This window comes from Streptomyces sp. NPDC017529 (assembly GCF_044329785.1).
GTDB lineage: Bacteria > Actinomycetota > Actinomycetes > Streptomycetales > Streptomycetaceae > Streptomyces.
Window position 1 is genome coordinate 147613 of sequence record NZ_JBIRJY010000003.1, and the last position, 113909, is coordinate 261521.

The 113909-nt window shown below is 72.6% G+C and carries 95 protein-coding genes, 3 tRNA genes, 4 pseudogenes and 2 CRISPR repeat arrays (1 of these 104 running past the window's edge); of the genes and pseudogenes, 47 read left to right on the forward strand and 55 right to left on the reverse strand.

Annotated elements, in window-relative coordinates:
• Positions 1–141 carry the 3' portion of an acyl carrier protein gene (locus ACH4K4_RS08015; protein ID WP_398165609.1) on the forward strand. 108 nt of this gene lie to the left of the window's left edge, so only the last 141 of its 249 coding nucleotides appear in the window; its start codon lies off the left edge, out of view; the stop codon is at positions 139–141.
• Positions 142–219: 78 nt separating this feature from the next.
• Positions 220–1485: a beta-ketoacyl-[acyl-carrier-protein] synthase family protein gene (locus ACH4K4_RS08020; RefSeq protein ID WP_398165611.1), complete on the forward strand. Its 1266-nt coding sequence runs from the start codon at positions 220–222 to the stop codon at positions 1483–1485.
• Positions 1486–1576: 91 nt separating this feature from the next.
• On the opposite strand, the gene ACH4K4_RS08025 is transcribed toward ACH4K4_RS08020, so the two are convergent.
• Together ACH4K4_RS08025 and ACH4K4_RS08030 are read right to left on the reverse strand one after the other, a co-directional pair.
• Positions 1577–2446: an NAD(P)-dependent oxidoreductase gene (locus ACH4K4_RS08025; RefSeq protein WP_398165612.1), complete on the reverse strand. Its 870-nt coding sequence runs from the start codon at positions 2444–2446 to the stop codon at positions 1577–1579.
• 87 nt (positions 2447–2533) lie between these two features.
• Complete coding sequence (locus ACH4K4_RS08030; protein WP_003979739.1) at positions 2534–3028, reverse strand: DUF3145 domain-containing protein; 495 nt, start codon at positions 3026–3028, stop codon at positions 2534–2536.
• Positions 3029–3354: 326 nt separating this feature from the next.
• Between ACH4K4_RS08030 and ACH4K4_RS08035 the strand changes: the two genes are divergently transcribed.
• From ACH4K4_RS08035 to ACH4K4_RS08045, 3 genes are all read left to right on the forward strand, one after another.
• Positions 3355–4263 carry an SGNH/GDSL hydrolase family protein gene (locus ACH4K4_RS08035; RefSeq protein ID WP_398165613.1) on the forward strand — a complete coding sequence of 303 codons (909 nt, stop codon included), beginning with the start codon at positions 3355–3357 and terminating at the stop codon, positions 4261–4263.
• Positions 4264–4400: 137 nt separating this feature from the next.
• A complete protein-coding gene (locus ACH4K4_RS08040) occupies positions 4401–5135 on the forward strand; it encodes a DUF4097 family beta strand repeat-containing protein (RefSeq protein WP_398165615.1) in 735 nt (244 codons plus the stop codon).
• An 88-nt stretch (positions 5136–5223) separates the two neighbouring features.
• Positions 5224–6573, forward strand: a complete 1350-nt coding sequence (locus ACH4K4_RS08045; RefSeq protein WP_398165617.1) for a pyroglutamyl peptidase — start codon at positions 5224–5226, stop codon at positions 6571–6573.
• Here the strand turns inward: ACH4K4_RS08045 and rbsK are convergent.
• The 6 genes and pseudogenes from rbsK to ACH4K4_RS08075 all read right to left on the reverse strand — a co-directional run bounded on the left by rbsK (position 6543) and on the right by ACH4K4_RS08075 (position 13951).
• Positions 6543–7442 carry a ribokinase gene (gene rbsK, locus ACH4K4_RS08050; RefSeq protein ID WP_398166292.1) on the reverse strand — a complete coding sequence of 300 codons (900 nt, stop codon included), beginning with the start codon at positions 7440–7442 and terminating at the stop codon, positions 6543–6545. The two genes, ACH4K4_RS08045 and rbsK, sit on opposite strands and share 31 nt — an antisense overlap.
• 7 nt (positions 7443–7449) lie before the next feature.
• A pseudogene (locus tag ACH4K4_RS08055) lies at positions 7450–9404 on the reverse strand (substrate-binding domain-containing protein).
• A complete protein-coding gene (locus ACH4K4_RS08060) occupies positions 9394–11025 on the reverse strand; it encodes a sugar ABC transporter ATP-binding protein (protein ID WP_398165619.1) in 1632 nt (543 codons plus the stop codon). Before ACH4K4_RS08060 ends, ACH4K4_RS08055 begins: the two are co-directional and overlap by 11 nt.
• A complete protein-coding gene (locus ACH4K4_RS08065) occupies positions 11022–12059 on the reverse strand; it encodes a LacI family DNA-binding transcriptional regulator (RefSeq protein WP_398165620.1) in 1038 nt (345 codons plus the stop codon). Before ACH4K4_RS08065 ends, ACH4K4_RS08060 begins: the two co-directional genes overlap by 4 nt.
• 345 nt (positions 12060–12404) lie before the next feature.
• Positions 12405–12833: an organic hydroperoxide resistance protein gene (locus ACH4K4_RS08070; RefSeq protein WP_398165621.1), complete on the reverse strand. Its 429-nt coding sequence runs from the start codon at positions 12831–12833 to the stop codon at positions 12405–12407.
• A gap of 95 nt (positions 12834–12928) precedes the next feature.
• Positions 12929–13951: an NADP-dependent oxidoreductase gene (locus ACH4K4_RS08075; protein WP_398165622.1), complete on the reverse strand. Its 1023-nt coding sequence runs from the start codon at positions 13949–13951 to the stop codon at positions 12929–12931.
• Between the two features lie 87 nt (positions 13952–14038).
• Between ACH4K4_RS08075 and ACH4K4_RS08080 the strand changes: the two genes are divergently transcribed.
• Both ACH4K4_RS08080 and ACH4K4_RS08085 read left to right on the forward strand, forming a co-directional pair.
• On the forward strand, positions 14039–14470 hold the full coding sequence (locus ACH4K4_RS08080; RefSeq protein WP_398165624.1) for a MarR family winged helix-turn-helix transcriptional regulator: 432 nt from the start codon (positions 14039–14041) through the stop codon (positions 14468–14470).
• A 79-nt stretch (positions 14471–14549) separates the two neighbouring features.
• Complete coding sequence (locus ACH4K4_RS08085; RefSeq protein WP_398165625.1) at positions 14550–15188, forward strand: DsbA family protein; 639 nt, start codon at positions 14550–14552, stop codon at positions 15186–15188.
• A gap of 27 nt (positions 15189–15215) precedes the next feature.
• Here ACH4K4_RS08085 and ACH4K4_RS08090 read toward each other — a convergent pair whose 3' ends face one another.
• Positions 15216–16811 carry an MFS transporter gene (locus tag ACH4K4_RS08090; protein WP_398165626.1) on the reverse strand — a complete coding sequence of 532 codons (1596 nt, stop codon included), beginning with the start codon at positions 16809–16811 and terminating at the stop codon, positions 15216–15218.
• A 158-nt stretch (positions 16812–16969) separates the two neighbouring features.
• Here ACH4K4_RS08090 and ACH4K4_RS08095 point away from each other — a divergent pair, with 158 nt between their 5' ends.
• Positions 16970–17968 carry a TetR/AcrR family transcriptional regulator C-terminal domain-containing protein gene (locus ACH4K4_RS08095; RefSeq protein ID WP_398165628.1) on the forward strand — a complete coding sequence of 333 codons (999 nt, stop codon included), beginning with the start codon at positions 16970–16972 and terminating at the stop codon, positions 17966–17968.
• On the opposite strand, the gene ACH4K4_RS08100 is transcribed toward ACH4K4_RS08095, so the two are convergent.
• Both ACH4K4_RS08100 and ACH4K4_RS08105 read right to left on the reverse strand, forming a co-directional pair.
• Positions 17934–19169, reverse strand: coding sequence for a PucR family transcriptional regulator (locus ACH4K4_RS08100; protein WP_398165629.1), 1236 nt, complete (start codon positions 19167–19169; stop codon positions 17934–17936). The genes ACH4K4_RS08095 and ACH4K4_RS08100 overlap by 35 nt on opposite strands.
• An 11-nt stretch (positions 19170–19180) precedes the next feature.
• Positions 19181–19324: a hypothetical protein gene (locus ACH4K4_RS08105; RefSeq protein ID WP_398165631.1), complete on the reverse strand. Its 144-nt coding sequence runs from the start codon at positions 19322–19324 to the stop codon at positions 19181–19183.
• A gap of 193 nt (positions 19325–19517) precedes the next feature.
• Here ACH4K4_RS08105 and ACH4K4_RS08110 point away from each other — a divergent pair, with 193 nt between their 5' ends.
• From ACH4K4_RS08110 to ACH4K4_RS08150, 9 genes are all read left to right on the forward strand, one after another.
• Positions 19518–20465: a DUF3068 domain-containing protein gene (locus tag ACH4K4_RS08110; protein WP_398165632.1), complete on the forward strand. Its 948-nt coding sequence runs from the start codon at positions 19518–19520 to the stop codon at positions 20463–20465.
• Positions 20466–20675: 210 nt separating this feature from the next.
• On the forward strand, positions 20676–21869 hold the full coding sequence (locus tag ACH4K4_RS08115; protein WP_398165634.1) for a glycosyltransferase family 4 protein: 1194 nt from the start codon (positions 20676–20678) through the stop codon (positions 21867–21869).
• A 7-nt stretch (positions 21870–21876) separates the two neighbouring features.
• Complete coding sequence (locus ACH4K4_RS08120; RefSeq protein WP_398165635.1) at positions 21877–22602, forward strand: class I SAM-dependent methyltransferase; 726 nt, start codon at positions 21877–21879, stop codon at positions 22600–22602.
• Positions 22599–26978, forward strand: coding sequence for an alpha-(1->3)-arabinofuranosyltransferase family protein (locus tag ACH4K4_RS08125; protein ID WP_398165637.1), 4380 nt, complete (start codon positions 22599–22601; stop codon positions 26976–26978). The genes ACH4K4_RS08120 and ACH4K4_RS08125 overlap by 4 nt, the downstream gene beginning before the upstream one ends.
• A complete protein-coding gene (locus ACH4K4_RS08130; protein ID WP_398165638.1) occupies positions 26975–28411 on the forward strand; it encodes a condensation protein in 1437 nt (478 codons plus the stop codon). The genes ACH4K4_RS08125 and ACH4K4_RS08130 overlap by 4 nt, the downstream gene beginning before the upstream one ends.
• Positions 28408–29166 carry a class I SAM-dependent methyltransferase gene (locus tag ACH4K4_RS08135; protein ID WP_398165640.1) on the forward strand — a complete coding sequence of 253 codons (759 nt, stop codon included), beginning with the start codon at positions 28408–28410 and terminating at the stop codon, positions 29164–29166. The genes ACH4K4_RS08130 and ACH4K4_RS08135 overlap by 4 nt, the downstream gene beginning before the upstream one ends.
• Positions 29167–29170: 4 nt before the next feature.
• The gene (locus ACH4K4_RS08140; RefSeq protein ID WP_398165641.1) at positions 29171–30124 is read left to right on the forward strand and encodes a hypothetical protein; all 954 of its coding nucleotides are present in this window, start codon (positions 29171–29173) and stop codon (positions 30122–30124) included.
• Entirely contained in the window at positions 30121–30387 is a 267-nt protein-coding gene (locus tag ACH4K4_RS08145; RefSeq protein ID WP_398165643.1) for a Trm112 family protein, read from the forward strand. Before ACH4K4_RS08140 ends, ACH4K4_RS08145 begins: the two co-directional genes overlap by 4 nt.
• 36 nt (positions 30388–30423) lie before the next feature.
• Positions 30424–31017, forward strand: a complete 594-nt coding sequence (locus tag ACH4K4_RS08150) for a hypothetical protein (protein WP_398165645.1) — start codon at positions 30424–30426, stop codon at positions 31015–31017.
• Here ACH4K4_RS08150 and ACH4K4_RS08155 read toward each other — a convergent pair.
• Positions 30997–32772: a hypothetical protein gene (locus tag ACH4K4_RS08155; protein WP_398165646.1), complete on the reverse strand. Its 1776-nt coding sequence runs from the start codon at positions 32770–32772 to the stop codon at positions 30997–30999. The two genes, ACH4K4_RS08150 and ACH4K4_RS08155, sit on opposite strands and share 21 nt — an antisense overlap.
• 38 nt (positions 32773–32810) lie before the next feature.
• Between ACH4K4_RS08155 and ACH4K4_RS08160 the strand changes: the two are divergent.
• Together ACH4K4_RS08160 and ACH4K4_RS08165 are read left to right on the forward strand one after the other, a co-directional pair.
• A pseudogene (locus tag ACH4K4_RS08160) lies at positions 32811–33539 on the forward strand (helix-turn-helix transcriptional regulator); the annotation flags it as partial.
• Between the two features lie 82 nt (positions 33540–33621).
• Positions 33622–34653 carry a rod shape-determining protein gene (locus ACH4K4_RS08165; protein WP_398165647.1) on the forward strand — a complete coding sequence of 344 codons (1032 nt, stop codon included), beginning with the start codon at positions 33622–33624 and terminating at the stop codon, positions 34651–34653.
• Between the two features lie 52 nt (positions 34654–34705).
• Here the strand turns inward: ACH4K4_RS08165 and ACH4K4_RS08170 are convergent, their stop codons facing one another.
• The 3 genes from ACH4K4_RS08170 to ACH4K4_RS08180 all read right to left on the reverse strand — a co-directional run bounded on the left by ACH4K4_RS08170 (position 34706) and on the right by ACH4K4_RS08180 (position 39516).
• Complete coding sequence (locus ACH4K4_RS08170) at positions 34706–35302, reverse strand: histidine phosphatase family protein (protein WP_398165649.1); 597 nt, start codon at positions 35300–35302, stop codon at positions 34706–34708.
• Complete coding sequence (trxA, locus tag ACH4K4_RS08175; protein ID WP_398165650.1) at positions 35295–35705, reverse strand: thioredoxin; 411 nt, start codon at positions 35703–35705, stop codon at positions 35295–35297. Before trxA ends, ACH4K4_RS08170 begins: the two co-directional genes overlap by 8 nt.
• A gap of 133 nt (positions 35706–35838) precedes the next feature.
• A complete protein-coding gene (locus tag ACH4K4_RS08180; RefSeq protein WP_398165652.1) occupies positions 35839–39516 on the reverse strand; it encodes a molybdopterin cofactor-binding domain-containing protein in 3678 nt (1225 codons plus the stop codon).
• A 216-nt stretch (positions 39517–39732) separates the two neighbouring features.
• Between ACH4K4_RS08180 and ACH4K4_RS08185 the strand changes: the two genes are divergently transcribed.
• The 5 genes and pseudogenes from ACH4K4_RS08185 to ACH4K4_RS08205 all read left to right on the forward strand — a co-directional run.
• Complete coding sequence (locus tag ACH4K4_RS08185) at positions 39733–40095, forward strand: PucR family transcriptional regulator (RefSeq protein WP_398165654.1); 363 nt, start codon at positions 39733–39735, stop codon at positions 40093–40095.
• A 356-nt stretch (positions 40096–40451) separates the two neighbouring features.
• Positions 40452–40883 (forward strand): hypothetical protein, encoded by a 432-nt coding sequence (locus tag ACH4K4_RS08190; RefSeq protein WP_398165655.1) that lies wholly within the window; start codon positions 40452–40454, stop codon positions 40881–40883.
• A 121-nt stretch (positions 40884–41004) separates the two neighbouring features.
• Positions 41005–41895: a helix-turn-helix domain-containing protein gene (locus ACH4K4_RS08195; RefSeq protein WP_398165656.1), complete on the forward strand. Its 891-nt coding sequence runs from the start codon at positions 41005–41007 to the stop codon at positions 41893–41895.
• A gap of 59 nt (positions 41896–41954) precedes the next feature.
• Complete coding sequence (locus ACH4K4_RS08200; RefSeq protein ID WP_398165658.1) at positions 41955–43148, forward strand: epoxide hydrolase family protein; 1194 nt, start codon at positions 41955–41957, stop codon at positions 43146–43148.
• A gap of 151 nt (positions 43149–43299) precedes the next feature.
• Positions 43300–43521, forward strand: a pseudogene (locus ACH4K4_RS08205) (DUF4232 domain-containing protein); the annotation flags it as partial.
• Positions 43522–43709: 188 nt separating this feature from the next.
• Here ACH4K4_RS08205 and ACH4K4_RS08210 read toward each other — a convergent pair.
• The 3 genes from ACH4K4_RS08210 to ACH4K4_RS08220 form a co-directional block, all read right to left on the reverse strand.
• Positions 43710–44819 (reverse strand): hypothetical protein, encoded by a 1110-nt coding sequence (locus tag ACH4K4_RS08210; RefSeq protein WP_398165660.1) that lies wholly within the window; start codon positions 44817–44819, stop codon positions 43710–43712.
• 2 nt (positions 44820–44821) lie between these two features.
• Positions 44822–45895, reverse strand: a complete 1074-nt coding sequence (locus ACH4K4_RS08215; protein WP_398166294.1) for a hypothetical protein — start codon at positions 45893–45895, stop codon at positions 44822–44824.
• A 417-nt stretch (positions 45896–46312) separates the two neighbouring features.
• Entirely contained in the window at positions 46313–47011 is a 699-nt protein-coding gene (locus ACH4K4_RS08220; protein ID WP_398165661.1) for a hypothetical protein, read from the reverse strand.
• A 755-nt stretch (positions 47012–47766) separates the two neighbouring features.
• On the opposite strand from ACH4K4_RS08220, the gene ACH4K4_RS08225 reads away from it, so the two are divergent.
• Entirely contained in the window at positions 47767–49605 is a 1839-nt protein-coding gene (locus ACH4K4_RS08225) for a hypothetical protein (protein WP_398165663.1), read from the forward strand.
• A 408-nt stretch (positions 49606–50013) separates the two neighbouring features.
• Here ACH4K4_RS08225 and ACH4K4_RS08230 read toward each other — a convergent pair whose 3' ends face one another.
• The 3 genes from ACH4K4_RS08230 to ACH4K4_RS08240 all read right to left on the reverse strand — a co-directional run bounded on the left by ACH4K4_RS08230 (position 50014) and on the right by ACH4K4_RS08240 (position 54190).
• Positions 50014–50391, reverse strand: coding sequence for a tyrosine-type recombinase/integrase (locus ACH4K4_RS08230; RefSeq protein ID WP_398165664.1), 378 nt, complete (start codon positions 50389–50391; stop codon positions 50014–50016).
• Positions 50388–50933 (reverse strand): hypothetical protein, encoded by a 546-nt coding sequence (locus ACH4K4_RS08235; RefSeq protein WP_398165666.1) that lies wholly within the window; start codon positions 50931–50933, stop codon positions 50388–50390. Before ACH4K4_RS08235 ends, ACH4K4_RS08230 begins: the two co-directional genes overlap by 4 nt.
• A 1116-nt stretch (positions 50934–52049) precedes the next feature.
• Positions 52050–52750: a CRISPR direct-repeat array (repeat unit 29 nt; unit sequence GTGGTCCCCGCGCATGCGGGGGTGGTCCC).
• A 117-nt stretch (positions 52751–52867) separates the two neighbouring features.
• Complete coding sequence (locus ACH4K4_RS08240; protein ID WP_398165668.1) at positions 52868–54190, reverse strand: tetratricopeptide repeat protein; 1323 nt, start codon at positions 54188–54190, stop codon at positions 52868–52870.
• Positions 54191–54357: 167 nt separating this feature from the next.
• Here ACH4K4_RS08240 and ACH4K4_RS08245 point away from each other — a divergent pair, with 167 nt between their 5' ends.
• Positions 54358–54684, forward strand: coding sequence for a hypothetical protein (locus ACH4K4_RS08245; protein ID WP_398165670.1), 327 nt, complete (start codon positions 54358–54360; stop codon positions 54682–54684).
• A 36-nt stretch (positions 54685–54720) separates the two neighbouring features.
• Complete coding sequence (locus ACH4K4_RS08250; RefSeq protein ID WP_398165671.1) at positions 54721–55830, forward strand: NAD-dependent epimerase/dehydratase family protein; 1110 nt, start codon at positions 54721–54723, stop codon at positions 55828–55830.
• On the opposite strand, the gene ACH4K4_RS08255 is transcribed toward ACH4K4_RS08250, so the two are convergent.
• The gene (locus ACH4K4_RS08255) at positions 55827–56702 is read right to left on the reverse strand and encodes a glycosyltransferase family 2 protein (RefSeq protein ID WP_398165672.1); all 876 of its coding nucleotides are present in this window, start codon (positions 56700–56702) and stop codon (positions 55827–55829) included. The genes ACH4K4_RS08250 and ACH4K4_RS08255 overlap by 4 nt on opposite strands.
• Before the next feature lie 85 nt (positions 56703–56787).
• Between ACH4K4_RS08255 and ACH4K4_RS08260 the strand changes: the two genes are divergently transcribed.
• Positions 56788–57525, forward strand: a complete 738-nt coding sequence (locus ACH4K4_RS08260) for a transferase (protein ID WP_398165673.1) — start codon at positions 56788–56790, stop codon at positions 57523–57525.
• A 1184-nt stretch (positions 57526–58709) separates the two neighbouring features.
• Here ACH4K4_RS08260 and ACH4K4_RS08265 read toward each other — a convergent pair.
• From ACH4K4_RS08265 to ACH4K4_RS08290, 6 genes are all read right to left on the reverse strand, one after another.
• Positions 58710–59420: a type I-E CRISPR-associated protein Cas6/Cse3/CasE gene (locus tag ACH4K4_RS08265; protein WP_398165675.1), complete on the reverse strand. Its 711-nt coding sequence runs from the start codon at positions 59418–59420 to the stop codon at positions 58710–58712.
• Complete coding sequence (locus tag ACH4K4_RS08270; RefSeq protein WP_398165677.1) at positions 59417–60322, reverse strand: type I-E CRISPR-associated protein Cas5/CasD; 906 nt, start codon at positions 60320–60322, stop codon at positions 59417–59419. The genes ACH4K4_RS08265 and ACH4K4_RS08270 overlap by 4 nt, the downstream gene beginning before the upstream one ends.
• On the reverse strand, positions 60319–61656 hold the full coding sequence (locus tag ACH4K4_RS08275; protein ID WP_398165679.1) for a type I-E CRISPR-associated protein Cas7/Cse4/CasC: 1338 nt from the start codon (positions 61654–61656) through the stop codon (positions 60319–60321). The genes ACH4K4_RS08270 and ACH4K4_RS08275 overlap by 4 nt, the downstream gene beginning before the upstream one ends.
• On the reverse strand, positions 61653–62216 hold the full coding sequence (gene casB, locus ACH4K4_RS08280; protein WP_398165680.1) for a type I-E CRISPR-associated protein Cse2/CasB: 564 nt from the start codon (positions 62214–62216) through the stop codon (positions 61653–61655). The genes ACH4K4_RS08275 and casB overlap by 4 nt, the downstream gene beginning before the upstream one ends.
• Positions 62213–63712, reverse strand: coding sequence for a type I-E CRISPR-associated protein Cse1/CasA (locus tag ACH4K4_RS08285; RefSeq protein ID WP_398165681.1), 1500 nt, complete (start codon positions 63710–63712; stop codon positions 62213–62215). The genes casB and ACH4K4_RS08285 overlap by 4 nt, the downstream gene beginning before the upstream one ends.
• 848 nt (positions 63713–64560) lie before the next feature.
• Complete coding sequence (locus ACH4K4_RS08290) at positions 64561–64740, reverse strand: hypothetical protein (protein WP_398165683.1); 180 nt, start codon at positions 64738–64740, stop codon at positions 64561–64563.
• On the opposite strand from ACH4K4_RS08290, the gene ACH4K4_RS08295 reads away from it, so the two are divergent.
• From ACH4K4_RS08295 to cas2e, 4 genes and pseudogenes are all read left to right on the forward strand, one after another.
• Entirely contained in the window at positions 64739–68413 is a 3675-nt protein-coding gene (locus ACH4K4_RS08295) for a helix-turn-helix domain-containing protein (RefSeq protein WP_398165685.1), read from the forward strand. The two genes, ACH4K4_RS08290 and ACH4K4_RS08295, sit on opposite strands and share 2 nt — an antisense overlap.
• A gap of 146 nt (positions 68414–68559) precedes the next feature.
• A pseudogene (locus ACH4K4_RS08300) lies at positions 68560–68652 on the forward strand (type I-E CRISPR-associated protein Cas6/Cse3/CasE); the annotation flags it as partial.
• Positions 68649–69590, forward strand: a complete 942-nt coding sequence (gene cas1e, locus ACH4K4_RS08305) for a type I-E CRISPR-associated endonuclease Cas1e (RefSeq protein ID WP_398165687.1) — start codon at positions 68649–68651, stop codon at positions 69588–69590. The pseudogene ACH4K4_RS08300 and the gene cas1e, both read left to right, overlap by 4 nt.
• Positions 69587–69952: a type I-E CRISPR-associated endoribonuclease Cas2e gene (gene cas2e, locus ACH4K4_RS08310; protein ID WP_398165688.1), complete on the forward strand. Its 366-nt coding sequence runs from the start codon at positions 69587–69589 to the stop codon at positions 69950–69952. Before cas1e ends, cas2e begins: the two co-directional genes overlap by 4 nt.
• Before the next feature lie 129 nt (positions 69953–70081).
• A CRISPR array of direct repeats spans positions 70082–71209; the repeat unit is 29 nt; unit sequence GTGGTCCCCGCGCGTGCGGGGCTGTTCCC.
• Positions 71210–72402: 1193 nt separating this feature from the next.
• Here the strand turns inward: cas2e and ACH4K4_RS08315 are convergent.
• The 3 genes from ACH4K4_RS08315 to ACH4K4_RS08325 all read right to left on the reverse strand — a co-directional run bounded on the left by ACH4K4_RS08315 (position 72403) and on the right by ACH4K4_RS08325 (position 72810).
• A tRNA-Ile gene (locus ACH4K4_RS08315) sits at positions 72403–72479 on the reverse strand.
• A 180-nt stretch (positions 72480–72659) separates the two neighbouring features.
• Positions 72660–72732 (reverse strand) — tRNA-Asn (locus tag ACH4K4_RS08320).
• A gap of 5 nt (positions 72733–72737) precedes the next feature.
• A tRNA-Asn gene (locus tag ACH4K4_RS08325) sits at positions 72738–72810 on the reverse strand.
• 264 nt (positions 72811–73074) lie between these two features.
• Here ACH4K4_RS08325 and ACH4K4_RS08330 point away from each other — a divergent pair.
• Together ACH4K4_RS08330 and ACH4K4_RS08335 are read left to right on the forward strand one after the other, a co-directional pair.
• Entirely contained in the window at positions 73075–73374 is a 300-nt protein-coding gene (locus ACH4K4_RS08330) for a YtxH domain-containing protein (RefSeq protein WP_398165689.1), read from the forward strand.
• A 96-nt stretch (positions 73375–73470) separates the two neighbouring features.
• A complete protein-coding gene (locus ACH4K4_RS08335) occupies positions 73471–74910 on the forward strand; it encodes an FGGY family carbohydrate kinase (RefSeq protein WP_398165690.1) in 1440 nt (479 codons plus the stop codon).
• Positions 74911–74928: 18 nt separating this feature from the next.
• Here ACH4K4_RS08335 and ACH4K4_RS08340 read toward each other — a convergent pair whose 3' ends face one another.
• From ACH4K4_RS08340 to ACH4K4_RS08365, 6 genes are all read right to left on the reverse strand, one after another.
• Entirely contained in the window at positions 74929–76119 is a 1191-nt protein-coding gene (locus tag ACH4K4_RS08340) for an RNA polymerase sigma factor (RefSeq protein ID WP_398165691.1), read from the reverse strand.
• A 126-nt stretch (positions 76120–76245) separates the two neighbouring features.
• Positions 76246–78159 (reverse strand): DNA primase, encoded by a 1914-nt coding sequence (gene dnaG / locus ACH4K4_RS08345; protein ID WP_398165692.1) that lies wholly within the window; start codon positions 78157–78159, stop codon positions 76246–76248.
• 125 nt (positions 78160–78284) lie between these two features.
• Complete coding sequence (locus ACH4K4_RS08350) at positions 78285–79265, reverse strand: threo-3-hydroxy-L-aspartate ammonia-lyase (RefSeq protein ID WP_398165693.1); 981 nt, start codon at positions 79263–79265, stop codon at positions 78285–78287.
• A 95-nt stretch (positions 79266–79360) separates the two neighbouring features.
• Entirely contained in the window at positions 79361–80644 is a 1284-nt protein-coding gene (locus tag ACH4K4_RS08355) for an NAD(P)/FAD-dependent oxidoreductase (RefSeq protein ID WP_398165695.1), read from the reverse strand.
• 314 nt (positions 80645–80958) lie between these two features.
• A complete protein-coding gene (locus tag ACH4K4_RS08360; protein ID WP_398165697.1) occupies positions 80959–82290 on the reverse strand; it encodes a deoxyguanosinetriphosphate triphosphohydrolase in 1332 nt (443 codons plus the stop codon).
• Entirely contained in the window at positions 82287–83078 is a 792-nt protein-coding gene (locus tag ACH4K4_RS08365) for a sirohydrochlorin chelatase (RefSeq protein ID WP_398165699.1), read from the reverse strand. Before ACH4K4_RS08365 ends, ACH4K4_RS08360 begins: the two co-directional genes overlap by 4 nt.
• 203 nt (positions 83079–83281) lie before the next feature.
• Between ACH4K4_RS08365 and ACH4K4_RS08370 the strand changes: the two genes are divergently transcribed.
• Complete coding sequence (locus ACH4K4_RS08370) at positions 83282–85441, forward strand: molybdopterin oxidoreductase family protein (protein WP_398165701.1); 2160 nt, start codon at positions 83282–83284, stop codon at positions 85439–85441.
• A gap of 67 nt (positions 85442–85508) precedes the next feature.
• Here ACH4K4_RS08370 and ACH4K4_RS08375 read toward each other — a convergent pair whose 3' ends face one another.
• The 4 genes from ACH4K4_RS08375 to ACH4K4_RS08390 form a co-directional block, all read right to left on the reverse strand.
• Complete coding sequence (locus ACH4K4_RS08375) at positions 85509–85949, reverse strand: nuclear transport factor 2 family protein (RefSeq protein ID WP_398165703.1); 441 nt, start codon at positions 85947–85949, stop codon at positions 85509–85511.
• 106 nt (positions 85950–86055) lie between these two features.
• Positions 86056–86511, reverse strand: coding sequence for a MarR family winged helix-turn-helix transcriptional regulator (locus tag ACH4K4_RS08380; protein WP_398165704.1), 456 nt, complete (start codon positions 86509–86511; stop codon positions 86056–86058).
• A gap of 110 nt (positions 86512–86621) precedes the next feature.
• Entirely contained in the window at positions 86622–87638 is a 1017-nt protein-coding gene (locus ACH4K4_RS08385) for an adenosine deaminase (RefSeq protein WP_398165705.1), read from the reverse strand.
• 76 nt (positions 87639–87714) lie between these two features.
• Entirely contained in the window at positions 87715–88146 is a 432-nt protein-coding gene (locus ACH4K4_RS08390; RefSeq protein ID WP_398165706.1) for a gamma-glutamylcyclotransferase family protein, read from the reverse strand.
• Positions 88147–88272: 126 nt separating this feature from the next.
• Here ACH4K4_RS08390 and ACH4K4_RS08395 point away from each other — a divergent pair, with 126 nt between their 5' ends.
• Positions 88273–88968 carry a vancomycin high temperature exclusion protein gene (locus ACH4K4_RS08395; RefSeq protein ID WP_398165708.1) on the forward strand — a complete coding sequence of 232 codons (696 nt, stop codon included), beginning with the start codon at positions 88273–88275 and terminating at the stop codon, positions 88966–88968.
• Between the two features lie 35 nt (positions 88969–89003).
• On the opposite strand, the gene ACH4K4_RS08400 is transcribed toward ACH4K4_RS08395, so the two are convergent.
• A complete protein-coding gene (locus ACH4K4_RS08400) occupies positions 89004–90035 on the reverse strand; it encodes a trypsin-like serine peptidase (RefSeq protein WP_398165710.1) in 1032 nt (343 codons plus the stop codon).
• Between the two features lies 1 nt (position 90036).
• The gene (gene cutA, locus ACH4K4_RS08405; protein WP_398165711.1) at positions 90037–90333 is read right to left on the reverse strand and encodes a divalent-cation tolerance protein CutA; all 297 of its coding nucleotides are present in this window, start codon (positions 90331–90333) and stop codon (positions 90037–90039) included.
• Between the two features lie 339 nt (positions 90334–90672).
• Between cutA and ACH4K4_RS08410 the strand changes: the two genes are divergently transcribed.
• Positions 90673–91005, forward strand: a complete 333-nt coding sequence (locus ACH4K4_RS08410; protein ID WP_398165712.1) for a cupin — start codon at positions 90673–90675, stop codon at positions 91003–91005.
• A gap of 16 nt (positions 91006–91021) precedes the next feature.
• Here the strand turns inward: ACH4K4_RS08410 and ACH4K4_RS08415 are convergent, their stop codons facing one another.
• The 3 genes from ACH4K4_RS08415 to fes all read right to left on the reverse strand — a co-directional run bounded on the left by ACH4K4_RS08415 (position 91022) and on the right by fes (position 93664).
• Complete coding sequence (locus ACH4K4_RS08415; protein ID WP_398165713.1) at positions 91022–91807, reverse strand: sulfite exporter TauE/SafE family protein; 786 nt, start codon at positions 91805–91807, stop codon at positions 91022–91024.
• Positions 91808–91922: 115 nt separating this feature from the next.
• Positions 91923–92162 carry a hypothetical protein gene (locus ACH4K4_RS08420; protein WP_398165714.1) on the reverse strand — a complete coding sequence of 80 codons (240 nt, stop codon included), beginning with the start codon at positions 92160–92162 and terminating at the stop codon, positions 91923–91925.
• A complete protein-coding gene (fes, locus tag ACH4K4_RS08425) occupies positions 92159–93664 on the reverse strand; it encodes an enterochelin esterase (RefSeq protein ID WP_398165715.1) in 1506 nt (501 codons plus the stop codon). Before fes ends, ACH4K4_RS08420 begins: the two co-directional genes overlap by 4 nt.
• A 258-nt stretch (positions 93665–93922) precedes the next feature.
• On the opposite strand from fes, the gene ACH4K4_RS08430 reads away from it, so the two are divergent.
• Complete coding sequence (locus tag ACH4K4_RS08430) at positions 93923–95923, forward strand: glycoside hydrolase (RefSeq protein WP_398165716.1); 2001 nt, start codon at positions 93923–93925, stop codon at positions 95921–95923.
• A gap of 183 nt (positions 95924–96106) precedes the next feature.
• On the opposite strand, the gene ACH4K4_RS08435 is transcribed toward ACH4K4_RS08430, so the two are convergent.
• From ACH4K4_RS08435 to ACH4K4_RS08450, 4 genes are all read right to left on the reverse strand, one after another.
• A complete protein-coding gene (locus ACH4K4_RS08435) occupies positions 96107–96331 on the reverse strand; it encodes a general stress protein (protein ID WP_398165717.1) in 225 nt (74 codons plus the stop codon).
• 153 nt (positions 96332–96484) lie between these two features.
• On the reverse strand, positions 96485–97111 hold the full coding sequence (locus tag ACH4K4_RS08440) for a hemerythrin domain-containing protein (RefSeq protein ID WP_398165719.1): 627 nt from the start codon (positions 97109–97111) through the stop codon (positions 96485–96487).
• Entirely contained in the window at positions 97108–98313 is a 1206-nt protein-coding gene (locus tag ACH4K4_RS08445; protein WP_398165721.1) for a hypothetical protein, read from the reverse strand. The genes ACH4K4_RS08440 and ACH4K4_RS08445 overlap by 4 nt, the downstream gene beginning before the upstream one ends.
• A gap of 220 nt (positions 98314–98533) precedes the next feature.
• Positions 98534–99475 carry a beta-ketoacyl-ACP synthase III gene (locus ACH4K4_RS08450; RefSeq protein ID WP_398165722.1) on the reverse strand — a complete coding sequence of 314 codons (942 nt, stop codon included), beginning with the start codon at positions 99473–99475 and terminating at the stop codon, positions 98534–98536.
• 125 nt (positions 99476–99600) lie between these two features.
• On the opposite strand from ACH4K4_RS08450, the gene ACH4K4_RS08455 reads away from it, so the two are divergent.
• Positions 99601–100224, forward strand: a complete 624-nt coding sequence (locus ACH4K4_RS08455; RefSeq protein WP_398165724.1) for a TetR/AcrR family transcriptional regulator — start codon at positions 99601–99603, stop codon at positions 100222–100224.
• Positions 100221–100541, forward strand: coding sequence for a hypothetical protein (locus tag ACH4K4_RS08460; RefSeq protein WP_398165725.1), 321 nt, complete (start codon positions 100221–100223; stop codon positions 100539–100541). Before ACH4K4_RS08455 ends, ACH4K4_RS08460 begins: the two co-directional genes overlap by 4 nt.
• A gap of 7 nt (positions 100542–100548) precedes the next feature.
• Here the strand turns inward: ACH4K4_RS08460 and ACH4K4_RS08465 are convergent, their stop codons facing one another.
• Both ACH4K4_RS08465 and ACH4K4_RS08470 read right to left on the reverse strand, forming a co-directional pair.
• The gene (locus ACH4K4_RS08465; RefSeq protein WP_398165726.1) at positions 100549–101199 is read right to left on the reverse strand and encodes a response regulator transcription factor; all 651 of its coding nucleotides are present in this window, start codon (positions 101197–101199) and stop codon (positions 100549–100551) included.
• Between the two features lie 39 nt (positions 101200–101238).
• Positions 101239–102543 carry a sensor domain-containing protein gene (locus ACH4K4_RS08470; RefSeq protein WP_398165727.1) on the reverse strand — a complete coding sequence of 435 codons (1305 nt, stop codon included), beginning with the start codon at positions 102541–102543 and terminating at the stop codon, positions 101239–101241.
• Positions 102544–102662: 119 nt separating this feature from the next.
• On the opposite strand from ACH4K4_RS08470, the gene ACH4K4_RS08475 reads away from it, so the two are divergent.
• The 4 genes from ACH4K4_RS08475 to ACH4K4_RS08490 all read left to right on the forward strand — a co-directional run bounded on the left by ACH4K4_RS08475 (position 102663) and on the right by ACH4K4_RS08490 (position 108040).
• Complete coding sequence (locus ACH4K4_RS08475; protein ID WP_398165729.1) at positions 102663–103961, forward strand: NAD(P)/FAD-dependent oxidoreductase; 1299 nt, start codon at positions 102663–102665, stop codon at positions 103959–103961.
• A gap of 2 nt (positions 103962–103963) precedes the next feature.
• Positions 103964–106600 carry a nitrite reductase large subunit NirB gene (nirB, locus tag ACH4K4_RS08480; protein WP_398165730.1) on the forward strand — a complete coding sequence of 879 codons (2637 nt, stop codon included), beginning with the start codon at positions 103964–103966 and terminating at the stop codon, positions 106598–106600.
• On the forward strand, positions 106597–106986 hold the full coding sequence (gene nirD / locus ACH4K4_RS08485; RefSeq protein ID WP_398165732.1) for a nitrite reductase small subunit NirD: 390 nt from the start codon (positions 106597–106599) through the stop codon (positions 106984–106986). The genes nirB and nirD overlap by 4 nt, the downstream gene beginning before the upstream one ends.
• A gap of 112 nt (positions 106987–107098) precedes the next feature.
• Positions 107099–108040, forward strand: coding sequence for an oxidoreductase (locus tag ACH4K4_RS08490; protein ID WP_398165733.1), 942 nt, complete (start codon positions 107099–107101; stop codon positions 108038–108040).
• 51 nt (positions 108041–108091) lie between these two features.
• Here the strand turns inward: ACH4K4_RS08490 and ACH4K4_RS08495 are convergent, their stop codons facing one another.
• Positions 108092–108601, reverse strand: a complete 510-nt coding sequence (locus tag ACH4K4_RS08495; RefSeq protein ID WP_398165735.1) for a hypothetical protein — start codon at positions 108599–108601, stop codon at positions 108092–108094.
• Positions 108602–109303: 702 nt separating this feature from the next.
• Here ACH4K4_RS08495 and ACH4K4_RS08500 point away from each other — a divergent pair.
• Both ACH4K4_RS08500 and ACH4K4_RS08505 read left to right on the forward strand, forming a co-directional pair.
• The gene (locus ACH4K4_RS08500; RefSeq protein ID WP_398165737.1) at positions 109304–111253 is read left to right on the forward strand and encodes an APC family permease; all 1950 of its coding nucleotides are present in this window, start codon (positions 109304–109306) and stop codon (positions 111251–111253) included.
• Positions 111254–111469: 216 nt separating this feature from the next.
• Complete coding sequence (locus ACH4K4_RS08505) at positions 111470–111889, forward strand: hypothetical protein (protein ID WP_398165738.1); 420 nt, start codon at positions 111470–111472, stop codon at positions 111887–111889.
• Between the two features lie 97 nt (positions 111890–111986).
• Here ACH4K4_RS08505 and ACH4K4_RS08510 read toward each other — a convergent pair whose 3' ends face one another.
• Positions 111987–112547: a hypothetical protein gene (locus ACH4K4_RS08510; RefSeq protein ID WP_398165739.1), complete on the reverse strand. Its 561-nt coding sequence runs from the start codon at positions 112545–112547 to the stop codon at positions 111987–111989.
• 242 nt (positions 112548–112789) lie between these two features.
• Here ACH4K4_RS08510 and ACH4K4_RS08515 point away from each other — a divergent pair, with 242 nt between their 5' ends.
• Positions 112790–113476: a protocatechuate 3,4-dioxygenase subunit beta gene (locus ACH4K4_RS08515; protein ID WP_398165741.1), complete on the forward strand. Its 687-nt coding sequence runs from the start codon at positions 112790–112792 to the stop codon at positions 113474–113476.
• Here the strand turns inward: ACH4K4_RS08515 and ACH4K4_RS08520 are convergent.
• Positions 113463–113885 carry an ATP-binding protein gene (locus ACH4K4_RS08520; protein WP_398165742.1) on the reverse strand — a complete coding sequence of 141 codons (423 nt, stop codon included), beginning with the start codon at positions 113883–113885 and terminating at the stop codon, positions 113463–113465. The two genes, ACH4K4_RS08515 and ACH4K4_RS08520, sit on opposite strands and share 14 nt — an antisense overlap.
• Positions 113886–113909 lie beyond the last annotated feature (24 nt).

Genomic DNA, 113909 nt, shown 5'->3' on the forward strand with positions numbered 1-113909 from the left:
CTGGACGTCGACTCGCTGTCCATGGTCGAGGTCGTCGTCGCCGCCGAGGAGCGCTTCGACGTGAAGATCCCCGACGACGACGTCAAGAACCTCAAGACGGTCGGCGACGCGACCAAGTACATCCTCGAACACCAGGGCTGATCCAGCCCCGGCGCATGTCGCCACCCCGCGGTGGCGCCGTCGATTCTCAACCCCTCAACCTGTGGAGTAGGAATTTCCGTGACTGCGACCAATCGCACCGTGGTCGTCACCGGTATCGGCGCAACCACACCGCTGGGTGGCGACAGTGCCTCGACCTGGGAGGGGCTGCTCGCCGGACGTTCCGGTGTGGCCGGCCTCGACCAGGACTGGGCCGCCGACCTCCCGGTCCGCATCGCCGCCAGGGCCGCCGTCGAGCCGGGTGAGATCATCCCCCGGGCGCAGGCCCGCAAGCTGGACCGCTCGGCGCAGTTCGCGCTGATCGCGGCCCGCGAGGCGTGGGCGGACGCCGGTTTCACCGGCCGGGCGGGCGAGGACCCGGCCGTGGACCCGGACCGGCTCGGCACGGTCATCGCCTCCGGCATCGGCGGCGTGACCACCCTCCTCGACCAGTACGACGTGCTCAAGGAGAAGGGCGTACGCCGCGTCTCCCCGCACACCGTACCGATGCTGATGCCCAACGGGCCGTCGGCCAACGTCGGCCTGGAGGTCAACGCGCGGGCCGGTGTGCACACCCCGGTCAGCGCCTGCGCGTCCGGCGCCGAGGCCATCGGCTACGGCATCGAGATGATCCGTACGGGCCGTGCCGACGTCGTCGTCGCGGGCGGTACGGAGGCGGCCATCCACCCGCTGCCGATCGCCGCTTTCGGCAACATGATGGCGATGTCGAAGAACAACGACGACCCGCAGGGCGCCTCCCGCCCGTACGACGCGGACCGCAACGGCTTCGTCCTCGGCGAGGGCTCCGGCGTGATCGTCCTGGAGTCGGCCGACCACGCCGCCAAGCGCGGCGCGAAGGTCTACGCCGAGGCCGTCGGCCAGGGCATCTCCGCCGACAGCCACGACATCGTGCAGCCCGAGCCCTCCGGCAACGGCATCGCGCACGCCCTGCAGAACCTGCTGGCCAACACCGACCTCAAGGCAGCCGAGATCGTGCACGTCAACGCGCACGCGACCTCGACGCCGCTGGGCGACCTGGCCGAGATCAAGGCCCTGCGCAAGGTCTTCGGCACCGACGTCGACCACATGGCGATCTCCGCCACGAAGTCGATGACCGGCCACCTCCTGGGCGGCGCGGGCGGTGTGGAGACCGTCGCCTCGGTGCTGGCGATCCACCACCGGACGGCCCCGCCGACCATCAACATCCAAAACCTCGACCCCGAGGCCGACGCGGACATCGTCCGCGACGAGAAGCGCGCGCTGCCCGCCGAGGGCACGATCGCGGTGCTGAACGACTCGTTCGGCTTCGGCGGCCACAACGTGGTGCTGGCCTTCCGTACCGTCTGACCGGGTACGGACCGGCTGATCCGCCGTACGTGAGAAGGGGCCGTGCCGCAAGGCGCGGCCCCTTCCGCGTGCCCACGCGTGCCCGCGGGCCTCAGAAGCTGGCGAAGTACGCCGCCGCGCCGTCCTCGTCGCCGTGCCCCTGGGCCTCCGCGCGCCGGAAGCGCTCCGCGGCCGCCGCCACCAGGTCCACGTGCACCCCGCCCGCCGCTGCCGCCTCCTCGATCAGCCGGGCGTCCTTGCGCGCGGCGGAGACGGTGAAGGCGGCCGGATACGCGCCGGACAGGACCAGCTCCGACTTCATCCGCAGGTACGGCAGGTCGAGCGGCCCGCCCGCGACCGCTTCGAGGAAGGCGCGGGGGTCCACGCCGAGCCCTTGGGCGAGGGCGAGCGCCTCCCCCGTGCCGTTGATCACGGTGAGCACCCAGCTGTTGACGACCAGTTTCAGGCGGCTGGCGGCGCCCGACGCCGCGTCCTCGTCGACCCACAGGGTGCGCTGTCCGAGGATGTCGAAGAACCGCCCGGCCCGTTCCCGCACCTCGCGCGGCCCGGCCGCCAGGACCGTCAGCAGGCCGTTCTCCGCGGGTTCCTTCGTGCCGACGACGGGCGCGTCCACGAAGTCCAGGCCGTGTTCGCCGGCGAAGGCGGCGAGGGGAGCGTGTCCGTCGGCGCCGACGGTGCTCGCCTGGAGCCAGAGGGTTCCCGCGCGAAGGGCGGGGCCGCAGCGGCGCATCGCGTCCAGGACGGCGGGGCCGTCCAGCAGGACGGTCAGGACGGCGTCCGCGCCGTCCACCGCCTCGGCCGGGGTGTCCGTGACCCGTACGCCGTCGGCGGCCAGCGGTTCGGCCTTGGCTCGGGTGCGGTTCCACGCGCGGACGTCGAGTCCGGCACCGGCGAGGTTGCGGGCCATCGCCGAGCCCATGATTCCGGTGCCCAGCACCGCCACTGAGGTCTTGTCAGCCATGCCCGCACGCTACGGCTTCGAGCGGGCTCCGGGGCAGGCGCCGCGTCGGCGCGTTCCCGCGGGCCGCCGGGGCGGCGCGGGGCGGTCTCAGACGACCTGGTGCAGCCAGCGGACCGGGGCGCCCTCACCCGCGTACCGGAAGGGCTCCAGTTCGTCGTCCCAGGGCTTGCCGAGCAGCTTGGCGACCTCGGCGGCCAGCTCGGTCTCGCCGCCCGCCGAGCGGGCGAGCGCGGCGCGCAGCCGGTCCTCGGGGATGAGGATGTCACCGTGGATGCCGGTGACGGCGTGGAAGATGCCCAGTTCGGGGGTGGCGCTGTAGCGCTCGCCCTCGGCGGTGGCGCACGGCTCGGCGGTCACCTCGAAGCGCAGCAGGTGCCAGCCGCGCAGCGCGGAGGCGAGTTTGGAGGCCGTGCCGGACTCGCCCTGCCAGGAGAACTCGGCTCTCCATGTGCCGGGGGACGCCGGCTGGCGGATCCAGTCGAGGTTGACGCGCACACCGAGGACGCCCGCGACGGCCCATTCGACGTGCGGGCACAGCGCGCGCGGTGCGGAGTGGACGTACAGAACTCCACGTGTCGTCACCGGGACCTCCAGTACGGTTCGAGGTTCGCCTTCCCCAGCGGCCTCGTGCCCGTTCCTGTCGCGGCCGGGACAGCTGCGAGCATTCTGCCCCAGTGATCACGTCGGCACCAGCATCCGAGGTTACCTACAGTAAACACCATTAGCCCCAATTTGCCGCAAAAGGGACAGTAAATGACGTGATGTAATTTATTCGTGCCGACTGTGCCGGTGCCGTCGGGCGAGGACCCGACGGGTCACGGCAAAAGCTACCGCGCGGCAGCGGTCGGGGGGTGACGTACCGTCGGTACCGGAACAGATATCACTCGCACGCCGGACGGGGACAGGGGATGACGATGGTCAATCGGCCCTTTCGGCCAATCCGGGCCCGCGGCGCCGCGGTCGCCACTCTGACGGCGGCCGCGCTTCTCGTCTCCCTGACCGGCTGCGGCGGCGACCCGGCAGGCGACGCCGCCGCGGGCGGACGGGCGGCGCCCCGGCCCTCCCCCGAGCCCTCGCCCGCGTGGCGCACCGACCCCGCCTCGGTCGCCGCGCTCGGCGACTCCATCACCGTCGGCTTCGACGCCTGCTCGGTGCTGGCCGACTGCCCCGCCGTCTCCTGGGCCACCGGCACGGACCCGCAAGTCGACAGCGTGGCGCGGCGGCTGGTGAAGGACCCCGCCACGCACAGCTGGAACTTCGCGAAGACCGGCGCGCTCATACGCGACCTGCCCGCCCAGGTCGACCTGGCCGTGCGGCAGCGGCCCGAGCTGGTCACCGTCCTGGTCGGCGCGAACGACGCCTGCCGCCCCGACGCCGGGTCGATGACCACCGAAGCCGCCTTCCGGGCCGACTTCGAGGCGTCGCTGCGCAAGCTGCGCCATGCCCTGCCCAAGACCCAGGTGTACGTGGCCGCCATCCCCGACCTGATGCGGCTGTGGTCGCAGGGGCGGCAGAACCCGCTGGGCAAGGAAGTGTGGAAGCTGGGCATCTGCGGGTCGATGCTGCGCGACCCGGACGACCTGTCCAAGGCGGCGGACGCCCGGCGGCAGAGCGTGCGGGACCGGGTCGTGGCGTACAACAAGGCCCTGGAAACGGTCTGCGAGCGGGACGCGCTGTGCCGCTTCGACCGGTCCGTCTTCGACTTCCGTTTCACCGGCGCCGAGTTGAGCGCCTGGGACTGGTTCCACCCGGGCCGGGAGGGACAGCGGGAGCTGGCCAGGATGGCGTTCCAGGAGATCACCCGTAAGGGTGCGTAGCCGCGGCGCGGACCCGGCGGTGCGGGTTCCCCTTAGGGGGTGGGGCGGGGAGATCGTTCCCTGTGGTGACGGCAGCGGCGGGGGTGGCGCGGGAGGATGGGCGGCGACCGCTTCTCATCCCAGGGGGACGCCGCGCCATGACCGGACACCGCACCACGACCAGACCCGGACACCGCACCACCCGCACCGCGCTGGCCTGCGCCGCGCTCGTCACGATGGCCGTCGCGGTCACCGGCTGCGAGCTGACCGAAAAGGTCACCAAGAGCGAGCGCACGTACATGGTGGACGGCAATCCGGCGAAGCTGGACGTGACGACCCCCGGCGGTGACATCAAGGTCGTCGCCGACGAAGGGGCCGGCGGCCGGATCAAGGTGACGGAACGTTTCGAGTACGGGAAGAGGAAGCCCACCTCGCAGCACTCCGTCGTGGGCGGCAGCCTGAAGCTCACCGCGAGCGACTGCGGGGACACCATGGGCAGGTGCGACGTCGCCTACGAGGTGCGGGTGCCGAAGTCGATGGCCGTCCACCTGGAGACGGACGGCGGCACCATCGACGTCAGAGGGATCGCCGGGACGCTCGACGCCAAGTCCAGCGGCGGCGACATCGACGTCGAGGGCTGCACCGCCGCGCAGGCGTCCCTGAAGACCGACGGCGGCAACATCGACGCCCGGTTCGGCGCCGCGCCCGACCGGCTGGAGGGCTACACCGCCGGCGGCAATGTGCGGGTCCGCCTGCCGAAGGGCCGCTACGCGGTGGACGCCACCACGGACGGCGGCGACCGCAGGGTCACCGGCGGCTCGGACAGCGGCTCGCCGCACAAGGTCAAGGTGCACAGCGACGGCGGGAACGTGGACGTGTCGGCCGGTTCCTGAGGGGCGGGGGCGCGGCGCGCGGCCCGGGCCCGTACGCGAACTGGATCAGCCCCTTCCGCCGCGGGCGCCGCGCCGGTTTACTCGCCCCATGAGACGCATACGTACCTCGGTGGGCGTGCTCGGTGCCGCGCTGCTCACCGTGGCCCCGCTCGCCCTTGCCGCCCCTTCCGCCACTGCGGCCCCCTTCGCCGCCGCCCTTTCGCGGCAGCCGGCCGCCGCCGCGCCGACCGCCGAGGAACAGCGGCTGTCGCAGCCCGTTCCCCAGGAGATCCTGCGCCGCAGCGGCTTCGCCCCGGTGGCCGGGGCGTTCACGGACGGGCTGGGGCGGGTGGGCTCGTACGGGGAGGCGAAACGATTCGTCACGGACGCCGGGCGCGGTCTGTGGCGGCGGGCGGTGGACCGCGTCCAGGGGCGCGGGCCGCAGGGCGGGGACCTGAGCCGCGACGACGACCGGCCGCTGTACTGGGCGCGGCTGGGGATGACCAAGGCGCTGCGGGAGTGGCAGCCGGCGTTCCGGCTGAGCCCCGGACAGCGCGACGCGCTGACGGGCGAGCTGGAACGGGGCTCGCGCGGCCAGGACTCGATGGACCTGCCCGCGGGCCGGCCCGGCAAGGACCGGGTGCTGCGCGTCGTGGTGACCGGCTTCGACCCCTTCCAGCTGGACGCCGACGCACGGCGCAGCAACCCGTCGGGCGCCGCCGCGCTCGCCCTGGACGGCACGACGGTCCGTACCGCCTCCGGCCGGCTCGCCCGCGTCGAGACCGCCGTCTTCCCCGTCCGCTGGGCGGACTTCGCGGCGGGCACGGTCGAGAAGACGCTGCTGCCGCACTTCCGGCCGGGGCCGCGCCAGGCGGACCTGTTCACCACCATCAGCCAGGGACGGCCGGGACGGTTCGACCTGGAGCGGACCAACGGGGCCTGGCGGGGCGGCTACCCGGACAACGCGCGGGAGTCGCGGACCGGGACCGTGCCCGTGCCGAAGGGCGTGCCGACCGTACGGCCGCAGCCGCAGTGGACCACCACGACCCTGCCGTACGAACGGCTCGCCGGGACCGCCACCGGGCCGTTCCCGGTGCGCGACAACACGGCGGTCACCGAGATCCCGGCGGGCGGCAGCACGCCCGTCGAGCGCCCCGACGGGCCGACGCCGGGCTCGGCGGCCCGCGCGGGCGGCGGCGGTGACTACCTGTCGAACGAGATCGGCTACCGGGCGACGCTGCTGCGGGACGCGCTGAAGCCGGACGTGCCGGGCGGCCACCTGCACACGCCGGTGCTCCAGTTCGGCGCCGGCAACACCGACCCGGCGACCGGCACGGTCACCGATCCCGATTTCGTACGGAACCGGACCGCCATCACCGGGCAGGTGCGGAAGATCCTGACCGCCGCGCTGGACGCCCCGCGGCCGGGTCAGGAGGGCAGTTCGTCCAGCGTCGGGTAGGACGGCTGGGCGCCCGGCTTGGTGACGGCAGCGGCGCCCACCCGTACGGCGAAGCGGGCCGCTTCCGTGAGGGAGTCGCCGCGGGCCAGCCGCGTGGCGAGGGCCCCGGTGAAGGCGTCGCCGGCGCCCGTGGTGTCGACGGCCTCGACCTTGACGCCGGGGACCCGGTCGGTGCCGCCCTCGCCGTCCACGACCAGCGCGCCGTCGCCGCCGAGGGTGACCACGACCGAGCGGGCGCCCTGCTCGCGCAGCGCCTGGGCCCAGTCCTCCGGGGTGCCTTCGCCGCTGCCCGCGAGCTGCTGCGCCTCGTGCTCGTTGACGACGAGGGGGTCGGCGGCGGCGAGCAGCTCCGGGTCGAGGCTGTCGGGGGTCGGGGACGGGTTGAGGACGACCCGGGTGCCGGTCTCCCGGGCGGTGGCCGCGGTGGCCCGTACCGTCTCCACGGGGACCTCCAGTTGGAGGGAGACGGCGGCGGACGCGGCGATGACGTCGCGGGCGGCCGCCACGTCCTGCGGGGTGAGCGCCGCGTTGGCGCCCGGGGAGACGACGATGCTGTTGTCGCCGTCCGGACCCACGACGATCATGGCGGTGCCGGTGCGGGCGCCGGACTCGACGATCACGTGCGCGACGTCGGTGCCCGCGGCGCGCTGGGCGTCCAGCAGCAGCTCGCCGTACGCGTCGTCGCCGACCCTGGCCAGCAGGCCGACCCGGCCGCCCAGCCGGGCAGCGGCGGCGGCCTGGTTGGCGCCCTTGCCGCCCGCCGACTCGACCAGGTCCGAGCCGTGCACGGTCTCCCCCGCGCCCGGCCGCCGCGCCACCCGGACCGTCAGGTCCGCGTTGGCCGAACCCACTACCAGTACGTCGTACATCTTCTTCTCACCCATCGAATCCACCCGCGTTCTTGCCGGTCACCAGGACCACCGGCACCTTCACCCGCTTCGGCAGCCGCTCGCCGCGCGCCGCCTTGAGCGCCTGCTGCACGGCCTGCCTGCCCAGCAGCCTCGGCTGCTGGGCGACCGTGGCGGTCAGCGTCCCGTCGCGTACCGCCGCGACGCCGTCCGGTGTCCCGTCGAACGCCACGATCTGCACGTCCTTGCCCGCCCTGGCACCCAGCGACTTGGCGGCGCCGAGCGCCATCTCGTCGTTGGCCGCGAAGACGCCGCCGATGTCCCGGTGTGCCTGGAGCATATTGGACATCACGTCCATGCCCTTGGTCCGGTCGAAGTCGGCGGGCTGCCGGGCCACCACCTCGATGCCCGGGTACGCTTTGATGCCCTCCTCGAACCCCTGCCCGCGCTCACGGGCGGCCGAGGTGCCGGGCTGGCCTTCCAGGAAGGCCACCTTGCCCTTGCCGCCCAGGGACTCGGCGAGCGTCTTCGCGGCGAGCCGGCCGCCCGCGACGTTGTCGGAGGCGATGGTCGAGCCGACCCGGCCGCCGTTGACGCCGCGGTCGATGGAGATCACCGGCACGTCCGCCCGGTTGGCGACGCCGACGGCCGGCACGGCCGCGTCGGAGTCCACCGGGTTGATGATCGCCGCCTTGACGTTCTGGCTGGTGAACGTCTCCATCTGGTTGATCTGCTGCATGGGGTCGTTCTGCGCGTCGGTGACGTTGACGTGCAGGCCGCGCCGGTCCGCCTCGGCCTGCGCGCCTTCCTTGATGCCGACGAAGAACGGGTTGTTCAGGGTGGACAGGGCCAGACCGAGGTCGGTGTTCCCGCCGCGGTCGCAGCCGGACAGGGCCAGGGCCGCGGCCAGCACGCCCGCGCCGAGCAGGCCCGTACTCGTACGCCTGCGGAACGGCCCCGCACCCGCACGCCGCCTCATCGCGCGCTCCGGCGGCGCAGCGTGTCCAGAAGCACCGCCAGCGCGATGACCAGTCCTGTGGCCACCTGCTGCCAGAAGGCCGAGACGCTCAGCAGGTTCAGGCCGTTGCGCAGCACGGCGAGGATCAGTGCGCCGATGAGCGTGCCGGACGCCTTGCCCGAGCCGCCGGAGAGGCTGGCGCCGCCGATGACGACGGCGGCGATGGCGTCGAGTTCGTAGCCGACGGCGGCCTGCGGCTGGGCGGAGGTCAGCCGGGCGGCGAGCACGATGCCGGCGACCGCGGCGAAGACCCCGGACAGCGCGTAGATGACCAGCTTGCGCCGCTTGACGTCGATGCCGGAGAGCCGGGCCGCCTCCTCGTTGCCGCCGATCGCGAACATCGCGCGGCCCGCGTACGTACGGTTGAGGACCAGCGCCGCGATCAGCCCTGTGGCGATCATGACGAGGACCGGAACGGGCAGCCAGCCGCCCAGCGTGTCCCCCAGCTTGCTCACGGAGGCCGGGAACGGGATCGGCGTGCCGCCCGTGATGACCAGCGCGAGGCCGCGGCCGACGGAGAGCATCGCGAGGGTGGCGATGAAGGCGGGCAGCTTCCCGTACGCGACGAGCGCGCCGGAGACCAGGCCCGCCGCCGCGCCGGTCGCCAGGCCCAGCAGGACGGCAGCCCACACCGGCAGGCCCGCGTCGGTCGCGGCCCAGGCCACGACGGTGGAGCCGAGCGCCGCGACCGAGCCGACCGACAGGTCGATGCCGGCCGAGACGATCACGAAGGTGACGCCGAAGGCGAGGATCGCGGTGACGGACGCCTGGACACCGACGTTCAGGAGGTTCTGCCCGTTCAGGAAGTCCCCGGACAGGACCGCCATGACCACGACGAGGGCGACCAGGCCGCCCAGCGGGCCGTTCCTCAGGACCGCCCGGCCGAACCAGGGGCCGAACCCGTCGCCTGCCGGTGCGGCGCCGACCGCCTCGGCGCCGGCTCCCGTCTTCACTTCAGCGGACATCCGAGCCCTCCATCGCGCTCTCGTTCGTGTCGCGCGGGCCGGGTGCGGCGTGCGCCTGCCGCACCGCCAGCTCCATCACCGCGTCCTGCGTCGCCTCTTCGGCGGTCAGCTCGCCGGCCAGCCGGCCCTGCGCCATGACCAGCACCCGGTCGCTCATGCCGAGCACCTCGGGCAGGTCGCTGGAGATCATCAGCACCGCGTGACCGGCCGCGGTCAGCTCGTTGACCAGTTGGTAGATCTCGACCTTGGCGCCGACGTCGATGCCGCGCGTCGGCTCGTCGAGGATCAGCAGCCGGGTACCGGCCAGCAGCCACTTGCCGATGACGATCTTCTGCTGGTTGCCGCCGGAGAGGGTGCGGGCGCGCTGCCCGAGCCCGCTCATCCGCACCTTCAGCCGCGCGGCCACCTCGGCCGCCGCGCGCCGCTGGGCGCGCCGGTCCACCAGGCCGCCGCGGGTGTCCCGGTCCAGCCGGGCCAGCGTCAGGTTGTCCTGGAGGGAGGCGTCGAGGACCAGCCCCTGGCCCTTGCGGTCCTCGGGCACCAGGCCCAGCCCGGCGCGCAGGGCGGCCCGTACGTCGCCGGGTGCCAGTGCCCGGCCGTCGACCTCGACGGTTCCGGCGTCGTAGCGGTCCGCCCCGAAGAGCGCCCGCGCGACCTCGGTGCGGCCCGCGCCGACCAGGCCCGCGAGGCCCACGACCTCGCCGGCCCGCACCTCGAAGCCGACGTCCTCGAAGACCGGGGTGCCGCGGGGGCCGTGCCGCGTCAGGCCGCGTACGCGCAGCAGGGGCGCGCCCGGCGCCTCGGGGCGCTGCCGCGGGTACTGCTCGGCGATGTCCCGGCCCACCATCAGGCGGATCAGCTCGTCCTCGTCGGTACCGGCCGGCACCTCGGCCACCGAACGGCCGTCGCGCAGGACGGTGACGCGGTCGCCGAGGGCGCCGATCTCCTCCAGGTGGTGGGTGATGAAGATGATCCCGACGCCCTCGTCGCGCAGTTCGCGCACGAGTCCGAAGAGCGTCTCGACCTCCTCGGAGGTGAGGACGGCGGTCGGCTCGTCCATGATCAGGACGCGGGCGCGCAGGCTCAGCGCCTTGGCGATCTCCACCATCTGGAGGCGGGCGATGCCCAGTTCGGCGACCGGGGTGTCCGGGGAGACGTCCAGGCGCACCCGGCGCAGCAGTTCGGCGGCGCGGGCCCGCATGGCCTTCTTGTCGATCAGGCGCAGCGCGGTGCGCGGCTGCCGGCCGAGGAAGACGTTCTCGGCGACGGTCAGGCCGGGGACGAGGTTGAACTCCTGGTAGATGGTGGCGATGCCGAGCCGTTCGGCGTCCTGCGCGGAGCGGACGTGCACCTCGTGCAGCCCGTCGCGGGAGCCGTCGGGGCCGCCGTCCGCCAGGATCCGGCCGGCGTCGGGCCGGTGGGCGCCGGAGAGCATCTTGATCAGGGTGCTCTTGCCCGCGCCGTTCTCGCCGAGCAGGACGTGCACCTCGCCGGCGCGCAGGCTCAGGTCCACGCCGTCCAGGGCGCGGACGCCGGGGAACGACTTCGTCACCCCCTCCACGCGCAGCAGTTCGCGTCCGGCCGGCGCGTCGCCCCGGACGTCGTCGTTGACGCCGGTCATGCGCTGCCCCTCTCCTCTTCGGTGCGCTCCTCGTGCCCGTCGGCCTGTTCGCCGCAGGAGCGGCGGGTGACGAGCCGGGCGGGCAGCAGTACGGAGTCGGCCGCGCGCCCCTCGATCCGTTCCAGCAGGGTCTGCACGGCGGCCCGGCCCAGCTCGCGGGTGGGCTGGGCGATGGCGGTCAGCGGCGGGTCGATGTGCGTGAACCACGGCACGTCGTCGTAGACGACCAGGGCCATGTCGTCGGGCACCCGCATCCCGCGTGCGCGGAGTTCGTCCATCGCGCCGAGCGCCATCAGGTTGTCGGTGGCCAGGACGGCGTCGGGCGGCTCGGGCAGGTCCAGGAAGCCGCGCATCACCCGGCGTCCGCCGGTGGGCTGGAGATCGGGCGTGGAGCCGACCCGCTCGTCCGGCAGCGCTATGCCGTGGGCGGCCAGCGCCGTACGGAACTGTTCCAGCCGCTCGTCGCCGGTCGGCGTGCCGGCCGGGGCGACGATGATGGCGGGGCGCCGCCGGCCGAGGGCGGCCAGGTGGGCCGCGAGGCCGGTGAGCGCGGCGGCGCCGTCGGCGCGGACGCACGGCGCGTCGATGCCGGGCACCATCCGGTCGAGCAGCACCAGCGGGGTGCCGGAGGCGACGACCTCGCTCAGCATCGCGGAGCCGGTGCCGGCCGAGCTGACCAGCAGTCCGTCGATCCGGCGGTCCAGCAGCGTACGGATGTAGTCGTCCTGCTGGTCGGGGCGTTCGGCGGCGTTGCCGATGACCAGGCTGTAGCCGCGGCCGCGCGCCGCGTCCTCCACGGCGTCGGCGAGTTCGGTGAAGAAGGGGTTGGTCAGGTCGCTGATGACCAGGCCGAGCGCGCCGGTGCGGGCGGTGCGCAGGGCGCGGGCGACGCTGTTGGGCCGGTAGCCGAGCGCCGCGACGGCGGCGAGCACCCGCTCCCTGGTCTCGGCGACCGGGCTGCGCCCGTTGAGCACCCGGGAGACGGTTGCCACGGACACTCCGGCCCGCTCGGCCACATCCTTGATCTTCGCCATGGCGCCTTTGCCATTCCGTGAAGGCGGGTCGAGGACACCGGTGGTCGTGGCGTCTCGATCGCACGTCGGTGTGTAATCGATTTCGTGGGAGCTACGTAATCGATTACACGGCAATGGCGTCAAGATGTCGTACAAGTGGCCCGGGTCACACGGGCGCCGGCCGGGCCGTCCGCCGACGGTACCGACCGTACGGCCGGGGGCCGCACCCCGGGAAGGGGTACGGCCCCCGGCACGTCGGCACCGCTTCAGGCGCGGCGTGTCACCACGTGGCGCGCCACTACGCGATGTGTGACCACGCGGTGGGTCGCCACGCGGTACCTCGCCACGCGGTGGGCCACCTCGGCCTCAGGCGACGCTCAGCTTGACGTCGATGTTGCCGCGGGTGGCGTTCGAGTACGGGCACACCTGGTGCGCCTTCTCCACCAGGTCCTTGGCGGTGGCGGCGTCCACGTTCGGGATGGACGCGGAGATCTCGACCGTGAGGCCGAAGCCGCCGGACGGGGTCTTGCCGATGCCGACCTTGGCGGTCACCCGGGAGCCGGAGACGTCCGCCTTCTCCTGGCGGGCGACCACGCTCAGCGCGCCCTGGAAGCAGGCGCTGTAGCCGGCCGCGAAGAGCTGCTCGGGGTTGGTGCCGGCGCCGCTGCCACCCTGCTCCTTGGGCGGGTTGACGACGACGTCCAGGTTGCCGTCGTCGCTGGCGACGCGGCCGTCCCGGCCGTTCTCTGCGGTGGCGACGGCGGTGTAGACGACGTCTACGGGCTGGATGGCCATAACGGTTCCTCCTGTGGTTCGCCGCGACTCGCGCCCACGGTCGCGACGGCTCGGCGCCGAGCCTAGTAGCCCGGCGAACTGCCGTGAATCCGGGTTCAGTCCGTGAGATCCACGATCATCTTGCCGGTGTTGTCGCCGCGCAGCAGGCCGATGAAGGCCTCGAAGCCGTTCTCGATGCCGGCGACCTTCGTCTCGCGGTACTTCAGCTCGCCCGAGCGCACCCAGGCCGAGACCTCCGAGACGAACTGCTCCTGGAGGTCGCTGTGGTCCGCGACCAGCAGGCCCTGGATGCGCAGCCGCTTGCCGATGACCAGCGCGAGGTTGCGCGGCGCCGGGGTGGGCTCGGTGGCGTTGTACTGCGAGATCATGCCGCAGACGGCGACCCGGCCGTGCACGTTCAGCGAGTCGATGGCGGCTTCCAGGTGGTCGCCGCCGACGTTGTCGAAGTAGACGTCGATGCCGTCGGGGGCGGCCTTCCTGAGCTGCTCCTTGACGGACTCGTCCGACTTGTAGTTGAAGGCGGCGTCGAAGCCGTACTCCTCCGTCAGCAGCTTGACCTTCTCGTCCGAGCCGGCGCTGCCGATGACCCGCGAGGCGCCCTTGAGCTTGGCGATCTGGCCGACCTCGCCGCCCACCGCGCCGGCCGCGCCGGACACGAAGACGGCGTCGCCCTCCTTGAAGGAGGCGACCTCCAGCAGGCCCGCATACGCCGTCAGGCCCGGCATGCCCAGCACGCCCAGGTACGCGGAGAGCGGGGCCAGGGACGCGTCCACCTTGGCGACCTTGGCGGCGTCGACGACCGCGTACTCACGCCAGCCCTTGAAGTGCAGGACGTGGTCGCCGGCCGCGAAGCCCTCGGCGCCGGAGGCGACGACCTCGCCGACCGCGCCGCCCTCCATCGGCTCGTCCAGCTTGAACGGCGGGGTGTAGGACTTCACGTCGTTCATGCGGCCGCGCATGTACGGGTCGACGGAGAAGTACAGGTTGCGGACGAGGAGCTGCCCCTCGCCGGGCTCGGGGACCGCGGCCTCGCGCAGCGCGAAGTCCTCCGGCTTCGGCCAGCCGTGCGGGCGGGCGACCAGGTGCCATTCGCGGCCGGACGTGGGCAGTGCGGACATGAGCTGCTCCTCCTAAATGCTTCAGGTGATGAAACAACCATGCTCCTCGATATTTCATGTTGTCAAGCAATTCGCTATCCTGGTGTCATGACTCCTCGCCCAGACCACCTGACCTGTGAGGTCGTCGAGCTGATCGGCACCGTCGTGGCCCGCTACTACGAGGAGTACGAGAACGCCGCGGCCGAGCACTCCCTCACCGGCGCCCAGGCCCGCGTCCTCGGCCTGCTCGCCCACGAGCCGATGCCGATGCGCCGGATAGCCCAGCGCCTGAAGTGCGAGCCGTCGAACGTGACCGGGATCGTGGACCGGCTGGAGACCCGCGGCCTCGTCGAGCGCCGCCCGGACCCCGCCGACCGCCGCGTCAAGCTGGCCGCCCCCACGGACGCGGGCGCCGCGACGGCCGAACGGCTGCGCGACTCCCTCGACTTCGCCCGCGAGCCGCTCGGCGAGCTGTCCGTCACGGAGCGCACCCTGCTCAAGGAGCTGCTCCGGCGGATGCTGGGCATCGCGCCGGAGTAGGCCGCCCGCCGCTCCCCGTGCGTACGCCGACGGCGAATAAAGCCCGGCCGGTAGTCACGAATCGAACTATCGTGGCGCCATGACTGCCCAAAATGCGTCTTCCCCGAGCAACACCCGTCACACAATTGACTTCTACTTCGATCCCACCTGTCCGTTCGCGTGGATCACTTCCCGCTGGATCCTGGAGGTGGAGCGCCACCGCGACCTCGACCTGCGTTTCCGCGTGATGAGCCTGTCCGTGCTCAACGAGGGGCGCGAGGGCCTGCCCGAGCGGTACCAGGAGCTGCTGGAAAAGGGCTGGGGCCCCGTACGGGTGTGCATCGCCGCGGCCCAGGAGCACGGCGAGGAGGTCCTGCGCGACCTGTACACGGCGCTCGGCACGCGTCTGCACAACGAGGACCGGGAGGACTACGACACCGTCGTCGAGGAGGCCCTCGCCGAGGTCGGCCTGCCCGCCGCGCTGGCCGGTGCCGCGAAGAGCACGGATTACGACGACGCGCTGCGCAAGAGCCACCACGAGGGCATGGACCCGGTCGGCGAGGAGGTCGGCACGCCCACGATCCACGTCGACGGCGTCGCCTTCTTCGGCCCGGTGCTGACCGCGATCCCGCGCGGCGAGGAGGCGGTACGGGTCTTCGACGGCGTCCGCCTGCTCGCCGGTTACGACAAGTTCTTCGAGCTGAAGCGGACGCGGACGGGCGACCTGGACTTCAGCTGACCGGAGGCTGACCGGAGGACGGGCCGGTCACCGGGCTCCGGACGACCGGAGTCCGGTGGCCGGCGCGCCTTCGGCCGTGCCCTCCTCCGGCGCCGGCGGCTGCGTCCGTACGCCTTTGAGCAGGGCCGCCGCCAGCACCGCCCCCAGCACCATCACGACCGCCGCGGCGCTCGCCGCCGCGTGCATCCCGTGGGTGAACGCCGTACGGGCCGCCGCCAGCAGCGCCTCGCCCGCCCGGCCCGGCAGTTCCCCCGCGACTGCCGCCGCCCCGGCGAGCGTCTCCCGCACGGTGTCCGCCAGGCCGGCGGGCAGCCCTGCGGGCACCGCGCCGCCGACGTCGCCCCGGTAGACGGCGCTGCCGACGGTGCCCAGGACCGCCATGCCGAGGGCGCCGCCCAGCTCGGAGCCCGATTCCAGGAGCGCGGAGGCCGAGCCGGCGCGCTCCGGCGGTGCGGCGCCGATGGCCAGTTCGGTGCCGAGCGACATCACCATCACCAGGCCCGACGCGTAGACGCCGCATGCCGCCAGCACGACCCACAGCGGCGTGCCCGCGTCCACCAGGGTCAGCCACCCGAACCCGGCGGCCGCGACCAGGAATCCGCCGGCGATGACGAAGGCCCGGTCCACGCGCCGCGCGAGCGCCGCGGCGACGGGGGCCATGCCGCCCACCACCAGTGTCGGCACCACGTTCCACAGGGCCGCCTCCAGCGGGCGCATGCCCCGTACGGACTGGAGGTACTGGGTGAAGAAGACCGCGCAGCCGACGAGCACGAACATCGCGAGCAGGTTCGCCGGGACCGAGCCGGAGAAGCCGCGGTGCCGGAACAGTTCCATGTCCAGCATGGGGTGCTCCGCGGTGCGCTGGCGGTGTACGAACGCGGCGGCGGCCAGCAGCCCCGCCACCACGGCCAGCGCGGGCAGCGCCGCGAAGCCGTCGCGGGCCGTCTCCTTGATGCCGTAGACCACCGGCAGCATCGCGGCCAGGGAGAGCAGCGAGCCCGGCAGGTCGAAGCGCCCGGCCGCCGGGTTCTTGAACTCCGGGAGCAGCAGGGGCCCGGCCACGAGCAGCAGCACCATCGCCGGGGCGTTGATCAGGAACACCGAGCCCCACCAGAAGTGCTCCAGCAGGGCGCCGCTGAGCACCGGTCCGATCGCGATGCCGCCCATCATGGCGCCGGACCAGATCGCCACGGCCCTGCCGCGCTGCCCGGCGTCGTGGAAGAGGTTGCGGATCAGGGCCAGCGTGGACGGCATGAGCGTGGCGCCGCCGACGCCGAGCACCACGCGGGCGGCGATGAGCATGGCGGGGCTCTGCGCGTACGCGGCCAGGGCCGAGGCGACGCCGAAGAGGACGGCGCCGGAGAGCAGCAGCTTGCGGCGGCCGACGCGGTCGCCGAGCGCGCCCATGGAGATCAGGAGCCCGGCCAGGACGAAGCCGTAGACGTCGAGGATCCACAGCTGTTCGACGCCGCTGGGCGCCAGTTCCTCGGAGAGGAACGGCACGGCGAAGTAGAGCACCGAGACGTCCATGGAGACGAGCAGGCAGGGCAGCAGGAGGACGGCGAGGGCGGTCCACTCGCGGCGCCCGGCCAGGGGCTGCCGCGTGTACGGGGTAAGCGTCACGGAAAGGAAGGTAAACAGGGCGCGCTTACACCGCAAACCCCATGGTGCACCTGGCGATTGGAGCTGCGTCACACTAGTGCACACGGAATGCCCCCACCGGCGGAAGCACGCCCCTGCTACGCTCGATCCCCTTGGTGCACTAGTACGGAGGATGCCACGTGGACCGTTCGGAACCGCCCCCGTACCGCCGGATCGTCGCGGAGATCCGGCGGCGCATCGAGGCCGGCGAGCTGGCCGAGGGCGAGCGGGTGCCCTCGACCCGGCGGATCACCCAGGAGTGGGGCGTGGCGATGGCGACCGCCACCAAGGTCCTCACGACGCTGCGCCAGGACGGGCTGGTGCGGGCCGTGCCGGGGGTGGGCACGGTGGTCGCGCCGGCCGGTGCGCGTCCGGCGGACGGCGGCCCCGCGCCCAGGACACGCGACCACGGCAGCCCCGGCGGCGGCCGGCGCCGCCCCTCGGACGGCCTCGGCCCCGCTTCCGGCCTGAGCCGCGACCGCATCGTCCGGGCCGGCATCCGGATCGCCGACACCGAGGGCCTGCGCTCCCTGTCGATGCGCCGGGTCGCCGCCGAGTTCGGGGCGTCCTCGATGGCGCTCTACCGCCATGTGGCGAACAAGGAGGAGCTGGTGCTGCTGATGGCGGACGCCACCTTCGCCGAGATCGAGCTGCCCGACCCGGGGCCGGAGCACTGGCGCGCCCGTATGGAGGCCGGGGCCCGCCTCCAGTGGGACCTGTACCAGCGGCATCCGTGGGTGGCCCAGTACCTGTCCCTCACCCGCCCGCAGCCCATGCCGCACGCGATGGTCGTCATCGAGTGGACCATGGCCCGGCTGGCGGGCTTCGATCCGATGGCCAGGCTGCGCCTGGCCCTGACCCTGATCAATCACGTGCGGGGCACGGCGGTCGCCCTGGAAGAGGACACGGAGGCCGAGCAGCTGACCGGCATGGACCGGGAGCAGTGGATGGCGTCGCAGGAGCCGGAGTACGAGCGGATCCTCGGTTCCGGCTCGTTCCCCATGTACGAAGGGGTCAACGACATGGACGACGACACGGGCATGCTGCGCCTGAGCGCGATCTTCGAGTTCGGCATGGCCCGGTTGCTGGACGGGTTCGAGCTGTTCATCGAGGGCAGGGCGGGCGGCCGGGCACGCTGAGCTCGCCGCGCAACCGCCGGGCCCGCAGCACCAGTTCGAGTTCGAAGCGGCGGTCCGGGTCGTCCACCTCGTCGCCCCACAGCTCCCGTATGCGGCGCAGCCGGTAGCGGACGGTCTGCGGGTGGACGCCGAGCCTGGCGGCCACCTCGGGGGCGCCGCCGCGCGTCTCCAGCCAGGCGAGCAGGGTTTCGGCCAGCCGGCGCCCGTGGGTGGGGCCGCAGTGCGCGAGGGGCTCCAGCCGCCGCCGGGTCAGGTCCTCGATCAGTTCCTCGGGCGGCAGCAGGACCAGTGCCTCGGTGTGCTCGGTGCAGTGCAGGAGCTGCCCGGAGGGCAGCAGGCCGCGTTCCATCAGGTCGACCGCGGCGCCGGCCCAGCGCAGCGACTTCGCCGCGTGCGCCAGCGGCACGGCCGGGCCGAGTGCGCCCGACCACCCCGCGGTGGCCCGCTGGAGCAGTTCCCCGCGCCCGGCGGCGTCCGGGTCGGGCACCACCATCCGGGGCCGCTCGCACTCCATGTCCAGCAGGACGTCCGGGCCGACGGCAGGGGCCACGGACTCGCGGGCCGGGCGCAGCAGTACGGCGACGGCGACCCGTTCGGGCAGGGTCCAGCCGATCCGGGCCGCGCGGTCCACCAGCGCGGGGGCGGCGTGCGCCCGGGTCCCGGCCGCGAACAGCTGCTCCATCAGCCGCCGTTGGTGCCGCAGCCGTTCGCCCGCCTGGCGGGCCGCCGCCTCGGCGAAGCCGCGTACCGATTCGGCCACCAGCCCGTCCAGGTATTCGAAGCCGGATTCGGCCAGTTCGTACATGGCGGGGGCCGGAATCGCCACCTGCTGGCCGATCTCGGCCAGCCGGCGCCAGGCCAGCCGTACGCCCAGCCGGTAGATCGCCTGGAGGGCGTCCAGGCTGCGGCCCTGGATGCCGGCGCCGCGGCCGAACTCCTGGAAGATCCGCGGGTGGACGTGCGGGCGGTCCGGGCCGGCGGACATGTGCTCGACGAAGTGCTCCAGGGACTGCCGGATGCCCACCAGGGCGCGCGGTTCGCCGTACTCGTCCAGCACGAGGGGCAGTTGGGGGTACTCGCGGCGGATCTCCGCCAGGATGCGCTGGGCCAGCGCCGGGACCTCGTCGAGGGCGAGGGCGGCGAACCGCCGCACCTGGGAGCGGGGTACGTCGTGCCAGGCCGAGCGGACGGTCTCCACCACGCCTGCCGCCCCTAGCGCGCCCGGTCGAAGGTCACCAGGGGGACGTTCGGCTGCTCGGGCGTGGCGCCGAGTGCGGCGACGATGCCGAACGCGGCGCCGACGGCGAGGGCGGCGGCAACCAGCGAGGTCAGTACGGCGGCGAGCAGTCTGTGCATGGCGCGGCGAGCCCCTTCGTGGAGAGGTGCGTCGAGGGTTGCGCTGTGCGTGGGCCCCGGTCCGGCGCGGTGCTTGCCGAGTCTGGGGAGGCATTGACGGCGTGTCAAGTATTCGCCTACGGTTCCCGCCCGTTCACCCGGACCACCGCCACGCCGCACGCGCACTGCCCCCGCCGCCCTCAGGAGTGCCCGTATGCGTAAGACCGCCTCGCCCTTTTCCCTGGTCCTGCTGGGCCTCGGGGTCTTCCTCCTGGTGCTCGCCCCGCTGCTCGTCTGGTACGTCGCGCCGCGCGCCCAGCGCACCCCGGTCGATGTCGACGTGACGACCGTCTTCGCCGGCACCGGCAGCTACTTCGACACCGAGGCGCTGCGCACCAGGAACGGGCAGAAGATCACCATCACCCGGCACGTGCTGGGCGACGTGGCGGAGAGCGAGCGCAGCGGACGGGCCGTGTGGGACGTGTCCACGACCGTGGACACCCCGGTGACGCTGGCGCTGAAGGACCCGCGCAAGGCGTTCCAGTGGACGCTGGAGCGGTGGGTCACCGACCGGCGCACCAACGCCCCGGTGCACTGCTGCAAGGAGGCGCCCACCCGCTTCGAGGGGGACGCGTACCTGAAGTTCCCCTTCGACGTGCAGCGCAAGTCCTACCGCTGGTGGGACAACACCCTGGGCGCGGCGGTGCCGCTCCGTTTCGCGGGCACCAAGCGGATACAGGGCTACGAGGGCTACCGCTTCACCGGGACCGTCGAGCCCACCAGGACGGGCAGCCGGCAGGTGCCGGGACGGCTGGTCGGGCGGCCGGGGCAGGGCCAGGTCCAGGCCGAGGAGTGGTACGCCAACAGCGGGATCGAGCTGGTCGTGGACCGGCGTACCGGGCGGATCGTCAACGCGTCGATCTCGCCGCACAAGACGCTGCGGGCACCGGGGGCGCGGGCCGACGCGGTCACGCTGCTGCGCGGGAGCGGCATCGAGTTCACGCCCGCGACCCAGCGCCAGCAGGTGGCGCTGGCGGACGCGGACAGCACCAGGCTCCAACTGGTCGGGGAGACCGCGCCGCTGGCCGCGGCCGTGGCGGGCGGCGGATTGACGCTCTTCGGTGTGGTGCTGGTGGTGCGCGGGAGGCGGCGGTTCAGCTGATTCTGCGCGAAGTGATGAGGCGTCAGGCAGAACCGGGGCAGAAATTGTCACGCCGGTGAGTAGCCGCATCGAACAGGGCGGCGAAAACTATCCACCCCACACCCCGACGTCCCCGCGACCGCAGTCCCCGGCCGGCAGGTCCGCACGACTCAGCACGCAGTACGTCCCCCCACACACTGGTACCGCACCCTGAGACGAGTTGGAGCGCACATGCCCCAGCACGTACGACCGTCCTTGTCCGCCGCACCACCCGCACGTCCCGCACCGGCTGTACGACCTGAACCGTCCGCCCGGACAGCACTGCCCGCGGCACGCCCGCTCCCCCGCCGTATCGTCTTCCTCGCCCGCCGCGACCTGGGCAACCCCGCCGCCGGCGGCTCCGAGCTGCTCGTCGACCGCATCGCCGAGGGGCTCACCGCCCACGGCCACCAGGTCACCCTGCTGTGCGGCGGCCCCGCGGCCGACCGCGGCTACCGCGTGGTCTCCGCCGGCGGCGACGCCGGGCACTACCTGCGCGCCCCACGGCAGTTCGCCCGCCGGGTCGGCGAGTGCGACCTGCTGGTGGAGGTCTGCAACGGCATGCCGTACCTGGCGCCGCTGTGGCACAGCGGGCCGACGCTGTGCCTGGTCAACCACGTCCACACGGACCTGTGGGGCATGCGGTACCCGGCACCCGCCGCCCGGCTCGGCCGCCGCCTGGAGCACTGGGCGCTGGCGGGCACCCACCGCGGCAACCTGATGGTCGCCGTCTCCGGTTCGACCGCCGCCGCGCTGCGCGGCCTCGGCGTGGAACGGGACCGCATCCGGCTGGTCCACAACGGCGTGGAGGAGCCGGGGCCGCTGCTGCCGGAGTCGCCCGAGCCGCTGTTCCTGGCCATGGGCAGGCTGGTCGAGTACAAGCGCGTCGACCTGCTGCTGCGCCTGTGGGAGCGGGTACGGCCGGTCACCGGCGGCCGGCTGGTCATCGTCGGCGACGGCCCCGAGCGCGCCCGCCTGGAGGCCATGGCCGGGCCCGGCGTGCACTTCACCGGCCGGATCAGCGAACGCGACAAGCACGAACTGCTCTGCCGCGCCTGGCTGTTGCTGCACCCCTCGCTCGTCGAGGGCTGGGGCCTGGTCGTCATGGAGGCGGCCGCCCGGCACACTCCGGCGGTCGGCTTCGACATACCGGGCCTGCGCGATTCGGTCGACGACGGGACGACCGGGCTGCTGGCCCGCGGGGAGAGTTCCTTCGCCGCGCACTGGTGCGCGCTCGCGCTCAGCCGGCCGCGCCGCACGGCCCTGGGCGCCGCCGCCGCGCGGCGCGCCGCCCGCTTCCGGTGGAGCGCCACGGTGCGCAGTTTCCGGGCCGTGGCGGCGGAATCGTACGCCGAGGCACGTCTCGACTTCCCGTCCGGGCGGTGATGCTGAGGTGCGGGATCCCTCCCTGCGCAGATCTCTCGCCCTCTTCCGCGCCTTCCTGCGCGAGCAGCACGACCCCGAGCACTGCTACGGGCTGCTCGCGCGGGACGCCGCCGACCAGCTCGAACGGTACCTGCCGCTGCAGGGCCTGGTCGTCGCCGACGTCGGCGGCGGCAGCGGCCACTTCACCGAGGAGTTCCGCCGCCGCGGCGCGCACGGCTACCTCTTCGAGCCGGACCCGCGCGAGCTGACCGCCCGCGGCCGGGCCCCGGACGGCGCGGTGCTCGCCGACGGCTACCTCCTGCCGCTGGCCGACGGCACCGCCGACGTCTGCTTCTCCTCAAACGTCCTGGAGCACGTCGCGGACCCGCTGACCTTCCTCAGCGAGCAGGTGCGGGTCACCCGGCCCGGCGGCCTGATCTACCTGTCGTTCACCAACTGGCTCTCGCCCTGGGGCGGGCACGAGACGGCGCCCTGGCACTACCTGGGCGCCGCGCGGGCCCGCGCGCTCTACCGGCGGCGCACCGGCCGGGACGCCAAGCACACCCTGGGCGAGAACCTCTTCACGCTGCACGTCGGCCGGACGCTGCGCCAGGTCAGGGCCCGGGACGACGTACGGATCGTGACGGCCCGCTCCCGTTACGCGCCGTTCCTGGCCGAAACGATCCCGCGCCTGCCGGTCGTCCGCGAAGTAGCCACCTGGAACCTTCTCCTCATCCTGCGGCGGTTGCCATGACCCAGACCCTCCAGTCCAGCTCCCCGGGATCGCCGGACGCCGGTGGCACCCCGGCGTCCGCGCCCGGCGCGCCACCGCCCGGACCGCCCCGGTCCCGGCGCTGGCTGCTGGGCTTCTGGGCCGCCGCCTTCGTGCTCTTCCTCGTGCCGTCGTCCGGGAAGATGACGTTCGAGACCAAGCTCGGGGTGGCCACCGACCCGTGGCGGTTCCTGGGCGACCTGGGGCAGCTGTGGCACGACCGGGCGGGCTTCGGCGGCATCACGGACCAGTACGTCGGCTACGCCTTCCCCTCCCTGCCGTACTACGCCCTGGCGGACCTCGTCCACCTCCCGGTGTGGATCGCCGAGCGGCTGTGGATGTCGCTGATCGTCACCGCCGCCTTCTGGGGCGCGCTGCGGCTGGCCGAACGGCTGCGCGCCGGCACGCCGCCGGCCCGGCTGCTCGCCGCCGCCGCGTACGCGCTGTGGCCGGTGTTCACCATGGTCATCGGCTCCACGTCCGCCGCGGCCCTGCCCGGCGCGCTGCTCCCCTGGGTGCTGCTGCCGCTCACCAACCCGCACGCCACGGCGCGCCTGGCGGCCACCCGCTCGGCGCTGCTCATTCCTTTCATGGGCGGCGTCAACGCGGCCTCGACGCTGGCCGCGCTGCTGCCCGTCCTGCTGTACGTGCTGACCCACACGGGCGCCCGGCGCAGGGCCCTGCTGGTGTGGTGGATCCCCGGCGTCATCCTGGCGACCGCGTGGTGGGCGGTGCCGCTGCTGCTGCTCGGGGTGCACGGCGAGAACTTCATGCCCTACATCGAGCAGGCGAACACCACGACCGGCACCATGTCGGCGACCGAGCTGCTGCGCGGCGCCGGGAACTGGACCGGCTACCTGAACTTCGGCGAACCGTGGCTGCCGGCCGGCTGGACCATGGCGGCGGGCGCCGCCGCGATCCTCGGCTCGGCGCTGGCCGCCGCGCTGGGCCTGGCCGGGCTGGCCCGCCGGGACGTGCCGGAGCGGCGCTGGCTGCTGCTGACGGTGCTGGTCGTGGCCGGTATCTGCCTGACGGGGTACGCCGGTTCGCTGGGCGGCCCTTTCCACGGGCTGTGGCAGGACTGGCTGAACGGCTGGCTGCGGCCGTTCCGCAACATCTACAAGTTCGAGCCGGGGCTGGCGCTGGCGCTCGCGTTCGGCCTGGCGCACCTCGTCGGGGTGGCCGCCGAGCGGCGCGGCACCCGGCGCGTGCCGGGACGCCGCCACGTGGCGCTGTTCGTCGCGCTGCTCACCCTTCCCGCGCTGGCCCTGCCGTTCCTGAACGGCACCGTCCTCCAGCCCGGCGCCTTCAAGAAGCTCCCGTCCGCCTGGGAGCGGACCGCCGGCTGGCTCAAGAAGAACACGCCCGACAACCGCGCCCTCGTCGTCCCCGCCACCGCGCACGGCGTCTACACCTGGGGCTCGCCCATCGACGAGCCGCTGGACGTGCTCGCCCGCTCCCGGTGGGCGCAGCGCGACTTCGTACCGTTCGGGACGCCGGGCGTGCGGCGCGCCCTGGACGCCGTCGAACAAGCGCTGCTGTCCGGTTCCGAAGTGCCGGGGCTGCGCGACTTCCTGGGCCGGGCCGGGCTCTACGACGTCGTCGTACGCAACGACCTCGACCCGGACCAGATCGGTTATGTGCCGACGCAGACCGTCAAGCGGACCCTGGAGGCGTCCGGTTACCGCAAGGTCGCCTCCTTCGGCCCGCCGACCACCGACGGGCGCATCGCCCCCGGCACCCCGGTCCAGATCCAGGGCCTGTACCCGCGCCAGCGCTCGGTGGAGGTCTACGAACCGGTGGACACCCCGCGCCCCGGGCCGGTCACCGCCCGTCCGGTGGCCGACACCGCGCAGGTCAGCGGGGGCCCCGAGGCGCTGCTCCCGCTGTCCGCCGACCCCTCGCTGCGGGCCCGCCCGGCCGTGCTGACCGGCGACAACCACCCGGGCGTCGGCACCCCGACACTCCAGCTGACCGGCGACGGGCTGCGCCGTGCCGACACCCGGTTCGGCCTGGTCAACTCCCATACGTCCTATACGTACACGCCCGGCGAGCGAAATCACCCGGACAGCGTCCAGGACCCGGGGCTCGAACCGCGGCAGATCCTGCCCACCCGGGGCATCGGGCACCAGACCACCGCCGTGCTGCGCGGCGCCTCCTCCGTCACCGCGTCCAGCAGCGGCAACTGGCTCTTCCACCTGCCGCAGTACGACCCGGTGAACGCCTTCGACGGCAACCCGGACACCGGCTGGGCCGAGGGCAGCGCGGGCGATCCGGTGGGCCAGTGGCTGCGGATCGGCTTCACCCGGCCCACGTCCGTGCCGTCCGCGATCTCCCTCACGCCGCTGCCCGGCGACGGGATGCGGGCGGCGCCGACGTCCGTACGCGTGCAGACCGACCGGGGCAGCGTGGACAGCCAACTGCTGACGAACGGCGCCAGGCAGCAGGTCAGGGCGCCCGCCGGGACCGCGAAGTGGCTCAAGATCACGATTCTCGGGTCGCAGACACCGCGCGCGGGGCTGTCCGGCGCGGGCTTCTCCGAGGTGTCCGTACCGGGTGTCCAGGTCACCCGGCTGCTCCGGCTGCCGACCGACAGCGAGGACTCGACGGCGCCCTCCAAGACGTACTCCCTGCACCGCGGCAGCGACCCCGGCGGCCTCTCGCCGGTCTCCGCCGAGGTGGGGCTGCACCGCCAGTTCCGTACCGGCGCCGGCGCTTCGTACGCGGTCTCGGCCCGTGCGCTGGCCGTTCCCGGGCCGGAACTCGACCGGCTGCTGGACCGGGTGGCCCCCGGGCAGAAGGACCGGATCACCGCCTCCGCCGACTCCACGGCCTTCGGGTTCGGGGGCTCGCTCAGCCCCCGCAACCTCGTCGACGGCGACCTGACCACCGCCTGGATCGCGGGCGACAAGGCGACGCTGCACCTGCGCTGGCCCGGCAAGCGGGCCGTGGACCAGATCGTGCTGGCCGCGGCGGGCGGCCTCTCCACCCGGCCCGAGGAGATCCTCGTCAACTCGCCGGACGGGGCGGCGACCGCGGGCGTCGACGAGAACGGCCAGGCCCGCTTCGACCCCATCACCACCGACCGCCTCGACATCACCATCAGCAAGGTCAAGGAACTCACCGTCCACAACCCGGTCGCCGACCAGGAACTGCACCTGCCCGTCGGGCTGAGCGAGGTCTACATCCCCGCGCTGGACGCGCTGCGGACCCCGCCGCCCGCGCCCGGCGACCGGTTCTCGCTCCCCTGCGGCGAAGGGCCGCCGCTCGCCGTGGACGGCACCCTGCACGCCACGAAGGCGTCCGGGTACGTCCGCGACCTGACCGAACGCAAGCCCGTCAAGGTCGAGCTGTGCGCGGGCGAGGCGAGCGGCGGGCGGCTGGAACTGCCCTCCGGGCAGCACCGGGTGGAGGCCGGCGACCAGGGGCCGCTGGCGCTGACGGACATCAGCCTCACCCGCGGCAGCGCCCCCGCGCCCGCCAGTGAACAGCGGCCGGTGACCGCCGCCGACTGGGCGGGCGACCAGCGGTCCGTCCGGGTCGGCGCGGGCGCGGCCGCGTACCTCCAGATGTACGAGAACGCCAACGACGGCTGGCACGCGACGCTCGACGGGCGCGAGCTGTCGCCGGTGCGGCTCGACGGGTGGCAGCAGGGGTTCCTGGTCCCGGCGGGCAGGGGCGGCCTGGTGAAGCTCTCGTACGAGCCGTCCACCACGTACGACCTCGGCCTGCTCGGCGGCGCGCTCGGCATCGCGGTGCTCGTCGGCTCCGCGCTGGTGCGCCGCGCGCCGCGCACCCCGCCGCGGCCGCAGGTGCCTCCCGCGCCCTCCTGGGTCCTGGGGGCCGCCGCCCTCACGGTGGTCGTGGCGCTCGCCGCCGGTCCCTACGCCGTGATCGTGCCGCTGCTGGCGCTGGTGGCCCGGTTCCGGCACGGGCTGCTCGTGCCGCTCGCGCTCCTGGCCATGGTGGGGGCCGGCATCACGGCCGCCCTCGGCGCCGGCGAGCCCGCCGCCGCCGACGCCGGGGCGTTCAGCGCCCCGGCCCAGGCGCTGGCCCTGCTGGCGCTGGCGGCCGCGGTGGTGACGGTGCCCGCCGCGTCGGCGCGGCGCGGGGCGCACGCGGGAGCGCCGCCGGGACCGGACGCGGAGCCGGCACTGGCTCCGGTTCCGGCTCCGGCTCCGGCGGGAGCGGGGCCGGGCGGGCCGGAGGCGGAGACATCGGCGCCTCCCGCCCCGCCGCTGCCGCGGCGCCGGCGGCGTCGCGTACCGCCGGGCCTCGCGCCCCAAGACGGCAGACCCGCGGGTCCGTCGGACCCACCAAGCCCATCGGACCGGAGCGGGGAGGAACCCACCCGATGACCGCACTGCAGCCGGCACGGCAGGAACCGGCCGGGGACGGACCGCCCGGGGCGGCGTACCGGGCCGTACGGCGGATTCCGTTCCCGGTGGTGGACGAGATCACCCGGCACTGCCTCACACCAGAGGAACCGGAGACCGTGCACATCGAGGTGCACCTGCCCGGCAGGCCCGACCCCGGAAGGCTGCGGGCGGCCTTCCGCGAGGCGCTGTGCCGCCACCCCCGCATCCTGATGCGCCAGGCCCCGCACCGCTGGTGGCGGCGGCGGTACGAGTGGGAGCTGACCGGTGTCCCGGACGTGGACCCGGTCGTCTTCCCGCCGCCGGGCCCGGACGCCCTGGAACGCGCGCGCCGACGCGCGCTGACCGACTGCCCGCCGCTGGACACCTCGCCACCCGTACGGATGGAGGTCGTCGAGAGGCAGGGAACGGGCGAGGGCGAGCGGACCGGTGGCGGAACGGTCCTGCTCATCACCATCAACCACACCGCGCTGGACGGCCCGGCCTGCCTGCGGGTCCTGGCCACCGCCGCCCAGCTCTACGGAGGCGCCGACAACGCCCCGGCGCCACCACCCGTACGTGCCACCGGGACCGCAGCGGGCGGGGCGCCGCAGGCCCCGCCGCCGGCCGGCGGACACGGCCTGGTCCGGCCGGTGCGGATCGCCGGTGAGCACGGGCACCGCGCCGACGGCAACGGCATGCTCGTCGTCGAGCTGCCCGTGCCGGCCCGGCCGCCCCGTACCGACGGGCGGGCCGCGTTCACCGTCAACGACCAACTCCTCGTCGCCACCTGCCTGATGGTCGCCCGCTGGAACCACCTCCACGGGCGGCCGAGCGGGCCCGTCGTCGTCACCATGCCGGTGGACGACCGCCCGCGCGGCACGGACATGCCCATCGGCAACGGCACCCGACTGGTATCCGTCGGCTTCGGCCCGGAGGAGAAGCAGGACGCCGCGCTGCTCACCACGGGGCCACCCGACCCGGCGGCCGTCGCCCGGCTGCTGCGGCGCACCGCCGCCCGTACCCGGGCCCTCAAAGCCGCGCCCGGGTCCCAACTCGGCCTGGGCGCCGCCCTGCTGACGGCCCCGGTGCTTCCCGTCGGGGTGCGCGGCGTCCTCACGCGCGCGCTGCGCACCGCCGCCGCCCCGCTGGCCTCCACCACCCTGCTCTCCAACATCGGCCGCATCCCCTACCCGCTCGACTTCGGCGACGCGGGGCGGCCCAGCGCCGTGTGGTTCTCCGCGCCCGCCCGCATGCCGCGCGGCCTGACCGTCACCACCGTCTCCGTCGGCGGGCGCATCCAACTGGCGCTGCGCTGGTCCCACGCCCTCCTGGACGACGCGGCCGGCGCCCGGCTGGGCACCCTCTTCGCGGAGTCCCTGGCGGCCACGTCCTGGCCGGGCGAGGGCCGGGCGGCGGACGGGGGCGCACCATGAACCGGCACCTCACCGCCGTGCCACCACCCCCGCCCGGTCTGCGGGAGTTCTACGAGAACCCCGCCGTCCCGGTCGCCTCCGGCGACGCCCGCAGCCGCCGCCAGGCACTGATGCTGGCCCGGGCCCTGGGACCGGTGCCCCGCGGCGCGCCCGCTGCCACCGTGCTGGACGTCGGCTGCGGCGACGGCAGCGCGGCCGCCATCGCGGCCGAGGTCCTGCCAGGGCACCGGATCGTCGGCGTCGACTGGTCGCAGGACGCGCTGCGCCGCGCCGCGGCCCGCATCCCGTACGCCGTGCGGGGCGAACTGGGCGGCGGCGGGCTGCCGTTCGCCGACGGCGCCGCCGACGCCGTGCTGTTCAGCGAGGTCATCGAGCACCTCGTCGACCCCGACGCGGCCCTCGACGAACTGCGCCGCGTGCTGCGCCCCGGCGGCCACCTGATGCTGTCCACCCCCAATCTCGCCGCCTGGTACAACCGCGGACTCCTCCTCGCGGGAGTCCAGCCCGTCTTCTCGGAGGTGAGCATGCGAGGCATCCACGGCCGCCCCGGCACCCAGGTGGTCGGCCATCTGCGCCTCTACACCGCCCGCGCGCTGCGCGGCTTCCTGACGGCCTCCGGCTTCGCGGTCGTACGGGTCGCGGGCGCGCCGTACCACGACGTGCCGCGGCCGCTGCGCCCCCTGGACCGCGCCGCCTGCCGGCTGCCCTCGCTGGCCTCCATCCTGCTCGTCCATGCCCGCCGGAGAAGGGAGTAGGGCCGTGCTGTGGTGGGGCGTGGCGGCCGCACTGCTCGCCAACGTCCTGTACAGCACCGGCTTCGTCCTGGAGAAGCGCGCCCTGTCCGCGCTGCCCGCCCTCAGCACCCGGCAGCCCGCCCGGCTCGTCCGGCACCTCGTCGGCAGCCCGCTGTGGCTCGGCGGCTCGCTGGCCCTCGCCGCCGGCTTCGCCGCCCAGCTGGCGGTCTACCGCACCCTTCCCATCGCCGCCGCACAGGGCATCTTCGTCTCCGGGCTGGTCCTGCTGCTGCTCCTGTCCTCCGTCTTCCTCGGCGAACGCACCAGCGGCCGCGAGCGGCAGAGCATCCTCGCGATCCTGCTGGCCCTGGGCATGGTCGTCGCCTCGCTCCAGGGCAGCGGCGCGAGCACCGTGACCCGTACCGCCCCCACCGGGACGCTGCTCGCCATCGCGCTGCCCTCACTGGCCGCGGGGCTGTGGCTGTTCGGCGCCGCCGAGCGGCGCGCCAGGCGCCGCCACCGCCAGCCGAGCACGGGCGTCCCCTACGGCGTGGCCGTCGGCCTTCTCTACGGCGTCAGCTCGCTCGCCATCAAGGGCGTCTCCGGCCTGCTGGACGCCCACGACTGGGCGGGCACCGCCCGTGACCTGTTCACCTCCCCGTATCCGTATCTGCTGCTGTTCACCGGCGCGGTCGGCCTGGTGCTGTCGCAGACCGCCCTCCAGCGCTGCCGCGCCTCCCTGATCGTGCCCGTCTGCACCACCGTCACCTGCGTGTTCACCGCTGCCTGCGGCACGGTCGCCTTCGGCGAGCCGCTGCCCTCCGATCCCGTACGCCTCTCCCTCCGCCTGGGCGGCACGGCGGTCGCCGTGTTCGTGCTGCTCGCGCTCCCCCGCCAGGACGCCGGGGAACCGGCACCGGCAGCGGAAGCCGAGCCGGCGCCCGGGCCGGGAACCCGCTCCCAAGGAGTTGAGCCGTGAAGCCGGACGACCCGCTGCTGAAGATCCTCGTCTGCCCGATCGACAAGGGCCCGCTGACGCTGCTCGTGCCGGACGACGTCCTCTACAACCCCCGGCTCCGGCGCCGTTACCCGATTCTCGACGGCATCCCCCAGCTTCTCCCCTCCTCCGGTGAACAGGTCACCGACGCCGAACACGACGCGATCCTGCGCCGCCTGCCCCCGCACGGCCGCCCGGCCGACGAGCCTCCGGCAGGCGGCCACCCCACCGGCGCTCCCCGGTAGGACCGCCGGGCCCCACCGTCCGCGAACATGTCCAGCATGGACCCCACCACTGACAACGGCCCCGCCGGGCCGCCCGGCGGCCCGCTCGCCTTCCAGCTCGTCCTGCTGCGCCGCATGGCCGACCACCAGCCGGGACTGGTCGAGGACGCGCTGCGTACGCTCGGCGCCTCGCGCGCCGACCTGCGCGAGGCCAACCGCCGCTGGCAGGCGCGCGCCCACTCCCCCCGGTCGCCCGGCGCGGTACAGCGCTACCGCTCGCTGCTCGGCCGCCCCGAGTCCGTCACCGCCCGGCGCCTGGGCGACCTGACCTGCGAGGCGCTGACCTGGCCCGTACCACTCTGGCCCGACCTACGGTTCGAGGTGCTCACCGGCCCCCGGGGCGCCGCCTGGAACGCCTGGCTGGTCCGGGCGCCGGGCGCCCCCGGCCCCGTGCTCCGCACGACCGGCGACCTCGTCCCCTGGTCGTGCACGGTCGACGAGGTGGCCCGCGCGTTCGCCCCGGCCCGCCCCATGGAGGGCACCGCGCCGACCCGGTGGCGGCTCGCCTTCACGGCACCCGACGCGGACGGCGAACCCCGCGAGGTCGTCGCGGAGTTCACCTGGGGGCTGCTACAGCGCACCATCGAGTGAGGCGCGCAGGCAGTCCGCGGTGGCGGAACCGCGTGCCGACAGCAGGTCGCGCGGCGGCCCCGCGAACACGATCTCGCCGCCCCGCCTGCCGCCGCCCGGCCCGAGGTCGACCACCCAGTCCGCCCGTTTGACCACGTCCAGGTCGTGTTCGACGACCAGGACGGTGTTGCCGTCGGCCACCAGCCGGTCGAGCAGCGCCGGCAGCCCCGCCACGTCCGCCATGTGCAGCCCCGCCGTCGGCTCGTCGAACACGTACACGCTGCCCGTGCGGTGCAGCCGGGTGGCCAGCTTGAGGCACTGCCGTTCGCCGCCCGACAGCGACGCGACCGACTGCCCGAGCGTCAGGTAGCCGAGCCCCGCCTCGGCGAGCGCCGCCAGCCGCCGCCCGATTCCGGCGCCCGCGCCGGTCCCGGCCGCCGCCGGCGCCGCCTCGCCGAAGAACGCGACCGCGTCCGCGGCCGTCATCTCCAGCACGTCGGCGACCGACCTGCCCCGTACGGTCAGCCCGAGCACCTCGTCCTTGAAGCGCCGCCCCCGGCACGCCTCGCAGGTCGTGGTCACCGGGTCCAGGTACGCCAGGTCCGTGTGGATCACCCCGCGCCCCCGGCACTCCTCACACGCCCCGGCCGCGTTGAAGCTGAACAGCCCCGCCGGTACGCCGTGCTCGCGGGCGAAGAGCGCGAGGACGGTGTTGCCCTTGTCCCGCAAGCGCACCAACAGGTCGTTGAGCCGGCGCACGTCGCCGGGGTGCAGCCCGGTGCTCGGCTCGTCGAAGACGTACGTCAGGCCCGTCAGGCTGCTGCCCAGATGGCGCACCATCTTCAGCCGCTGTCCCTCGCCACCGGACAGGGTCGGTGTCGGGCGGTCGAGGCTGAGGTAGCCGAGGCCGATGCCGGCCACCCGGTCCAGCGCGGTGACGGCCCGCGCGGCGATGGCCGCGGCGGTCAGCCGCGCCCCCTGGCACTGCGGACAGGTCCCCTCCCGTACGAAGCCGCGCACCAGCTCTGCGGTCTTCTCGGAGAGTGCCGACGGGTCGCGCTGCACGTACCGCCGGTCGAAGTTCTCGACCAGTCCCTCGTAGGTGTTGTCGTAGGCACGCTCACCGCGGGTGACCTTGAAGCCCTTGCCGTACAGGAGCAGGTCCCACTCCTCGGGCCCGTACCGGTCCAGCGGCTTGTCGGGGTCGAAGAGCCCGGACGTCGCGTAGATCTGCCAGCCCGCCGTGCCGACGGCGAGCGGCGGGAAGCGGATCGCGCCCTCGTTCAGCGAGCGGCCGGTGTCCAGGAAGCGGTCCAGGTCGATGCGGGTGGTCCGGCCCAGCCCCGCGCACTGCGGGCACATGCCGACGGGGTCGTTGAAGGAGTACGCGGTGGCCTCGCCCGCGCTCGGCGTGCCGCGGCGCGAGAAGAGCACCCGCAGGATCGGGTGGATGTCGGTCATGGTGCCGACGGTGGAGCGCGCGCCGCCTCCGACGGGCCGCTGGTCGACGACGACCGCCGGCGCGAGTCGCTCGATCGTGTCCGCTTTCGGCCGCTCGTGTTTGGGCAGCCGGTTGCGTACGTACGAGGGGAAGGTCTCGTTCAGCTGCCGCTGCGACTCCACCGCCACCGTGTCGAAGACCAGCGAGGACTTGCCCGAGCCCGACACCCCGGTGAAGACGGTGATCCGCCCCTTGGGAATCTCCAGGGTCACGTCCTCGAGGTTGTGCTCGCGGGCTCCGGTGATCAGGATGCTGTCGCCGTTCTGTGCTCCCATACGGGCCACGCTAGGAACGAATGAGGTCGTAACCCGGCCGCGAGCACACCGGCGCCGAACTGGCCGCACGGCTGGGCGTCAGCCCGCGCACGGTCCGCCGCGACATCGAGCGGCTGCGCGGCCTCGGCTACCCCGTGGACGCGGCCATCGGCGCCATCGGCGCCACCGTCCCGCTCTACGGCCTGCTGACCGGCGGCGACGCGCCCGTCACCGACCCCGCCGTCCTCACCGCCCTCGCCACCGCGTGCCGCCACCGCGAGCGCGCCCGCTTCGCGTACGCCGCGGCGGACGGCACGCCCAGCAGGCGGCACGCCGAGCCGTACCGCCTGGTCAGCGCGGACCGCCGGTGGTACCTCTTCGCTTACGACCTGGACCGGGCGGACTGGCGGACGTTCCGCGCCGACCGGATCGCCGCGCCTCGGGCCACCGGCGCCCGCCCGCCGCGGACGCGGCCGCGTTCGTCGCCGAGTCCGTCGTCAGCCGCCGCGCCCGGCACCGGGCGCTGGTCACCCTGCACACCACCGTCGAGGACGCCACCCGCCAGCTCCTGCCTGCTGCGCACGGGAGGCGACGCGCCGGACTGGCTCGCGGTACGGCTCGGCCTGCTGGGCGTCCCCTTCGAGGTGCACGAACCGCCGGAGCTGATCGCGTACTTGCGCGACCTCGGCACCCGCCTGTTCGACGCCTCGCACGGCGCCCCGGCACCCCCGGGCCGGGAGCCCCCGCCCCCGCCGTCCCCCAACCGGACCTCCTCAGCGGGCAGCTGACGGCCCGTCGGCACACGATGGGAACGAGTGGCCCGGCGGCCGCTCGTCCCGTACCGCCGAAGCTCCCCGGGAGGCACCATCCATGACCGCCAGCCTGGCACAGTTGTACCGTTGCTCGGTCGCCGTCGACCTGGGCGCGGCCCGCACCAGGGTGTACGTCAAGAACCAGGGCCTGGTGGTCGACCAGCCGACCGTCGCGGCCGTCAACATCCGCACCGGCGCGCTGATCGCCGTCGGTGACCGTGCCGAGGTGATGGACGGCCGCACGCCGGACCACATCCGGGTCGTACGGCCGGTCGCCGGGGGCACCGTCGTGGACATCGACATGGCGCAGCGGCTGCTGCGCAACCTGGTGGACGACCGGCTGCGCAGGGCGTGGCGGCGCAGGCCCACCATGCGGGCCGCGATCTGCCTGCCGTACGGCAGCGAGCCGCTGGCCCAGCGCGCCGCCGTGGAGACCCTCAACGGGATCGGTGCCCGCCGGGTCGAGATGGTCGACACGCTGGTCGCCGCGGCGGTCGGCTGCGACCTGCCGGTGGAGCACCCGGAGGCCACCATGGTCGTGGTGTGCGGTGCGGGGACCACGCAGATCGCGGTGCTCTCGCTCGGTTCGATCGTCGCGGCGGAGACCGTCCCGGTGGGCGGCAACGCCATCGACCACGCCGTCGTCCAGCACCTGAGGCTGCATCACAAGCTGATGCTGCCGGGCCAGTCCGTACGGCCGCTGCACCTGATGCTCTCCAGCGACGGCGACCTGGTGGCGGGCCCGACCGAGGTGCACGGCCGGGACGTGGTCAGCGGGCTGGCCCGCTCGGTGATGGTGGAGACCGAGCCGGTCCAGCGCGCCATCGCCTCACCGCTGACCGGGATCCTGGACGGGATCGGTTCGGTGCTGCGCCGCTGCCCGCCGGACCTGGTGGCGGACCTGGGCGAGCGGGGCATCATGCTGGCGGGCGGCAGCGCGCTGATCCCGGGGCTCCAGTCGATGATCCGGCAGGCCACGACCATGCCGGTGCACATCGCGGACCATCCCGACACGTGTGCGGTGCTGGGGCTGGGCGCCATGATCGAGGGCAAAGTGGAGCCCCTGCACCTCGATCCGATGGCCACCTAGGACGGAAGTGACACGGGGCGCGGGCTCCGCGGCCCGTGCTCCGTGCCCGCTCTCACACCGTCCGCGTGTTCCAGCGCACCACCGCCGGGCGCCCGTGCTCCGTGCCGAGCACGCCCACCGTGCCCGTCTCGAAGGTGAACAGCGCGCCCGCCGACGGCGGCAGCCCGAGCCGGCGGGCCGTCAGGACGCGCAGGAAGTGCCCGTGCCCGACCAGCACCACGTCGCCGTCGGCCGTACGCAGCTGCTCGTCGATGCGCGGCAGTACCCGGTCGGCGCGCGCGCCGACCTGCTCCGGCGACTCGCCGGGGTGCTCGGCGGGCCCGGCGGTCACCCCGTCGGTGAACAGGAACCAGTCGGGCCGGGTCCGGTGGATCTCGTCGGTCGGTACGCCCTCGTACCCGCCGTAGTCCCACTCGCCCAGGTCCGCGTCCACGCGCGGCTCCGGCAGTCCGGCCAGTTCGGCGGTGCGCAGCGCCCGCAGCATCGGGCTGGCGAGCACCGCGCCGATCTTCCGGCCGGCGAGGACCGGCCGCAGCTCGCGGGCCTGCTCCTCGCCGTGTGCGGTGAGCGGCAGGTCGGTCCAGCTGGTGTGCTTGCCCGTCCTGCTCCACTCCGTCTCGCCGTGCCGGATCAGCAGCAGTTCACTCACTGCCGCCCTGCGCCTCCTGCTGCCCCTGGGCCTGGCCCTGTTCCTTCTGCGCCTCCTCGACGGAGGCGCGGACCTCGTCCATGTCCAGGTTGCGGGCCTGGCCGATGACGTCCTCCAGGGCGGCCTCCGGCAGCGCGCCGGGCTGCGAGAACACCGCGATGTTCTCGCGGACGATCATCAGGGTGGGGATCGACTGGATCTGGAACGCCTGCGCCAGCTCGGGCTGCGCCTCCGTGTCGACCTTCGCGTAGACCAGGTCGTCGTTCTTGTCGGACGACCGTTCGAAAACCGGGCCGAACTGCTTGCACGGACCACACCACTCGGCCCAGAAATCGATCAGGACGAAGTCGTTGCCGGAAACGATCTCGTCAAAGTTGTCCTTGGTGAGCTCAACGGTGCTCATGCGTAAATCCCTGCTTCCGGTTCCGGTCTGTAAGCGGTCCCGCTGCGGTAACGGGATCATTGCCTGACCTATTCCGCACACCGGACCGTCCAGCACCCCTGCCCACCAAACGCCGTCCTATCCATGCGAATTTTCACCGCGCCCGACCGGGGTCCCGGCCGGTCCCGGCGGACAGCGCACGCCACACCCGGTCCCGGGCGAGCGGCAGCCGGGTGAAGCGCACGCCGGTGGCGTCGCGGAGCGCGTTGGCCAGCGCCGGCGCGACCGGGTTGAAGGGGCTCTCGCTCATGGACTTCGCGCCCACCGGGCCGACGGCGTCGGCGGTCGGCGCGAAGTGCACCTCGGTCCTGGGCACGTCGGCGAAGGCGGGCAGCCGGTACTCGCGGAACGCCGCGTTGCGCACCGCGCCGCGCCCGTCCAGCCGTACCTCCTCCAGGAGCGCCGATCCCAGTGCCTGCGCCACCCCGCCCTCGACCTGGCCACGGCACTGCATGGGGTTGATCACCGTGCCCGCGTCCGCCGCGTGCACGCTGCGCAGGACGCGGATCTCCCCGGTGCCCGGGTCGACGGCGACACGGAACCAGTGCGCGTTGAAGGCGACGGAGCGCGGCGAACCGCCGAAGTGCCCGCCGGCGGCCGGCGGCCCGCCGCCCGCTTCCTTACACGCCGCCTCGTACAGCTCCGGCAACGCCACGCGCGCGGTGCCCCCCTTCGCCACCACGGCGTCCGCCGTCAGCACGCACTCCGTACGGCCGACCCCCAAGTGGCGGGCGGCGCGCTCCCGGATCAGGCCGGCGAGCGCCTGCGCGGCGTGCAGCACGGCCCGGCCCGCCACCACCGTCCCGGTCGAGCTGTACGCCCCGGTGTCGTGCCCGACCGCGTCGGTGTCGGCCTGCCGCACGGCGATGCGCGCGGCGGTGGTGCCCAGCTCGTCGGCGGCGAGCTGCCGGTGCACGGTCGTGGCCCCGTTGCCGGATTCGACCGTCCCGACGGCCAGTTCGTACGTGCCGTCGGCGGCCAGCGCCAGCCGGGCGTCGGCGAAGTGCCCGCCGGGCCCGCCGGTGGCGATCAGTGACAGCGCGCTGCCCTCGCCCACCAGCCAGCCTTCCGGAACATCCGGTTCCGCCGCCACGGAAGCGGACGCGTTCCGCAGCACCTCCAGACACGCGACCAGCCCGTAACTGCCGAGGCGCAGGTCGGCGTCCTCCCCGACGAGCGTCGCCACGTCGTCGCCGGGCCGCACGACATTGCGTTCCCGCAGCGCGAGCGGGTCGATGCCCAGCCGCCGCGCCAGCTCGTCGAGGGCGCTCTCCACCGCGAAGACGACCTGGCCGAGCCCGTACCCGCGGAAGGCGCCGGCCGGGACGGTGTGGGTGTAGGCGGCGTAGCCGTCCACCTTCTTGGCCGGGCAGCGGTAGAGCGCCAGGGCCTCGCCGCACCCGCGCAGCAGCACGGCCTTGGCGTGGTTGCCGTACGCCCCGGTGTCGGACACGACGCGCAGCCGGAGCGCGGTGAGCGTGCCGTCCCGGCGCGCCCCGGCCTTGATCCGCACGGTGAACGGGTGCCGGGTGGTGGTGCCGTGGAACTGCTCGGCCCGGGTGAACTCCAGCCTGACCGGGCGCCCGGTGCGCAGCGCCGCCAGCGCCACGACGTCCTCCACGAGCATCTCCTGCTTGCCGCCGAACGCGCCGCCGACCCGGCCCGCGACGACCCGCACCGCTTCGGGCGGCAGGTCCAGCAGCGCGCACAGGGAACGCCGGACGAGGAACGGCACCTGCGTACTGGTCCGCACGACCAGCCGCCGCCCGGCCGCACCGCCGCCTTCCTCCGGCGGCTCGAACCAGGCGAGCGCGCCGTGCGTCTCCAGACCGGCATGCTGAGCCCGCTGCGTACGAAAGGTTTCCTCGTACACCTCGTCGGCCGCCGCGAACCCGCCCGCCACGTCACCGGTCTCGCCGTGCACCTCGCCCGCCACGTTGGCGTACGGGCGCGCGATGCCCGCCCACTCCCCCTTGTCGTGCACGACCGGCGCGCCCGGCAGCATCGCCTCCTCGGGGTCGAGGACCGCGGGCAGCACGTCGTACGTCACCGCGACGCGGCGGCAGCCCTCCTCCGCCGCCGCCTCGCTGTCCGCGAGCACCGCGGCCACCCGCTGGCCGACGTGGCGGACCGTGTCGTCCAGGAGCCGCGTGTCGTACGGGTCCTCCTCCGGGTGCTCGTGCTGGGCGGTGGAATAGTGCCTGGCGGGCGCGTCGTGGTGGGTGAGGACGGTGTGCACGCCGGGAACGCGCAGCGCGGCACCGATGTCGACGGCGGTGATACGGGCGTGGGCGTACGGCGAGCGGACCAGCTTCATGTGCAGCAGCCCGGGGAGGCCGGTACCGGTGTCGAGGTCGAAGGTGTAGCGGGCCGCTCCGGTGACCACGTCCATACCTCCGGGCGCGGGCAGGTTGCGGCCGACGCCGCACCCCGGCGCGGGGTCCTCGGTGTGCCGGACACCCCGTACGGCGTCCTCGACGGCCCGGTAGCCGGTGCAGCGGCACAGGTTCCCCTTGAAGGCGCGCGGCAGGTCGGCGAGCAGGTCCGCGTCGAGCGCCGCGGCCGTCATCAGGAACCCGGCGGTGCAGAAACCGCACTGGAAACCCTGCGCGTCCAGGAACGCACGCTGTACGGGGTGGAGTTCACCACCACGCCCCGCACCGGCCAGGCCCTCGACGGTGGTGACCGCCCGCCCGCCGGCCCGTACGGCCGGATACACGCAGCTGTGCACCGGCTCGCCGTCCACATGCACCGTGCACGCCCCGCAGTCCCCGGCGTCGCACCCCTTCTTCACCCCGAACCAGCCGCGGTCGCGCAGATACGTGCGCAGGCACTGGCCGGGACGCGGTTCGGCGCCGGTGGCGGTGCCGTTGACCACGGTCCGGAAGGGGGACGGGGGCCGCGGCCGTACGCGCGGAGGCGGCGCGGGAGCCGTCCCCCCTGACGGCACGCCAGGACCGGCGTCCCCCAGCTCCCGCCGGATCTCCTCCCCCAGCCGGTACGTCATGTGGCGCCGCCACTCCGGCAGCCCGTGCACGTCGTCGAACCAGCCGCCGTCCGGCACGGCCCGCCCGATCGCCGCCCGCAGCGCGCCGGCGTCCGGCGGCGACGCGAACCGCAGCCGCACCGGCCGCACGGTGGCGGCGGTGACCGTCAGGGCCAGCGCCCCGTCCACCGGGTCCAGCGTCCCGACCAGCAGCGCGGCCGAGCGCCCGAGACCGGACAGCGACACCTGCCGGAACGCCGTACGGCGGCGCAGCGCACGAGCCGGCAGTGTGACCGAGCGCAGCAACTCGCCCTCCGCCAGTACGGTGCGGCCCGCGCCGGTGACGAAGTCCGCCACCGGCAGGCGCCGGACCGTACCGTCCGGGGCCAGCAGCGAACACACACCGTCCAGCGCCACCGTGAGGGAGATCATCGGCCCCGCGGGCAGCGCCAGGCACAGATTCCCCCCGACGGTGGCCGTGTTCCAGATCTTGAACGAGGCCAGGAAGGCGCGGCAGCACTGTTCGAACAGCGGGCCCGCCGGCCGGTCGGTGCCGCCGCCGAACCGGGACACCTCGGCGACCGTGCACGTCGCCGCGATCTCCAGCGCGCCGTCCGGCAGCCACCGCAGCGGCTCCCAGCCCATCCGGCCCAGATCCAGCAGCCGCCGCAGCCGCGGCTGCGGTTCGGAGAAGAGGTACGTACCGCCGCCGAGCCAGGCGTCACCCGGCCGCCACTCCGGGCGCTCCCCGGCGTCCACGACCTCCCGCACCGTGTTCAGGTCCATGGGTCGAGTGAAGCAAGCGCGGCCCGCGCCCGGCCGGTGCAACGCACGGGAACCGGCCCCGCTTCCCCCCAACCGCCCCACCTGCCCCCCGCACCGCACCAGCGCGACTACACACTTGTTCCCCTCGCATTTACTATGCGATTCCGCGCTCTCACCTGGTGAGTGCGCACCGCCCAGCCCCGGGCCGGTGCCCGGACGGTACGAGGAGCACGCCGCATGCCGCACACCGTTTCGCCCGCGACCGGCGAGGGTTCCGCGCCCGTCACCCTCGGACGGCTGCTGGCCGCCGTGCCCGCCGAGGTGCGCGCCGTCTTCTCGGCCCGCACCCTCCGCCCGCTCCTCCCCGGGCAGGACACCACCGGCGGCACCCTGCTGCGCACCCTGGAAACCTTCCTGGCGCACGACGCCTCGTGGTCCCGTACCGCTGCCGCCCTGCACCTGCACGTCAACACGGTCCGCTACCGCATCCAGCGCATAGAGCGCCTCACCGGCCGCGACCTCACGCGCCTGAGCCACCGCCTCGACCTGCACGCCGCCCTGCTGTGCCGCGCCGGGACGGCGGACGACACGGGACGCTGACCGCCGCACATACGGGCAACCGGAAACGTGAGTGCCAAAGCGGACGCGGCCGCACAGGGGCGGGAAAAGCGCCGCATCACACACAGCGAGGCGCACCCGGCCCGGCGGGAAGTCACGGCTGTCCGGCCGCCACACGCCCCCGGCCCGCCGCACCCCGACACACGTTCCCCGCCGGCACCGCCCCCTACCGGACAACCCGCCGCTGTCAAGCGGAAATTGGCGCCGCGCGCATCCGCCCGGATCCGTACCCGGCACCGCGCGGCTCCCCTTCACGGAGCGGAATCCCCGGGTAACTTTCCTGCCGCACGAATCCGTGGCACCCGCCACCAGCCGACTCGACAGAGGAAGGCACGGACATGGCCAACGTTCCTGTGGAGCCCGGGGTATACCTCCTCGGCGCGCACATCGGATTCCGCACCATCCTGACGCCCGCCGGGCACGCCATCGACAAGGGCGTTCCCGTCATCACCCAGCCCGAGATGCAGCCCCCGCTGCACCAGGCCGTCATCATCCAGCCCGCGGGCCAGGACAGCTACTACCTGAGCCTGTACGTCAGGCCCCAGGTCAAGATCGTGTACGCCGACGACAAGGTGTTCGCCAACACCACCTCGCCGGTCCCGTGGACCTTCGACCCGTCCATCCAGGGCCTGAACATCGTCTCCGACAAGGGCCTCGCCATCCGGGCCGACTACCCCGGCGCGCAGCTCCGGCTGACCCAGCCCGAGGACGTCCCCCAGGACACCTGGTCCCTGCAGCTCCTGCACCTGCCGATCCCGCCGGAGGCGTAAGCACGCCGGACGGTGAGAGGTGCCCGGCGCCGCACGACAGCGCCGGGCACCGGGGCGCGTGCGCCGGCCTCTTCCTCCGGTCGGCGCACCGCCCCCGCGGAAACGGCCTAGTCTCGGCCGCATGGTGTTCGATTCCGTTCATTTCGACCTCCGGCCCTACGCCGGTTTCGCTATGGACCGCTACGTCCGGCGGACGTATTGCAGCTGGCAGGACGCCGACTGGCAGTCACTGCTCGTACAGCGGTTCCACCACGTACCGGCGGTCGAGGACATGGAGTTGCCGGCCGCGGCGGACCTGCACCTGGTCCTGCCCGTTGGGGGCCGGGCCGAGATGGAGACGCGGACCGGCGGCCGGTGGCACCGCCACACCTGGACGCCGGGCCGCCTCGAACTGGGCGTTCCCGACCGGCCCGCCCTCCGCCGCTACCGCGGGGACGGGCCGCTGCGCAGCGTGCAGGTCCACATCCCGCGCGGCACCGTCGAACGGACCGCCGCACAGCTGGGCGGCCCCGCGGTGGACTACGAAGACATGGCGGCCTCCGTATCCGCCGGCGACCCGCTGCTCGTCGAGGCGGTACGCGCCATCGGCTCAGCGCGGGAGACAGGGGACCTGTACGCGGAGGCCTCGGCCGCCTTCCTGGCCGTGCACCTGCTCACCCGTCACTCCCGGGCCCCGGACCGGCACGTCCCCGTGCGGGAGGACGCGCGCGTCCGCGCGGCGATCGCGCTGATGCGCGACCGGCTGGCCGAACCGCTCACGCTGGCAGAGATTGCGGACGCCGTGCACCTGAGCGTCTTCCACCTCGTCCGCGTGTTCCGCCGGGCCACGGGGGAAACGCCCCACCGGTATCTGGTCCGCCTGCGCATCGAAGAGGCCGAACGCCTGCTGCTGGCCACCGACTTCACGGTCGCCAGAATCGCGGCGCGCTGCGGGTTCGCCGACCCCGGCGCCTTGTCGAAGGCGTTCCTGCGGCACACCGGCGCCCGCCCCTCGGCGTACCGCAATTCCTGACCGCGTCGCGGCAATCGCGGACATGGGGTCGGGCGGTGGCCGTACCTAGGGTTTCGCTCATGTCCAAGGCAACGGCCACACGGCCTGAGAAAACGCGCATCGAGCCCTACCCCGTCCGCATCCCCGACCGCGAACTGACGCTCCTGCGGGCCCGCCTCGACGAGACCCGGCTCCCCGAGCCCGAAACGGTCCCGGACGCGGCACAAGGCATCGGGCTCGACCGGCTGAGGACGTTGCTCACCGCCTGGCGGCAGCACGACTGGCGCGCCACGGAGGCCCGTTGGAACGCGATACCTCACTACCGCGCCCGTCTCGACGGCCTGGACATCGCCTTCTGGCACGTGCGTTCACCCGAGCCCACGGCGCTTCCCCTGGTGCTGACCCACGGCTGGCCGGGCTCCGTACTCGAATTCGAGAACGTCCTCGGGCCGCTCACCGACCCCGTCGCGCACGGCGGTTCCGCCGCCGACGCCTTCCACGTGGTCGTACCCGCGCTGCCGGGATTCGGGTTCAGCGAGCGTCCGCGCGAGCGCGGCTGGCAGCCCGCCCGTACGGCGCGCGCGTGGGCCGGGTTGATGACCGCGCTCGGCTACGAGCGGTTCGGCGCGCACGGCGGGGACTGGGGCGCGTACGTCAGTACCGAACTGGCGCGCCAGGTGCCCGAACGCGTCGCCGGCCTGCACCTGACGATGCCGCTCGCCTCTCCCCTGCCGGAGGACCGGAACACCCGGAACCCGGCGGAACGACGCATGCTGGAGCGGCGCGACACCCATCTCGCGGACGGCTACGGCTTCGGGATGATCATGGCGACGCGCCCGCAGACGCTCGGCTACTCCCTGCTCGACTCCCCCGCCGGCCTGGCGGCCTGGCTCGGTGAGAAGTTCGCCGCCTACGCGGACACCCGGCCGGAGGCCGGAGGCGGAGTGAGCGTGGAGCAGCAGGTGGACGACATCGCCCTGTACTGGCTGACCGGAACCGGCGCCTCCAGCGCCCGCTGGTACTGGGAGGCCATGCGGTGGGTGCCCCGCAGCGCCGAAGAGGAGAACGCGCAACCGGTGACGACACCCACCGCCTGCTCGCTGTTCCCGGCCGAGCCGTGGCCCACCGCCCGGCGCTGGGCCGAGCGCCGCTACCAGGACCTGCGCTCGTGGCACGAGATGGACCGCGGCGGCCACTTCCCCGGCCTGGAACAGCCGGAGCTGCTGGTCACCGAGATCCGGGCCGCGTTCCGGCACGCGCGGCACGGGGCGTGAAGCCGAGGGAAAGGCCGGGGGCCAGACGGACACGGGTGCGGCCGCCGCGGAGTCCGGCGGCACCGGCTCCTCCGACGGCGCGCAGGGCTCCGGGCCCCAGGCGGGCTCCGGCGCGGAGGCCGACGGCAAGGGTGACGGCAAGACGGGGCCTGTGGGAAAGCAGTCCGGCAGCGCGAACGCCGCCCGGGGTGGCAAGGCGGGCTCGGGCTCCCAGCGCTGCCACACCTCCGACCTCAAGGCCGCCTTCGCCACCGGCGAGGACGCGACCCCGGACCCGAACGCGGGCGGCTCGACGACCACCAGCATCGTGCTGACCAACAAGAGCGGCCGCACCTGCAAGATCGGCGGCTTCGCGGGCGTGGACCTCAAGCCCGACGCCGACGGCCCCGTCTGGTCACTGGCCCGCTCCTCGACCAGCGCGGCGCCACCCACCCGGCCACCTACGTCAACCCCATCGGCTGACCGCTCCACACCCGGTCGGCCCTCCCGCCAGAGAATCCTGCTCGCCCTGCCAGAGAGCCCTGCTCGCTCTGCCAGGGAGCCCTGTTCCCTTTCGCTGTCTCACCCGAACCGCAGGACGCGCGGGGCGAAGGTGCCCTCGGGGCCGTCGGCCCGGCCGACCGACCACACCGTCGTCGTACCCGGCACCGGCGCCAGCCGCAGCAACCAGGATTCGCCCTCCCCGGCCACCTTCGGTTCGCTGTACTCGGTGAACGACCGGCCGTCCCAGGCAAAGAAGTCCGGCCCGGGGACGATCGGCGGATAGCTGCCCGGCGGGCCCCACTTCTGCGAGCGGGCCACCGCGACCCAGCCCAGCGCGCCGGACGCGGCGGGCGCCAGCGAGCTGACCGAGCCGAAGTTGGTGGGCACGGCCACCCGGCTCCACGCCTGCCCGTCCCAGCGGACCAGCAGCGGCGGGATCGGCCGGCCCGGCGGGCCGCCGATGAACCCGGCCGTGCCGCCCGCCCACACCTCCGTCGGCGAGACCGCCAGCACGCTGCCCACGGCCGACCGCGGGAACCCGTCCACGATCGTCTGCTGCCACACCTGCCCGTTCCAGTGCGACACGGCCGCACCCGAGTTGGTGGCGCCCGCGGCCCAGACGTCGTCGGCCGCCAGGATGTGCAGGCCGTACACGGCCCCCGGCGGCACCGGCACGTCCCGCCAGTCGCGCCCGTCCCGGCGCAGCAGCACCTGCGCGCCGTCCCGTGACCCGATCAGCCAGGTCTCACCGCCACCGGTGACGACCTTGGTCAGCACCACACCGCGCGGCGCGGGGCTTTCGCGCCAGGCGGTGCCGTCGTGGCGGAGCAGACGGGCGCCGCCCGCCGAGTCGCGGCCGACCGCCCAGACCGCGGTCGGCGAGGTCGCGGCGATGGACAGCAGCTCGCCCTGCCAGCCGGCCCCGGGCAGGCGCTGGCGCTGCCAGGCGGTCCCGTCCCAGCGCAGCATCAGCGGGAAGCCCGGCGCCTCGCGGCCGACAGCGTCGGCTCCCACCGCCCACGCCCGGTCGGTACCGAACGCCACGGCCTCGTTCAACCCGGCCTGCGGGCGCACCTGTGCCGGGAGCGGAACGTGTTGCCAGGACGCAGTCTCCGCCGCGGCCGAGGACATGGCGGTCACGACCGTCATGGCGACGGCGAGGGCCGCGACGAGAAGTCGGCGCACCATGGTCAGCCTCCCAGCCGCTCGCTCATCAGGTTCGGTTTCGAGCCGTAGATCTCGGCGGTCCCGAAGGACAGCAGCGAGAACCCGGCCCTCGCCAGCGCACGCGGTGCGACGTCGATCGCGTTCGTACGCTTTGAGCCGTACGAGAAGGTGGTGCGCGAACCGTCCACCCGCGCGTACTTCGACTGGAACGCGCGGTCGCTGCGCAGCGGCAGCCACAGCGCGCCGTCCGGGCCGCGCGCCAAGGCCCCGGCGTGGGTGCCGCCCAGCGGTGGGTAAGTGGTGTGCCAGGAGTGCCCGTTCCAGGTCATCAGGTAGGTGCGGGTCACGCCGTCGGCGTACCGGCTGCCGCCGACCGTGACCCGGCCGTACGGTTCGGGCAGGATCGCGTGTACGTTGCTGTTCGCCGGCAGCGGCACCTTCGCATCCCGCCACGCCGTACCGTCCCAGCGCAGGACGGTGGTTCCGGTGCTGGTGTCCGCCCAGGCCCAGACGTCGGTGGCGGTACGCGCGGTGATCCCCATCAGGTACAGCACACCGTCCGGGACGGACCGCGCGGTCCAGCCGGAACCGTCGTAGTGCAGCACCTTCACCCCGGTGTCGTCCTCACCGACCACCCATGCGGCACCTGGTACGGCCGTGAAGTCCTGGTAGATCCGCAGGGTCTGCGGCAGCGGGACGGTACTCCACTCTCCCGCCGCCGACCGGCGCAAAATCTCACCCGCCCCCGCGCGGTTGTGGAAGATCCACACCTCCTCGCCGACGAACTGCGCCTTGCCGAGCGTGCCCGGCTCCCCAGCGCCCGGGAAGGTGGCGTCCCGCCTCCACGCCACGCCGTCCCACCGGTACAGCATCGGCCGCAGCAGTCCATCGGTGCCGTGCTCGTACCCGGTCGCCCACGCCTCGCGCGGCCCGCGGGCGGCAAGATCGGACACGGTCACCGGCGGAGCCGCCGCCGGCACCGGCAGCACGGACCAGCCTGGCTGCACAGCCGCGGCGGACGTCACCGCCGCAGCCGGCGACACGACCGCGGCACACATGACCGCAAGGCAGACAAAGACCGCACGGAGACCGTTCACGAGACCGTTCACGAGACCGTTCACGAGACCTCCAGAACGCGAAGGCCGCACAGCATATTGGCATGTACCCGCCCGTGAACAGACGCCTGCCCGCATACGCGCCACACCCGGACACGGAACCTCGCCCGACGTCACCCGACGTCGCACGACTCCACCCGACTCCGCCGACCGGAACAGTCACTCCCCTGCAAGGCCGACGGAAACTTCGACTTGGCAGCCGGCGGTTCCGCCACCGAGGCCAACACACTCAGGGCGAGTCGAGACAAGTTCGAGCGCTCGTTCGACGACACCTAACTGGCAGTCAAAGCCCCCCGACCCTGCTGCAACTGACCGCCCATACGTAAGTACGTAAGCCGGCCGCGAGCGCCGAGCCCGCCGCGGCGGAGCAGCCGGTGGCTGCTCCGCCGCGGCACGCATTCACTGGTGCGCGCTGATCACACCGCCGCTGCTGAGCACGATGTACACACCGTTGGCGTCGAGCCCGACGTCGTGCCCGTTCGCCTCGACCGTGCCGTACACCGCGCCCTCCCTGCCGAGGATCTGCGCGCGGTAACGGAGTTCGCCGATCTTCGTGACCTTGGCCGTCCACCCGCCCGCGAGCTCGAACGTACCCGGCCCCTGGTGCCCGCCGCCCATCCAGGAGTGAACCTCGCCGCCCATCGTGAGCACGACGAACATGTCGTTGGCGTCCAGCCCGGCGTCACGCTGATTCGCCTCGAACGTGGCCAGGACCGAACCCTTGTTGACGATCTTGGCGCGGTAGTGCAAGTCACCGAGCTTGTAGACCTCGGCCTTGCTGCCGTCCGGAAGCGGCTGCGTACGAACCGGCGACGCCCCCTTCCCCGTACCGGCACGCGAGCCCCCCGACCGCTTGCCCACAACCTCGGCCTTGGCCCCGGCGCCCGCCTGGGGCTCGGCTCCTGCCTGAGGCTCGGCGCCCTGCTCCCCGACGGCGGCCGGACGCGTATCCGTCTGGCCCGAGGCCTTGGCCGCGCCGGAGGCGGCATCCGAGCCGGAACAGGCCGTCAGCGTCAGACCGGCGGCAGCGACCAGGGCTACGGCGGCGACACGGAGGGTACGGCGACGGGTGGTGCGAACAGTGGTGCTGGAGCTCATCTCGGGTTCCCCCTGGAACAGTTGCCGGCGTTGCCTTCTCGGTACGCCCCCCACCCTGCCCAGCCCTCTTAGCGCAACCCTGCCGCCCCACTAACACCCGACTAACGCGCCGCCTGCGCGAAACGCGGTCACAAGCAACGTGTCAGCCGCCCGCGGCCCCAGCCCACCGCGCAATACCTCCGCACAGACCCCAGTGATTCCGGCCCCATCGAGCGGCTTCACCCGCACATGCTCCGGCAGCACCCAGCGGCGCATACTGACCGCTTTGCGCGGGCGCGCCGCCAAGTGATGGGTGCGCGTGGAGTACCTCAAGAGGCTTCTCGCGCAAGGCCGTCTGATCTCCGTACGGCCAGCCAAGAGTCATCATGAACTGCCAGACTCTCTCCCAACTCTGCTTTCCGAGCAGCTCCCTGGCCGAGCGTCTGTCCAATGTTGTTCGCCGAAACGCTCCAGACAACCTGTTGGCCCAACGCAGGGCGCCCTACCGCGATATTCCTTGACACCGACTACGGCTACTGCTCTGGTAGACGCACTGGCGCCAGCCAGGCGCCCGTTCATTCCTGGGGGAAGGAATGAACAGTATTATATTCGGGCATTTCAGCGTCACCGTCGTAGACCAGCACGGCGCTCGCCTAGCTCACCTACCGTTGCGCACAACCGCGCTGCCACCGCCGCGGCGTGCCTACGTCTCCGCCACCCCCACGCCGCCCACCCTGTGGGGCCGCGAGGCCGAACTCGCCCTTATCCGCAGAGCCATGCGTGAGCAGACAGCGGTGGAATTCACCGGCCCTTGCGGAGCGGGGAAGACCGCCCTCCTCAAGAACGCGGCCGCCGCCGGTGGCGGAACGTACCTGCGGGTGGGCGACATCGCGCTGGAGGACCTGCTCCAGGACCTGATGCGGCACTTCTACTTCTACCCGGGCCCGGACGGCACCCGGCTGAGTGCCCAGCAGTGCGCCCAATCGCTGGCGGGCTCATGGGCGGGCGCCACGGGAGTTGTCGCACTCGACGACATGTCCTACGGCCCGGAGCAACTCGGCTACCTGCGGCGCGTGTTGTCCCGCTGCACCCTTGCGATCGGCGCGCCCACCACAGTGCTCGGCGCGCTGGGGACCTCCCTGGCGCTGACTCCCCTGCCGGAAGCGGCCGCGGTGGACCTGCTCCGGAGCGAGGCGGGCCGCGTCATCCGGGACTCCGAGCTGGGCTCGGTGCGGCGGCTGGTGGCGGCCGTCGACGGACAGCCGCTACGTCTGCGTCAGGCGGCCGCGCTGGTGCGGCTGGACGGGCGCCCCTTCGAAGAGCTCGCCCGGCTGGCGGAGTCCGGTCCGGGCGCGCTGGACGAGCTGTCCATATCGGCTGTCGGTTCTCAGGCCAAGCGGGCGCTGGCGGTGCTCACGCTGGTCGGGGGCGCGCTGCTGCCGGGTAACTTGCTGTCGCAGATGGCGGACATTACGTACATCAGCGAGACCTTGGAGTCGCTGTCCGCGCGCGGCCTGGCCGAACAGAGCGAGGACCGTTTCGGGTTGCCGGTCTGCAAGGCCGAGCCTTACCGGCAGATCCTGTACCGCTCCATCGGGCTCGCCTCGGCGATGCGCTCGTTGGGTGAATGGCTCGTATCCGGCGACCTGACCGGCGAGGAGGCACGCGGGGCCGTCGAGGCTGCACTGAGCCTGCTCGGCATCGCAGCCGAGCAGCGCCAGTGGCAGGCGGTCATCAAGCTGGCGGTTGTCGTCGAGCGGGCGCTCTTCATCCAGGGCCACTGGCAGGCCTGGCAGCACACCCTCGCTCAGGGCATCACCGCTGCACAGGCCACCGGGCAGACCGCGGCCGAGGCCTACTTCACCCACCAGCAGGGCGTCCAGCACTTTCTCCACGACCGCATGGACCAGGCCCGGCACTTCTTGCGCCGGGCCCTCGACCTGCGCACCCGGCTGGGAGACCTGGCGGGCGCAGCTGTCACCCAGGCCAACCTGTCCCTGCTGGAGCCGGCAGCGCTCCCGGCTCCGCCTCCAACCCGGCCGCCGAACGTCTGGCGGCGCGTGATCACGGCCGTCGCCGCAGTGATCGCGGCTATCGCGATCGGCTCGGCCCTCGTCCAAGCCCTCGGCGACGACCACACCGACCCACGGAACCCTCCAAGCCCCAGCCCGACGACGGCCGGCAGCCCCCCAACCGAGAGTCCCTCGAACAACACCCCTCCAACCCGCAGCCCCTCGAACAACACCCCTCCAACCCGCAGCCCCTCGACCAGCAGCTCCCCGACCAGCTCGCCCGTCGAGCCCCCCAGCCTTGACGCGCCCGAGATCGCCCCGTCCACGCAGGACTTCGAGTCGGGCCAGATAGTGGACTTCACCGTCACCAACCCCAATGGCCAACCCATTGGTCTCGACTCCGTGGACATATCCGGCGACAGCGGATTCTCGCGCGAGGGCGGCACATGCACGAACCAGCTGGCGGAACATGCCTCCTGCACGGTAACCGTCAAGTTTTCACCGACTCGGTTGGGCGATGGGAAAGCCGATCTCACCGTCACAGCGGGGGCAAAGACTGCTACGGCCGAGCTCACCGGTACCTCATCCAGCCCAGTCGAATGAACCAGGACGAACGCAGGCGGGCCGCCGCCGTTGTGCTGCGACTTACCGGACCTCCCTGCGCGGCCGGATATCGACATCTCGTGGCACCGCAGCCCGGACCGCCGTCTACCGCATTCACCCACGGGTCACCCCCGTACACACAGGGAGCGCGAGCCGCCGCGAGGCTGACATCGCCAATCGGTAAGGGGCCCGCCCCGCTCGCATGGTGGGCCACTCTGGCACACCTGGAGAATCAGTGCACCAAGTGCCTGAGACCGGTATGCATATGCCCCAAGACAGGCTTCGCCAAGTTGCAGTCCTGCGCTTGCAGGGCGCTCGCGTCTTGTCACCACTTGATCTGTCTCGTCCGTGAGGTCCCCGCTCGCACGAGACGGCCCCTTGAAGTAGTAGTTGCTGGTCCCAGGGGGCTCACGCCGCGCTTCTCAGCCTCCCAACGGTGGCATCCGCCTCTGCGGGGCTCATGGCCCACTCCACAGCTGCCACCACCTCGTCGTCCGCGTCCAGTAGATGGCCGTACCGGTCGACCGTGGTGGTGATGGCCACGTGCCCGAGTCTTCCCTGGATCACGGGCAGCGGGACCTTGCCGGCGAACAGCCACGAGGCGTGCGCGTGGCGGAGGTCGTGGATGCGGCGCCGCTTCGTCAGGCCGGCGGCGTTGGCGACATCCAACGCGGGCTTCCAACGGTTCGCGAAGAAGAAGCCGGAGTGCCAGGCCCCTCCGCCGGGGGCGGTGAAGATCAGGTCCTGCGGCTGCTTGCCCTGGCAGACCCGCTGGAACAGCTTCACCTGATCACGACTGAGGACAAGCGTCCGCCGGGACTTCTTCGTCTTGGGGGCGCCGAGGTACGTGCCACCTTCCGCTCGGCGCTTCCATGCGCGTTCACGCGGAGTTCGGGGCGCTTGCCGGTGAACGTGCAGTCGCGGGGCTGAAATGCCGTCACCTCTCCCCAGCGCAGGCCGGTGCCGATCAGGGCGTCGACGAGATCGACGGCGTCGGCCTTCAGATGCGCGCGCAGGAGCGCGTACTCCTCCGGCTCAAGGAAGACCTCTTCGCCCTCGTCCTCATCCCCCTTCGGCAGACGCGTGTGAGCGCAGGGGTTCGAGTCCCGCAGAGCCGGGTCGGCGGTCACGGCGGTCTGGAGGACGCTGAAGAGCAGCCCGTGGAGGTTGGCGATGGCCTCCAGGGCGTAAGCCCGCCGCACCGTGCCGGGCTCGTGGTGCGGCCCCGAGCGCCCCTCTTCGAAGTCATTAATCCAATGGCTAACGCGATCGCGCGTGATCTTGTTCGCGTCATCCGAGACCGCCAGGCCCCGGGACCACGGGATCATATGGCCTCTACGAATCCCTGGCACTTCGTGCGCGTATGCCCGAATATGTCCGTGAGCAGCTCAACGTACCTGTAGGCGTAGGCGGGGGACATCTCCTCGGCCGGGCACTCAGGCTCGGCCGCCTCCTCGACGAACCTTTCACCCTTCACCCACCCGGGCAGCCATTACTGCCCGTGACCGTTCACCAGGTCACGGAAACGTTCCGCCATGGCCCGGTCGCCGAAGCTCTCGCCCTGCCACGCCCCGGCACGGACGCCGCCGGTGCGCCGGACCGCTTCGCGTAGGCCTTGGTGCTCGCCATGACGCCCAGCGTACGGGCGTCGCGTGTGGCAGATGTGCGGCACATTTCCTGCGGGAACGCCCTCAATGAGACGTTCGCGCAGGTCAGAACGATTCTTTGGTGGGGCAGGTGGGACTCGAACCTAAACGGGTGGGCCATCTCAACTGCGGTTTCGCCGATCAATCGCACATATACATCCGGTTCGATCCTGCTCCGCCCTCCCCGAGCCCGGCCGGCCCGGCGCGGTGAGGCAATTGCCTCACCAAATTTGAGTTCCATTCGGAGCCCGCGGCGTTCCGGTCAAGACGACAGGGCCCCGCCCCGAAACCCACGCCGCACGCCGCCGACCAGACCACCTCAGAACTGCAGGACCGGCTCTCCCAGCAGCTACGCACAGTAGTCCCTCGCCAGGCTCGGGCCGCGACCATGCACGGCCTCCTTCAGGCAGCACGCGTCACCGAATGTGGCTCCCACCTAACGGCTCTCAGCAAACGGGGAGGCGATCCCCTGGCGCGAGGCCATCTCGCCAGGCTTCGCCGATGTCGCCGGGTACGACCACCGCGAGGCGGAACCGACTTCGGACCGTCCAATTACACAGTCCGCTTGCGGAGCGGGGCCGCACCCCACCTCCGATTCGATCACCCAAGCCTCCTGTGCCCTTCCCCCTTCACAAGAGACCGAGGGCATCGACGACACAGACCCACCGCCTGCAGGTAGTAACGTGATCGGGTCACTACGCTTCCGCCTCGGGCGCCCCCCTTTAGGTTGAAATGCCGGAGTTCTCGAAAGTGAGTAAGAACCCACGCCCCGCCAGGTAAAACTGCTGGTCGCCGCCTGTGGTCCCCGCGCATGCGGGGGTGGTCCCTTGCCCAAGGCCCTGGTGCCGGGGCAAACCCCGTGGTCCCCGCGCATGCGGGGGTGGTCCCGGCGCCCAGGTTTCCTTGGGCGCGATGAAAGAGTGGTCCCCGCGCATGCGGGGGTGGTCCCCTCTGGACGTGCCGGTGCAGGCGTCCCCCTATGTGGTCCCCGCGCATGCGGGGGTGGTCCCATCTAGTGAGGCGTCGGACCCGCCCGAGGCGGGGTGGTCCCCGCGCATGCGGGGGTGGTCCCGGCCCGGTCCATTGCGCGGGCCTCGGTGATCTGTGGTCCCCGCGCATGCGGGGGTGGTCCCCCGTCGGCGGTGAAGCGGTACCCCGTGTTGAGGTGGTCCCCGCGCATGCGGGGGTGGTCCCGCACTGATCTTCGCAGGGGACCGGTTCAGCGTGTGGTCCCCGCGCATGCGGGGGTGGTCCCGAGCATCGACGCTTTGTCGAAGTCGATAACCCGTGGCCCCCGCGCGTGCGGGGGTGGTCCCGCAGCCCGAACTCGGACTCGAAGCGCCGTGCGGTGGTCCCCGCGCGTGCGGGGGTGGTCCCCGCTCGGCGACATCGGTCTCGGCTTGCACCACGTGGTCCCCGCGCGTGCGGGGGTGGTCCCCTCACGGCGCAGCGCAATGTCCTGGCCGGTCTGTGGTCCCCGCGCGTGCGGGGCTGATCCCGGCGCTCTGCGGGCCGCCTACCGCCGCGGGGCTCCCCGCACACGCAGAGGTTAACCGCCTCCGACGCACGTGGAGCGGCTCTGAGGCGCATTCTCTGCGCGAGCATAGGTGGACCGCTCAGGTCAGGAGACGGGCAGCTGTCTGCCGGAGTTGCTGTGCTTCGCTCACTCCCCCAAAGCGCCGCAGCCGTACGCGCATGTCGTGCAGCGCGGCCTGGACCTTGACTGAGCGGATGCCGTCGGCGCAGTCGAGGAACGTGTCCCAGGCGGCCAGCGCCCCGTCGAGGTTGCCTCGGCGTAGGCGTACGCCGGCGAGGTCGGCGTGGACGATGGCGCGGGTGCGGCGGCGGTCGAGACCGTGGATGTCGAGGGCAAGGTGGAGGTGTTCTTCGGCGGCGGGCAGGTCGCCGAGGCGGGAGAGGATCATGCCGGATTCGTGGGCCCAGCGACCGGGTGAGTAGTGGGCCGCCCAGGAGTCGCCGGGGGTGGCGGCCGGGCGGCCGATGGCTGTTTCGGAGGCGGCGAGGTGTTTGGTGGCCAGGTGTCGGTCGTCGTCATGGGCCGCGGCGGTGGCGAGGGTTGCCTCGTAGTAGGCGATGGCGCGGGCGTTGTCGAGGTTCTTGCCGTGTTCGACGCAGGCTTCGCCGAGCTGGACGGCTTCGGCCCTAAAGCCGAGGTCGACGCACTGGACGGCCAGGCCGCGCAGGGCGGTGGCCGACAGTTCGGGGTCGCCGGCTTCGGCGGCGAGGCGGAAGGCGTGTGCGTAGTAGCCCTGGGCCAGGCCGTGGAGCTCGGGGGTGTCGCCTTCGTCCTGGGCCATCCATCCGGCCAGGTGCACCAGCTGGGACGCGGCGGCGAAGAGCGCGCGGCCGGTGGCTTCGGTGAAAGAACCATTGAGCCAGGGGGCGACGTCGTCGGTGAGGTAGCGCACGGCGAGGTGGCGGGCGTGGCCGCCGCCGAGTTCGGCGGCGGAGTCGCCGAGCGAGATGACCATGCGCTGGACGGCGGCGACCTCACCCTTGCCGACGCGTACCGCGCCGGCGGGCGGGTTCTTGGTGCGGCGGGTGATGCTGTCCGGGTCGGGCAGGCCGAGGGCGGCGAGGGCGTAACCGCTGGACGCGGTGACGAAGTTCCGGCGGTCCACGTCGCTCCTTCCCAACTCCAGGGCTGAGGCCACGGTATCGGGGCCAGCGCCCGTTGGGGGTTGGGTGTCCGGCACGTCGATCGCGTGAACATCCAGATCTAACACCTGGGCGAGGTAGGGCCACCAGTATGCGGGGGTGCGCTCCCCCGTGAGCCAGCGGCGCGCGTACTGGCGCTCGACCCGCCCCGAGTCGCCGCTCTCGGCCTGGCCTGCCGCGCGGGCCAGGTCGGTCGGCCCCCACCCGCGCTCGGCGCACGCGTTCCGGATGAGCTGCGCGATGACCTGGTTCTTCGGCATCGGAGCCCCTTCCTGACCTACGCGGGCCTACACCGGACTACGCCCGGGCCCCTCCTCCGGCGGTCTACCCGCCCCTTGACTGAACTGCACGTCCAGTGCCTACGTCGCGCGCCGCGTGTCACGGCTGCGACAGCCGGCCGAGTCCGCTTCCGGTGAAGGAGATGTCCGTGACGACCATTCCCGTCCCCCCAGGTGATCGCACGACTGCCACCAGCGACAGCGCCGCGGCGCCACGGCCTGAAGCCTCCGGTGTCCCGGAGCAGCCGCTGCGGACGGTCTCGCACGTCGTGCCGGCCACGGGCCGTGACCTGGCCTACCGCCACGAGCGGAGCGAGATCGAACTGCCGGTCACGGTGCACTTCACCGACGGCACCACCGCCCAGACCAACCTGCTGCTGAACCCGGGGCAGGCGGAGCTGTTCGCCATCCAGACCGAACAGGCCATCGGCCGGCGCGCCGACGCCAAACGGGCCCAGCTGCTGTCTGACGACTGAGGGAAATCCGCACCTGCACCCGACGAAGGAGGAACCGTGCCCGCCAGCTTCGACCTCACCCAGCTCGCCGGTCGTACCGTTCTGGTGACCGGCGGGGCCGGGCTGATCGGCAGCCGTATCACCGGCCTGCTGCGCGCCCTGGGCGCCCGCCCGCTGTCCCTGTGCACCCTCGATGCCTACCCCCGCCCTGTCTACCGCGGCCTCTTCGGTATCGACCCGGCCAGCCCCGATGTGATCACCGGGGACGTGCAGGATGCGGAACTGGTGCGGCACCTGGTGCGCCGCTCGGACTACGTCATCCACGCCGCCGCCCTCGCGGATGTCGCCGCCTGTACCCGCGAGCCGATGGCGGCGCTGCGCACCAACATCACCGGAACCCAGGTCCTGCTGGACGCGGCGGCCGCCGGCGACCGTATCCGGCGCTTCGTGCTCACGTCCTCGGCCAGCGTCTACGGCAACGGCACCCCCGACGACTGGTCCTCCCCCTGCCCCGAACTGCGCACCGTGCGCGAACTCCTCGAAACCGTCTACGGCCGCACCCCTCCCCGCTTCCATGAGCAGGCGCCGCTGCGCCCGCTGTCGGTGTACGCCAACACCAAGGCGTGGGCCGAGACCCAGACCGACCTCGTGCTGCGGCCGGCCGGGGTGTCGTACGCGGTGGTGCGGTTCTTCAGCATCTACGGCGAGCCGCAGGTGGTGAAGCCCGGCAGCCACTCCTGGGTGGTGGCCCACTTCACCGCGCGGGCCGCCCGCGGCCTGCCCCTGCACCTCAACGGCGGAGGCCACCAGGTCCGCGACCTGATCCACGTCGACGACGCGGCGACCGCCACCGTGCGGGCCCTGGTCGCCCCGTGCGCACATCAGGAGACCGTGAACGTCGGCACCGGCATTCCCACCAGCGTGCGGAAGGTGGCCGAGCTGGTGCGCGAGCACTACCCGTCCACCACCTTCCTGGAAACGCCCATGCCACCCGGCGACCCGCTCGGCGGCTATGCCGGCACCCACCGGATGACCAACGTCCTGGAGTGGCGCCCGGCCGTCCCGCTCGCCGACGGTGTGCGGCGGTACGCGCGGTGGTTGGACACGCATCCCCAGGCCATGCCCAAGCAATGGCAGAGCCCGGATGACCACCCGGTGGAGGCCTAGATGACCGGCGGGCGCCCGAGGCGAGTCATGCGCCACACTGTGCGCCAGCGCATCGGCTTCCGGGGGCCGCACGGGGTGCGCACGCCTTCGGCGAACCCGCCGAACCACGCCCGCAGCCCGCCCAGCGAGCGGGCCCGGGCCAGCGTCAGGGCGGTCCACACCCCCAGGTAGACGGGGACGAGGAGGGCGGGCAGGTGGCGTTTGGCGAGCCAGACGCGGTTACGGGCCACCATCCGGTAGAAGACCGCGTGCCGGGTCGGCGAAGTCCGCGGATGCTGAAGCACCAGTTGCGGCTCGTAGACGATGTGCCAGCCGGCATCCAGCGCCCGCCACGCCAGATCCGTCTCCTCGTGGGCGAAGAAGAACGCCTCCGGCCAGCCGCCGACCTCCTCCAGCATCCGCATCGACAGGCTGTGCCCGCCCCCAAGGAAGGTGGTGACCTCCCCGCCGCGCAGCGGATCCCCCGCCCGCAGCCGCGGCACATGACGGCGCTGGGTGAAGCCGGTCTCGTCCGCGATCCGGAAACTGACGATGCCCAGCCACTCGTCCGCCGCGTGCAGCTCGGCGATGTCGGCGAAGACGTCCGCGGCGATCAGCAGCCCGTCGTCGTCCAGGTCGACCAGCACATCCACGTCACCGAACTCGCGCAGCGTGCGCAGCGCGACGTTACGCCCGCCGGAGACGCCCAGGTTCTCGTCCAGCTCCACGCCGGTCACCCACTCCGGCAGCTCCGGCAACGGCGAACCGTTCGCGACGACGACCACCCGCTGGGCGGCCGTGTCCTGCTTGGCGACCGAGTCGAGCAGCGCCCGCAGCTCAGCCGGGCGGTTGCCCATGGTCAACACGGCGACGCCGATACGGGGGTGACGCACCGATGAACTCCGTTCTGCCGGCCGGTTGCCCGCGATGCTAACCCGCCCCACCCGACACCAGCTTCGCCTCACTGATGGAGGACTGATGCCTCAGCTCATCCTTGGCGACTACCTCAGCGCGCCGCGCACCGGCCACCTCGGCCGCGGACCCTACGGAGAACTGGAGAAGGCCGAGCTGGCGGAGTTCCTCCGGCACTGGACCGGCCTGCACCGCCAGGCCCTGGCCAGCGTGCGCGACCGTATCCACCCCACCGCGCAGATTCACCCGACCGCGATCATCGGCGACGACGTGATCGTTGGGCCGCACGTGCGGGTGTACGAGTTCTCCACCGTCCGCGACGGCAGCGTGCTGTGCGCGGGCGCCCGGGTGGGTTTCAACTGCGAGGTCACCCGCTGCTTCCTCGGCGAACGCGCCGTCCTCGGCCACCGCATCGGCATCAACCGCACCCTCGTCGGCGCCGACGCCCACCTCTCCGCCACCCTCACCATCGCCGCCATCAGCCTGTGGAACGCCGATCTGCGCCACCCCGACCGCGAGATCACCTTCCGCGTGCCGGACGGCCTCTACCGCTGCGGCACCCCACGCTTCGGCGGTGTGATCGGCGACGGCTGCCAGACCGGGAACACCATCAGCCTCGGCCCCGGCATCGCCATCGGCCCCCGCTGCCGCATCGCCAGCGGTGTCACACTCGCCGGCCGCACCATCCCCGCCAACAGCATCATCACCGCGCCCCACACCACGGACGCTGCCGTCCGACGTGCCCACCCTGCACAATCAGCCCGCCAACGACCGCACCTCTCGCCCCCTCACTGCAGTGGGTGAACCGACGTGAACAGCGAACATCGATGGCTCAGCCCGCCGGCAACCGGCTCACGCGTACGGCTCTCAGCTTCGTCCACGACGGCTGGTAGACAGCATCGTGGCGAGCAGGGCCGGTAGGTTGCACCTATGCACCAACATCCTTCTCATCACCGCAAGCCTTTCTGATGCCGCAGGTCACGAAGGGTGCTCTCCGCTTGAGCGGCGGTGAATCAGAGCTCATGGGTCAGGCCCCCTTGACCGTGCCGTGCTCTCCGCGCCAACGAGGCTGGTAGCACTCACACGTCACGCGATCAAAGGCTGCCGCGGTGGTCCCCGCGCGTGCGGGGCTGCTCCCCCGTCTACGACGGCCAGCACCACACCTCTGATGTGGTCCCCGCGCGCGCGGGGGCTCCGCCCCCTCGGGGCGGGTTGCCCATCGCCTGGCACCTGCGTGTGTGGATGGGCCTGGCCTCGCTACCGGAGGCCCAGGGGCGGGGCAACGTGGTTCCCGCGTGGGCCAGAGTGCCCCTTCCTCTACGGTGGGGATCTCGATGCGTTGGGCCCGAGGTCTTCATGCGCGGAGTAGCCTCAGCAACTGCAGTTGCGACGATGGGTATGCACCGGCCCCCGCACAGCGGGGGTGGTCCCTGGGAACCACTGACTCCCACGTGCTCCCCGCACCTGCGGGGCTCTCAGGCCCGGGCGAGGCAGAGCTGGCTGCCTCGCTCACACTTCGAGTAGTGCGGGCCAGGTGGTGCAGCTGGAACCTGCTGAGTGGTCCCCGCGCGTGCGGGGGTGGCCCCGTCGCGGGGTACAACTGCGCGTATACGCCGCTGTGGTCCCCGCGCATGCGGGGGTGGTCTCCGATCCCGTACCCCGATCGGGTGCTCCAAAGCGTGGTTCCCGCATGTGCCGGGTTGATCCCAATCCGGCTGCGGTTAGCCGCTGGGCCAGTTGTGATCCCAACGTGTGCGGGGCTGTTATCTCGTTGAAGAGCTGCAACCTCGGCGATGTCTTCTGCTAACCCTGCGCATACAGAGCTGATCTACCGATGGCTTCCCTCAGACCCCACATGCTCGGCCATGTTCGGCTCAGCTCCGCGGCAAACGGACGCGCGTTGGTCGCTCCTCTCCCGCAGGTGGAGAACCGGCTGAGGAGAGCCGAGTGGGGCCGGAGGCAAAGTAGAGAGGAGCACGCACAGAATGTCACCGAGTCAGGATGAGTCCGCAGCTGTACGCCCGGGCGTGGCCGATGCCCTCGGAGAGGGCGGTGACGAATGCGGCGGGGTCGGTGATGGTCAGGGAGCCGCGCAACTCGGCGCGAGCGATCTTCAACCCCTTGTGGGGTGCGGGGCTGGACACCGTGGGCAGCATGCGCACGGAGATGGCGTCAGGGTCCGCGGAGGCGCCAACGCGGCCAGGGGTGTGCCCATCTCCGAAGTGGCGACCACACCATTTCCTGACGCCGTCCGGTTTGGTGTGTGCGACCCGTTGGCCTCTGACAGGCTTCCCGTCCGGGCCGGTCCGGTGCTTGCTGTACGTGGGGTTGATGACGGAGCGGAAACCGACGGTGTCTCCGGCGCGGAAGGTACGGTCGACGGTGATTAGGTGCGGGGCGTCTCGTAGTGCGGCTTTGGGTACGTGCCCCCAGTCCGCGGCGACCTTGGCTTGTACGACCAGGACGAGGGCGGCCGCTTTGAGGTCGAGCGCCCATGTCGACAGGACGCCCATCTGCGCACGGGCGTCCGGACTGCCGTCGTCGACCCACCCTTGGAATCCGCTCATCACCGTGCGGTGCATGTCCTGGGCGTCGATCAGCGACTTGGCTACGTAGGGGTGCCGCGCATCCAAGGTGAGCACGGAATGGGTCGCGACGAAGCGAGCTGTCGCCGTGCGGGGCTGCGGAGAGATGCTCACGGGATGATGTCTTTCCATTCGGTGGCGTTCGCGGTGATCGTGACCCTGCGGCGGACCTCCCAGCGGGTGGTGTGCTCAGGATGCAGCGAGTCGAAGCTCACCGGCTGATCCTGCACAGGCGTGGCGCCCCGCTCGGAAGGCCGGACTTGGAGCCACGCCCAGGGCTTGCGCGTCGAATCGGTCGTACCATCGGGCCCCGGCAGGAGCCGGTGGGTACGGAACGCCGACTCCAGGTCGCCGGGGACGGTTTTGAGGGCCAGGGTCCCGGACGGCGGGCAGGACTTGCGGCCCAGCCACAGCAGATGCTGCGGGTGCTCCAAGGCGCGGGCCACAGTCTGCAGGAAGTCCTCGTCTTCGTGCTGAAGCCCTACCAGGAATGTCGCGTCGGCCAGGTACCACCGCTCGGTGATGAGGCTGGAGCGGTGCAGTTCGCCGGAGACCAGTACGCCGGAATGAGGGTCGGTCGTGATCTTCTTGGGTGCTCCGTACCATCCGGCCAGCGTGTGCCGGCCGAAATGGTCCCCGGTGGCCGCGTTGAGGCTGGCCGAGACGGCGGCGGCCCGGCGGTGGTCCGTGATGAGGTCGCGGGGGCGCAACGGGTAGGAGCCCGCGCCGACAGTGTGGTAGTCCCGGACGGGGACGCCGGGGTGGTCGGCACGTACCCCGAAGGCGGTCCCGGCCAGCTGTCCCAGGAGAGTCGGCTTCGTGTGCTCCTTCCCCCCCGAGGACCTGCCCGGTTCGGCCAGACCCATGGTCCGGGGCAACCCCAGGGCCGCTGCGCACATCCCGACCACGGCGGACTTCGTGGGCCGGCTGTGCGAATCGCGACGAGCGGCGAAACGACTGGCCATGCCCCACGACTGCAGGGGCCCGGCCAGCCGGAGGAGCAGTACGTGCGTCACGGCGTCAGGCCCCCGATGGAGTCCACCCGGGTTGCGCTCAGGGGATCCAGATCGTCAAGGAGCGCGTCGATCTGCGGGTCGTATGTGAGCAGACGGGCCGTACGGATGTCGGGGCGGCGCTTGCTGACGAAGGCATGGTGTTTGAGCAGACGTTTGACGCCGGCGGGCCCGGCCGGTCCTTCGCCGCCCTTGTCCTCCGGATTTTCGTCGACAGGCTTCTGGAAGGCGCCCGCGTAGCTGTACGGACGCTCGCCCTCGAAGGCGAGGACCAGGGCCGGCAACGAGCCGGTGGAGGCCGTGGAGTTCTTCTTCGCATCGGGGAACGCCTCGACGAAAGCGTTGACGAATTCCTGCTCCGCGGCGATCGCGGCCTGTGCTGCCTCCGCCTCGGCCATGCCGGCGGCCTGGAGGTTCACCTTCAACTGGCGTCGGTCGAGCACGGCGTGCCGGTAGAACGTGCCGGAGATGAGCGATTGGTAACCCGTCATTCCCGCGCCCGCGTCGTCCGCCGCGTCCAGGAAATCCAGCGCGTTCTTCTTCCGTTCCAGCTTGGCATCGTCCGCCGCGGCGTAGAAGTCGTCGACCTGTTCGGCCTCCTGGATCGTGAAGGCATGTGCGCTTTGCACGGCGCCGTCCACGTTAGGCGAATCAGCGATCTCCGCGAGAAAGCGGCCGTACAGCGCAATGTCGATGGCGTCGCGCGGAGCCAGTGCCGTGAGCACCGCGGCACGCGTCTCCTTGGGGAGCGGTGGCAGATCTTTCGTCTCCGCGGCCTCGCCGTCTCCGTTCGCGGCCTCTTCGGCTGCCTTGCGCGCACCCCGCTTCGGCTTGACGTTGGCTGCCTGAGCGGCGAGGTATTCGTCCCGCCACCCGCGCAGGCTGTCGGCCGCTGCCGCGATGTGCCCGGCGATCCGCTCGCCGGTGTCGGCCGGTGCGAACAGCAGCACCTTGGTGAGGTCGGCGACCGTCTTCTTGGCCGGGTCGCCAAACTTCAGGCCCGTGGCCTCCAGCACGGCGCGCGCCGTGACGACGGCCTCGTCCTTCTCCCAGCCGTGGACAGTTTCCAGTACGCGCGCGGTGAGCAGCGCCCACTCACGGGTACGCACCCCTGTAGTGCGCCCGGCCAGCGGGCCGACTCCCGCGTTGGCCCGGTTGCGGGCGTGCACCCGCTCGGCACGCCGCCGCGCCTGGCTCGTGATCATGTGCCGTTCGACACCGCCGAAGACGATCGTTTTCGGTGATCCGTTCTCATCGCGTACCGGCAGGACCGCGACCAGTGTCTCCAGCAGATGGAGGGAGAGGAACTGGCCGCGTGGGGCGAAGGTCTCGGTCACGTGCTGCTGCCCTTCTGGGTGCTCTTCCTGCCGGTGTCGTACGGTGCGTGGAAGTCGACCGCCCAGTTGTAGGCGATGCGGGCCTTCCGGTCGTTCCATCGCTCAAGGTCGGCGACGAGGTCGGTCCAGGACGGCGGTTGCTGCTCGCAGGCGCGCAGCCGGGCGATGCCGTGCTGGAGGTGCCGCCACGGAATGCGTCGGCTGGCCACGATCCGGTCCACCAGCCGCGTGGCACCGGGGTCGTCGGGGCCGCGGCCGCCGGGCCGGCCGATCCTCCGGGCCGCGGTGCCGAAACTGCCGAAGCCCTGGGTGGGACGCCCCACACCCCGGTGGTAGACGGCGAACAGGAAGGCGACCTGCTCGTAGATCTCCCTGCTGGTCTGGTTGTCCTGGTCCGGGGCGTACCAGCCGGCCCGGATACTGGCGCTGGTGCCGGCTGTGGCGCGCCGGAGCTGGGCGAGATCGCCGTACTCGCGGTTGTGCACCAAAGTGAGGAGCCAGGCGGTAAGCCGGGCTGCCCCCAGCTCCGTGGCCTCCCACCCGGATGATTGGCTGGTCATGCTCCTCCTCCCTTGAGGGCGGTGAGGTCGGCCGGGGCCCGGGAGCCGATGAGTTCGGTCTCGAAGCTTCTGCGGGCCGCCGCGCGGGCACGCAGCCCCGGCCCGTTCTTCGGCAACGAGTCCAGTCGGGCGTCCAGAAACTCTCGTGCCATCTGCACCAGCCACTCCGCGTAACCGGGCATGCAGGCGGTCACCATCGCGCCCTCGGCTACGTCCAGGAGCAAGGTGTGGAAGGGTTCCTCCGTCGCCTTCCACTGCTCGCCCCGCGCGTCGAAGCGGACGAGCTGTGTCTTCTTGTCGCTGGGTTTGGGATTGGGGTACGTGATGGCCCAGGCCGCGTAGGCGGCTCGGTCCAGGCTGCGGGCCACGTGCTCCGCCACCCGGGAACCGCGCAGGGACGCCTGGTACAGGGCCGGGGCCTGGCCCGGCGCGAAAGGAAAGACGCTGGTGACCCAGCCGATGGCAGTGGTTTTGTTCGAGAGAAGGCCGACCGCCAGCAGGTCGAAGGGGTGACGTTCGGCTTTCCGCTCCTTGGGCAGCTTCGCGAGCCGTGTGTACAGGCCGCCGGCTTCCTGCTCCACCGCGGCATAAAGAGCGTGCGCTTCTCGCCACAGATCACGGGTGGGGGACGGCCACAGCGGCTTCTTCTCGCCGGTGCGCGTGGCGGACATGACGGCGTCCTGGAGATGCAGTTGGGGGTCGAGTTCGAGAAGTTCACCGGCCCCGATGAGCACACGGTCGACGCCGGCCTCTTCACCATCGCGCCCAGGCTTTGGACGCATCAGCACCGAACGGCCCAGGTAGCTGTGCAGGTCCGCATACCCCCGTACCGGACGAGCGGGCGGCTTGGCCTTGAAGCCCCTTCGCTCGATCGGTCCGCGCGTCCAGGTCAGGTTGAGCACGCGCGGGTCGTCGGTGGTCGGCACCAGGTTGAGACGCAGGGTGTGTCCCAGGGTCCGGCCCAGAGCGAGGACCCTGATCCGACCGCCGAGCCGTCCGGTGGCCAGGTTGGTGATGGCCGCCCCCAGCGTGGCCTTGCCTGATATTCGGGCGCGACCGGACAGGCCGAAGACATGCTGGGTCAGCATCGCCCGGAAGGCTCTGGCCGCGGGCAGCGGCTCGGGGTGGTCCAGGTGGTGATGGTCAGCGAACTGGTTGTAGTCACCCGCGTGTTCGATCACCAGCTGGGCGGTTCCGGTGCCGTGCTCCTCCATGAACGGCGCGAGAAGGGAGTTCTGCCCCAGGGGCCGTTCGGGGTGGAACAAGTCCCAGTCGTCGTCCGGTTGCTCGGCCAGCCACGAGGAAACCGCCTCCAGAGGATGGCCCTCCTGCACCCAGTCCTGCCACTCCTCCGCCGACGTGGGATACGTACCCGAGGCGTAGCACAGAGCAAGCAGGAACTCGACGAGGGCGACCTTCTCCCCCGGGGTGTCTCCGTCAATGTCCGTCAGCTCATCGGCCTGTGCGAAGAGCCCCGTCAGGTCCTGCTGAACCACCTCGCCGTCCAACGACAGGGCTTGTACGCATGGGCGCACGCGAGGGTCCCAACGAGGACGATCACTCATTGCGTCGAGCGGGGCTGAACCAGCCGGGTGCATGGCGCGTGACCTCGGAATCTCGCATCCACCTGAGTGGAGAGTGGAATGGGTGGGTGGCTGGTGACAGGGCCGAGGCGTGGGAGCCTCAGCGTGCCTCGGACAGATACGTCGGCTCCGCCCGGCCAGCAGGTGATGCGCATACAGCCCGTCGGCTCGTCAGCAGGTACCGACCTTCCGTCCCCACCGACGCGGGGAAAGAACAAGGCTTGTCCGCTAACGAACCCCACTGAGGGATCAGCCCTGCTGGCGCAGGGACGGCACAGCTCCGATCCGAGAACTTCCGGTATGGTCCCGGAGTAAGGCCCGTATACCGCCACGGCCGACACGTCACGCTCTATGGACGAAGGAGCGTTAGCCTGTGGCCCGAAGGCGGTCTCTCCCGGCAACTGTGGAATGCCGGGAGAGACCTCTTCACATGAGCGTCATGAGATGTGAGACCACGGTCGAGACGACGACTTCGATCACCAACCAGGCCATGTCGTCCCGGTGTCTCCGTAACCACCCCCTTGTGTCGACCAGGCAGGCCCTGAGCCAGCGCCGTGATTGCGCGCGCAAGGTCCCCTCCCTCACTCCACTCTCTGGCATCTGCCAGGGAGCGGACCAGCGGGAGGCGCGTGGGCACCGCCAAGGCTCACTGTGGCACGCTTCGGTGATGCGTGCCCAGCGTTTGGGGGATCCGGAAACTAACCAACCCGACTGAGTCGCGCCGGTCGCGCCACCGAGCTTCCGCGCAGCCCAACACCTGTTCACTCGTGGGGCTTTCGCCTCAGCAGGATCGTGAGGGTCGCCCGCGCATCGCGGCGTCGGGCCGGGGAGCGGGAGGCGACCGAGGCGAGTGCGACACCGAGCAGAGTCACGGAGTAGCTGAACCCCGTGGCGGCGGCCAGTACCGTGGCGTCAGTCAGCAGGGTCGGTAGTGCGGACATGATCAAGTTCCCTCCCGTACAGACCGGCCAGCGGGTCTGCCGGGCGGCGGTGGGACAGTTGTCCCACGCCCAACGGGTTTCCAGCGACGTCGAAAGCTCTCGTCAGAGGGCGTTCGCGCTGCTCTCACGCATCACAAAAAATTTCCAGGGACTTTCCCGGGTGGGAGATGATGTGAACGCTCAGGAGGCCGGAGGCACCGACGGTCGCCCCGAGAGCGCCCGCATGCGGCTCGCTGGTTGCTTGCAGGCGCTGCTTGAGGAAACCCGAAGGGCATGCGGACGAAGGATCACGCTCGAAGAACTCGCGACCAAGCTGGGCACCTCTACCTCAACGATCAGTAACTGGCTGAACGGTACGGCCGCGCCGTCACAGCACGGCGTCGTCAAGTACCAACGCCTGGTCGCTTACTTGGAGGAGTGCGCCCAAAGACCTGCTCATCCCCACAGGGAGTGGCAGCGACTCATCAAGGAGGCCGTGGGTGAAAGCCGGAGCAACCGCGGCGGGCGGCCGCCCAGCGCCACCCGCCCTGCCAAGATCGCCCCCTTCCGGTACCTCCACACCGCCGAGCAGTACCGGCCGCCAGAACTGGTGGGTCGTCGGGAACACCTCGACCGGTTACCGGAGTTGATTTGCGGCGCGAAGGGATACCTGTCCCTCGTCGCCCCGGCCTGGGCGGGCAAGTCCGCTTTCCTGGCCGCTTTCGTCGCCACGTACGAGGCCGACGACATGGACCTCATCGCATACTTCGTCCGGTGGGGGCACGGGACGGACAACGCTGGGAACTTTCGCAAGATCATGATCGAGCAGCTGTCGCGGCATGCGCGAAACAGGCCGTCGAACGCAACCGACGAAGCCACCCTGCTGACCCTCTACAAGGAGGCCTCCCAGAAGAGCGTCGCGCTTGGTCGGCGTCTTCTCCTGGTCATCGATGGACTGGACGAGGACGCCGGAGAATGCAGGCGCAGGCAGAGCATCGCCTCGCTGCTGCCACAACAGCCCTACCCCGGTCTCCGCGTCCTGGTCAGCCGCCGGTGGCACCCGCCCCTGCCCGGTGACGTACGCCAGGACCACCCGCTACGGCACGCCGAGCAGATACCGCGATTCCGGCCTTCTCCGGAGGCCGGCGTACTGCGGCAGACCGCCAACGACGATCTGGCCGCACTGTTCGAGGACACCAGGGGCTGGGTACGCGACTTCCTCGGCTACCTGGCCTTGGCAGACGGCGGGCTCAGTGTCGCCGAACTGGACGAGTTGCTCCAGTACAGCGGGCACACGACCGAGCTGATGCCCGCCGACTTGGAGAGACTGCGGCACAGCGTGGCCGGCCGGGTCTTCAGGCCGGAAGACCTGGAACCCGACACCCTCGTCCTGGCACACAAGGAACTGTACGCGGCGACCGAGGAAGGGATGGGCCCCAGGAAGCTTGCCGAACTCACCCGGCACCTGCACGCCTGGGCCGACCGCTACCGGGCCGCCGGCTGGCCCGACCCCACCCCCGCGTATCTGCTCCACCACTACCCTGAACTGCTCTGGGAAGGCGACGACCTCGACCGCTGCCGCGCCTTCGCGCTCGATCACCGCCGTCTGCTGTGCCTCGCGAACCGAGGACGTACCGACCTCGCGCTCGCCTCGCTCGACCGCGTCATGCGGGCGCTTCCGACGCCCACAGTCCTGGCACCGGCAGCCGCCTCCCGGACTCTCCTCGATACGAGGAGCCGACCGGTACCACGTGAGGTTCTTCGCGCTCTGGTCGTGGTCGGAGACCTCACCCGCGCCTGGTCGCTCGCGCTCTCGGCCGTTGATCCGGCCTCCAAAGCGGTACGGCTCATCGAGGTGGTTCGGGCGGCCCTGTCCATGGGACCGTTGCAAGCAGCGGCTGCGGAGCGGGCGAGACACCTTGCGAGTGAAGCCGCCACGTGGGCCACGCACGCCCAGCGGCAAGAGGCGGAGACCGCCCCTACAGCAGAGCTGGAGATCCAGGCGCTCGTCCCCCGAGCCGCCGCCACGCTCGCCGCAGCAGGATCACCGGGCGAGGCGGTCCGCTTGCTGGCTACGGTCGACATCTGCCGGCCCGAGAACGTCGCGGCGGTTACCGAGACCGCGGCTCTGCTGCTCGTTTCCGAACCGGCCGTCGCGGCTGAGCTGCTCGACGAGCTCCTGCTGGAAGCGGAGAGTCATGCGGATTCGGCAGAGGGGCGCCCCGACTTTGCGGTGGAGATCTGGTCAGCCGTAGCCACAGCTGATCCGAGCCGGGCAGAGTCGGTCCACCGCAGGATGAAGGAGTTCGCCGAAAGCGTGGCCCTGGCGGCTCCGGACCTGACGGCCGTCGACTGTTGCGCGCTCACGGCCTCCGCGCTCGCCGAAGCCATGCTGGAGGAAGCTCGCCAGCTGGCGTACACCGCCATGCGCGAGGCGGAGAGAGCTTCGGGCGACGTCCCGGAGGGCAGGCTCCGGGAGTCCATAAGCCGGGTAACCCAAGCGCTGCTCGACGTTGGAGAGACACCCAGAAAGGTGCGCGCCCTGCTCCCCGACGCGCCCACTGACGACACCTCATGTGCATCGCAGTCGCTCGACGGTCGTCTCGACGATGAGAGCGCAACACGGGAAGCAGCGGAGGCGGCGGAATACGAAGAGCTGCTCAAGGAAATGACGCGTCTGTCCGACCTCGGAGACGGCCCCCACTTACGCCAGTGCCTGAACCGGTACACAAGGCGGGCTGCCGATGGGGGCACGCCCGTCACATGGCTGCCCTTCCTCGCGGAAGCTCTTTTCGGCGTTCTCGAACCCTTCGAAGAGGTCACCTCACTCTTGAGGACCGAGCTGTCCGACACCCTCCTGTGCCTACAGATCTTGACCTCGGCCGCAATGGCTCACGCAGACGCACAGCGCCACGTCGAGGCGTTGCGGTGCGCGGAAGGGGCAGCGGACATGGTCCGACGCATGTCGGACCCACTGCAACCGAAGATCAGGGCCCTGGTCGCCCAAGCGTTCGCTCATGCAGGTGACTCCCAACGGGCCGAGCAGTGGGCCGCCCCTCCCCACGGAGGCAAGCCGCTCGGCAGGGCGGGCATTCCGTACCGGCGGGCCGCCTTGGCCGTCGAGATGGGCCTCGAACCGGAGGCCGTCGCCGCACGTGCCATCGCTGGTGGCTTGCCGAGAGCTGGACTCGACACGTCCGGAACCGCACTGCTCAAGGCGCTGTGTGATCACGCCGCCGGTGCCCGGACGGACGCCCAGCTCGCCTCCCTGGAAGCCGCAGCTCACGCACGGCTCGGCACGGAACCCCTGTTCGCTACCGGACTCGCCCTGCTCCGGGCTACCCACGGTGACGTCAAGCGCACGTACCGCACGATCGGCAGGTTGCATGACCCTGCTGCCCGCGGCGTTGCCCAGTCGGTCGTGGCCGCTCACTTGGCCGGCGTACCGCCGTATCTGGATGTGGCTGCCGACGAGGGTTACTGGACCCTTTCTGTGCTCAGAGCCCTCGCACACCACATGCGCCCGGCAGAGGCCGATGACACCACCAATGTGCGTAGCCTCGTCCTCGAAGCCCTGGCCACCGACAGCTGGTACTGGACATTGCCAGTACTGGGCCGCACAGCCCCGGACGCAGTGTCCCAGGTCGCCGGTGTTCTCGACCAGCACCGGATGGCAAGGAGAACGGGACCGTGAACGTTGCCCGTGCGGCCCAACCGGTGACACACCGCGCGTTCACGCTGGGAGCCGATCTGTGGTCCCCAAGCCCACCGACCGCCGACTGACGCAGTTCGGCGACGCCTATGACCTCATCGTGCACGGCCGGCAATCGCTCCAGTTCCGCCGCCTTCCGCCGCACCCTCACCCACGGCCTGGGCAAGTCCAAGGCGTACGGCTGCGGCCTGATGACGCTGGCCGCGGCAGGCGGCCGATGAGCACCGTCAGCCGCCGCAGCACCTCCACTCCCCGCGAACTGGCCCGGGTCGGCGACCGGCTCTCGTTCATCTACCTGGAGCGGTGCACCGTGCACCGCGACGACAACGCCATCACCGCAACCGACACGGACGGCACCACCCACATCCCGGCCGCCACCATCGGCACCCTCCTGCTGGGCCCCGGCACCCGCATCACCCACCAGGCCATGTCCGTCCTCGGCGAATGCGGCGCCGGTGTGGTCTGGGTCGGCGAGCACGGCGTGCGCTTCTACGCCGGCGGCCGCGCCCTGACCCGCTCCTCGGCCCTGGCCGAAGCCCAAGCCAGTGCCTGGGCCAACCAGCGCACCCGACTGGAGGTCGCCCGCGCCATGTACCGCCTGCGCTTTCCCGACGAAGACCCCGCCGGCCGCACCCGCCAGGACCTGCTGTCCATGGAAGGCCGCCGCCTCAAGGACTGCTACCGCCGCGAATCCGCCCGCACCGGCGTCCTCTGGAAGCGCCGCGACTACCACCGCGACAACTTCGCCGCCGGTGACGCCCCCAACCAGGCCGTCACCGCCGCCGCCCAGTGTATGTACGGCATCGCCCACGCCGTCGTCACCGCCCTGGGCTGCTCCCCTGCCCTGGGCTTCGTGCACTCCGGCCACGAACGCTCCTTCGTCCTGGACATCGCCGACCTCTACAAGACCGACATCGCCATCCCCGCGGCCTTCGACGCCGCCACCGACGGCCTCGACGACGTGGCCTCCCGCACCCGCCGCGCCCTGCGCACCCGCATCAACGACACCAACCTGCTCGACCGCTGTGTCAACGACATCAAAACCCTCCTCCACCACAACGACGACGCTTCTGACCACCAGGACCGGGTGACCCTGCAGTCGGACGGCGACACCCATCTGGAAAGCGGCCACAACTACGGCGACGAGGTGCTGTGGTGACCGTCATCATCCTCGCCAACTGCCCCGCCGGCCTGCGCGGCTTCCTCACCCGCTGGCTCCTGGAAATCTCCCCCGGTGTCTTCCTCGGCTCCCCCACCGCCCGCATCCGCGACCTCCTGTGGGACGAAGTCCGCCAGTACTCCGACAAAGGCCGCGCCCTCCTCGTCCACCAGACCGACACCGAGCAAGGCTTCACCTTCCGCACCCACAACCACGCCTGGCACCCCACCGACCACGAAGGACTCACCCTCCTCCACCGACCAGCCCCCCGAACCACCCCACCGGAAACCGGCCGCCCACCCCAACCACCGAAACAGAACTGGAGCAAGGCCGCCCAACGCCGCAAATACGGCCGCCGATAGCCGCCCCCGACCCACACCCTGCACGAGCGGAGCAGCCCACCAATGCCTGAATATATGCCCGTTATGCCGGAATTCCTGAAAGTAAGTAAAAATCCCTCCCCCGCCTGACAAAGCCGCTGGTCACGACCTGTGGTCCCCGCGCGTGCGGGGCTGTTCCCTGCGGCATCTGCGGGACTCGGCAGAACTGCCCAGTGGTCCCCGCGCGTGCGGGGCTGTTCCCCGCCCGCGGGGGGCGTTGGGGCTTGGAGCCGGGTGGTCCCCGCGCGTGCGGGGCTGTTCCCGGCTGTCGTCCGCGCGAGTTCGGCCCGGAAATGTGGTCCCCGCGCGTGCGGGGCTGTTCCGGCGTCCTCAACCAGGACAACGCTTCCACCGTGGTGGTCCCCGCGCGTGCGGGGCTGTTCCCGCCCAGAAGGCGTACGAGGAGTGGAAGGCCGCGTGGTCCCCGCGCGTGCGGGGCTGTTCCCGCACCGAGCGGGCCGGGCTGCACATCGTCATCGTGGTCCCCGCGCGTGCGGGGCTGTTCCCCTCCGGATGGTCTTGGGCTTGCTCTGGTAGTAGTGGTCCCCGCGCGTGCGGGGCTGTTCCCCAGCTAGGGGGCGGTATGGACGTCAAGGGCGTGTGGTCCCCGCGCGTGCGGGGCTGTTCCCGTCCCGCTTGGCGACGAAAGACCGAATGACAGGTGGTCCCCGCGCGTGCGGGGCTGTTCCCGTCTCCCGCGCCGACGGCGACAACTTCGCTAGGTGGTCCCCGCGCGTGCGGGGCTGTTCCCGGTCCGGCCTTCCCAGACGGCGAGCGGACGCCGTGGTCCCCGCGCGTGCGGGGCTGTTCCCAATCAACGCTCTCCCCCGATTTCCGTGTTTCCGTGGTCCCCGCGCGTGCGGGGCTGTTCCTACCTGGGTCCATCCGGAGTCGGGCGAGGAATTGTGGTCCCCGCGCGTGCGGGGCTGTTCCCGGACAAGTCGACCCCAGGCAGCTTCCGGCTGGGTGGTCCCCGCGCGTGCGGGGCTGTTCCCGGTCACGCCCTGTGCCTCGATCGTCACGACGCGTGGTCCCCGCGCGTGCGGGGCTGTTCCCGCCTACGCGGGCAAGTACCGCGGGCGCGGCCCGTGGTCCCCGCGCGTGCGGGGCTGTTCCCGGCCTGTTGGGCCGCGTGTTCCAGGAGGCGCTGTGGTCCCCGCGCGTGCGGGGCTGTTCCCTGCCCGGTGCTCAGAGCCTGCTGGAGCGGTCCGTGGTCCCCGCGCCTGCGGGGCTGCTTCCTCATCGCCCCCACCCCACCGACCCGCCCACCCCCGTTCGAAATCGGTCAGTTTCGGTCGTTTTGGCTGATTGCTTCGTCACGAAGTGACGATGCCTTGGTCCTTTTCATTCAAGATCGACAGGGGTTCGGGGGCTCGGCTCCGAAGTCCTCCGAAGCCCTGGGGGAAGACAGCCCCGGGTTTTTCGCTGTGACCGAACGGCCTCGTACTCGGTCTGTCCGTGGCAGGTGCTTCTCTCGCTGGCAGACCGGCAGGAAAGCTGGCGCCCTGCCGACGCGTGGAGAGCATTCGTGACACCCGAGTCAGTATGGGCTCGGCCAGCACCCTGGCGGCCGTGGGCCGGGATGGCTGGCGCCTGGCTCGTCGTCCTGGCTGTGGTGGCGTTCGGCACCACCTCTTTGCCGCTGTTCCGCGGGGTGGCTGCCGTCTCGGCTCTCCTGCTGCTCGGGGTCGTACTGGGTCGCGGCGCCGTGGTTCGTTGCCCGCTCTGAGACATGGCACCGGGTGATCACGCTCGTGCCGATGACGGCGTACGTAGTAGCCATCGGCCTGGTCGTGGTGGCGAGAGTCAGTTTCCTGCCGGATCAGCCCCGTGTCGCCGGCTCAGCCCTGGTGATGGTCTGGATTTTCCGCCTCGGTGGCGGGGCGCGGGGACCGACGTCGTTCGCTTACGAACGTCTGCGAGTCTCGGGCTCCGGGCGTCCCTCTTCGAGGTCATGATCCACTCGCTAACGCGATCGCGCGTGATCTTGTTCGCGTCATCCGAGACCGCCAGGCCCCGGGACCACGGGATCATGTGGCCTCTGCGAATACCTGGTAGTTCGTGCGCGTATGCCCGGATGTGTCCGTGAGTAGCTCGACGTACCTGTAGGCGTAGGTGGAGGACACCTCCTCGGCCGGGCACTCAGGCTCGGCCGTCTCCTCGACGAACCCTTCGCCCTTCCCCCACCCGGGCAGCCATTGCTGTCCGTGACCGTTCACCAGGGCACGGAAACGTTCCGCCATGACCCCGCCGCCGAAGCTCTTGCCCTGCCACGCCCCGGCATGGGCGCCGCCGGCGTGCCGGACCGCTTCGCGTAGGTCTTGGTGCTCGCCTTGACGTCCAGCGTACGGGCGTCGCGTGTGGCAGATGTATGGCACATTTCCTGCGGGAACGCCCTCGATGAGACGTTTACGCAGGTCAGAACGATTCTTTGGTGGGGCGGGTGGGACTCGAACCCACGGCCGACGGATTATGAGTCCGCTGCTCTAACCGGCTGAGCTACCGCCCCGAAACGGCGCGCCGCGCACATTTGTGCGCGCCGTCTGCCGCAGCATAGCCGCTCATACGATCTGTTGCGCGGGTGGGTCCCCGATGGGCCGCCATGCTCGTCCAAGAGGACTTGGATCACGGGGTGTTCGGTTCCACCGCACAGGAAAAAGGACCCCCGTGGGGGTCCTCTTCCGTCCTGCTCCCCCGACTGGACTCGAACCAGTAACCCTCCGGTTAACAGCCGAATGCTCTGCCAATTGAGCTACAGGGGACCGAGCTCCCCCGACTGGACTCGAACCAGTAACCTGCCGGTTAACAGCCGGCTGCTCTGCCAATTGAGCTACAGGGGAATGCTCTGTGTGCCTCGAATGCACTCCGAACCGGGGGCTCCGGTCGGCGTGCGCTCGCTGCTGCACATACATTAGCGCAAGCAGGGGGGTGCTCCGCCAATCGGTATGCCGGCGGGCGGTCCCGGATGATCTTCTGGTCCGTGGGTACGCGGGCAGCACGGACCGGCGGACCCCTACACGCGGCCCCATGCACACGGACCCATGCACGCGGACCCATGCACAGCGCGCGAGCGAGACCGGACGAGAGGGAGAGGTGGAGCGACGATGCGCTACCGGCTGACGTTCATCACGGGACTGGCCATCGGATACGTGTTCGGCACCAAGGCGGGCCGGGAGCGGTACGAGCAGCTCCGCAAGGGTGCCCGGCGGATCGCGCAGAACCCGGCGGTCCGCAACACCGCGGAGTCCGCCGCGCTCGGCGGCCGCGAGGTGGCGGCCAAGGCGTTCGACACGGTGTCGGCGAAGGTCGGCGACCGGATGCCGGGCCCGGTGGCCGAGCGCATCCGCTCGCTGCGCGAGCAGCGCGGCGGCAACGACGACGACTGGGGTACGAGTAACACCTGAGCCGAGGGCCGTGTCACGACCCGGGCCGGGCCGCCCTCGTGCGCGGCCCGGCCCGGCCGCCCGCCGTGTCCCGTCGATGGGGCATCATCTGGGGGCATGGGGATAGTCGCCGGGCTGGACAGTTCGTCCGAGAGCACACGGATCGTCGTCTGCGACGCGGACACGGGTGCCGTCATCAGGCAGGGGTACGCGCCGCACCCCGCCGAAAAGGGACACGAGATCGACCCGCAGGCGTGGCTGATGTCACTCGGCGAGGCCGCGGGCAACGGGCTCCTGGAGGGCGTGCAGGCGATCGGGGTGTCCGCGCAGCAGCACGGGGTGCTGCCGCTGGACGGCGACGGCGCCCTCGTACGGGCCGCGCTGGTCGGCAACGACAGGCGGGCGCAGAGCGCGGCGGCCGACCTGGTGGACGCGCTCGGCGGGCGGGCCGCCTGGGCGCAGGCCGTCGGCGCCGTCCCGCACGCGGCCCAGCCGCTGACGAAGCTGCGCTGGCTGGCCAGGAACGAGCCGGCGAACGCGGCGCGGGTCGCCGAGGTCCTGCAGCCGCACGACTGGCTGGTGTGGCAGCTGCTGGGGCGGCCTGCCCGGCGTACGACGGACCGGGGCGGCGCCTCGGGTACGGGCTACTGGTCGGCGGCGACCGGCGCGTACCGGCCGGATCTGGTGGAGCTGGCGCTCGGGCACCAGGTGCGGCTGCCGGAGGTGCTGGGTCCTTCCGGTACCGCCGGGTTCACCCCTGAGGGGCTGCTGATCTCCGCGGGTACGGGCGAGACGATGGCCGCCGCCTTCGGGCTGGGGGTCGGCTCGGGCGACGCGGTGGTGTCGCTGGGCGCCTCCGGTTCGGTCTTCGGCATTCACCACGAGGCGCCGGCGGACTCCACCGGGACGATCACCTCGTTCGCCGACGCGACGGGCATGTACCTGCCGGTGGTGCACGTGAGCAACGCGGTGCGGGTGCTGCGTGGCACGGCCGAGATGCTGGGCACGGATCTGGCGGGCTTGTCCGAGCTGGCGCTGAAGTCCACGCCGGGCTCGTACGGGATGGTGCTGCTGCCGTACCTGGAGGGCGAGCGGACGCCGCACCTGCCGCACACGGCGGGGTCGCTGCACGGGCTGCGGCGCGAGAGCATGAAGCCGGAGCACCTGGCGCGGGCGGCCTTCGAGGGCATGCTGTGCGGGCTCGCGGACGCGCTGGACGTGCTGCGCGGGCGCGGCGTCGAGGTGCGCCGGGTGTTCCTGCTGGGCGCGGCCGCCGAGCTGGGCGCGGTGCAGGCGGCGGCTCCCGGGCTGTTCGGGGCGCAGGTCGTGGTGCCGCAGCCGGCGGACTACGCGGCGCTGGGCGCGGCACGGCAGGCGGCCTGGGCGCTGGGCGCGGCGCACGGCACGCTGCCCGCGCACGAGCCGCCCCGCTGGCCCGCCGCGGCCAGCCAGGTCTTCGAGCCGGGCGAGGACCTGCCGGTCGGGCAGGCGGTGCGCCAGCAGTACATCGCGGTGCGCGAGGAGAGTTACGCCGGGGCGTTCCTGTCCGCGCCGTGAGCCGGCCGGGCGCGTCGATCAGTCCAGGTAGCCCCGGAGTTGGTCGGCGAAGGCGTGGTCGCGGAGCTTGTTGAGGGTCTTGGACTCGATCTGGCGGATGCGTTCGCGGGTGACGCCGAAGATCCGGCCGATCTCCTCCAGGGTCCGCGGGCGGCCGTCGACGAGGCCGTACCGCAGCTGGACGACCTTGCGCTCGCGTTCTCCGAGGGTGGAGAGCACGGCTTCGAGGTGTTCGCGGAGCAGGAGGAAGGCGGCGGATTCGACGGGGGACGCGGCGTCGCCGTCCTCGATGAGGTCGCCGAGCGCGACGTCGTCCTCCTCGCCCACGGGGGCGTGCAGGGAGACCGGTTCCTGGGCGAGCCGCAGGACCTCGCTGACGCGTTCCGGGAGCAGGTCGAGCTGGGCGGCGACCTCCTCGGGCGTGGGTTCGTAGCCGCGTTCCTGGAGCATCCGGCGCTGTACCCGCACGACCCGGTTGATCAGTTCCACGACGTGCACCGGGACGCGGATCGTGCGGGCCTGGTCGGCCAGTGCGCGGGACATGGCCTGGCGGATCCACCAGGTGGCGTAGGTGGAGAACTTGTAGCCGCGGGCGTAGTCGAACTTCTCGACGGCGCGGATCAGCCCGAGGTTGCCCTCCTGGACGAGGTCGAGCATGGTCAGTCCGCGGCCGACGTAGCGCTTGGCGACGGAGACGACCAGGCGCAGGTTGGCCTCGATGAGGCGGCGCTTGGCCATCCGGCCCAGGACGACCAGTTTGTCGAGGTCCAGGGCGAGTTGGGAGTCCAGGTCGGTGGCGAGCCGCAGCCGCTCCTCGGCGAACAGGCCGGCCTCGACGCGGCGGGCCAGTTCGACCTCCTCCACCGCGGTGAGCAGCGGTATCCGGCCGATCTCCCGCAGGTACTGGCGGAAGAGGTCGGAGGAGGGGCCGCCCGCCTCGGGACGCGGCGGTGGCTCCGGGGCGATCTCCTCCACGAGGATTTCGGGCGCGGGCGGCTCGGCCTGGTGCGGCACGGTGGCCGCGGCCGGCGCGCCGGCGAGGGTCCGGGTCTGCACGGGGGCGACCTCCAGTGTGATCGCTGCTGAGGCGGCAGAAAGGTCGGGACCGTCTGCGGCCGAGCCGCTGTCCGTCCCGTACGTCAAGAGCGGTTCCGCGGGGGATTCCGGTTCCGTACGCCCGGATCCGCCGCGCTCCGAGGACTCAGGCACCGCTCCTCAGTGTGGAGTACGACACATGCCCGCCACGAGGGGCGTGCGGGCACTTTTTGGGTCCGTACGGTGACCGTGCGGCTACGGCGGGGTGGGTACCGGCGGCCGGGACGGCGGCTGCCGCGCCTACAGCGCCGCGTAGCCCCGTTCGCGCAGGGACTGGCCGTACTGCTGGAGGACCCACAGCTCGTTCTGGACGGCGGCCAGGTGCTGGGGGTCGGCGTGGGGGCCGAGGCGCTGGAGGGCGCCTCGGATCTCGGTGACGCGGCGGTTGACGGCGGCGAGCCGGACGGCCACGAGCTGGACGCCCGCGTACGCCTCGTCCGCGTCGCGGCGGGTGTGCAGCGGCTCCACGGCCAGCTCGGTGACCATGGCGCGGACCGTGTCGTCGGGGGCGGCCTCGCGGACCCGGGCGAGGTAGGTGTTGTCGCCGGCGGCCGACAGCGCGCCGCCCGCGTCCTCGATGCAGCGGCGCACGGTGGCGTACGGGGGCGCGGTGAACTCGTCGGCGCCGTACGCGTCGAAGGCCGGCGAGACCAGGTCGGGCCGCTGGAGGGCCAGCTTGAGCAGCTCCCGCTCGACGCGGTGGGCGGGGCTGCGCAGGTTCAGGGCGGGGCCTCGGGGCCCGGGCGGCGGCTGGACGGCGTCGGGGGCCGGGGCGGGGGCGCGGCGGCCCGTACGTCCTTGGTCCTGGCCGTCCCGGCCGCGCTCGCGGGCCCAGCGGGCGAGCTGGCCGACCCGGCGGACCACGAACTGGGTGTCGAGGATGCCGAGCATGCCGGCCAGCTGCACGGCGGACTCGTGCTGGATGGAGCTGTTCTTGATGTTGGCGACGATGGGCGCCGCCTCGTCCAGGGCGGCGGCGCGGCCGACGGTCGTGTCCAGGTTGTGCCGGGAGACGACGTGCCGCAGCGCGAACTCGAAGAGCGGGGTGCGGGACTCGACCAGGTCGGCGACGGCCGCGTCGCCCTTGGCCAGGCGCAGGTCGCAGGGGTCCATGCCGCCGGGGGTGATGGCGATGGAGGTCTCGGCGGCGAACTTCTGGTCGTCCTCGAAGGCGCGCAGGGCGGCCTTCTGGCCGGCCGCGTCGCCGTCGAAGGTGAAGACGACCTCGGAGCCCGCGTTGTCCATCAGCAGCCGGCGGAGGATCTTGATGTGGCCCTCGCCGAAGCTGGTGCCGCAGGTGGCGATGGCGGTGGTGATGCCGGCGAGGTGGCAGGCCATCACGTCGGTGTAGCCCTCGACGACGACCGCGCGGCTGGTCTTGGCGATCTCCTTCTTGGCCAGGTCGATGCCGTACAGGACCTGGGACTTGCGGTAGAGGGGGGTCTCCGGGGTGTTCAGGTACTTGGGGCCGTTGTCGTCGTCGCGCAGCTTGCGGGCGCCGAAGCCGACGACCTCGCCGGCGATGTCGCGGATCGGCCACATCAGGCGGCCGCGGAAGCGGTCGATGGGGCCGCGGCGGCCGTCCTGGGAGAGGCCGGAGAGGATCAGTTCCTTGTCGCTGAAGCCGCGGCCGCGCAGGAAGCGGGTGAGGTGGTCCCAGCCGGCCGGGCTGTAGCCGACACCGAAGTGCCGGGCGGCGGCCTGGTCGAAGCCGCGCTCGGCGAGGAACTTGCGGCCGATCTCGGCCTCGGGGCTGTCCAGCTGCTCGACGTAGAACTGGGCCGCCACCTTGTGGGCCTCGACCAGGCGGGTGCGCTCGCCCTGCTGGCGGCCCGGGGTGTAGCCGCCCTCCTCGTAGCGCAGCGTGATGCCGGCCTGTGAGGCGAGCCGTTCGATGGTCTCGGCGAAGGAGAGGTGGTCGAGCTTCATGATGAAGTCGACGACGTCCCCGCCCTCCTGGCAGCCGAAGCAGTGGTAGAGGCCCTTGGCGGGGCTGACGTGGAACGACGGGGACTTCTCGTCGTGGAAGGGGCACAGGCCCTTGAGGTTGCCGCCGCCCGCGTTGCGCAGCTGGAGGTACTCGGACACGACGGCGTCGATCGGGACCGCGTCCCGCACCGCCTTCACGTCGTCATCGTTGATCCTGCCTGCCACGCCTGAATTCTACGGGTGGGGTACGACAGTCCCGTCCGGGCCCGCCCGGTGATCATGACAACCCGTACGGGACCGGGCGGTTCGCGGGCACCGGCTGCCCGTGAACCGCCCGGTGCGCCGCCCGCTCAGGCCATCAGCTCCAGGAAGCGGTCCAGGCCGACGTTGCCGCCGGAGACCACCACGCCGATCCGGCGCGGCAGCGGCTCGACGGCTCCGGCCAGCAGGGCGGCCAGCGCGCTCGCCCCGCTGGGCTCGGTGACGATCTTCAGCCGTTCGAAGGCCAGCCGCATCGCCGCCCGGATCTCGTCGTCGCTCACCAGGACCACCGCTTCGACCAGCCGCCGGTTGACGGCGAAGGTCAGCTCGCCCGGTTGTTCCACGGCCTGCCCGTCGGCGATGGTGCGGGGCACCGGGATGCGCACCCGCTCGCCGCCCGCCAGCGAGCGCCTGGTGTCGTCCCCGGCCTCCGGTTCGACGCCGATCATGCGGATGCCGGGCGACAGCGCGGTGGCGGCGACGGCCGAGCCCGCGATCAGGCCGCCCCCGCCGACCGGCACGAGCAGCGCGTCCAGCGGGCCGGTCTCCTCGATCAGCTCCCGGGCCGCGGTGCCCTGGCCCGCGATGACGTGCGGGTGGTCGTACGGCGGGATCAGGGTCAGGCCGCGGTCGGCGGCGAGCCGCGCGCCGATCTCGGCCCGGTCGCCGTTGTAGCGGTCGTACGTGACGATCTCGGCGCCGTACCCGAGGGTGGCGTCCTTCTTGGAGCGCGGCGAGTCCTCCGGCATGAGGATGACGGCGCTGCTGCCCAGTTCGCGCGCGGCGAGCGCGAGCGCCTGGGCGTGGTTGCCGGAGGAGAACGCCGCGACACCGCGCGCCAGCTCCTCCCGGGACAGGCGGGAGACGGCGTTGTAGGCGCCGCGGAACTTGAACGCGCCGGCCCGCTGGAAGTTCTCGCACTTCAAGTAGACCTCGGCGCCGACGAGGGCGTCGAGGGTGCGGGAGCGGAGCACGGGCGTGCGGTGGGCGACGCCTTTGAGGCGGGCGGCGGCGTCCTCGACGTCGGCGGGCGTGACGGGGTCGGTCGGCGTGACGGGGTCGGTGGGCATGGTCGGCTCTCCCTGGCCTCGGGCCGCGGTTCGGGTGTCCTCGGTCGCGGGCCGGGCCCGCCGCGCGGGCCCGGCCCCGGTCCTGCGGGTCCGGCTCAGAGCAGCGAGTCCAAGGGGACCTCCGGGTTGGCCAGGGCGTTCGGGTCCAGGGCCCGGCCGGAGCGGATGAGCTGCTGGATCGGTCCCGTGACGTCCCACATGTTGACGTTCATGCCCGCCAGGAGCCGGCCCTGGGACAGCCAGAAGGAGATGAACTCGCGCTTGCCGACGTCGCCGCGGCAGACGACCTGGTCGTACGAGCCGGGCGGCGCGTAGCCGGAGTACTCCAGCCCGACGTCGTACTGGTCGGAGAAGAAGTAGGGGATGCGGTCGTAGGTGACGTCCTGGCCGAGCATGGCGCGGGCGGCGGCGGGGCCGCCGTTGAGGGCGTTGGCCCAGTGTTCGACGCGCAGAGCGGTGGGCTCGCCGTCGTCCCCGTCGCCGGGCGGCAGGCAGTACGGGAAGGCGGCGACGTCGCCGGCGGCGTAGACGTGCGGGTCGGAGGTGCGCAGCGCGGCGTCCACCGCGATGCCGCCGCCGTGCGCCGGGCCGACCAGGGCCAGCCCGGCCTGCTCGGCGAGCGCGGTGCGCGGCGCGGCGCCGATCGCGGCGAGCACGTCGTGGGCCGGGTGCTCCTCGCCGTCGTCGGTGCGCGCGGCCAGCACCACGCCGTCCTGGCCGGCGATCTCGGTGAGGCGGGCGCCGAAGTGGAAGCGGACGCCGTGCTCGCGGTGCAGGTCGGTGAAGAGGCTGCCCAGTTCGGGGCCGACGACGCTGTGCAGCGGGGTCGGCTCGGGCTCGACGACGGTCACCTCGGCGCCGTACGAGCGCGCGGCGGCGGCGACTTCGAGGCCGATCCAGCCGGCGCCCGCGATGACGAGGTGGCCGTTGTCCCGGCCGAGGGAGCGCAGCACGCCGCGCAGCCGCTCGGCGTGCGCGAGGCGCCGCAGGTGGTGCACGCCGGCCAGGTCGGTGCCGGGGACGTCCAGGCGCCGCGGCTCGGAGCCGGTGGCGAGCAGGAGCTTGTCGTACGCGATGAGGGTGCCGTCGCCGAGCCGCACGGTGCGTGCCGCCGGGTCCAGGTGGACGGCGGGCTGGCCGAGGTGGAGTTCGATGTCGGCGCCGGCGTACCAGGCGGGCTCGTGGACGAAGACGCTGTCGCGTTCCTCCTTGCCGAGCAGGTAACCCTTGGAGAGCGGGGGGCGCTCGTAAGGGTGGTCGCGCTCGTCACAGATCAGTATCACCCGGCCGGTGAAGCCTTCCGCGCGCAGGGTCTCGGCGGCCTTTGCCCCGGCCAGGCCACCCCCGACGATGACGAACGTCTGGTGTGCGTCGACCACTTGCTTCCTCCTCGCTGCGGCGCGGTGCGTCCGCGTCCGTGAACGCCCCCGGTCGTGTCCCCGTTGTACCCCCGCAGTGCTTCCGCCGCGTGCTGTGCGCCGCGGCCGGCCGCGTGTCCCCCGCCCGGACGCGCGCCGGGGTGTGTCATACCGCGTTCCGCGGTCGGACGCCCCGTGGTGCCCCTGTTTTGTTCCCTCGTTCGAAACACTCAAGCCCGAGCGTCCCGCACCCGGCGGGCCGCGGGAAGAGGGCCGGGTTACCAGGGGTCGCACCGGTCACGTCCATGATGGCCCCCCACGGTCGGTGCCCCGGGTCAGCGGGTGCCGGGCGGCCGGGTGAGCCGGGCGTGCAGGGAGCGTGCCGAGGCATCCGTGAGGGCCGCGATCTGGTCGATCAGGGCCCGCATCCTGGCGGTGTCGTCGCCCGCCGCCTCGGCCTGGTCGTACAGCGCGCGGAACTGCGGGTCCAGGCCGTCGGGGGCGCGGGCGATCAGCGCCTCGGCCAGTTCGGCGATGACGATGCGCTGCTCGGCGCGGAGCGCTTCCTGGTCGGGCCTGCGCATCACGTACCGTTCCGCGACGGCCTTCAACACGGCGCATTCCAGCCGGGTTCCGCGCGGCACGACGAGGCGGGCGCGGTGCCGGATGTGGCGCCCCTCGCCCCACGCGGCGCGGGTCGCGGTCTCGGCGGCGAGGCAGAAGCGGCCGATGAGCTGGCTGGTGGCGTCCTTCAGGCGGGCCTGGGCGATGGCGGTGCCGTCGTAGCCGTGCGGCCACCACGCCTGGTCGAGCAGGCGGTCGAGGGCTTCGCCCAGTTCCTCCGGGTCCGCTCCGGGCGCGTAACGTCCGGCGGCGATCGCGAACACTTCGGCACGTTCGGGCTCGGCGAGCAGGCAGTTCGGGTCGAGGTGGCCGGCGTGCAGCCCGTCCTCCACGTCGTGCACCGAGTACGCCACGTCGTCGGCCCAGTCCATGACCTGTGCCTCGAAGCTGCGTGCCGCTTCGGGCGCGCCCTGCCGGAACCAGGTGAAGACCGGCAGGTCGTCCTCGTACACCCCGAACTTGGGCGAACCGGGGTCGGTGGGATGGCCGCCGCGCGGCCAGGGGTACTTGGTCGCGGCGTCCAGGGCGGCGCGGGTGAGGTTGAGGCCGACGCTGACCGCCGTGCCGTCCGCGTCGGGCACGAACCGCTTGGGTTCCAGGCGGGTGAGCAGCCGCAGCGACTGGGCGTTGCCCTCGAAGCCGCCACAGGGCGCGGCGACCTCGTTGAGCGCCTGTTCGCCGTTGTGCCCGAAGGGCGGGTGGCCCAGGTCGTGGGCGAGGCAGGCGGTCTCGACCAGGTCGGGGTCGCAGCCGAGCGCGGCGCCGAGTTCGCGGCCCACCTGGGCGCACTCCAGGGAGTGGGTCAGGCGGGTGCGGGGGCTGGCGTCCCACAGGTGTTCGGTGGTGCCGGGGGTGACGACCTGGGTCTTGCCGGCCAGCCGGCGCAGCGCGGCGGAGTGCAGCACCCGGGCCCGGTCGCGCTGGAAGGCGGTGCGTCCCGGGCGCTTGTCGGGCTCGGCGACCCAGCGTTCGGTGTCGGCCGCGGCGTAGCCCGTACCGTCGTGTCCCGCTTCGCGGCCGGCCGTCGTTCGTGTGCCCGTCATACCGTGACGGTAGCCGCCCTGGTGGGGTCCGGGTCGCAGGCGGTACGGGCGGCGAGCGCGCGGTCGTAGCGGTGCAGTACGAGTTCGGCCAGCGCGGGGTGGTCGCCGAGCGGCGCGGCGGCGGGCCCGGGAGCGGCGGCGGCGCACTGGGCGGCGAAGCGGCCGGGCGCGGTGAAGCAGGAGGCGAGGGCCGGGCGGTGGTGGCCGCGGGCGGCGAGGGCGCGCAGCGCGGCGGGGACGGAGAGCGGACTGCCGGCGGGCGCCGAGGCGTAGGCCGGGAGGACGGGTACGCCGCCGAGCCGTGCGGACAACAGCCGTGCCGTACGGCCCGTGTCGGCTGCCGACTCGGGGGCGCGGGACCCGGCGGCGGCCAGCACGACGGCGCCCGGGCGCCGGGCCCCGGCCTCGCGGAGGCGGGCGTGCAGGGCTTCGGCGAGCAAGGGGTGCGGGCCCAGGGGCCGGGCCAGGTGCGCCGTGAGGTGGGGCGCGTCGGCCAGCGCGGCGGGGATGTCGTGGGCGATGTGGTGACCGCGGGCGAGCAGCAGCGGTACGACGACGGCCGTGCCGCGCAGCCGGGCGAGCGTGTCCGGGAGCAGGGGTTCGTCGAGTTCGATGTGGCCGAGGCGGACGGTGAGCCCGGGGCGCAGGCGCCGTACGCGGTCCAGGAGGGCGGTGACGGTGCGCAGCGCGGCGGGGTCGCGGCTGCCGTGCGCCACCGCTACGAGGGGCGGGCGGGACCGGCCGTCCAGCCCGGACCGGCCGAACCGGCTGCTGAGCTGTGTGGTCATGGAGGGAGCCTGGCAGCCGGGCGTTGCCGGGCCGTTGCGGGGGCGTGTCGTCCGGTTTCCGGCCGCTGTCGGGCCGCGGGCCCCGTGCGTGAGGCGCGGTCCGGGTCTCCTCACCCGCCGGGAACAGGCGCCGTGAGGCACCCTTGTCCGGCCCGTAACGCTGCCCCGGACCAGCGGAAACACGGGCGCCGCAGGCTGGCGGCATGAACGCCGCCACCCCCCGCACCACCGCCGCCCCGGCGGCCCCGCCCCGGGGCGCGCACGTGGACACGCACTGCCCGTACTGCTCCCTCCAGTGCGGCATGGCGCTGCGCCGCGCCCCGCAGGGCGCCACCGGCGCCCCCGCCGAGGTCGTGGAGCGCCCCGCCTTCCCCGTCAACCGTGGCGCCCTGTGCGGCAAGGGCCGCACCGCCGCCGAACTGCTCGCCCCTGGGGTCCGGCTGACCGAGCCCCTGGTACGGGACGCGGTGACGGGCCGCCTGGCACCGGCGGACTGGGAGACGGCGCTGGACCGGGTGGCCGGCGGGCTGTCCCGTACCGGCACCGTGTACGGCAGGGACGCGGTGGGCGTCTTCGGCGGGGGCGGGCTGACCAACGAGAAGGCGTACGCGCTGGGCAAGTTCGCGCGGGTGGTGCTCGGCACCTCGCAGATCGACTACAACGGCCGGTTCTGCATGGCGTCGGCCGCCACCGCGCACCAGCGGGCCTTCGGCCTGGACCGCGGCCTGCCCTTCCCGCTCGCCGACGTCGCCCGCACCGGCTGTGTCGTGCTCGTCGGCTCCAACCTGGCCGAGACCATGCCGCCCGCGCTGCGCTACCTGACGGAGCTGAGGGAGAACGGCGGCCGGCTGATCGTGGTCGATCCGCGCCGTACCCGTACGGCCGAGCAGGCGGACCTGCACCTAACGCCGCGCCCCGGCACCGACCTGGCGCTCGCGCTCGGCCTGCTGCACCTGGTGGTGGCCGAGGGGCGTACGGACGAGGCGTTCATCACGGCGCGCACCAGCGGCTGGCCGGCGGCGCGGGCGGCGGCGATGGCGCACTGGCCGGAGCTGGTGGAGCGGATCACCGGCGTGCCGGTACCGCAACTGCGCGCGGCGGTACGGATGTTCTGCGAGGCGGAGGGGTCGATGGTGCTGACGGCGCGCGGCCCCGAGCAGCAGTCGAAGGGCACGGACACGGTGGGCGCGTGGATCAACCTGTGCCTGGCGACGGGGCGCGCCGGACGCGAACGCTCCGGATACGGGTGCCTGACCGGCCAGGGCAACGGGCAGGGCGGCCGCGAACACGGCCAGAAGGCGGACCAGTTGCCGGGCTACCGCAAGCTGGCCGATCCGGCCGCGCGGGCCCACGTGGCGGGCGTGTGGGGCGTACCGCCCGAGTCCCTCCCCGGCCCGGGACGCAGCGCGTACGAGCTGCTGGACGCGCTCGGCCGGGACGTACGCGCCCTGCTCCTGATGGGCTCCAACCCCGTCGTCTCCGCACCCCGCGCCGCCCACGTGGAACAGCGCATCCGGGACCTGGACTTCCTCGCGGTGGCCGACGTGGTGCTGTCGGAGACCGCGGCGCTCGCGGACGTGGTCCTGCCGGTGGCCCAGTGGGCCGAGGAGACCGGGACGACGACGAACCTGGAGGGCCGGGTGCTGCTGCGGCGCCGCGCGCTGGACCCGCCGCCGGGCGTGCGCACCGACCTCCAGGTCCTCAACGCCCTCGCCGCCCGCCTCGGTTGGGAAACGGGCTTTCCCACGGACCCGGAAGAGGTCTTCGGCGAACTGCGGCGCGCCTCGGCCGGCGGCCCGGCCGACTACGCCGGTATCACCTACCGCAGGATCGCCGCCGAGGACGGCGTCTTCTGGCCGTGCCCCGACGAGGAGCACGCCGGCACGCCGCGCCTCTTCCTGGACCGCTTCGCGACGCCCGACGGCCGGGCCCGCTTCGTGCCGGTCACCCACCGCCCGGCGGCCGAGGAGCCCGACGACCGGTACCCGGTGGTGCTGACGACCGGCCGCGTGCTGGCCCAGTACCAGTCGGGCGCGCAGACCCGCCGCGTACCGGACCTGAACGCCGCGGCCCCGGGCCCCTACGTGGAGATCCATCCGCGGCTGGCACGGCGGTACGGCATCGAGAACGGCCGGCCGGTGGCGGTGGTCTCCCGCCGGGGCCGGGCCGTGGCCCCCGCCCGCTTCAGCGAGGCGATCCGCGCGGACACCGTCTTCATGCCCTTCCACTGGCCGGGCCGGGGCCGGGCCAACACCCTGACCAACCCGGCCCTCGACCCGGCGTCGGGAATGCCGGAGTTCAAGGTGTGCGCGGTACGGCTGGAGCCCGCGACGGAGGCGGCGGCCGCTCAGCCCGATTCCTGACCCAGCACCGCGTCGACCTCCACCTCGACGCGCCACGCGGGGTCGATGAAGCGGGAGACCTCGCGTCTCACGGCGTGCAGGCCTCGGCGATCGACAGGCTGTTCTCGTAGAGGTGGTGGCGGGTGACCCGGCCGTTCTCGACGGTCAGGTGGAGGGCGAACGGGCCTTCGAAGGTCTTTCCCGTCGCGCGTACGGTGCCCGACACGTGCCCCATCAGGACGGCGTCCGTGCCGTCCACGAGGAAGGTGTCGACGGAGGCGCGCGCTTCCTCGGGCACGGTGTGTGCCGCCAGCTCCGCGGCCTGGGCCGCGCATTCGGCGGCCGTGGAGCGCGGGCGTATCCACGGGACGACCGGGTTCTCGGCGAGCAGCCAGTCGACCTCGTCGGCGAAGAGTCCGACGAGCCGCCCGGTGTCCCCGGCCATCCGGGCGGCGAGGAATTCCCGTACGACGGCGCGGGTGGCTTCGGCGACGGAACCCGCCGTATCGGTGGTGGGGTTGACGGTCATCGCGCTCTCCTCGCGGCTGCGGCCGGACCCGGCGGGGCTTCCGCCGGTGTGCCCGATCCTGCCGCGGGCGGGCAGGAAGGTCGATTACCCGGCGGGTCATGGGCGCTCAGTGGTGCCACATCTCGGCGCCGACGTTGTGGATCATCCGCTGGAGCACCTTCAGCGTGCGGACGTACTCCTCGTCGTCGATGCCGTCGTGGATCGTCGCGCGCATCTCCTTCTGGAGCGCGGCGCACCGCGCGTGCACTTCGGCGCCTTCGGCGGTGATGTGCAGCCGGTCGCCGTCGGAGGCGAGCAGGCCGCGGCGCAGGAGGTCGTCGATGCCCTCGGTGAGCGCCTGGGAGCCGACCTCCAGGTAGTTCTTGAGCATGTCGGTCACCTCCGCCCGGCCGCGGCCTCCGGCGTGGCCCACCACCTGGTTCAGCGTCCACCACTGGGGCTGGTCGAGACCGTGGCGGGCCAGGCCGGCGCGGATGTGCGTGACGGCCGCCGTGTGCGCGGCCCAGGCCCAGTAGCCGATGGGCTGGCCGGCGAGTTCGGCGTCGCTGTGCGAGTACTCCATGGTCGTGTCCTCATCTCCCGGCGCGGGTGTCGCGCCGATGAGGAAGAACCTAGGAACTCAACCGGACTTGAGGTCAACAGTGGCGCCGGGCCCGCGCCCGCACGCCCGCGTCACGCGCGGCCGTGCGCCTCGACCTCCTTGAGGTACGCCTCGCGGGTCGGCTCGTCCAGGAAGGACGCGCGGAAGGAGTTGCGGGCGAGGGTGCGCAGCGTCTCCTCGTCCAGGCCCAGGGCGTCGCGTACGGCGGTGAAGTTGTCGTCGGCGTAGCCGCCGAAGTAGGCGGGGTCGTCCGAGTTGACGGTGACCAGCAGGCCGGCGTCCAGCATCGCGGGCAGCGGGTGGTCGGCCAGCTCGTCGATGACGCGCAGGCGCACGTTGGACAGCGGGCAGACGGTCAGCGGCACCTGGTCCGCCACCAGGCGGGCGACGAGCCGCTCGTCCTCCAGGCAGCGCACGCCGTGGTCGACGCGGTCCACGCCGAGGATGTCCAGCGCCTCCCAGACGTACGCCGGCGGGCCCTCCTCGCCCGCGTGCGCCACGCACTTGAGCCCGGCCTCCCGCGCCAGCGCGTAGACCTCCGCGAACTTCGACGGCGGGTGCCCGACCTCCGCCGAGTCCAGGCCGACGGCGGTGATCCGGTCCAGGTAGGGGCGGGCCGCCTCGAAGGTGGCGAGCGCCGACTCGGCGCTCTCGTCGCGCAGGAAGCACATGATCAGGCGGGTGGTGATGCCGTACCGCTCCTCGGCGGCGTCCAGGGCCCGCGTCAGTCCCTCGACCACCGTGCCGACGGACACGCCGCGCGCGGTGTGCGCCTGCGGGTCGAAGAAGATCTCGGCGTGCCGGACGCCCTGGGCCTGCGCGCGGGCGAGGTAGGCGTTGGTGAGGTCGGCGAAGTCGTCCTCGGTGCGCAGCACCGCCATCAGCGCGTAGTAGAGGTTCAGGAAGGACTGGAGGTCGGTGAAGGAGTAGGCGCGGCGGAGGTCGTCCTCGGTGGCGTACGGCAGGGTGACGCCGTTGCGCTCGGCGAGGGCGAAGGCCAGCTCGGGTTCCAGGGTGCCCTCGATGTGAAGGTGCAGTTCCGCCTTGGGGAACGGGGAGCCGGCCGGGGTCGAGGAGGTGGGGGGCACGCTGGGATCACACCTGTCTGCTGCTGGGACTGCCGGGGGTGCCGGGTCTTGTGCGGTACGGGGTAAGTCGTCCAGGTTAGCGGGGTGGTCTCGCCCAGTCGCCGCCCGGGACCGGTGTGCCGGTCGCGCGCAGCCGGGTGGCCAGCGGCTCGGCCGCCACGTACAGCCATGCCCTTACGGCCTCGCCGTCCGCGCGCTCGGCCCGCCAGGCCACCCGCTCGTAGAGGTTGCCGGGGGCGCCGGGCACATAGCCCTCCAGCCGGTCCAGGGCGGCGCGCACCTCGTCGTGGACGTCCTCGCCCGGCTGTACGAGGTCGCCGTGCACGACTGCGTCGGCGGGGCCCGCCACGGCGTACGGGTAACCTGGCCCCTCGTACAGCAGCACGCCTCTGACCAGCGCGGACTCCTCGGCTACCGTCCGCCCGCGCAGACACCGGGCGTGATTGGCCCGGCCGGGGCGCAGCGTTCCGTAGACGAAGAACGGCAGGCGCTCGGGCTCGGTGGGCATCCGGCGGCTCCTTCGGCTCGGGGACGGGCCGGGCGGCGGCGTCCGGGCTCCCTTCGTTCCCGCAACCATGCCAGGCCGCGGCGCGTCGCTGCTTGCGGCGGCAACGAAAGCAACGGGGGACGACAGATGACACGGCGGACACCGTGGATACGGCGGGCGGCACGCCGTGTGCGGCTGCCCGCGACGCGGCGCGGCCGGCGGCGGGCCCTCCGGGTCGCCGTGCTGGCCTGTGTGCTGGCGCTGCTGCCCGCGACGTGGACGAACGCGGCCGCGGGGTCGCGGGTGCGGACGGTCGAGGACGTCCCGGCGGCGCCGGTGGCCGTCGTCTTCGGCGCGGGGCTGTGGGACGGCGAGCCGTCCCCGTACCTGGCGCACCGGCTGGACGCGGCCGCCCGTCTGTACGAGCGGGGCACGGTCCGCGCCGTCCTGGTCACCGGCGACAACAGCCGCGAGGACTACGACGAGCCGGACGCCATGCGCGCGTACCTGGTCGCGCACGGCGTTCCGGCCGGCCGGATCGTCGGCGACTACGCGGGTTTCGACACCTGGGACTCCTGCACCCGCGCCCGCCGGGTCTTCGGCGTGGACCGGGCCGTCCTGGTGAGCCAGGGTTTCCACATCCGGCGTGCGCTGGCGCTGTGCGGCGCGGCCGGCATCGAGGCGTACGGGGTCGGTGTCGACGACCGCCACGACGTCACCTGGTACTACGGCGGCATCCGTGAGGTGTTCGCGGCGGCGAAGGCGGTGGCCGAGGCAGCCGTGCGGCCCGATCCGCGCTTCCTCGGGCCGCGTGAGGACGGGGTGGCGGCGGCCCTGCGGTAGGCGTACCGCGTCCGGCGGGCCGCCGCCGTCGGGCGTCAGCCCGCGATGGCGCGGGCGTAGAGCCGGAAGACCTCCCGGCCGTAGTAGGGGCTGTAGGAGGTCCGGTCGCTGTCCGGGCCCGACGGGCCGCCGCCGTTGAGGCCGCCGAGGTTGCCGACGACGTAACCGGTCCTGGTCCGTTCGTCGAACCGGCTCAGCCACGGGCTGCCCGAGGTGCCGCCGTAGAAGCCGCCGCACTCCATGCGCAGCTGGCGGTAGCCGGTGAGCCTGGTGGTGCGCACGGCGCACCGTACGGCCTGGTCGGCGGGGTCGTTGCGGACCGACGGGTAGCCGATGACGGTGACGTCGGTGGCGTAACCGGGCGTACGGGCCAGGAAGTTGCCGCCGGTGACCGTCTCCAGCGCGCGGCCCTGGCTGTCGGGTTTGACCGTCGCGAACGCGAAGTCCAGGTCCGAACCCGGGCCGGTGTCGGTGCGTCCCGGGTCGGTGAAGCCCCGTTCGACGGCCCAGACGCCGTACGGCTGTTCGGAGGCGCCGGAACGATACTGCGGGACGAATGCCGCACGCTCGCCCGGTTCGCAGTGCCCCGCCGTGAGGATCAGGTTGCGGCGCGGGCTGCGGACGACGCTGGCGGTGCAGTGGTGCGCCCGCGCGTCCTTGTCGACGGAGAAGAGCACGCCGACGGAGGGGATGCCGTCGAAGTGCCGCGCGGACCCGGCGGCATCGGGCGCGGCCGCCGTGGCACGCGCGGCGGGCGCCGCCGAGCCCTTCGCGGTGCCCGCCCCGGACGGGGACGCCGCCGCCATCCGCCCGGCCGTCCAGTACTGCGTCGCGGCCTCGCTCGTCCAGCCGCCGCCGGAGTCGTCGTCGTCGGCGGTCGCGCCGCTCGCGGGTGCCATGACGCAGCACAGGGCGAGCCCGGCCCCCGCGGCCGTCACCCGGGCCCACGCAGGCCGTCTCCGCCGCGCCCTGCGGCGGTGTCCCGTACGGCCGTGGCGGGGCCCGGCGCCCGCCGTACGGCCGTCCTCGTCCGCCGTCCCGCGTCCCGTGCCGGATCGCCGTCCCATGTCAGCTCGTCTCCTCCGTGACCCAGGCCAGGTAGCCGGCGCCGCCGCGCGTGACCGGCGTGGCGATGATCTCCGGTGTGTCGTAGTCGTGCGCCTGGAGGAGATACGCCTCCAGGGCCTCGTAGCGCGCGGCCGCCGTCTTGAACAGCACCTGCCACTCCTGTGCCGTCTCGACCGCCCCGTCCCACCGGTACACGGACGTGACGGGCGCGCTGATCTGCGCGCACGCCGCCACCCTCGCCTCGATCGCGCCGCGCGCCAGCGTCTCCGCCTTCGCCGCGCTGTCGGTCGTCGTCATGACGGTCAGGAAGCCCGCGGGGCCGCCGCCCGTCCCTTCGGCAACTCCGCCCTGCCGGCCCCGCTCCGCCGGTTCGCCTTGCTCCGGTTCGCCTCGCTCCGCCGGTTCGCCTCGCACCGCAACGCCCCCTTCGGGCCCTGGTGGGTGATCAGTTCCCCCCCGCATCGTACGGACCGCGGTGATCACCGGCCCGGACCACCGGCCATTCGGCAGCCGACCGGCCACCCGTCAGGATGGACCACGCCCCGCGCCGGTGCGGTTGCCGGAGCCGATACGGGTACCAGTACCGGCACCGGTGCCGGTCCCGGCGCCGCGGACCACCGACCGAAAGGCCGCGTCATGGACGACCTCGCCGCGCTCGCCCGCCACCAGCTCGACGACGCCAGGGCTTCCGCGCACGGGCGCAGCGCCCACCTCTTCCTCCAGGACGGCCCGCTCCGGCAGACCGTGATCGCGCTGATCGAGGGCGCCGCGCTGGACGAGCACACCACGCCACCGGCCGCCAGCCTCCAGGTGCTGCACGGCCGGGTCCGGCTGACCGGGACGAGCGAGGACCGGGACCTGATCGCCGGGCAGGTCGTACCGATCCCTCACGAGCGGCACGGCCTGAAGGCCCTGCAGGACTCCGCCGTCCTGCTGACCGCGGTCACCGCGACGAAGTCCATGAACTGAGCCGCCGTCCACCGGATCAGGCCAGCCACTGGTCGAAGGCCAGCTTGCACAGCAGTGACACGACGACCACGACCAGCACCCCGCGCACGAACCCGGCGCCGCGCTTGAGCGCCATCCGGGCGCCGGCCATGCCGCCGGCGAAGTTGAACACGGCCAGCAGCGCGCCCAGTTGCCACAGGACCGTGCCCTGGTAGGCGAACATGGCCAGGGCGCCGACGTTGGTGCAGACGTTGACGACCTTGGCGGTGGCCGAGGACGTGACCAGGTCCATGTGCAGGATCGCGGCCAGCGCGACGACGAGGAAGGCGCCGGTGCCGGGGCCGATCAGACCGTCGTAGAAGCCGATGCCCAGGCCCGCGACCACCACCGCGGCCAGCACCCGCCGCCGTGTGACGGGTCCCGAGGGCGGCGGGGCCGTGCCGAAGGCCGGGCGGAGGAGGACGAAGGCCAGCACGCCCACCAGCACGGTCATGATGAGCGGGCGCAGCACCTCGCTGTTGATGCCCGCCGCGAAGAACGCGCCGCCCAGCGAGCCGCCGAGCGCGGCCAGGCCGATGCGCAGGGCGGTGCGCAGGTCGATGGGGGCCTTGCGTACGTAGGTGACGGCCGCGGCGGCGGTGCCGACGACGGCCGTGGACTTGTTGGTCCCCAGGACGTACGCGGCGGGTGTGTGCGGCAGGCCGACGAGCAGCGCCGGCAGGAGCAGCAGGCCGCCGCCCCCCACGACGGCGTCGATCCAGCCGGCCGCGAGGGCCGCCACGCACAGCAGGAGGAGCGTCGTCAGGGATATGTCAGCGGGCACCGGCCGATCTTATGGAGCCTGCCGGGGTAGTTGAGGCTGGCGTGGCGGGAGTCACAGGAGATGACGAAGGGTGGGCGCCCCGCCCCGGCACTGGTGGGGCGGGACGCCGCGTCCGTCACCCGGCGAGGGCCTTGGTACGCCGGTGAGGACGGTCTGTGACGGGCCGCTGCGGGCGGCCGGTGGTGCGGGACGGCGTCGCCCGGCCCGCGCAGGCGCGTTGCGGGCGGTCCGGGTGGCGTTCCCCGGCGTCGGCCGCCGCGGACTTGGCGGTACGGAAACGGGGCGTCCGCAGGACGGCGTGGTACGCACGTGACTTGAGGACGTAGTAGGCGAGGCGGGGCTTGAACGGGTTCATGCGAACCCCGGCCCCGGCGCGGCGCCTCCGGACGCGCGGTCCGGCCGGCCCAGCAGGTCGGCCAGCCCGTCCGCCAGGCCGCCTGCCCAGCAGGCGTAGTCGTGGCCGCCGGTGTACTCCGTGTACGCGACGGGATATCCGAGCGCGCGCAGCGTGGCGCCCAGCTCCCCGGCCCGTTCGCGCATGTCGCCTTCGTACCGGCCGACGCGCATGTGCATCCGCAGCTCGCGGCGGCCGCCCTTGGCGTACTCCTCCGTCATCCAGGAGAGCCGCCCCGCGGCGTCCGCGCCGTCCACGGGCCCGGCGCTCTCCGGCCGCCACCACAGCGAGGGCGACTGGGCCAGCACCTTCCCGAACCGGCGCGGCGCGGCGAACCCGGCGTACAGCGCGGTGAGTCCGCCGAGGCTCTCGCCGGCGACGACCGTGCGCGACGGGTCGAACGTCACCGGCAGCCGGGCCGCCGCCCAGGGCAGCAGTTCGGCGGCGAGGAAGTTCGCGTACGCCTGCCGGCCGCCGAACTCGCGGGCGCGGGTGGCGTTGTCCACGGCCTCCGGCGCGAGCACCACGAGGGGCGGCAGGACGCCGTCCGCGATCAGCCGGTCGAAGAGGGCCTGCACGCCGAGCCGCCCGAACCACATGTCGCCGTCCAGGAGCACCAGCGTGTCCGCCCCGCCGTCCGGGAGCGGCCCCGGCGGTACGTACGTCCAGACGTCGCGGCGGGCGGCGAGCGCGGCACTGGTCAGCCGGTGGCGCCGCACCGTGCCCCGGCTCCCGCCCGCGAGTGTCCTGGCGCGGCCCGTCCACGGCTGCCACGGTTGCGGCGGCGCGTCGGGAAGCTCGAACACCGAGCTGCCCGCACCGTGCCAACGGGAAGGGACCGTTCGGGCGTTGAGCGGGTCGGGTCCGGCCGAGGCGAGCAGCGGCAGCAGCCGCGCCTGGAAGTCGTCCGCCGGCTCTCCGTCCGGCGGGCACGCGGCCCGGTCGCGGCCGCCGGTCCCGGTGTCGGGCGCGACGAGGTAGGAGCCGCGGTGGTCGGAGCGGAGCCGGTAGGTGAGGTGCCAGACGTCGGTGCCGTGGATGCGGCGCATCAGGCTGCCCGCGAGGTGCGAGCGGTCCACGAGGCGGTTGGCGAGGAGGAGGACGCGCCGGGTCTCCTCCGTACCGCGCCACAGGAAGGTGACGGCCCGGTGCCCGGGATCCCACGGGATCGGCTCGACGAGCGGGGTGCCCTGCGCCTCGGCCTCGGCCCAGAACTCCCGTACGGCGGCGTCCCGGCCGCCCGCCACGGACGCGGCCAGGGCCACGATCCGCGGGCTGTCGACGATTTCGGCCGGTGCCGGGCGCGACGTGCGCGGCGGCCCCGCGGGCGCGGCGTGTGCCGCCCCGGTGCCCGCCGGTCCGCCGGAGGGTGCGCCCGGCACCGTCCCCCGTGCCGCCCCCGTCGCCGTGCCCGCCGCTGCGCCCGGCGGGGTTCCCCCTGCCGAGCCCGTCGACGTGTCCACCGATGCCTTCATCGACGCTCCCATCGACAACCCGCTTTCCCGCCCGGCACGACGGCCCGGCACTGACGACTTCGGCCGGGGCCGTACGCACGGCGCGACGACCTCGACTTAGGTAAGGCTAACCTAATCGCAATCGGGGCGGTCCGACAACACCCGCAGGACCGACACCTCCCGCACCCCCCGCCCCGGACGCCCCGACAGCCCCTGAACGCCCCGCCTCTTAAAGAGTTCTTAACTCCGCTCACTATTCACGTGTCCATGGTTTCCAAGATCGCCCCACGCGGCGGCCGCACCCGTACCGGCACCGGTACGCGGGTGCTCACCGCCTCCCTCGTCCTGACCGCGACGGCGACGCTCGGCGCCTCCGGATGCAGCAGCCAGGCCGTGGCCGGCACCGCCGGAGGGCGGCACGTCGACATCCCCGTCAAGGGCGGCACGGCCACCGTCGACACCGGCTCCCTCGCCGTCAACGCCCGCACCACCGACGGCAGGACCCTGGAACTGTCCGCACCCGCCGGCACCGGCCTGGGCACGCCGGGCCCTGTCCGGCGCACCGGCGACGGCGCCCGCTGGAGCTACCCGGACCGGGGCCTGACGGTGACCGCGCGCGCGGACCACGGACGGCTGCGGATCAGCATGAAGGCGGACCGCGACGGCTCGGTCACCTGGCCGGTCACCGGCACCGACCGGGCCGCCTCTTCCGTACAGCTGCCGCGCGGCGAGGGCCTGGACATCCCCGTACGCGACACCTTCTGGAACTCCGCCGAAGGCGGGCTCACCGGCGACGCGATCGACGTGGGCGGCGGGCTGGAACTCCCCCTGTGGGGCTACACCATGGGCAGCGGGCACGGCGTCAGCTACCTCGCCCCCACCGACCTCGGCACCTCGCTGAAGTTCCGCTCCGACAACGGGCAGTTGCGCACCTCCACCACCCACGACTTCAACGGCGGCGACGGCACCCGCGACTACACCGTCACCCTCGCCCTCACCGACGGCAACCCCGTCGCGCCCGGCGCCGACTACCGCGCCTGGCTCGGCGAGCACGGACAGCTCGGCAGCCTCCGCGACAAAATCAAGCGGAACCCGGCCAACGGCAAGCTGCTCGGCGCCTTCCACGCCTACGTGTGGGGCGACGCGCGCAAGGCCGGCGGCGTCGAGCAGCTGCGCAAGCTGGGCGTGGACCGGATGTGGCTCGGCTACGACGCCGGGCCCGACCCGATGGACGCGGCGGCCGTCCGGGCCGCAAGGATGGCGGGCTACCTCGTCGGCCCGTACGACTCGTTCGCCAACGGCCAGGACCCGAAGACCGCCGACTCCCCCACCTCCGCGTGGCCGGGCACCGTCTACCCGGACTTCTGCGTCGAGGACGCCAAGGGCAAGCCGGAGACCGGCTTCGGCAACCGCGGCTGCTACCTCAGCTCACGCGCCTTCGAACAGGCCGAGCCGAAGCACCACTACCTCGCGGACCGCACCCGCGCCATGACCGCCAACGGCGCCGACAGCTACTTCCTCGACGTCGACGCCACGGGCGAGGTGTTCCGCGACCACAGCGCGGGCCACCCGATGACCAAGGCCCAGGACCGCGGCAGCCGCCTCGCCCGGATGCGGCGCCTCGCCGAGCATCTCGTCCTGGGCTCGGAGAGCGCCCAGCCCTGGGCGAACAAGGTGCTGGCCTTCAACCACGGGGCGGCCACGCCGGTCGCCAACGGACTGTGGAAGCTCCAGCGCGACAAGAAGACCTGGGGCGGCTACTACCCCCAGAACGCGCCCAAGACCTTCTTCAAGCCGGTGGAGCTACCTGCCGGCCTGGCCAAGGCGATGTACGACCCGGCCTACCGCGTACCGCTGTACGAGACCGCGCTGCACAGCTCCCTCGTCAACGCCGAGCGCTGGGAACTGTCGTACGACAAGCTGCCGCGGCAGAAGACCGACCGCGCGCTGCTCGCGATGCTCTACAACATCCCGCTGAACTATGTGCTCGACGGCCCGTCCTTGAAGAAATCCGGCGCCGAACTCGCCACCCTCCAGAAGTACTTCTCGCCCCTGCACAAGGCGGCGGGCACCGAGAAGCTCACCTCGTTCCGCCGGCTGACCAGCGACAACCTGGTCCAGCGCACGGAATTCGGCGGCGGCAAGCTCACCGTCACCGCCAACTTCGGCAAGACCCCGTACGCCGGGCTGCCCGCCGGCTGTGTCGACGCCAAGCTGCGCGGCGACCAGCAGCCGAGGCGCCTGTGCCCGGCGAAGGCCGGGGGCTGAGCCCGGCCGGAGGCTGAGAGCCTGGTCGGGGACCGCCCCCGGCCGGGGCTGCTGACGGAGTGAGGGCGGACGCCCGGTGGACGTCCGCCCTCTGTGTTCCCGGTGGGCCGGTGAACCCGCCCCGGGCGCCTACGGCATGGCCCGGCGTCCGGATCGGCGAGGGTTCACCGCCCCGTCCGGCAGCTACTCGCCCTGGCGGCTTCGGCCGCCCTTCTGACCGGCCTCGGACGCACGCTGCGGGTCGTTGGCGAAGTTACCGCCACTCTCGTGGCCGCCCTTCTGACCGGCCTCGGAGGCACGCTGCGGGTCGTTGGCGAAGTTGCCGCCACTCTCGTGGCCGCCCTTCTGACCGGCGCTCGCGGCCTTCTCGCGGTCGTTGGCGAAGTTGCCGGGGTTGGACTCAGCCATCGTCACTCACCCTTACCTAGATCTTGGCTGTGTCTTCCAGTCCAACGCGTAACCGGCCTTCCGAGCGCTAAACACCTCGCAGCGGGAAGAATCCGGCAGATCGCTTCCTGGTGCCGGTGCCGGCCCCCTGCCCGAGGCCGGCCGGACCGCCGCTCATCCGTCCTTGCCCAGGGCCTTGCGGACCGCGTCGCGGGTACGGTCCACGACGGCCGCCACGGGGCCGAGCACGGCGTTCGCGGCGCCGGACTCGACGCCGGGGTGCGGATGCGTGGGCGCGGCGCCTTCGGCCGCCTTGACGGCCTTGGCCATGGTGGCCAGCCGGGCGGGGTCGTTCAGCCGCCGCAGCTGCGAGAACTCGTACCGCTCCTCCGCGCGGGCGTGCTCCGTCACGTCCGCGCGCAGCGACCGCAGCCGCGGCAGGAACGCCTCGTCCCCGACGTCCATGCCGTCCAGCGCGGACAGGGCCTGCTTGGCGGTCTTCTCCTCGGCCAGCCGGTCGGCGACGATGTCGTCTCCGCCGTCCGCCGCCCGTTTGACGTACGGGTGGACGACCTCCTCCTCGGCCGTCTCGTGCACGGCCAGCATCCGCACCAGACGGCGGAACGCGTCGCGCCGGGCGTCCCCCGTGCTCTGCTCGACCTCGTCGAAGAGGTTGCGGATCTGCCCGTGCTGCGCCATCAGCAGGGCGACCACGTCCGTGTCCGGGGTGGGGGTGCGGTCGTCGGCCGGGTCGGTCGTCGGCGCGGCCGGCCCGTCGCCGGTGCGGGCAGGCGACGTCATGGCCGGCCTCCCCGCAGGTCGGCGACCGGGTGCTCGCCCTCGGTCTGCAGCCGGTAGTCGCCGCCGATCAGCTTGTCGTGCTCGGCCAGCACCTCGTCGCTGGGCGGGGTGGCACCGCCGTTGAGGGCCTCCTGCATCGCCTCGAACCGCTCATGGGCCTCGCGTACGTATCCCGCGCCCAGGGTGGTCAGGTCCAACTGGTCGGCGATCAGCTCGCGCAGGTAGCCCTTGTTGGGCTCGAAGGTGAGCGCGTCGGGCAGCGCGGGCGCCAGGATCTCGGCCGGTTCGCGGCCGTCGTGCCGGCGCATCAGGTCGCAGGCGAGGTGCAGGTGCTCCAGCTCCATGTTCAGGTGGAGCTCCCAGACGGCCTTCACCTTCGGGTCGCTCTCCTGCTCCATGAAGGAGTGGTAGAGGTAGCACTCGTTGTACTCGTGGTTGACCAGCTGCTCCCACCACGTCTCGCCCGGGTCCACCAGCGACTCGTAGTGGGTGACGTGCTCCTCCTCGATGAGCCCGATCTCCTGGTAGAGGCGGCGGGCGATCGGCTCCATGTAGGTGGGGCCGGTGTTCATGTAGAAGTTCATCGTCTGCTGCTCGGCCGACATGATCGTCAGCGCGTGCAGCTTCGACAGCGGGTCGGTCTTCGCCCTGTCGTACGGCTCGCGCACGTTGTCCACCGGGTGGCGGTGGTGCAGCGGGGTGGGCCGGCCGGGCATGACCTCGGTGAGCCCGTCCACGACCGACTCCGCCTTGCGGTGCTCGATCATCTCGTACAGGTTCGCGTACCGGTACAGGTGGTCGAAGTCCTCCAGCACCCCGAACTGGTACGCCTGCTTCAGGTACGGGTCCGGCTCCATCCGCGCCACCCACGCGGTCAGGTCGACGGCCACCTGCTCGTAGGCGATGGTCGTCTCCAGCACCGACGAGACGCCGGGCAGCAGCCAGTTGACCGCCTTCTGCTGCTGCGCCTCGATGTAGCGGGTCCGCGCGAGCTGCTGCTTGACCTCCGTGTCCGGACAGTGCCGGGCCAGTTGGTGGCTGAAGAGAATCGCCTCCACCTCGATCCCGTTCATCGTGATGATCCGGCACCGGGTGTACGGGTCGCAGTGGTCCGGGTCGACGGGTGTCACGTTCAGCTCGCGCCAGTTGCGCACCTGCCGGTCCAGCGGGATGCCCCGCTGCTCCAAAGGATTGAACGACATCAGGCCCTCCAGCCTGGTCGGGATACGGCGCAACCACGGGTGCCCCCGCTCCGCATACCAAACTGGGCGGCCTCATGAATTCGGTGCCGGGCGCGCTCCGGCACCGCCATGACCGGACCCGCCGGGGGGAGGGGCCGGGCGTACCAGGGGGCTCCTTGCCCGGAACCTCCGGCGCGTCCGCTGAGTGACGGACGGCCGCCTCGCGCCCTCCCCTGCCGTCCTACGGGCAGTACACCACCTGGCCCGCGAAGGACAGGCCGCCGCCGAAGCTCAGCAGCAGGACGGGGCCGCCGGACGGCAGGTCGCGGCGCTCGACCATCTTGGACAGGGCGAGGGGGACGGACGCCGCCGACGTGTTGCCGGAGTCGATCACGTCCCGGGCTATCACCACGTGCTCGGGCAGGCCGAGCTGCTGGACGACCGCCTCGATGATGCGCAGGTTGGCCTGGTGGGTGACGACGCCGGCGAGGTCGGCGAGGCCGATGCCGGCCCGCTCGCACGCCTCGGCGGCCAGCGGGGCCAGCTCGGTGGTGACCCAGCGGAACACCGTCTGCCCCTCCTGCGCGAAACGCGGGTGCCAGTCGTCCACCAGGCGCACGGCCTGGGCGCGGGTCGGGTCGGAGCCCCAGACCACGGGCCCGATGCGCGCGGACTCGGCGGCGCTCACCACGACGGCGCCCGCGCCGTCGCCGAGCAGCACGCACGTACTGCGGTCGGTCCAGTCGGTCACGTCGGACATCTTCTCCGCGCCGATGACCAGGGCGTGCCGGGCGGCGCCCGCGCGGACCGCGTGGTCGGCCGAGGCGAGCGCGGTGCAGAAGCCGGCGCAGCCGTTGTTCAGATCGAAGGCGACGGGCGACGGGATGCCGAGCGCGGCCGCGACCTGGGCCGCGGTCGACGGGCAGCGGTCGATGTTCGAGCAGGTCGCCACGGTGACCATGCCGATGTCGCCGGGCTCCAGCCCGGACGCCGCCAGCGCCTTGGCCGCGGCGGCGGTCGCCAGGTCGGCGACGGACTCGTCGTCGGCGATGCGGCGGGTGGCGATGCCGGTGCGCCGCCGGATCCATTCGTCACTGGTGTCGACCATCCCCGCCAGGTCGTCGTTGGTCAGGACGCGGGACGGCTGGTAGTGGCCCGTCGCGGCGATGCGGGTTCCCGACATGGTTGCTCTCCTCGGCTTGACGCGGGTGGTGCGGGCGGCGCTGACGGCACCGGCGGGAAATATAGCAACCGATCGGTCGGAAGTTAATTGGGGAAAACCCGGGACGCGCTGGCTACGATGGCGGTATGAGCCCACGCAAGTCCGCCGCCGAGTCCCGCAGGACGCGCGAGCGGATCATCGACCGCAGCATCGCGATCGCCTCGGTCGAAGGGCTGGACGGGCTGACCATCGGCCGCCTCGCCACCGACCTGGGCATGAGCAAGGCCGGCGTGCTCGGTCACTTCGGCACCAAGGAGGCGCTCCAGCTCGCCTCCCTGGACACCGCGTCGGCGATCTTCTCCAGAGCGGTGTGGGAACCCTCCGCGCACACCGCCCCGGGCCTCGCCCGGCTCCAGGCCATCTGCGAATCCTGGATCACCTACCTGGAACGCGAACACGGCGCCTTCCCCGGCGGCTGCTTCTTCACCACGGCCGCGGTGGAGTTCGACGCACGCGTCGGCCCCATCCGGGACGCGGTCGTACGGCGCTCCACACTCTGGCGCCGCCGCCTGGCCAACGAGATCCGGTACGCCGTCGAAACCGGCGAACTGCCCCGCGACACCGACCCCGAGCAACTCGTCTTCGAACTGGTCGGCCTCTACACCGGCCTCAACCAGGCCATCCAGCTCTTCGCCGACCCCACGGCCCCCGACCGCACCCGCCGCGCCCTCGCCCGCCTGCTCGCACCGGCCACGGCGCAGGCGCGGTGACGGTCGCGCACGAACACGAAGCGGAACTGCTCCGCGCCGAGATCGAGGTCAACTGGCCCCCGGACGCGCGGGGACGCCTCCAGGGCCCGCACCACGCGGTGCTCGGCGTCACGGCGGACGGCCGCCGGCGGACGCTGGCAACCGGCGCCCACCTTCCGGACGCCCTCGCCGCCTGGGCCATGGCCCTCGCCCCCGGCAGCGGACACCCTTCCCATGTCGTCTCGGTCTGCCACACCTCCTGCCGGTCCGACCACGGCGCGGAAGCCGGGCTGGGAACGTTGTGGAAGGTGTCGTCCCCGCCCGGCACCGCGCCGTAGCCCGCCGCTACCGCACCGCCTCCAGATACCGGAGCACCGCCAGCACCCGCCGGTGGTCCGTCTCGGACGGTGGGAGGTCCAGCTTGGCGAAGATGTGGGCGATGTGCTTTTCGACGGCGCGTTCGGAGACGACGAAGGAGGCGGCGATGGCCTGGTTCGTGCGGCCCTGGGCCATGTGGGAGAGGACCTCGCGTTCCCGCGGGGTGAGGGTGTCCAGTGCGGCGGCGCGGCGGCCGGCGCCGAAGAAGCGGGTGACGACCTCCGGGTCCAGCGCGGTACCGCCGGCCGCGACCCGTTCCAGCGCGTCCACGAACTCGCCGATGTCCACCACCCGTTCCTTGAGCAGGTAGCCGACGCCCGCCGCACCGCCGCCCAGCAACCGGGCCGCGTAGGCGGTCTCCACGTACTGGGAGAAGATCAGCACGCCGGTGCCGGGGTGGTCGCGGCGGATGGCGACGGCCGCGCGCAGGCCCTCGTCGGTGTGGCCGGGCGGCAGCCTGATGTCGACGACGGCGGCGTCCGGGCGGTGTTCGGCGACGGCGGCGCGCAGCGTCTCGGCGTCGCCGACGGCCGCCGCCACCTCCACCCCGCGCAGGGCGAGGAGTTGGGCGAGCCCGTCCCGCAGGATCGCGGAATCCTCGGCGATGACGACGCGCATGGGGCTTGTCCTTCTGGTGCGGGGAGCGGGGGACGGGGGCTAGGCCAACGGGATGCGGACGGTGGCCACCGTAGGGCCGCCGGGCGGGCTGTCGCAGGTCAGTGTGCCGTCCACGGTACGGACCCGGGCCAGCAGTCCGGTGAGCCCGCTGCCCGCGCCGACCACCGCGCCGCCGCGCCCGTCGTCCCGTACGACGAGCCGCAGCTCGCTGCCGTCCGTCACCTCCGCCTCGACCTCGACCCGCGTGGCGCCGCTGTGCTTGGCCGCGTTGGCGAGCAGTTCGGCGGCGCAGAAGTAGACGATGGACTCGACGGCCGGGGACGGGCGGTGGCGGGACGCGCCGGCCGTGAGGGTGACGGGCAGGGCGCTGTCGGCGGCGAGGGTGGCGAGCGCCGCGTCCAGGCCCTGGTCCAGGACGGGCGGGTGGATGCCGCGTACCAGGTGGCGCAGGTCGGCGACGGCCTGCTTCGCGTTGCCCTGGGCGGTCTCCACCACGGCCAGCAGCTGGTCCCGGTCCGTGCCCGCGGTGATCATTTCGCGGATCATGGTGAGGTGCATGCCGAGCCCGACGAGCCGGGCCTGCGTCCCGTCGTGCAGGTCGCGTTCGATGCGGCGGAGCGTCGCGGCGGCGTCCTCGACGGCTTGTGCGCGGGTCTCCTCCAGGGTGCGGATGCGCTGCGCCGACGGGTCGGCGCCGAGCAGGGAGCGCAGCAGGAGGCGGTGCGGGGCCTGGGCCTGGCGCAGCAGCCAGGGCGCGGCGAGCAGCAGGACGGCTCCGGCGGCGACGACCGGCAGCCAGCGCGGCCAGGAGTCGAACTGCACCCCGTTCACCTGGAGGGAGACATGGTGCTCGCTGCCGTCCGGGCCGCGTTCGGTGAAGTGGTTCAGGTGCTTGAGGACGGGGTGGGCGAGGAAGAGCGCCCCGTACACGTACGTGACCAGGACGACCAGGAGCGGGGCGACGGCCGTGAACGGTGCGAGCAGCGCGCAGCCGGCCGCGCGCCAGCCCGCGCGGTCGCCGAGGACCGCCCGGCGCCAACCGAGCGCTCCGCCACCGCCGCGCCGCGCGGGCGCTTCGATGTCCAGCCCCAGCAGTCCGCGCGCCATGCCGCGTTGCGCGCTGCCGAGGGCCGTCGCTCCGCGTACGGTCAGCGCCATCAGCCACGGCCCCAGGGCAGTCCACGAAAGGACCGTGCCGACCAGCAGCCCCACGACGACGAGCACCATGCCGAGCAGCGCGAACGGCAGCCCGACCACGGCGTGCAGCACCGCGGCCAGGCTCCGGGGAGTGAAAGGCGTGGCCAGACGACGGCGTAGGCGGTGTGCGGACACGGGTACGGGCATGGTCTTCAACCTACGGCCAGTCCCCTCACATCCCGCCCGCCCCCGCGCTGAGGGCAGCGTTCCCCACGGGAAACAGCGCGGATGCGGTCGGGTAACAGCCGGACCGCACGCTGGCGGACATGACCTCGCAACAGCGTGTGGTGGTGATCGGAGGCGGCATGGCCGCCGCCCGGCTCGCGCAGCGCCTCGGCCCGGCCGCCGCCGACGGCGGCCCGGTGCTCACCGTCCTCGGTGAGGAGCCGCACCGGCCGTACAACCGTGTCCTGCTCGCCGAGGTGCTGGCCGGCCGGTACGCGCGGGAGGTCATCGCCCTGCCGGCCCCGCACGACGGAGTGCGATGGCTGGCCGGGGTGCGGGCGGTACGGATCGACCGGGCGGGCCGCACGGTGCTGTGCGACGACGGGCAGGCCGTACCGTACGACCGGCTCGTCCTCGCGACCGGCTCCAACCCGGTGCTCCCGCCGCTCCGCGGTCTCTTCCCGCCCGGCCACGAGGACCTTCCCGACGGCGTCCACCCCTTCCGCACGCTCGACGACTGCGCCGCGCTCGGCGCGGCCGCCGCCCGGCCGGGCGCGCGTGCCGTGGTGATCGGCGGCGGGCTGCTCGGCGTCTCGGCGGCCCGCGCGCTGGCCGAGCGCGGTGTATCGGTGCTGCTCGCGCAGCAGGGCGAGCACCTGATGGAACGGCAGTTGGACGCCGGGGCCGCGGCCCTGCTGCGCGCCCACCTCGAAACGCTGGGCGTGGAGGTGCATACGGAGTGCCGGGTGCGCGGGCTGCGCGTCGAAGACGGCGCCGTACGCGGGGTGGAACTCGCGGACGGCTACGCGCCGGCCGCCGACCTGGTCGTCCTGGCCTGCGGAGTGCGGCCGCGCGTCGGCCTGGCGCGCGCCGCCGGGCTGCCGGTCGACCGGGGCGTCGTCGTCGACGACCGGCTGCGTACGGCCGACCCCCGCATCCACGCGATCGGCGACTGCGCGCAGCACGACGGCCTGGTGTACGGCCTGGCCGGCCCCGCCCTCGAACAGGCCGACCTGCTGGCGCGGATCCTCAGGGCGGAGGCCGCCCGCTACCGCGGCACCCGCGCCCTCACCCGCCTCACCCTCACCGGACCCGGGCCCGGGACGGCGCCCGCCGCCTCCGCCCCCCTCGACCTGGCCGCCTTCGGCACCCCTTCCCCCCGCCCCGGCGACGACGTCGTCCACCTGTCCGACGCCACCCGCAACGCCTACCGCAAGGTCATCGTCCGCGGCGACCGCCTCGTCGGCGGCATCCTCCTCGGCGACCTGGGGGCCGTCGGCACCCTCGCCCGCACCTGGGAGTCCGGCGAACCGCTGTCCGAGGCGCCCCTGCTGCATCTGCTCACCACCGACCACAGCGGCGGTCCCGGCACCGCCCCCACCGCCGACGGAGGCTCCTGACCATGGCTGCTACCGCCGTTCCCACCCTCGTGCTCATCGGCCACGGCATGGTCGGCCAACGGTTCCTCGAAGCCCTCGCCGACCGCGGCGTGACCGGGCGCACCCGGGTGGTCGTCCTGTGCGAGGAGCCCCGGGCCGCCTACGACCGGGTCCAGCTCACCTCGTACTTCGCCGGCCGCGCCCCGGAGGACCTGGCCCTGGCCGACGCGGAGTTCACGGCCCGGCACGGCATCGAACTGCACCTGGGCGACCCGGCCACCGCCATCGACCGCGCGGCGCGCACCGTCACCTCGCGTTCCGGCCTGACGATCGCGTACGACACGCTCGTCCTGGCCACCGGCTCGTACCCTTTCGTGCCGCCGGTCCCCGGCAAGGACAGCACCGGCTGCTTCGTCTACCGGACCATCGAGGACCTGCTCGCCATCGAGGAGTACGCCAAGAACTGCCGCACCGGCACCGTCGTCGGCGGCGGCCTGCTCGGCCTGGAGGCGGCCGGCGCGCTCAACGGACTCGGGCTGCGGACCCACATCGTCGAGTTCCAGCCGCGGCTGATGGCGGTCCAGGTCGACGAGGGCGGCGGCAGCGCGCTGCGCCGGACCGTCGAGGAGATGGGCCTGAGCGTCCACACCGGCGTCGGCGGCAAGGAGATCGTCGCGGACGAGGGCGGCGCGGTGCGGGCCATGGAGCTGTCGGACGGCTCGTCCGTCGAGACGGACCTGGTGATCTTCTCGGCCGGGGTGCGCCCCCGCGACCAGCTCGCCCGCGACTGCGGCCTGGCGGTCGGCGAGCGCGGCGGCATCGGCGTCGACGAACGGTGCCGTACCAGCGACCCGGCCGTGTACGCGATCGGCGAGTGCGCGCTGGCCGCGGACGGCAGGGTGTACGGCCTGGTGGCGCCCGGCTACGAGATGGCGGAGACGGCGGCGGCCGCCATCGCCGGCGACCGGGACGGGCCCGCCTTCACCGGCGCCGACACCTCCACCAAGCTCAAGCTCCTCGGCGTGGACGTGGCCTCCTTCGGTGACGCGCACGGCACCACTCCCGGCTGCCTCGACGTCGTCTACGCCGACTCCCGCTCCGGCGTCTACAAGAAACTGGTCGTCGGCGCGGACGGCGAGCTGCTCGGCGGCGTGCTGGTCGGCGACGCCGAGTCCTACGGCCTGCTGCGCCCGCTCACCGGCTCCGTGCCGCCCGTCACCCCGGAGCAGCTCGTGCTGCCCGCCGGTTCCGGCGCACCGGCCGCCCTCGGCCCCGCCGCCCTCCCCGACGACGCGGTGATCTGCAACTGCCACAACGTCACCAAGGGCACCATCCGCTCCGCGGTCTCCGAGCACTCCTGCACCACCGTGCCCGAGGTGAAGAAGTGCACCAAGGCGGGCACCGGCTGCGGCAGCTGCGTCAAGGCGCTGACCACGCTGGTCAACGACGAACTCGCGGCCGGCGGCGTGGTCGTCGACAAGGGGCTGTGCGGCTGCTTCCCGCACACCCGCGCCGAGCTGTACGAGATCGTCCGCACCCGCCGCCTCACCTCGTACGCCGAGCTGCTGGACGCGCACGGCCGGGACGAGGCGCGCGGCGGCGACGGCTGCGAGACCTGCAAGCCGGCCGTGGGCTCCATCATCGCCTCCCTCGCCCCCACCGTCGGCGCCGACGGCCACGTCCTGGACGGCGAGCAGTCCGCCCTCCAGGACACCAACGACCACTTCCTCGCCAACCTCCAGCGCAACGGCTCCTACTCGGTCGTCCCGCGCATCCCCGGCGGCGAGATCACCCCGGAGAAACTGATCGTCATCGGCGAGGTGGCCCGCGACTTCGGCCTCTACACGAAGATCACCGGCGGGCAGCGCATCGACCTGTTCGGCGCCCGCGTCGACCAGCTCCCGCGCATCTGGGCCCGCCTGGTCGACGCCGGCTTCGAGTCGGGCCACGCGTACGGCAAGGCCCTGCGCACCGTGAAGTCCTGCGTCGGCCGGACCTGGTGCCGCTACGGCGTCCAGGACTCCGTCCGCATGGCCATCGACCTCGAACTCCGCTACCGGGGCCTGCGCTCACCACACAAGCTCAAGTCGGCCGTGTCCGGCTGCGCGCGCGAGTGCGCCGAGGCCCGCGGCAAGGACTTCGGCGTCATCGCCACCTCCAACGGCTGGAATCTGTACGTCGGCGGCAACGGCGGCGCCGACCCGCGCCACGCCGACCTGCTCGCCCAGGACCTCTCGGACGCCGAACTGGTCCGGCTCATCGACCGCTTCCTGATGTTCTACATCCGCACCGCCGACCGCCTGGAGCGCACCTCCGCCTGGCTGGAGCGCATCGAGGGCGGCCTCGACCACGTACGCGACGTCGTCGTGCACGACTCCCTCGGCCTCTGCGACGAACTGGAGTCCCTGATGGCCGCGCACGTGTCCGCCTACCGCGACGAATGGGCCGACACCCTCGCCGACCCGGAGCGCCTCGCCCGCTTCGTCTCCTTCGTCAACGCGCCGGACGCCCCCGACCCGGCCGTCCGCTTCGTCCCCGAGCGCGACCAGATCAAGCCGGACCTGGACCTGCTGGCGGGTCCGACACTCCCCGTACGCACCGCCGGTACCTCTCGCACCGCCGCCGACGCCCGCACCCTGGAAGGAACCGCCGCCCGATGAGCCCCACGACACTCGCCGTAGAACTCCCCGAGACCACCGTGGAACGCCCCGAGGGACAGCCGAAGGACGGCCACTGGTTCCCGGTGTGCGACCGCTCCGCCCTCGTCCCCGGCCGGGGCGTCGCCGCCCTCCTCCCGGACGGCGGGCAGGTGGCGCTGTTCCTGGACCGCGCGGGACGCCCGTACGCCATCGGCAACCGCGACCCGTTCACCGGCGCGTACGTCCTCTCCCGCGGCCTGACCGGCTCGGCCGGCGGCCGCCCGTTCGTCGCCTCCCCCCTCCTCAAACAGCGCTTCGACCTGGAGACCGGCACCTGCCTGGACGACCCTGCCGTGTCGGTGCCCGTCTACCGGGTCCGGGAGGTCACCGGCGAACACCGCGGCTAGGGCGCTTCCGGTGGGTCTCCGCGGCACCGCCCGTCTTCCCGGCGCCCCTGGCCCCGTACGGCCTGGGCGTACGCTGGTGCTCCCGACGCACCGACGAAGGAGCGCAGCAGGCGTGACCCGTTGGAACACGAGCCACATCCCCGACCAGACGGGCCGCTCGGCGGTCGTCACCGGCGCCAACAGCGGCATCGGCTACATCACCGCCCGCGAACTCGCCCGGCGCGGCGCCCGCACCGTGCTGGCCTGCCGCAACGAGGCACGCGGCCACGCGGCGCTCGCCCGGCTGCGCTCCGAAGTACCGGCCGCCGAAGCCGAGTTCCGGCGGCTCGACCTGGCCGACCTGAAGTCCGTAAGCGCCTTCGCGGCCGGCCTCGACGACTTCGACGGCGACCGCCTCGACCTGCTCGTCAACAACGCCGGCGTCATGGCGCTGCCGCAGCGCCGCACCGCCGACGGCTTCGAGATGCAGTTCGGCACCAACCACCTCGGCCACTTCGCGCTCACCGGCCTCCTCCTGCCCAAGCTGCTCGGCACCCCGGGAGCGCGCGTCGTCACCGTCTCCAGCGGCTTCCACGCGCTCGGCAACGTCAAGCTGGACGACCTCAACAGCGAGCGCGGCTACCACCGGTGGATCGCCTACGGCCGTTCCAAGAGCGCCAACCTGCTCTTCGTCCACGAGCTGTCCCGCCGTCTGGCACAGGCCGGATCGCGGGTACTGGCCGTCGCCGCGCACCCCGGCTACGCCGACACCAACCTCCAGACCGCCGGCGTACGGATGGAGGGCCGTACGCGCGCCGAACGTGTCGTGTCCCTGGCCAACCGCCTCATCGGCCAGCCCGCCGAATCCGGCGCCCTGCCCACCCTGTGCGCCGCCACCGCACCGCACATGAAGCCGGACGCGTTCCTCGGCCCCCGCAACGGCCTGCGCGGCGCGACCGCGCCGTCCTTCCGCGCCCCGTGGACGACCGACGACGAGACCTCGGAACGGCTGTGGACGGCGTCGGAGGAGCTGACGGGGGTGCGGTACGACTTCGGTGGCGGGGCGAGGAGTTGACGGAAGGGATGCGCGCGTAGCGGAGTAAAGCCATGCGGCGGCGGCCGCCGGTCACTCCAAGCCCGACGCCTCGAAGATCTGCCGGGCGCCGTCCCGGTCGACGTGCTCGCCGAGCGCCCGCAGCACCTCGCCGCCCGAGCGCAGCAGACCGCGCTCCCGGGACAGCCGGGCGCCGGTGTCGAGCAGGTGCCACAGGGCCGGGTTGGCGGTGAGGACCTTGGGGTCCAGTTCGACGCGGCCGCCCGTGATGTCGCGGAGCACCAGCCGGGGCGCCACCCCGTCGCTGCGGAGCACGAGCACCAGCAGGTCGGTACGGACCCGGCGCTCGCGCAGCAGTCCGCGTACGGCCAGCCACCCCGCCCCCGCCGTCACCCGTGCCGGGAAGAGCGCCGCGAGGAGCACCACCGCGAGGGACGTCCAGCAGGCGGCGCGCAGCGGGTCGAGGGTGTCGTTGGCGAGGTCGACGACGAGCATGAGGACGAGCACACCGGCCGAACAGCAGGCCGCCGCGCGCAGTTCGGGCGCCCACCGGCGGTCCCGGTACGCCGCCGGGCCGTGCACCGGGGGTGGAAGGGCGTACCCCTCCCGCGTATGCCGTCCATCGCGTGCCCCACCGCCTCCCTGTCCGCCCCCGCCCGCGCCGTCTTCGCCGCCCTCTCCGTAGGCCGTCGACCCGGCCCCGGTACCCCATCGCCGTCCCATGGCCGCGACGATAGGGCGGCGAGCGCCGGGTCGTCGCGCCGTTGACGCGGCGCTGACGAGGCCCCGGGAAACCTTGACACACCACTGACAAGCCCGGGCGTCCGCCCGCGTGGACCGCCCAAGGCCCGCAACCCCTTGTCCCGGGGTCGCCCGGTGCTCCGGCCACCCGTCCGCGTCGGCGCGTCCCCGCAGGGCATCAAGAAGTCGTGAAGATGCCCGGATCATCCGCCAAGGCCACGCCAAGAGCCGGCGTGCCCGTACGAAACGGCACTCACGCTGGGCCAGGGCGTGTCTTTTGGATCAGCCCGGATCAGCCCGCGCCGTCTGGTGGAGGGGGCACCTCCCGTGCCCGTCCAGGGCTACGGGGGAGCATCGCAAGGCGGAGCATTGCCCTCGGACTGGGTGTCCGTGGGTGATGCGACAACGCCGCGTGGGGGTACCTCCCAGCGGTAGCTGGGGGAGTGCCGTGCCAGACGGCGCGGGCCCGGGGTGATCCAAAAGACACGCCCTGGCCCCGTCACCGGGGTTCTCTACCCACAGCGCACGGAGGTACGGCGAACGATGTCGATGGCGTGGAAACTCACGGGCCGGACCCCGGCCCGGGCCACGGACCCGGACGCGGGCCGGAAGGCGCAGGGCACCGGGACCGGGGGCGAGGGCGGGCGCACCGGGACCGGGGACGGGCAGGGCGACCCGCCGACCGCACTGCCTTCCGGGCCCGAGCCGGACGCCCGGCACCGCCTGACCGCCGTACAGGGCCTCGCCGCCCTCTCCCTCGACGCGATGGCGTCCGTCGCGTACGGGCCCGAGGCCATCGTCCTGGTCCTGGCCGCCGCGGGCGCCCGCGGGCTCGGCTTCACCCTGCCGGTCACCCTCGGCATCGCGGCGCTGCTCGCGGTCCTGGTGGCCTCGTACCGCCAGGTGATCGCGGCGTTCCCGAACGGCGGCGGCTCGTACGCCGTCGCCAAGGCCCATCTCGGGCGCCGTACCGCCCTGGTCGCCGCGGCGTCCCTGATCCTCGACTACGTCCTGAACGTCGCCGTGTCCGTGACGGCCGGCGTCGCCGCGCTCACCTCCGCCTTCCCCGCCCTGTACGGCGAGCGGCTGTGGCTGTGCCTGGCGGTGCTCGTCCTGGTGACCGGCGTGAACCTGCGCGGCATCGTCGACTCGGCGAAGGCGTTCCTGCTGCCCACCGCCGTCTTCGTGGGCTCGATCCTCGCCCTCGTGGCGGTCGGCCTGTTCAGGGACGCGCCCGTCTCCACGGCGTCCGCCGCCGGCCATGCCTCCGTACTGTCCGACAACGCGACCTCCGTGGGCGCGCTCCTCCTCCTGAAGGCGTTCGCCTCCGGGTGTTCGGCCCTGACCGGCGTCGAGGCGGTCGCCAACGCCGTACCGTCCTTCCGCGCCCCCGCGGCCAAGCGCGCGCAGCGCACCGAAGTCGCCCTGGGCGTCCTGCTCGGCGTCATGCTGATCGGCCTTTCGGTCCTGATCGGCCGCTTCCACCTCCAGCCGGTGGAGGGCGTCACCGTCCTCGCCCAGCTCGCGGACGCCGCCCTCGGTCACAACTGGGCTTTCTACCTCGTGCAGTTCGCCACGGTGGCGCTGCTCGCCCTGGCCGCCAACACCTCCTTCGGCGGGCTGCCCGTCCTGATGGGCCTGCTGGCCCGCGACAACTACCTGCCGCACGTCTTCGGCCTCAAGGCCGACCGGCAGGTGCACCGGCACGGCGTACTGGCGCTGGCCGCCGTCGCCGCCGTCCTCCTCGTCTTCTCCGGCGGCGACGTGAACACCCTCGTCCCGCTCTTCGCCATCGGCGTCTTCGTAGGCTTCACCGTCTGCCAGGTGGGCATGGTCCGGCACTGGCGGCAGGAACGATCCGCCGGTTGGCGCGGCAAGGCCGCCCTCAACGGCTTCGGCGCGCTGCTGACCGGCGTCTCGGCCCTCGTCGTCACGGCGACGAAGTTCACCGAGGGCGCCTGGCTCATCGTCATCGCCCTGCCCGCCCTCGTCCTCGCCTTCGAAGCGGTCCACCGGGCGTACGGCCGGATCGCGGACCACCTGGCCCTGGGCCGCATCCCAGAGCCCCCGCACCGCGACCGCTCCCTCGTCGTCGTCCCCGTCTCCCACCTCTCCAAGCTCACCTGCGAGGCACTGAACGCCGCGGTCTCCCTCGGCGACGAGGTGGTGGCGGTCACCGTCACCTACGCCTCCCCGGAGGACCGCCGCGCCTCGGAGTCCCTGCGCCGCGACTGGGAGCTGTGGAACCCCGGCGTGGAACTCCTCGAACTGCCCTCCGCGACCCGCACCGTCGGCCGCCCCGTCGCCGCGTACGTACGCGACCTCGGCGCGCGACAGCCCGGCACCCGGGTCACGGTCCTCATCCCCGAGGTGGAACCGGCCCACCTGTGGCAGCGCCTCCTCCAAAACCAGCGCGGCGCGGTCGTCGCCCACGCGGTCCGGCGCACCACGGACGCGACGATCTGCCGGTTGCGGTTCCGGTTGTCGGCGTAAACGTCGCGCATGACGCCGAGGAATTTGACCTGCCTTTGATGCACGCCCCCACCACACCGGCGTTATCGGAACATGACCGGACAACCTCTCGGTTGATCCACTCCACCCCAAAACGATTTTGACTGGGCGTTTAAGCGACTTTGTGACCGGCGCCATATGAGATGCCCTTTTCGCCAACAAGGGTGACTGGGCCCCCGGCCACGGGGGTGGAAGTGATTGAAAGGTGTAAATGTTTATGCGTATCGGCCTGCGCTCGGTCCTGGCCGCCACTGTGGTTACCGCGGCACTCGCGTCCTCCACAGCCGGCGCCGCCATGGCCGCCGCCCCGGCTTCGCCGACGGCAAGGCGGTCGGCGGCATAACGCGGCTCGACATCAAGGACAAGGCCGGGCACATTCACAAGGTCACCTGGACCTTGAAAGGTGACCGGCTCACGCAGAAGGTCGCCGACGTGAAGGGTCCCACGGTCGAAGGCGTTCTGGTCCGGCCGACAACTCCGGGCCAGGCGACCACACGCAAGGACTGGACCTGCCTTCAGGATGGCACTGGTGCCGTCATGGGCGGACTCGGGGTCGCCGCCAGTGTCGCAGGGGGCCTGGAAACCGGTGGGGCTTCACTGGCAGCCACCCGACAGTAATCACCCCTCGGTAGCTACGCCGGCACGCCCGTCGGCATACCGGCCGAGCCATGCCGGCGTAGCTCCGGGGCGCGCCCCACCCTTACTCCCTTATTCCCTACTTCCCGGAACCAGGGGGCTGGAGGTCCTTGTCCGTGGGGTCCTCCCGCTCGGGTTGCTCGGGCGGCCGTACGAAGTCGTGCGAGCCGTTGTCCGAGGACTGGCCTCCGAAGTGCGGCAGCGGCCGGTCGCAGCCGGGCCCCGGCCGGTTGCCCATCGGCATCAGTGCCAGGTCGGAGCCGAGGAACGGCACGATGGAGTAGCCGCCGTTGCACATCGGCAGCACGTAGAACCGCTGCGCCTCCAGCTCCTTGCTGTTCGGGGACTTGGGGTCCTGCGGGTCCGTGAACCGCATGCCGTCCCGGAGGTTGTCGGGATTGACCGCCAGCCGCTTGCCCTCCCGCTTGTTCTCGAAGCTGTACACCGTGTTGTTCTTGTAGTAGCCCACCAGGTGGACCACCCACAGGTGCCGCTTGTTGTCGATGTTCTCGACGGGGTCGGTCTCGATCTGGAGGTCACCGTTGTGGGTGAGGTACCCACCGGAGACCCGGTGGATGATCATCAGCTCGCGCTGGTGCTTCACGGACGCGACAAAGGTGTCCAGGGTGTTCGGGTACATACAGCTCCTTCCTCTCTTTCCGGCTCCCCCCACACCTGGCATGCCCGTCCCTCCGGCACCGACGCCCGCATATGCCCCCGGCCAGAAGCACTCACTGTGTACGCGCGTAGACACCGCTGATATGAACAGCGCCCGCCGCACTCCGGCTCTCACGGGCGTACGCCCCGGTCGCCCGAACCCGCCCGCACGCCCGGCCGGTTCACGGCCTTGCCGCCGCTCTCGCCGGATGCGACAACGGCCCCATGCCGACCTCACCGACACACACCCCGGCCCCCGCCGCGCCGCCCTACCAGGGCCTCCCCCTACGCCGCCCCACCCGGCCGCCGGTCCTCCTCCCCACCGCCCCGGAGAGCGCGGAACTGTACGGCCCGGTCTTCGGCCGTACCGACGTGACACCCCTCGACCACGACCTCACCCGCCACCACACCGGCGCCCCCGTAGGCGAACGCATCACCCTGACCGGCCGCGTTCTCGACAGCCGCGGACACCCCGTCCGCCACCAGCTCGTCGAACTCTGGCAGGCCAACGCCGCCGGCCGCTACGCCCACCAGGGCGACCGGCACGACGCCCCGCTCGACCCCAACTTCACGGGCACCGGTCGCACGCTCACCGACGCCGACGGCCGCTACACCTTCACCACGATCAAGCCGGGCGCGTACCCACTCGGCACCCCCGACAACGCCTGGCGCGCCGCCCACGTGCACTTCTCCCTCTTCGGCAGCGCCTTCACGCAACGCCTGGTCACCCAGATGTACTTCGAGGGCGACCCCCTCCTGGCCCACGACTCGGTCCTCCACGCGGCCCCCGGCGAAGCCGCCCGCCGCCTGATCGCCACCTTCGACCCGGCCCTCTCCAGCACCGCCAAAACCCTCACGTACCGCTGGAACATCGTCCTCGGCGGCCTGTCCCCCACCGTCACTCCTGCCTGACCTCCACCTCACACCACACCGTCTTACCGACTCCCCGCTCCCGCACCCCCCACCGCGCCGCCAACCCCCGCACAATCACCAGCCCTCGCCCGCCCAAGTCCTCCTCGTCTGCGTCACGTTCGGCCGGCAACGCCTCCCCCCGCACATCCGACACCGCGACCCGAACCACCCGCCCGGTAGCCACCAGATGCACCCGGAACAACCGCCCCTTGACCCGCCCGTGCACCAACGCGTTCGTGGCCAGCTCGGACACCAACACCCCGACGTCCCCGGCGATCTCCTCGTGCCCCCACTCCCCCACCAGCCGTACCGCCCGCCGCCGAGCCAGCGCCACGGCCTTGGGGAAGGGGGTGTAGTCGAGCAGGTCCTCGTGAAGGACGACTTCTGCGGGGTCATGCGGAGCGATCATCTACGGACACCTCCGATTACGAGC

Bases quoted from the DNA above. Each gene is read 5' to 3' on its own strand.
- ACH4K4_RS08110 (WP_398165632.1), top strand. From the start codon at position 19,518: ATGCGTAAGACCGCCTCGCCCTTTTCCCTGGTCCTGCTGGGCCTCGGG.
- ACH4K4_RS08455 (WP_398165724.1), top strand. From the start codon at position 99,601: ATGAGCCCACGCAAGTCCGCCGCCGAGTCCCGCAGGACGCGCGAGCGG.
- ACH4K4_RS08410 (WP_398165712.1), top strand. From the start codon at position 90,673: ATGGACGACCTCGCCGCGCTCGCCCGCCACCAGCTCGACGACGCCAGG.
- ACH4K4_RS08085 (WP_398165625.1), top strand. From the start codon at position 14,550: ATGACTGCCCAAAATGCGTCTTCCCCGAGCAACACCCGTCACACAATT.
- ACH4K4_RS08210 (WP_398165660.1), bottom strand. From the start codon at position 44,819: ATGGTGCGCCGACTTCTCGTCGCGGCCCTCGCCGTCGCCATGACGGTC.
- ACH4K4_RS08105 (WP_398165631.1), bottom strand. From the start codon at position 19,324: ATGCACAGACTGCTCGCCGCCGTACTGACCTCGCTGGTTGCCGCCGCC.
- ACH4K4_RS08185 (WP_398165654.1), top strand. From the start codon at position 39,733: ATGCCGCACACCGTTTCGCCCGCGACCGGCGAGGGTTCCGCGCCCGTC.
- ACH4K4_RS08360 (WP_398165697.1), bottom strand. From the start codon at position 82,290: ATGACGGGCACACGAACGACGGCCGGCCGCGAAGCGGGACACGACGGT.
- ACH4K4_RS08390 (WP_398165706.1), bottom strand. From the start codon at position 88,146: ATGCCCACCGAGCCCGAGCGCCTGCCGTTCTTCGTCTACGGAACGCTG.
- ACH4K4_RS08420 (WP_398165714.1), bottom strand. From the start codon at position 92,162: ATGAACCCGTTCAAGCCCCGCCTCGCCTACTACGTCCTCAAGTCACGT.
- ACH4K4_RS08060 (WP_398165619.1), bottom strand. From the start codon at position 11,025: ATGACCGGCGTCAACGACGACGTCCGGGGCGACGCGCCGGCCGGACGC.
- ACH4K4_RS08150 (WP_398165645.1), top strand. From the start codon at position 30,424: ATGGACCCCACCACTGACAACGGCCCCGCCGGGCCGCCCGGCGGCCCG.
- ACH4K4_RS08125 (WP_398165637.1), top strand. From the start codon at position 22,599: ATGACCCAGACCCTCCAGTCCAGCTCCCCGGGATCGCCGGACGCCGGT.
- ACH4K4_RS08040 (WP_398165615.1), top strand. From the start codon at position 4,401: ATGACCGGACACCGCACCACGACCAGACCCGGACACCGCACCACCCGC.
- rbsK (WP_398166292.1), bottom strand. From the start codon at position 7,442: ATGTACGACGTACTGGTAGTGGGTTCGGCCAACGCGGACCTGACGGTC.
- ACH4K4_RS08515 (WP_398165741.1), top strand. From the start codon at position 112,790: ATGCCGACCTCACCGACACACACCCCGGCCCCCGCCGCGCCGCCCTAC.
- ACH4K4_RS08335 (WP_398165690.1), top strand. From the start codon at position 73,471: ATGGGGATAGTCGCCGGGCTGGACAGTTCGTCCGAGAGCACACGGATC.
- ACH4K4_RS08045 (WP_398165617.1), top strand. From the start codon at position 5,224: ATGAGACGCATACGTACCTCGGTGGGCGTGCTCGGTGCCGCGCTGCTC.
- ACH4K4_RS08395 (WP_398165708.1), top strand. From the start codon at position 88,273: ATGACACGGCGGACACCGTGGATACGGCGGGCGGCACGCCGTGTGCGG.
- ACH4K4_RS08400 (WP_398165710.1), bottom strand. From the start codon at position 90,035: ATGGGACGGCGATCCGGCACGGGACGCGGGACGGCGGACGAGGACGGC.
- ACH4K4_RS08290 (WP_398165683.1), bottom strand. From the start codon at position 64,740: ATGTCCGCACTACCGACCCTGCTGACTGACGCCACGGTACTGGCCGCC.
- ACH4K4_RS08370 (WP_398165701.1), top strand. From the start codon at position 83,282: ATGAACGCCGCCACCCCCCGCACCACCGCCGCCCCGGCGGCCCCGCCC.
- ACH4K4_RS08190 (WP_398165655.1), top strand. From the start codon at position 40,452: ATGGCCAACGTTCCTGTGGAGCCCGGGGTATACCTCCTCGGCGCGCAC.
- ACH4K4_RS08465 (WP_398165726.1), bottom strand. From the start codon at position 101,199: ATGCGCGTCGTCATCGCCGAGGATTCCGCGATCCTGCGGGACGGGCTC.
- ACH4K4_RS08025 (WP_398165612.1), bottom strand. From the start codon at position 2,446: ATGGCTGACAAGACCTCAGTGGCGGTGCTGGGCACCGGAATCATGGGC.
- ACH4K4_RS08295 (WP_398165685.1), top strand. From the start codon at position 64,739: ATGATCAAGTTCCCTCCCGTACAGACCGGCCAGCGGGTCTGCCGGGCG.
- nirD (WP_398165732.1), top strand. From the start codon at position 106,597: ATGAGCCCCACGACACTCGCCGTAGAACTCCCCGAGACCACCGTGGAA.
- cas1e (WP_398165687.1), top strand. From the start codon at position 68,649: ATGAGCACCGTCAGCCGCCGCAGCACCTCCACTCCCCGCGAACTGGCC.
- ACH4K4_RS08365 (WP_398165699.1), bottom strand. From the start codon at position 83,078: ATGACCACACAGCTCAGCAGCCGGTTCGGCCGGTCCGGGCTGGACGGC.
- ACH4K4_RS08165 (WP_398165647.1), top strand. From the start codon at position 33,622: ATGACCGCCAGCCTGGCACAGTTGTACCGTTGCTCGGTCGCCGTCGAC.
- ACH4K4_RS08195 (WP_398165656.1), top strand. From the start codon at position 41,005: ATGGTGTTCGATTCCGTTCATTTCGACCTCCGGCCCTACGCCGGTTTC.
- ACH4K4_RS08075 (WP_398165622.1), bottom strand. From the start codon at position 13,951: ATGTCCGCACTGCCCACGTCCGGCCGCGAATGGCACCTGGTCGCCCGC.
- ACH4K4_RS08135 (WP_398165640.1), top strand. From the start codon at position 28,408: ATGAACCGGCACCTCACCGCCGTGCCACCACCCCCGCCCGGTCTGCGG.
- ACH4K4_RS08260 (WP_398165673.1), top strand. From the start codon at position 56,788: ATGCCTCAGCTCATCCTTGGCGACTACCTCAGCGCGCCGCGCACCGGC.
- ACH4K4_RS08380 (WP_398165704.1), bottom strand. From the start codon at position 86,511: ATGGAGTACTCGCACAGCGACGCCGAACTCGCCGGCCAGCCCATCGGC.
- ACH4K4_RS08330 (WP_398165689.1), top strand. From the start codon at position 73,075: ATGCGCTACCGGCTGACGTTCATCACGGGACTGGCCATCGGATACGTG.
- ACH4K4_RS08510 (WP_398165739.1), bottom strand. From the start codon at position 112,547: ATGTACCCGAACACCCTGGACACCTTTGTCGCGTCCGTGAAGCACCAG.
- cutA (WP_398165711.1), bottom strand. From the start codon at position 90,333: ATGACGACGACCGACAGCGCGGCGAAGGCGGAGACGCTGGCGCGCGGC.
- ACH4K4_RS08180 (WP_398165652.1), bottom strand. From the start codon at position 39,516: ATGGACCTGAACACGGTGCGGGAGGTCGTGGACGCCGGGGAGCGCCCG.
- ACH4K4_RS08375 (WP_398165703.1), bottom strand. From the start codon at position 85,949: ATGACCGTCAACCCCACCACCGATACGGCGGGTTCCGTCGCCGAAGCC.
- ACH4K4_RS08155 (WP_398165646.1), bottom strand. From the start codon at position 32,772: ATGGGAGCACAGAACGGCGACAGCATCCTGATCACCGGAGCCCGCGAG.
- ACH4K4_RS08445 (WP_398165721.1), bottom strand. From the start codon at position 98,313: ATGTCGTTCAATCCTTTGGAGCAGCGGGGCATCCCGCTGGACCGGCAG.
- ACH4K4_RS08115 (WP_398165634.1), top strand. From the start codon at position 20,676: ATGCCCCAGCACGTACGACCGTCCTTGTCCGCCGCACCACCCGCACGT.
- ACH4K4_RS08130 (WP_398165638.1), top strand. From the start codon at position 26,975: ATGACCGCACTGCAGCCGGCACGGCAGGAACCGGCCGGGGACGGACCG.
- ACH4K4_RS08475 (WP_398165729.1), top strand. From the start codon at position 102,663: ATGACCTCGCAACAGCGTGTGGTGGTGATCGGAGGCGGCATGGCCGCC.
- casB (WP_398165680.1), bottom strand. From the start codon at position 62,216: ATGACCAGCCAATCATCCGGGTGGGAGGCCACGGAGCTGGGGGCAGCC.
- ACH4K4_RS08200 (WP_398165658.1), top strand. From the start codon at position 41,955: ATGTCCAAGGCAACGGCCACACGGCCTGAGAAAACGCGCATCGAGCCC.
- ACH4K4_RS08225 (WP_398165663.1), top strand. From the start codon at position 47,767: ATGCGTGAGCAGACAGCGGTGGAATTCACCGGCCCTTGCGGAGCGGGG.
- nirB (WP_398165730.1), top strand. From the start codon at position 103,964: ATGGCTGCTACCGCCGTTCCCACCCTCGTGCTCATCGGCCACGGCATG.
- ACH4K4_RS08035 (WP_398165613.1), top strand. From the start codon at position 3,355: ATGACGATGGTCAATCGGCCCTTTCGGCCAATCCGGGCCCGCGGCGCC.
- ACH4K4_RS08500 (WP_398165737.1), top strand. From the start codon at position 109,304: ATGTCGATGGCGTGGAAACTCACGGGCCGGACCCCGGCCCGGGCCACG.
- ACH4K4_RS08070 (WP_398165621.1), bottom strand. From the start codon at position 12,833: ATGGCCATCCAGCCCGTAGACGTCGTCTACACCGCCGTCGCCACCGCA.
- ACH4K4_RS08350 (WP_398165693.1), bottom strand. From the start codon at position 79,265: ATGCCCACCGACCCCGTCACGCCGACCGACCCCGTCACGCCCGCCGAC.
- ACH4K4_RS08470 (WP_398165727.1), bottom strand. From the start codon at position 102,543: ATGCCCGTACCCGTGTCCGCACACCGCCTACGCCGTCGTCTGGCCACG.
- ACH4K4_RS08440 (WP_398165719.1), bottom strand. From the start codon at position 97,111: ATGACGTCGCCTGCCCGCACCGGCGACGGGCCGGCCGCGCCGACGACC.
- ACH4K4_RS08520 (WP_398165742.1), bottom strand. From the start codon at position 113,885: ATGATCGCTCCGCATGACCCCGCAGAAGTCGTCCTTCACGAGGACCTG.
- trxA (WP_398165650.1), bottom strand. From the start codon at position 35,705: ATGAGCACCGTTGAGCTCACCAAGGACAACTTTGACGAGATCGTTTCC.
- ACH4K4_RS08065 (WP_398165620.1), bottom strand. From the start codon at position 12,059: ATGGCGAAGATCAAGGATGTGGCCGAGCGGGCCGGAGTGTCCGTGGCA.
- ACH4K4_RS08435 (WP_398165717.1), bottom strand. From the start codon at position 96,331: ATGGCTGAGTCCAACCCCGGCAACTTCGCCAACGACCGCGAGAAGGCC.
- ACH4K4_RS08430 (WP_398165716.1), top strand. From the start codon at position 93,923: ATGGTTTCCAAGATCGCCCCACGCGGCGGCCGCACCCGTACCGGCACC.
- ACH4K4_RS08220 (WP_398165661.1), bottom strand. From the start codon at position 47,011: ATGAGCTCCAGCACCACTGTTCGCACCACCCGTCGCCGTACCCTCCGT.
- ACH4K4_RS08450 (WP_398165722.1), bottom strand. From the start codon at position 99,475: ATGTCGGGAACCCGCATCGCCGCGACGGGCCACTACCAGCCGTCCCGC.
- ACH4K4_RS08240 (WP_398165668.1), bottom strand. From the start codon at position 54,190: ATGCCGAAGAACCAGGTCATCGCGCAGCTCATCCGGAACGCGTGCGCC.
- ACH4K4_RS08080 (WP_398165624.1), top strand. From the start codon at position 14,039: ATGACTCCTCGCCCAGACCACCTGACCTGTGAGGTCGTCGAGCTGATC.
- ACH4K4_RS08235 (WP_398165666.1), bottom strand. From the start codon at position 50,933: ATGATCCCGTGGTCCCGGGGCCTGGCGGTCTCGGATGACGCGAACAAG.